The sequence below is a fragment of the Devosia sp. genome (genome assembly GCF_028290625.1).
GTDB lineage: Bacteria > Pseudomonadota > Alphaproteobacteria > Rhizobiales > Devosiaceae > Devosia.
In genome coordinates, this window is the sequence record NZ_JAQGJM010000022.1 from 56,975 (window position 1) to 143,590 (window position 86,616).

The following is an 86,616-nucleotide window of genomic DNA, read 5'->3' on the forward strand; positions in this document are numbered from 1 at the left end:
AGGCGCTGTCGGCCAAGGGCAATCTGGGCTTCGCCTCCGCCGCCGCTGTCATGATGCTGGTCATCACCGCCGTCATCTTCCTGCCGCTGGTTATGCTCACCGCCTGGCAGCAACGCCGCACCGGGAGGGCTGCACATTGAGCGATCTCACCATAGCCCAGAAGATGCTCGGCGGCGAAGTCGCCGTCCGCAGCGCGCCCTACTTCCCGCGCAAGAAGAAGCGCATCACCGGGCGCTCCATCGCCATCATCATCTTCCTGTCGATCTGCGCCATTTTCTTCTGCGTACCGCTCTACGTGGTGATCATCACCTCATTCAAGACCATGGAGCAGATTCGCGAAGGCGCCATGTTCTCGCTGCCCAATGTGTGGACGCTGGAAGCCTGGGATCACGCCTGGAACAGCGCCTGCTCGGGCATCAATTGTAACGGCCTCAAGGTCGGCTTCTGGAATTCGGTGCAAATCCTGTTCCCCTCGCTGATCCTGTCGATCGGCATTTCCATGATCACCGGCTATGCGCTGGCTCTGTGGAATGTGCGCTGGGCTGGCGGCTTCCTGTTCCTGCTGTTCATCTGCGCCTTCGTGCCGTTCCAGATCATCATGTTCCCGCTGATCTCGATGACCGCCGCGATCAAGGTCTATGGCAATGTCTGGGGCGTCGCGATCGTGCATGCCGTGCTGGCCATGCCGGTGCTGACCCTGATTTTCCGCAATTACTACAAGGATATCCCGCAGGAAATCATGAGCGCCGCGGTGATGGACTCCGGCTCGTTCTGGAAGATCTTCGTCGAGATCATCCTGCCCATGAGCGGCAATATCCTGATCGTCGTGCTGATCCTGCAGATCACCTCGATCTGGAACGATTACCTGATCGGCGTGACCTTCGGCGGCATGGGCAGCCAGCCGATGACGGTGAACCTGGCCAACCTGATCACCATCTCGACGGGCACCACCCGCTACAACGACAACATGGCGGCAGCTCTGCAGACCGCCATTCCGCCGCTCGTCATCTATTTCTTCGTCGGGAAGCTCTTCGTCCAGGGCATTACCGCCGGCGCCATCAAGGGTTGAGTTAATGCCAAAAGTCAGCTTCGAGCACATCACCAAGACCTACGGCAACGTGCCCGTCCTCAAGGACCTCAACCTTGCCATCGATGACGGCGACTTCCTCGTCCTGCTGGGGCCATCGGGCTGCGGCAAGACCACGCTGCTGAACCTGCTGGCCGGCCTGATCGACGTCACCGACGGGCGCATCATGATCGGCGACCGCGACGTCACCGATGTGGACCCCAAGGACCGTGGCCTCGCCATGGTGTTCCAGTCCTACGCGCTCTATCCGACCAAGACTGTCTACGGCAACCTCAAGTTCGGCCTGTCGGCCAGCAAGCTGCCCAAGGACGAAGTCGAGCGCCGCATCGCTTGGGCCGCCAAGCTGCTGCAGATCGAGCCGCTGCTCAACCGCAAGCCGGCCCACCTGTCGGGCGGCCAGCGCCAGCGCGTCGCCATCGGCCGCGCTCTGGTGAAAAATGTCGGCGTCTTCCTGTTCGACGAGCCGCTGTCCAACCTCGATGCCAAGCTGCGCACCGAGACCCGCCTCGAAATCAAGAAGCTGCACGACACGCTCAAGACCACCATCGTCTACGTCACCCACGACCAGATCGAAGCCATGACCATGGCCACCAAGATCGCGGTGATGAATGGCGGCGTCATCCAGCAGTTCGGCACCCCTGACGAAATCTACGAGCGGCCCGCCAACCTCTTCGTCGCCGGCTTCATCGGCTCTCCCGCTATGAACCTGCGCAAGGTCAAGCTGAGCATTGCCAATGGCAAGACCGAGGCCGTGTTCGGCTCTGGCGTCCGCTTCGATTTGTCCGATTACCGCTTCGCCACGGCGCCGCAGGATGGCGCCGAAGTGATCCTGGGCTTGCGCCCGGAACACTTCCTCGTCGGCGCCGGCACAGCGGCCGATAGCGCCGCCACTTTCGAGGTGCCGGTACAATATGCCGAGCGCACCGGCCCCGATGCCAGCGCCTACTTCGTGCTGGAAAACGATTTGCTTGCCCTCCGGGTCGAGCCGGCAGTCGCGGCGGGGCTCAAGCCCGGCCAGGTCGTGCCGGTTCGCTACCTCAAGGGCAAAGCCCACCTATTCGACGCCCAGACCGGGCAGAGAATGTAATTTCGACATCACAGGGAGAGAGACAGATGTCTAAGAGAACTCTAGCCGCCGTTATAACCGGGCTCATGCTGAGCACGGCCTCGTTCAGCGCCATGGCCACCGATCTGGTGATCTATCACACCTGGTCGGCAGGCCCCGAAGTCGCCGCCCTCAACGTGCTCAAGAGCGCGCTCGAGGCCAAGGGCCATTCCTGGACCGATATCGCCATTCCGCACGATACCGGCTCCAACGTGAACCTGATGAGCATGGTCACCGGCGGTTCCCCGCCGAACCTGTTCGTTGAATCCAATCCCGGCGTCTATCGCGATCTCGCGGGCCTCGGTTACGAATTCGACCTGACCCAGTGGTATGCCGACAACCACATCCTCGAGAACCTGCCCAAGGCCGTTGCCGACTCGCTCTCGGTCGATGGCAAGATCGTCAAGGTGCCGATGGCGCTGCACATCGATGGCATGGTCTATTACAACATGGACGTGGCCAAGAAGGCCGGTGTCGATCCCGCGAGCTGGACTTCGCTCGACGCCATGTTCGCCGATTTCCCCAAGATCCGTGAAGCCGGCTTCGCGCCGCTCGCCGTCGGCAGCCAGCCTTTCCAGGTCGGCTACCTGTTCCACACGCTGGTGGCAGCCGTCGCCGGCCAGGAACTCTACAACCGCGTCTATGGCGAGGATGTCGACGAGACCGCGCTGGACGATCCGGCATTTGCCAAGGCTCTCGAAGAGCTGCGCCTGTTCGCCAACGAAGCCGGCCCCGACTCGCAGAACCGCCCCTGGAACGAGACCACCAACGAGGTCATCACCGGCAAGGCGCTGATGCAGATCCACGGTGACTGGATGAAGGGCGAATGGCTGGCCGCCGGCAAGAAGGCGGGCACCGATTTCGGTTGCTTGCCGATTCCGGGCGCCCAGGCCGTTTCGGCTTCGGTTGATTCCTGGGGCCTGCTGGGCGGCAGCGGCGTTGCCGACGACGTCAAGAAGGCCGAACTGGACTTCGCTTCGATCGTCGTCGATCCGGAAATCCAGGCCAAGTTCGCCGCCGCCAAGGGCTCAACCCCGGTGCGCAGCGATGCGCCTGCCGCCAGCCTCGACGCCTGCTCGACTGAAGTTCTGAGCATCCTGTCGGACCCGACGAAAGGCGTGCAGACGCCCAACGCCATCACCGATGCCGATTGGCGCAATTCCATCTGGGACGTCGTCTTCAACTACTGGAGCGACCCCTCGATGACCGTCGAACAGGCCATCGCCAAGATGAAAGAAAACTACGAGACCATCCTCGGCTAAGTTTCCTCCCAAGGAAAGCGGCCCGGTGTTTCCCACCCGGGCCGCGCTACCCCAATCCCATGATGGACGACTGATATGGACAAGCGCCTGCTTGATGAAGATGTGGTGATGCAGATCTGCTTCGTCACCGACGACGTGGTGAAATCGGCGCAATGGTTTTCCGACCTGACCGGCAAGCCGGTTCCCAAGGAAGGCCGCGCCGCGGAACCCGAAGAAGCGCAGGCCATCTACATGGGCAAGCCGGCCGAAGTGGGCTGCCGCATCATGATGTTCAAGTTCGGCAATATCGACGTCGAATTCCTTGAGCCCGGCCCCGAGAAAAGCGCCTGGCGCGACCTGCTCGAAGAAAAAGGGCCCGGCTGCCACCACATCGCCTTCAAGACCAAGAACCTGACCAAGCGCGACGCCTATCTCGAATCCAAAGGCCACCAGCTCCTGCAGCGCGGCGAATTCGATGGCAGCCACGGCCGCTACGCCTACTACGACACCGTCAAGGCGCTTGGCGTCATGATCGAACTGCTCGAATTCGACAACGACAAAGAGCCACAATAGGGCGACCGCTCCTCACCTCTCCCTTTGGGGGAGAGGTCGGCGCGCAGCGACGGGTGAGGGCGCCTTCCCTAAACACCTCACCCAGCAAAGGCCCCCTCACCCGACCTAAGAAGGTCGACCTCTCCCCCAAAGGGAGAGGTGAAGCGGGCTCCCAACCCGGATTCCCCCATGACCTACCCCATTGCCTACCAGCTCTACTCCTCCCGCAATTTTCCCCCGCTTGCCGATCAACTCCCCATCCTCAAAGCCATGGGCTACGACGCCATTGAGCCCTGGCTTCCCGCCTACGAAGCCGACCCCAAGCTGTTCCGCCGCCAACTCGATGACGCCGGCCTCGCCTGCTGCGGCTTTCACATGCCGCTGGCCGGCCTTGTCTCCGACCCTAACCGCTTTATCGACATCGCACTGACGCTCGGCGCCACCATCCTGATCCCGCCCTACGTCACCATCGAAGAGCGCGAAAATACTCCGGCTTATTGGCAGTTCCTCGGCCAAAAGCTCGCCAAGGGCGCCGACGCCGCCAAGCCACACGGCCTCAAGGTCGCCTGGCACAACCACGATTTCGAATATTACGCCCTGCCTGACGGCACCCGCCCTATCGAGCACATCTTTGCCGAAAGCGGCGACGCCTGGTTCGAGATCGACTGCGGCTGGATCGTCCGCGCCGGCGCCGACCCCGCGACCGAGCTCAAGCGCTACGCCTCCCGCATCATCGCCATCCAGCTCAAGGACACCGCGCCCATCGGCACCAAGCAGGACGATGGCTGGACCGCCACCGGCGACGGCATCATCTCCTGGGGCCACCTCATCCCCCTGTTCCGCGCCACCACCGCCGACCACCTCGTCGCCGAACACGACAACCCCAGCGACTGGCAAGCCTTCGCCAAACGCTCGATCGACTACATGAAGAAGATCGGGCTCTAACGCTCGAAGCATTGCGGCGGACCGCTACAGTTCCGCCGCTGCCTATTTTCGCTTTCCTTACCTTGATCCATCGCCATACTGCCTTGGCACTCGCACCCAAGGCCGACCATGCGCACCCTCGATATCCGGCGGCACACCATGCGCCGCAAGCCCGGCGTTCACCTATCGCAGGATGGCATCGCACTCGCCCGACTGGTCGGCGAAAACGCCGGCCCCTATGATCTGGTTCTCACCAGCACCATCCCACGCGCCATCGAAACCGCCATCGCCATGGGCTTCGAAGTCCACCAGACCATCGACGAGCTCGGCCACCTGCCCGGGGCCATCGCCAATACCGTTGGGTGGCCCAGTCCTTTTGCCCATGTCGCCAAAGTCGTGGCAACGGACATTCCGGCCGCGGCCTTCGCCCAGGCACAGGCCCAACTCTGGCGCCAGATCGCCGATCAACTGACCGATGGCCACCGCGCCCTGATCATCACCCACGGCCTGTTCATCGAACTAGGCACCGCGGCCAGCTTGCCCCAACAAGATCCAGCCAGTTGGGGCGACGCCATCGGCTACTGCGAAGGCATCGGTCTCACCTACGATGGCGACCGCACCCACGGCGATATCCTACGCGTCCCGCCCCAATATCGACTGGTCAACAACTAGGTCGTGTGGACAGTTGCGTCAGGCCGGAGCGAGAATGACAGTTTTCGAGAACCGGAGCGCAACGTACGTTGGTACGTGAGCACCGGAAGCGCAGGAAACTGCCATTTGCAGCCCGGCATCACCAACTGGCCACACGACCTAGTCTTACTCCGCCGCCACCATCATCTGCCGCCGTGCATCCACCGGTGAAATCCCGAACCGCTTCTTGAAGCAGGTCGCGAAATACTGGCTCGACGAAAACCCGCAATCATACGCCACCGCCGTCACCGCCAATCCCGGCTGCTCCACCAAAAGCTTGCGCGCCGCGTCCAGTCGGATCATCTGCAGATACCGCACCGGCGTGATATTTGTCAGGCCCAGGCAATGCTGGGTAAACTGCGTGCGCGACAAGTTGCACTCCGCCGCCATGTTCTCCAGCGTCCAGTCCCCCACCAGAGCATGCCGCAGCCGTTCGAGGAAAATCTGCACCGTGCGCTTGGAATGCGCCAGCGCCTGATCCAGTACCGGCACCTGCGCCTCGATCTGCTGCATGAAATGCATCAGCATCGTGGAAATGGCCAGTCGCAGCCGGATTTCCTCGCCCTCGATATCGTTCGTCGCCACGATATCGGCAATTCTCTCGAAGTCACGCGCCACCTCGCGTGACGCCTGGTAAAACGGCTGCTCGTTCTTTGACAAAAACTCGGTCAGCCGCTTCTGGTCCCGCTCCGGCCAGGCCAGCCAATCCGGCCACAGCCAGGGATCGTGCGGCCGCCGCGTGCCCATGTCGAACAGCACCCAGACAATCTGGCTCGCCACCACGTTGGGATCGCCAAAAGCGTGCAATTGCCATGGCCGCACCACGAACATCTGACCTTCCTGGATGTCGTGCTTTCGCCCGTCCAGCGTCAGCGTCAGGCTCCCTCGCGCCAGATAGGCGATCTTGACGCCCTCGTTGCAATGCACCTTGAGGCCCCAATCCTGCGGCGCCGTCGCGTCCCAACCGCCCACCGAACACACCTGCGGCAGCGCCTCACCCAGCGGGCGCCCCGGATACCCCCGCCGCGTCCAGGCACTGAGCGTCACCTTCCCGGCCAGCGAGGCGTCCAGCAAATCCTTGCAATTGCCCGCATAAAGCAGCGCCCCCGGCTCCCGAAACACTGCCGGCCTTGCCAGCGCCGCCGCTCTCAAATCCATCCCGCCCTCATGTTCAAAATTTACCGGCGCGCCATTTCGAACGCAAATGGTCCTCGGCTGGATAATGATCGCTCAACATCAGCCGCGCCGTGATCCTAGGGAGGAGACGCCGGAAAAGTCAACGATCCGGGGACCTTCCCCGCAGCCTTGGAGGAGGCAGCCAGATCGGACCACTACATCAAGGTCAGCATTGCTGACGTTCAAAAACCGCCAGGACCGGTTTTGAGGCACGCTCCTCATGCCCATTCGGCTCAACTATCGGACTTTGGGTAAAGTGTGCGCATTGCACGCTCACCCGGCTTCCAAAATACTGAATGCATAACAAGGCCTCGCAAAAGAGGCCGCTGGGGAGAAGCAATGCAGGTCGGCATCAATCTGCTGTGCCTTAGCGGATTCATCGAAGACCATCACCTGCCTCAGATCAGGCGGCTGAAGGAACTCGGCTATGACGGCGTCGAGGTCCCCGTGCTGCGCGGTGACCCATCTCACTATGCCTGGCTCGGCCGCGAGCTCGATTCCATCGGTTTGCGCCGCACCACCACCTCGGTCATTCCCTCGCCCGAAGCCAGTCCGGTCAGCAGCGATCCAGAAATCCAGCATGCTGGACAAAAACACCTCGATTGGGCCCTCGATTGCGCCATCGCGATTGGTGCCGAAAGCGTCGGCGGACCCTTTCACGCCCCCATCGGCCACTTCACCGGTTCCGGCCCCACCGAGAGCGAACTCGCCCACGGCGCCGAGGCCCATCACCGCATGGCCACCCGCGCCAGCACCAATGGCATGTTCCTCGCGCTCGAGCATTTGAACCGCTTCGAGACCTATTTCCTCAACACCATGGATCAGGCACGATCCTACGTGGACCGCGTCGATCATCCCGCCTTCCGCATCATGTACGACACCTTCCACGCCAATATCGAGGAACAAAAGCAACCACTTGCTATCGCCAAGCTGGGCGACGGCATGGGCGTTCTGCATATCTCCGAGAACGATCGCGGCATTCCGGGCCGCGGCCATATCGACTTCGCCGAGGTATTTTCCGCCACCCGAAAAACCGGCTTCGACGGTTGGGTGACCCTGGAAGCCTTCGGCGCCGGCCTGCCCGAACTGGCCGCCGCCACCCGCGTCTGGCGCCCGCTGTTTCCCGATTTCGAAACCTTGTTCGCCGAATCCATCGCCTTCATCCGGGCCGGCTGGAAGGCTGCCGCATGAGCGACACGCCCGTCATCGCCATGGCCCACATCTCCAAATCCTTCCCCGGTGTGCGGGCCCTCAACGATGTCAGCTTCGCCTGCCATGCCGGCCAAGTTCATGCTTTGGTTGGAGAAAATGGCGCCGGAAAATCGACGCTGATCAAGATCCTCTCGGGCGTCTACCGCCCCGACGCCGGCAATATCGTGCTCAACGGTGCCAACGCCAACTTCAAGCACCCGGTGGAATCCCTGCGCGCCGGTATCTCGGTGATCTATCAGGAATTCTCCCTGCTGCCCGAGCGCACCGTGGCGCAAAACATTTTCCTCGGCCGCGAACCCCGCAAGGGCGTAGTGCTCGACCACGCCGCCATGCGCGCCGAAACCCGCCGCGTGCTTGACTTGTTCGGCGCCGGCACCCGCGTTTCGCCCGATGCGCTGGTCGCCGATCTCGATGTCGCCACCCAGCAAATGGTTGAAATCGCTAAGGCTATTTCCCTCGATGCCCGCGTCGTGGTGATGGACGAGCCCACCGCCGCCCTCAACGAAGCCGAATGCGAAGTGCTGTTTGCCACCGTCGACAAGCTGCGCGAGCGCGGCACGGCGATCATCTACATCACCCACCGCATGCGCGAAGTCACGCGGCTGGCCGATCGTGTCACCGTGCTGAAGGACGGCGAAGTCGCTGCTCATTTCGAGACGCCGCCCGCCCCCGACGCCATTGTGCGCGCCATGGTCGGCCGCGACATCGCCGATTATTACGCGCCGCCTGCGACACAAGCCGAAATCGGCGCGCCCGTGCTGACCGTCCGCAATGGCGGCAATGCCTTCCTGCATCATATCGATCTCGACCTGCGCGCTGGTGAAATCGTCGGTTTTGCCGGCATCCAGGGCGCCGGCCGCGTCGCCTTGGCCATGGCGCTGTTCGGCCAGGTGCCGTTCACCACGGGCACCGTCACCCTCAACGGCGCCAATGCGGCCTTCGCCAATCCACGCGATGCTATTCGCGGCGGCGTCGGCCTGCTGCCCGGCGACCGCAAGGCCGAAGCCCTGGTGCTGATGCAATCGGTGCGCGACAATGGCCTCCTCACCGCCCGAGCTTTCGCTCCGCTGGTCGGCACGCAGAAATCCAACGCTCATGCGAGCCTGACTAGCATGGACGCGCTCCTCGACCAGATGCAGGTCAAGGCTACCTCCTATGAGCAGGACATAAAATTCCTCTCCGGCGGCAACCAGCAGAAGGCCGTGCTTGCCCGCTGGCTGGCGCTCAAGCCCAAGGTGCTGATCTTCATCGAGCCCACCCGCGGCATCGACGTCAACGCCAAGGCTGGCATCTACCACCTGATGCGCGACCTGGCCCGCGCCGGCACCGCGATCATGATGATCTCGTCCGACCTTCCCGAAGTCATTGGCGCTGCCGACCGCATCCTCGTGATGCGCGCCGGCAGCATCGTGGCGCAATTCCCCCACGGCGCGGCCGAAACCGACATCATGCTGGCGGCGACCGGCGAGACGGAGGTCGCCGCATGACCGACCTCACCGCGCCGCCGTCCCGATACACCTTCCGCTTTGACCGCTGGGCCCCGGCCTTGCTGCTGGCCATTGCGCTGCTCGCCTACGTGGTCATCGCGCTCTATACCGGCCAGTCGCAATACCTGACCGTCGACAACCTCATCTCCGTGCTCGGCCGCTCGATCGCGCTGGGCATCACCGCGGTCGGCCAGACCTTCGCCATCCTGGTCGCGTCGATCGACCTATCGGTCGCCAGCCTCATCTCCGCCGTCTCGGTGCTGACCTCGGTGATCATGAACGGCAATCCCGCCATGGTGATTCCAGCTGTCGCTGCTGCGCTCGCCCTTGGCCTTGTGGTCGGCCTGATCAACGGCCTCATCATCACCCGGCTCGAGGTCAATCCGCTGATCGCCACGCTGGGTATGAGCTTGATCATCCAGGGATGCCTGTCGGCCTTCGTCTCAAATTTCGCCGGCTCCGTCCCGCCCGAATTCCAGGTCTTCGCCTATGGGGGTTTTGGCAGCCTGTCCTATAGCCTGATCTTTCTGGCCATCCTGGCCGTCGCCGCCTGGTTCGTGCTGCGCCATACCCGCTTCGGTTCGGATATCTACGCCGTTGGTGGCAATAAGGATGCCGCCCGCGTGGCCGGTATCAAGACCGCTCGCGTCACCATCGGCGCCCATATCCTGTGCAGTCTTTGTGCCGCCATGGCCGGCCTTTATCTCGCCAGCCGCCTGCGCTCGGGCGCGCCCTGGATCGGCAACGATGGCGTCTATGACCTCGAATCCATTGCCGTCGTCGTCATCGGCGGCACCATCCTGGCCGGTGGCCGCGGCGGCATCTGGGGCACCATGGCGGGGGTCATCATCTTCTCGTTGATCGACTCGATCTTCAACCTGGCCGGTGTCGATGCCTTCGCCAAGCAGGTGCTGCGCGGCATCATCATTGTTGCCGCCGTCGCCTTCTATGCCGTGCGCTCCAAGAGGCTGGTGGCATGACCGAACAGACCCTGCCCCAAGCCGACAGGCGCAAGCGCCAGCTCCCGCAGATCAACCCGGTCTATTTCGTGCTCGCGGCGCTGATCATCGCCATCATCGTCATGAACCCGGCCTTTGCCGAACCCATCGGCTATATGAATTTCCTCAAGCGCGCCGCGCCCTTGGCGATCCTGGCCGCCGGCCAGCTCTACGTCATCGTCTCGGGTGGCTTCGATCTCTCGGTCGGTTCGGTCATTACCCTGGTGGTCGTCGGCTCCTCGATCCTCTCCAACAACGATCCCAATTCCACATGGTGGGTCATCGCCACCATGTTCGCCATCGGCGCCGGCGTCGGGCTGATCAATGGGCTCGTGGTCTGCTACCTCAAGGTGCCATCGCTCATCGCCACCCTGGGCATGATGATCACACTGAACGGCGTCGCTTTCATGTGGTCCGGCGGCTCGCCGCGTGGCTACCTCACTGACCAGTTCCGTTTCTTCGGCCGCTTCAACATCCCCGATCTGCCGCTGATCCGGATCCTGCCCGTCGCCCTCATCGTGCTGATCGTGCTCGGCTTTGCGCTCTATTGGCTGATGCATCGCACCAATCTGGGCCGCATGATCCACGCCATCGGCGACAATCCGCGCGCAGCCAACCTAGCCGGCGTGCCGGTTAATCGCGTCCGCATCCTCGCCTTCATGATCTCCTCGCTCAGCGCCGTCGCGGCCGGCATCATGCTGGGTGGCTTTGCGGGTGTCTCGACCGACGTCGGCACCGGCTATGAGCTACAGGCCATCACCGCCGCCGTGCTGGGTGGCGCCCAACTGCTCGGCGGCCGCGGCTCGGTCCCGGCCGCCATCGCGGGCGCGCTGACCCTCAACGCCATTTTCACCCTGCTTAATTTCCTGGGCCTGCCGCAGCCGATCCGGCAGGTGGTTCAGGGCCTTATTCTCATCGCCGCCGTGGCCGTAGCCATGCAACGGCGCAAACATACCGGGCGCTAACGCCCGATCCTGCATTCGTACGAGCCGGTCAACCCGGTCGCGCGAACGACGACCGCAACCCTAGGGAGGATTTTATCATGAAGAAGATTTTGGCTCTGGCGCTCGCCGCCGGGCTGGCACTGACCGGGGCTGCATTCGCGCAAGCCCCCAATTTCGACGATCCCGCCGAATTCGCACGCCAGAAGACCCTGTTGACCGCCACCCCGATGGGGCCGGCGGACATGCCTTGGGAGCAGTACCTCGTCGATGGCATGAAGGACACCGCGTCGTTCAAGAAGGACGGCCCGTATACGGTCTGCTTCTCCAATGCGGGCGTGAACAATCCCTGGCGCGTGGTCGGCTTCACCGATCTGCAGCAGGAAGTTGCGCTGCATCCTGAAATCGGCGAACTCATCCATGTCGATGCCGAAGGCTCCGACGACAAGCAGATCGCCGATATCGATGACCTGCTGGCCGGCGGCAAGTGCTCGATCCTGATCGTGTCGCCCAACACCACCGCCGCGCTCACGCCCGCCGTTGAAAAAGCCTGCGCCGTGCTGCCGGTCATCGTCTTCGACCGCGGCGTCAACACCGATTGCCCGGTCACCTTCGTGCATCCGGTCGGAGGTTACGGCTTCGGCATCCAGGGCGCCGAGTTCATCGCCGCCAACGTCAAAAAGGGCGCCAATGTGCTGATGCTGCGCATCCTGCCCGGCGTGGACGTGCTCGAAACCCGCTATTCGGGTGGCAAGCACGTGCTTGAAGACGCCGGCCTCAATATCGTCGGTGCCGAATTCACCGACGGCGACAATGCCAAGACCAAGTCGATCGTCGAGGATTACCTGCAGCGCGGCACCATCGACGCCGTGTGGATGGATGCCGGCGCCACTGCCGTGGCTGCTATCGAAGCCTTCCAGGATGGCGGCTACCCCATCCCGGTCTTCGTTGGTGAAGACCAGCAGGATTACCTCCAGACCTGGCAGGCCAATGGCATGACCGCCATTGCGCCAACCTACCCGACCTACCAGTGGCGCACGGCGATCATCGCCGCCGTCAAGACGCTCAAGGGCGAAGCGGTCCCCAGCCCGGAATGGATCCTGCCGCAGCCTGCCATCACCATGGATACGCTCGACAAATTCGTGAACCCCAAAATGCCGCCGCTGCATTATGCGATGTGCGGTTGCGAAGCCATGGCCAACTACCCCACCGCCTGGGGCGGCCAGTAAACTTCATTTCGGCCACCCAACGGCCACGACTGGGCGCTCCTCGGAGCGCCCTTTTTATCAATCTTGCAGATACGACTCCAAGCTCACCCGCGCCCGCTCGAACTGCGCCCCGATCTGCGCGCGCTCGGCCCGCCCGCTTCCTGCTCGCCACGCCAACCGCAATCGTGCGCGCTCGACCCCGGCGCCGTCCACAATCGCCCCCTGCAGATCCCACGCCTCCGCCGTGCGCCCAAACCCCACCAGCACCAGGCCTTGCGCAAGCAGTTCCAGCCGCGCATCGGTCTGTTCATGCAGCAGTGCCAACAGCGTCTCCGCCACGCCCTGCAAATTCACCAGCCCGAACGCCGCGAACCCCAGCGCCGTCGCCGCATTCCCCCGGCTCACCATTCCGCCCGGGCCACGTCGCACCAATTGCGCCGCCGCCAGCCGCCGCACGATGTCGAACCCCGTCGCCCGCGCCACGCCCTCTTGTTCGGCCAGTTGCGCAACCGACACGGTCTCACCCTGCCCCAACCGCACCAGTATCCGTGCCAGCGCCGCCACGCCAATGGTCTGCTCGACACTCACGACACCCTCCGCGCTGCCGAGCGGTTATAGCTATTGCCCGCATAATGGATGCGGAACGAGCGCGGATTGTATGCGTCGCCCAGCCCCGAATGCAGGACCAGATCGTCCGGCAGATCCCAGCGCACATGATCCTCGGCCCAGATATCGGCCTTGACCGACCGCGTCGCCGCCCCCTTGGTCAGCACCACGGCCGAAGACACATCAACCCGGCTCGGAACCCACTGCCCCAGCATCGCGGCAAACAGCACTTCCACCGCCCGCCGTCCCATGGCCGGAGGCGAATCCATCGCCGCCAGCGGCACGCCATGGCGAATGGCCAGCTTATAAGCCAGGTTCAGATCGCCCCCGGTATGCGGCGGAATCTTCCCGCGCGACACGCCGCTCTCAATAAACGCCTGCAGCGATCCAACCCCCTGCAACCCGCTATCGCACCACACACCATCGATCGACGTGCCTGCGCGCAAATGCTCCCGCACCACATCGCGGCCCGTCTCCCGCAGCCATCGCGTCCACGCCACCGGCAGCAAATCCAGTTCCGGAAAGCCGGCAAACACTGCCCGCGCTGCCGCCAGCCGGTCTTGGGCCGGCTCCGCCTCGGGCTCGCCCGCCAGCAGCAGAATGCGGCCCTTTCCCTTCAGCCGCTCCGCCAGCCACAGCGCCGTCACCTGCCCGATGGCTCGGTCATCAGTATTGACAAAACTGGTATGGGGCGCCGCCGCAGCGACCCCGCGGTCCACCAGCACCACGGCGATCCCCGCCGCCATCGCCCGCTCCAGCGCCGGCACCATCGCATCTGGCGCTGCCGCGCTCACCAGCAGCCCATCAACGCCCTGCGCCACCATGGCGTCGATATCGCGCGCCTGCTGCGCCCCATCGTCGCCCGCGTGCTTGACCGTCAGGCGATGCACCGCACCGCCGAGCCGCGAGACGGCGAATTCCACGCTGTGCACCAGCGCCACCCGCCACGGATTGGCCATCGACGCATTGGAAAACCCGATGCGGAACCGCCCGCTCGCCCGCCTGACCGGTGGCGGCGACAGCACAATCGGCCCGGCATAAAGCCCTTGGCTCCCCCGCTCAGCCACGATGCTGCGCACCGGCCGCGCCTCGAGGCCCATCCAGTGCTGCGCCGCCGGTCCCGGCGCGAATGCCGCCGCGGCCGGCCCCAGGCTCAGCCACCCACGTTCACGCCGCACCAGCCCCGCCGCTTCAAGCGTCAGCGCAATTCGATGCAGACTCGCCCGGGCCAGCCCACATTCGGCCATCAACACACTCAGCGCCGCCCGCCCGTTGTGCCGGCTCAATGCCAGTAGCAGCGCAATCGCCCCATCCACCCCATTTTGCCGCGCGCCCATAATACCCTCCCCACCGCCGCAGTCGGCCGCGCGAAAGCCCGTGAGTCAAGCCATGCGTCTCAAATCCCGGATTTTCGTCGCGCACTGGTGGGACCGGCGCTCGCCCACCGCAAACAAAATGTCAATAATCGGGTTGCCGCCCGTCCAGCGCCCGGTGTAACCTTCACTCACGCCTCCTGGCGCAGCTATTGGTCATCACCACCTCATTCATCGCCGGTCCAGCCGTTCCAGACCTCCCTCTGGCCGCGAGCGTCCGGCGCTTCGCAAAGGAAATTACCATGAAAACCGTCCGGCTCGGCCGCACTGGCCTCGAAGTCAGCCGCATCTGCTTTGGCTGCATGTCCTTTGGCAAGGTTACCGAGGAGCGCCCCTGGGTGCTCGGCCTCGATGACGCTCGCCAACTGTTCCAGCGCGCCTGGAACGAGGGCATCAACTTCTTCGACACCGCCAATGTCTATGCCCAGGGCACCAGCGAGGAAATCACCGGCGCCCTGATCAAGGAACTGGCGCCACGCCAGGAGGTCATTCTGGCCACCAAGGTGTTCGGCCGCATGCGTCCGGGCCCCAATGGCCAAGGCCTGTCGCGCGGCGCCATCATGGCCGAAATCGACAATAGCCTGCGCCGCCTCGGCACCGATTACGTCGATCTCTACCAGATCCACCGCTTCGACCCCGTGACCCCGGTCGAGGAAACCATGGAAGCCCTCAACGATATCGTGCGCGCCGGCAAGGCCCGCTATATCGGCGCCTCCTCCATGTATGCCTGGCAGTTCGCCAAGTTGCAGAACGCTGCCGAGCACCATGGCTGGACCAAATTCGTCTCCATGCAGGACCAGCTCAGCCTAGTCTATCGCGAGGAACAGCGCGAAATGCTCCCGCTCTGCCGCGATCAAGGCATAGCCGTGCTGCCCTGGAGCCCGCTGGGCGGCGGCAAGGTCACCCGGCCCTGGGGCACCGAGACCAAGCGCGCCACCACCGACCGCTACAACAAGTCGATGTATGACAAGGACGACACCAAGCCTATCGTCGATGCGGTCGAAGCCGTCGCCAAAGCCCGCAATGTGCCCATGGCGCAGGTCGCCATGGCCTGGGTTCTGGCCCAGCCCGATGTCACCTCGCCCATCGTCGGTGTCAGCAAGATGAGCCATTTGGAAGACGCCGTGGCCTCGGTTGGCCTGGTGCTGACCAGCGATGAAATCGCCAAGCTCGAAGCCCCCTACAAGCCCTTGGTCGTCACCGGCTTCTAGGCTTTAGTGGGCCGGACGAGTCCGGCCCTCACTCCATCACAAGGCAGTCCCATGACCACGCTCACCATTCCAGATCTCGCCGGCAAGGCCGTGCTCATCACCGGCGCCTCGACCGGCATCGGCGCCGCCCTGGCCAAGGGCTTCGCGGCGCAGGGCGCCCTGGTCGGCCTACATTACAATTCCAGCGGCGACGCCGCGCAGGCCGTGGCCAAGGATATCGAAGCCGCCGGCGGCAAGGTCGTCCTCATCAAGGCCGACGCCAATCATTCCAAGGAAATGGCCTGCGCCGTCGACGAAACCGCGCAAAAATTCGGCCGTCTCGATGGCTTGATCAACAATGCCGGCGGCATGGTCGCCCGCGTCAAATATGAGGACATGACCGACGCGCATTACGACGCGGTGATGGACCTCAATGGCCGCTCGGTGCTGGCCGCCTGCACCGCCGCCATTCCCCACCTGAAGCGCCAGAATGGCGGCTTCATCATCAACACCACCTCGATTGCCGCCCGCAATGGCGCCAGCAACGGCGCAGGCATCTATGGCTCATCGAAAGCCTTCGTCTCCAACGTCACCCGCGGCATGGCCAAAGAGCTGATAGCCTTCGGCATTCGCGTCAATGCGGTAGCGCCCGGGGTCATCGATACGCCATTCCACGAACGCTACTCCACGGAAGCCCAGATGCAGGCCATGCTGGCCACCATTCCGCAGGGCCGTGTCGGCACCGCCGAGGATTGCCTGGGCACGTTCCTGTTCCTGGCCTCCGCGGCCTTGTCCGGCTACATCATCGGCCAGACCATCGAGGTCAATGGCGGCCAGTTGATGCCGTAACGGCAGCGGCGTTGGCCTATAGCACTATCGGCTAGGTCTGCGACCGCGCAATTCTTGCTACGCTCCCGCGTCGGGAATTGACCTGACCGCCGACGCGAGCCTTGGAAATATTGTTGATGCTTTTCGACGCCACCGCCCTCTCCGCCTATCTCGAAATCATCACCATCAATATCGTGCTCTCCGGCGACAATGTCGTCGTCATCGGCATGGCGGCGGCGACGCTGGCGCCTGAATTGCGCGCCAAGGCGATCCTGGCCGGCATTGCCGCCGCCACCGTCATCCGCATCGGTTTCGCGCTGCTGGCAACCCAATTGCTCGCCATCCCCGGCCTGCAGCTCGTCGGCGGCCTGCTGCTGCTCTGGGTCTGCTGGAAGATGTACGAGGAACTGCGCGCGCAGGACCGGGCCGACCACCCGACAGCCGACGAAATCGCCCATCTCCCGCGCAAGACCCTGCGCCAGGCCGTCACCCAGATCATCGTCGCCGATGTGTCGATGTCGCTCGACAACGTGCTGGCCGTCGCCGGCGCCGCCAAGCACAACATCACTGCCCTCGTGTTTGGCCTGGTGCTGTCGGTGGTGCTGATGGGCGTGGCCGCCAGCCTCCTCGCCCGCATCCTCGACCGCTATCGCTGGATCGCCTGGATCGGCCTGTTGATCATCGTCTACGTCGCCGTCACCATGTTGTACGAAGGCGCCGACCAGTTGATGGGGCATACGCTGCCAAACATTCCATTACTGAAGGGGTAGGCGTTCTGCTTTCAATGGTTCGCGCGGTTCATCGCGTCCAGCATCTGTCTCGATCCATTCCACCCACCGCCCTTCCCGCGGGCTTGACCCGCGGGCCTCCATCGGCACGGTACAAGCGGCCAACGGCCCGCGGGTCAAGCCCGCGGGAAGAACGGTGGGGAGAGATATGCATCTATTGAGAGAGCGGGCTGCCTATCCCCTGAGCATCCCCGCATAAACCCCCGGCTTGGACTTCGGGATATCCATGGCATCGAGCCGCTTCTGGTAGAACGCCACCGGACCGGGATCCCCGATCACGGCGTAGCCGTAACCGGCCTCGCGCATACCCTTGAGCGTGGCAATCAGCAGCGCCTCGCCAATGCCCTGGCCCCGCTCGGCCTCATCCACCCCGGTGGGGCCGAAAAATCCCTTGGCGGTGGTATCGTGGCAGGCAAAACCCAGCATCTTGCCGTCGCGCACCGCGATCCACACCGTGATCGGCGCCAGCGCCAACCCGCGCGTTGCCTCCGATACCCAGGTCGGTCCGAAATGTTCCGCGATCCACGCCAGTACCACATGCGCCTCGGGGGCGATCGCGCGACGCACCACAATGCCGGCGGCGGCAACCCGCGCTTCGGCTTCGAACACGGGCAGGTCGTAAAGGCGGACCAGAAGGTCAGTCACGTCAGGCTCCTATAATTTCAAATATGGTGGCAACGCACGCTATGCGACGCGCCGACAAAGACTGGATCGGGCATCACCTGCTTGCAGATGGCAGTGACGCGCGGGCAACGCGACACGAACGGGCAGCCCTGGCTTTTGTTGGTCCACAGCGGAATATCCGTCGCCCGGCGTGTCCGCGTGGTCGAAATCTTGCGCGCCGGATTGGGCACCGCCTCGATCAGCAGCTGCGTATAGGGATGCTGCGGCCGCCCGGTAATCTCCTCGCTCGGCCCCTGCTCCACCAGATGCCCGGCATAGAGCACCGCCGTGTCCTCGGCAAAATAGCGCGCCGTGGCGATATCATGGGTGATGTAGAGCGCGGCGAGGTTACGTTGCACCTTCATGTCTTCCAGCAGGTTCAAAATCCCCAGCCGCACGGACACGTCGAGCATCGAGGTCGGCTCGTCCGCCAGCAGCACCACCGGCTGTACCGACAGCGCCCGCGCAATGGCTACGCGCTGCCGCTGCCCGCCCGACAGTTCATGTGGCCGTCGCGCCAGGTAATCGGCAGCGGGCTTCAGTCCAACCCGGTCCAGCAGCCCCAGCATTTCCGCATTCACCGCCGCGCCGCGCAAATCGGGCCGATGCAACCGTATCGGCCGCTCCAGATGATAGCCGACGGTTTGCACGGGGTTGAGCGAGCCAAACGGGTCCTGGAACACCATCTGCACGTCGGACCGGTATTGATCCAGCCGCCGCCCCTTGAACGCCGAAATGTCCTCGCCCTCGAAGGTGATCTTGCCCTTCTGCGGCGAATACACCCGCGCCAGCATGCGCGCACAGGTGCTCTTGCCCGAGCCCGACTCGCCAACCAGCGCCAGCGCCCGCCCGCTCACTAGCTTCAGCGACACGCCCGACAGCGCCCGCAACACCACCTGCCCGAAGAACGCGCCACCCAGCACGAATTCGGCGGTGACATTGTGCATTTCGATCACGGTTCGGCCGGCCGGCATCACCGGCGTGTCCAATTCTACTGCAGCAAGTGACATGCGGCCTGCCCCTCGCTTTGTGGATAATATCGCAGCTCCGGCGCCACCTGCCCGCAAACCTCCATCGCCCGGCTGCACCGCGGCGAAAACCGGCAACCCTGTGGCAGCGCGCGCAAATCGGGCGGCGAGCCGGCAATCCCCTCCAGCCGCTGCCGTGGCCCGGTCAGCGGCGGAAACGAATTGCCCAGCGCCCGCGTATAGGGATGCTGCGGCGTGGTCAAAATCGACGACGCCGCCGCGACCTCCACCAGTTCGCCCGAATACATCACCCCGATGCGATCGCAGAATTCGATCATCAGCCCCAGGTCGTGGGTGATGAACAGCACCGAAAAACCCAACCGGCTTTTCAGCTCAACGATCTGCTCGATAATGTCGCGCTGCACCACCACGTCGAGCGCCGTGGTCGGCTCGTCCATGATGATCAGCTTGGGATTGAGCGCCAGCGCAATGGCGATGCAGATGCGCTGCCGCATGCCGCCGGAGAACTGATGTGGAAAATCGTCCAGCCGCTGCGGCGGGATTCCCACCAGCTCGAACATTTCGATCGCCCGCGCTCGCGCGCCCCGCTTGCCCAGTTCAGGCTGGTGCGTCTCGATCACATCCATAATCTGTTCGGCCACCGGGATCACCGGATTGAGTGCATTCATGGCGCTCTGGAACACGAAACTGGTCTCGCGCCAGCGATAGGCCTTGAGCCGCGCCTTGTCGAATTGCAATACGTCATGCCCCTCGAATTTTACCGTGCCGCCGCTCACGAGCCCCGGCAGCCGGGTCAGCCGCGCCAGCGCAAACGCCACCGTCGACTTGCCGCAGCCGCTTTCGCCAGCCAGCCCGAAGGCCTCGCCCTTGCGAATATCGAAGGAAATCCCGTTGACCGCCCGTGCGATCGAGGTCTCACCCACATAGTCGACGGTGAGGTTGCGAACCTCCATCAGGGTCTCAGAAAACATCGACGGACCTTCCCCGGCGCTTGAGGAATTTTTTGATCCGGCCGCTCAGCCGCGCGGCGCGCAATTGCGGGCTGGTGATCTCGTCGACGCCGAAATTGATCAGCACCAAAGCCGCACCGGTCACCATGATCGCCACTGCCGGCGGCCACACTTCCCACCATGCCCCGGTCTGCAGCGACTGCGACCGCTGCGCCCAATACAGCATCGTCCCCCAGGTCACCGAGCTCGGACTGCCCAGCCCGATGAACTCCAGCGCCGCTTCCGCCAAAATCCCATAGATCGTCGCCAGCACGGCGCCACCGACCACGAACGAACTCATATTCGGCAAGATCTCGCGCACGATAATGCGCCACTTTTTCTCGCCCATCAGCTCGGCTGCCAGCACGAATTCCCGGCTCTTGATCGACAGTGTCTGCGTGCGGATCGTGCGCGCGCTCCAGCCCCAGCCGGTAAAGGCCAAAACCAGGCCGATAATTGTCGGGCTTGCCTCCTCGACAAAGGAGGCCAGCACAATGATCAGCGGCAGCGCCGGCAGCACCAGCGCCACATTGACGAAAAAGGTCAGCACCTCGTCGACCTTGCCGCCGAAATAGCCGGCCGAAATCCCCACGCCCAGCCCGATCAGCGTCGCGCTGATGCCGGCGATGAACCCCACGGTCAGGCTGGTCCGTCCGCCCTCCAGCAGCTGGCTAAAAATGTCCTTGCCCTGCCGCGAAGTGCCCAGAAAGTGCTCCACCCCCGGCTGCACATGCGGCTTGCCCGCCCGCCGATAGGGATCATAGGGCGACAGCAGCGGCGCCAAAGCCGCCATCACCACGAACACCGTCAGGATGATCAGCCCCGCCACGCCCTTGCCATTGGTCAGGAAGGTCTGCACTCCAGAGGGAAACCGCCGCAAGAATCCCGGTCGCCGCCTGATCTTGAGCTCGCCCATCAACGCATCCAGCGTCGGCGCCGGATTACCGTTGGTCGCGCTCACCGATATGGCGACGAACGCCCCGTTTTCGGTCAATTCGCTCATGCTAATGCCCTCCCGACGTGCGCAGGCGCGGATCGAAGATGACGTTGAGCACGTCTGAAATCAGGTTGGCGATCAGCACGCTACAGGTGAGCAGCGTCAGCTGCGCCTGGATGAAGGTGTAATCACGCGACTCGATGGCATTGAGGGTGAACTTGCCCAGCCCCGGATAGTTGAACACCACCTCGGAAATGAACGCCCCACCGAACACGAACCCCACCGACAGGGCCAGCGAGGTGATCTGCGGTAGGATGGCGTTGCGCGCCACATAGCGATAGCGCACCCGCCGGTCCGACAGCCCCTTGGCCTTGGCCAGCACCACGAAGTCTTCGTTGAGGAGATTGATCATGGTGTTGCGCATGCCCAGGTGCCACGAGCCGAAATTGACCAGTACGATGGACAGCACCGGCAGCACGGCGTGCCACGAGATGCTGACCGCGCTCTCCCAATTCCACCCCGGTACCAGGTTGATGTCATGCGCCCGGCCCAGCGGAAACACCGCCCATTCCAGCGCAAACGCATACCACAGCAGCAGCGCCACCACGGCCGGGGTGAAGGCATTCATCATCACATTGATGGGCGTGAACACGCTGTCGAAGAACCCGCCGCGATGCCAGGCCGAATAGATACCCATCACCAACCCGATGCCAAGCGACAGGAAGGTCGCGACGCCAACGAGGAACAGCGTCCACCCCGCGGCGTAAAATAGGAGACTGGAAGTCGGCTCGGGAAAATTGACCGTCGAGATGCCAAAATCCAGATGCAGCAGCTTCCACAGATATTGCCCATACTGCTCGAGCAGCGAGCCGTCATACCCGTAGGCTTTCTTCAACATCTCCATCTGGTCGGGCCGCATCTTGCCGCGCAGCGCCATGAAGATGCGCGTCGTCGGATCACCCGGCATCCAGCGCGGCAAAAAGAAATTGAGCGTAATCGCCACCATGAAGGCCGCGAAATAGAACCCCAATCTTCGTGCTAGAAATGCCATTTTGCTACCTTTGTCGGTCGCGGTTGCTGCCCGTACCCCTCACCCCACCCTCTCCCCGGAGGGGCGAGGGAGCCTGTTCAGCGGCTGATCGCCGAACCTGCCACGAACTGGATCGGTCCCCTCGCCCCTCCGGGGAGAGGGATAGGGTGAGGGGACCTTATGCGCTCGCCTACTGCGCCGCCTTCGGCTTCAAGCTCAGCAACACCTTGACCCGCTCATGCACGCCGGCCGGATTGTTCGGCCGCGCCCATGGATTGTCCGCGTCGGGCCAGCCGGTGAAGTTACGCGTCGAATATTCGTACCAGGCCGGGTTGGAGAACAGCGTGATCACCGGCAGGTTTTCGGCCACCTTGGTCATGATCTCGGTCACCTTGGCCTTCTGCACCGCCACATCGGCCGTGCCGCTGATGGCATCGAGATCGGCCTCGATTTCGGGGATACGCATCTGGTGCATCGATTGCTCGTTGAGCGTGCCCGGCGTCATCGTGCGGGGGTTGAACATCGAGTGATAGGTGAACCACGGCGTCGAAGAGAGATTGGTCCACATGATGTAGACGTCGAAATTGCCGGTCGGAATATTCTCGAACCAGGCGCCTTCCTCGGGCGTCTCCATCTTGGCGTTAACGCCGATATCGGCCAGGTTTTCCGAAATGGTCTGCAGCGTATTGACCCAGTCGTCCCAGCCGGACGGCACTGCCATCTTGAAGGCGATCGGCGTGCCGTCGGGATTGTCGCGCCAGCCGTCGCCGTCCTTGTCGACGAACCCGGCATCGTCCAGCACCTTCTTGGCCGCATCGGGATCGTAGTTCAAAAGGTACGCGTACGGCTCCAGAGCCGCATCATCGATCCAGTCCTTGTAGAACATGCCCTCGCCGATCGGATACTTGGCCGGGCTGGTCAGCCCGAACGTGGCTATATCCAGCAGCGTCTCGCGGTCGATCGCCATCGACATCGCCTTGCGGAATTCCAGATTATTGAACGGCGCCTTGGTGGTGTTGAGCTGCAGGTTGGTGCCCGCGTCGGCGGGCAACCAATAATGGTTGTCCGGGCTCTTGGGCGTATAGGTGATGTCCGGATCGGTGATGCCGTCCGTCGCCCAGTCGAGGTCGCCATTGGTGATCGCCGCAATAACCTGCAGGTTGTCTGAAAGTTGCGGATATTCGATGCAGTCGATCGTATTGGTGGCGTTCTCGCGATAATTCGGGTTGCGGCACAGCTTGAACGAATTGCGCGAGAAATCGCGCACCTGCGTGAACGGCCCGGTGCCCACCAGGTTCGGATTGGCGAAATTCTTGGGGTCCGGCACGTCCTTCCAGATGTGTTCCGGCAGCGGGAAGATCGAGCCGATATTCAGATGCGCCAGCGAATCCGGATGCTGCAGCAGGAACTTGACCGTGTGGTCATCGATCTTCTCGACTCCGGTCAGGATGCCGCTCTGCTGCGCCTCGTCGTAAAAGTCGAAGCCGACCGGATAGTCGCGATGCGCCTTGGCATAGTTATAGGTGAACACCACGTCGTCGGCCGTGAAGGGTTCGCCATCGCTCCACTTCTCGCCTTCGCGCAGGTGATAGGTCACGCTCATCAGGTCCGGCGCGATATCGAAGCTGGTGGCCAGCCCCGGAAAATCATTGTCGGGATGCCACACATTGTAGATCCACAGCGGCTCGTAGGCGAAATCCTGCACATAGGCCTGTGGGCCCGAATAATTGTACGGGTTGTAGTTTTCCACCATGGCGTCGGTATGCACCGGCGCCAGGCGAATGATCACTTCGGCCTGCGCTCCCGTGGTCAAAGCCGTGCCCAGCAACGCCGCGCCGGCCAGCATCATCAATGTCCTGCTCATCTTGCACTCCCTGTGTGAGATCGATCCCAGAAACGAACTAAGGTTTCGCCACTATGGCGTCGGGCCGCGCGCCCCTCAGCAGCGCGACACGGTTTGGCTGCCCGCAGGCAGCGTGGTCAGGCGGTCTCCTTCATCACCTCGGTCAGCCGAGGCTGTGCCACGCTTTCGCGCAAAACCAACTGGGTTGGCACGGTGATTTCAGTGTGTTCGAGCTTCTCCCCGGCCAACAATTGCAGCAGCAGGTTCGCCGCCAATTGCCCCGCCTCGCCGACCGGCTGCCGCACCGTGGTCAGCGCCGGCGTCAAATGCCGCGCGTGAAAATTGTCGTCGAACCCAATCAGCGAGACATCCTCGGGCACGCGCCTGCCATGGCGTTTCAGCGCCAGCAGCGCGCCGGCCGCGATGTCGTCGTCACCGGCAAAGATGGCGGTAAAATCCTCGCCCGAACCCAGCAACGTCTCGGTGCCGGCAAATCCGAACCGCTCTTCGAACTCGCCATACTCAACACGGATATCGCTCAGCGTCATGCCATATTCGCCCAGCGCCGCCTCGATGCCGCGCAGCCGCTCGCGGCTGTCGCGATAGATCAGCCCGCCGCTGAGATGCGCTATCCGTCGATGTCCCAGCGCCAGCAGGTGCCGCATCGCCTCGCGAGCCCCGGTGAAATTGTCGATGGCGATATGGGCCCGCGCTACCGGACAATCGTCGCCCCCGATGGTCACCACCGGCACGCCAGATTTGCGCAGGATATCCAGCACATCGGCCCGGATCGGATTTTCGAGATAAAGGATCAGCCCGTCGCAGGCCCGATCCAGCAATTCGATGATCGCTCGCGACTCCGCCTCGATTTCGGCATGTCCCGAGGTGACCAACAGCGACTTGCCCGCCGCCCGGCAGGCCACCTGCGTGCCGCCCACCATCTGCGCATAGAACGGGCTCGAGACGTTCACCACCACACCGCCGATAATGTTGCTGCGGTTGGAACGCAGACCACGCGCCATGGTGTTGGGCCGATAGCCCAATTCGGTAATCGCCTTAAGGATCGCCTGACGCTTCTCCTCCGACACATACCCATTGTCGGCGACGACGCGCGACACTGTCGAGCGCGATACGCCAGCCCTTTTGGATACATCGGTGATCGTCGCCATCGCCGCTCCTCGTCCCGTGTGGGACCGATCCCACAATCAGAGTTGCAACGCCCAGCCAAGTCAAGATGACCACTTTGTCATTTGTGCAAATTAATCCGACGCCGAGCCGAGGCCGAACGCCGCGGCCAAGGCTTTGACGACGCTATCGTTTTAGCACGCCAGCCACCGGGACAACACCTCCGGCTGGTATTGCTTTGGTAGCAAGTGGTCACAAAGTGGTATTAGTTTTGCAAAGACCCGCCGCTGCCCTAGCAATTCGGCGTGACGGTCCCGACCGATCAGCCTTTGAAATAAAGCTTGGTTTCCACCCGCTGGCCTTCGGCATCCAGCCGCCACACCGTGGCCCGCAGCCGTTCGACATTACCGATCCGGAACAACTGCTCCTGCAGCACTTTGGCCGCGGCCGCCTCAGGGGTCGCCGCCGTGACGCACTGGCTCTCCGTCTGCTGCGGCCGGCCCAGCGGATTGGTGTTGTAGGACTCGACGGTGAACTCGAACTGCTCTGTACGCTGCATATTGTCTCCCATGCCCCAACCTTACCGCAGCACGCCCGGAAAAGCGAAACGCGAAAACGACGACCGCTGCCCGTCATCCTATTGGCCACTCGACAAATCGGAACCATCCGGGGACGATGCTCGAAGACGTTGTGCCGAGGAACCACCCATGCCGATCTTTGCCCTCGATGGCATCACGCCTCAATTTGACGACGAAGCAAGCCTGTGGATCGCCCCCGATGCCACGGTGATCGGCCGCGTCAGGCTGGGCCGCGAGGTTGGCATCTGGTTCGGCGCCGTCTTGCGCGGCGACAACGAGCCGATCGTGGTGGGCGAGCGCACCAATGTGCAGGAGCACGTGATCATGCACACCGATCCGAGCTTCCCCGTCACCCTCGGCGAAGGCTGCACTATCGGCCATCGCGCTTTGCTGCATGGCTGCACCGTGGGCGACAACAGCCTGATCGGCATGGGCGCCATCGTGCTCAACGGCGCCCGCATCGGCAACAATAGCCTGGTCGGCGCCGGTGCCCTCGTCACCGAAGGCAAGGAATTCCCCGATGGCGCCCTCATCGTCGGCAGCCCCGCCAAGGTGGTGCGCATGCTCGACGCCGCCGCCATCGCGCGCCTGCGCAAATCCGCCGATACCTACGTCGCCAACGCCGCCCGCTTCCGCACCGGCCTGGCCTTGATCTGAGCCGGCAACAGGCGCCGGCTCTAGAAGCCGGCGCTCAGGTTTGCCTTTGCTGACACCGCCTTGAGGCCATCGCTTTCCAGGTCCGCCTCGATCGCGCCGCCGAGGGTCCAGCTTCCCAGTCCCGTCAGGTCGAACCCGGTCGAGAGCGCGGTGAACACAGTCGCCTCATCGTGGTGGCTCAGCGACAGGCCGAGTTGCGCGCCCAGATAGGGTGTAATGCTCAGCCCCTCGCCCAGGCTCATCGTGTATTCAAGCGTGCCGCCCGCCGAGAGCCGCAACTGGTCAGTGGTGAACCCCGCTACGGTGATGGCGCTGCCCAGCCCGTCGGTCACCGTATATTGGCCGGTGGCCTCGCGCAGGTAGAATGCCGTCGCCTTGGGCCGCAGCGTCAGCGCTTCGGTGAGCGCCCATTGGCCCTCCAGGCTCGCCTTGGCCAGCAGCCGCTCGGTCTCGAACGACCCGTCGAAGATCGAGGTATCCACATCGTTCCACGAATGCCCGTAATAGACGCTGGCATCGAGGAACACTCCGTCGACGATTTCCGCCGACACATAGGGGCCAATGAGAACGCCCGTGCCCTCGATCGTGGTGGTATCGGCGATATCATCCATGAAATCGGCATGCAGCGCCAATCCGACCAGCAGCTTGTCATTGACCAGGTAATCGCCGCCCACCGAGACCAGGGCGAACCGGCCCCAATGCTCGTCGCCATCGTCGCTGCGCAAGTGCAGCGTCGCCGTGCCGTCGATCCAGAAATTGAACGGCATAGCCTCGGCCGGATCGCTCTGCGCCAGCGCGCCCGCCGCATCCCCCGCCTCGCCCCAGGAGCGCAATTGCGCAAGGCTCGAGGCGAAGTTCATGGTGACAGAACTGTCGGACGGCGAGATATTGACGACGCCCGGGCTCGTCCCCGCCCCCATCCCCCGCCGCTGCCGCAGGCCGGGAGTATCGACCCCATTGGCCAACAGGCTCGCCCGAGCCTGCACGAAATCCTTGATCAGGTGGTCGAAATTATTGGCCACCCCATTGGCATCGAGCGAAGCGATGAACTGCACCGTGGCGCTGCTCGAACCGGTGGCGCCGATCAGCGTATAGCCCACCAGAACCGTGCCGCTATAGGCCGGATTAGGATGGAACTTGAGATAGAACTTGTGCGACCACACGCTATCGATCGAGGCGACATCGCCCATGATGATCTCGGCCGTACCGGCCTGCGGCGGCGTGACGGTGCCCACTATTGCGTCGACAAACGGCCCGCCGGTTGCCCCCGCCGTCAGATCGACGGGCAGCGGCGTCGCGCCGGGCTGAATAGTCACCACTTTGTCGGCCGCGGTCACGGCGCTCGGCAAGACAATCAACTCATAGCTCGCCGACGCCGGAAAGCCGCCAATGTTGGCTGTGACCGTGAAGTGGTATGTGCCGGCCGAACCGGCGGCCAGCGTTCCCTCCAACGTGCCAGCGCTACCAAGCATGAGCCCCGACGGCGATGTGCCACCCGACACAGTGTAACCCGTGCCATCCATGACCGAGATGGTCTGCGAATAGTGCTCCCCAGCCATGGCATTGGCCAGCGGACCCGGGGCCGGCGTGAATACCGCTCCCGAGGCGACGGTCAGGCTCACCGTCGCCGCAGCCGAAGTGCCGCCAGGACCCGTCGCCGTGTAGGTGAAGCTGTCGGCACCCGAATAACCCGCCGCCGGCGTATAAGTGACGACATCACCGGCAACACTGGTAGCACCGTGGGCCGGAACAACGCCGACGGCGATGCTCGTATGCACCCCCGTGATCGAGCCCGCCAGGTTGATGGCCTGGGCCGTATTGTGCGGCACCGACGCCGAAGCGGCCGCAGCGACAGGGGCCGCAGGCGCCCCAACGGTCACCCCAACCGTAGCGGACGCCGATGTTCCGCCGGGACCCGTCGCCGTATAGGTGAAGCTGTCGGTCCCGAAATAGCCCGCGGCCGGCGTGTATGTGACGATCTCGCCCGCGACACTGGTCGTGCCATGGGCCGGCGCCGCGCCGATGGAGATGCTGGACCGCACCCCGGTGATAAAGCCGGAAAGATTGATCGCGACGGGCGTCGCAAAAGGCGTCGAGGCCGAGGTGCCGGTCACGACCGGCGCCGCTGGTGGGGCAATATTGATGGTCACGGTTGCCGGTACTGAGACTGTGCCAAACGGCGTGTTGGCGCCATAGGTAAAGCTATCCGGCCCATAGTATCCAGGCGTCGGCGTGTAGTTGAATATCGTGGCGTCCTGTCGCGTCGCGGTACCATGTGCCGGCTGCGTAGCGACGAAGGTGGTGCCGGAATTGGACCCTGTCACGCTGACAACTATGGCATTGTTGCTGCTGTCGCCCGGCACGCCAACCGTGACATTGCCGAGGATTAGCGCATCTTCGGTGACCGTGATCGAATAGGACTGCGAGCCGCTTAACGTGCTCGTGCTGCTGTCGGTGGCGGTAACGGTAAAGTCGAATCTGCCAACGCTTTGCGGGGAGCCGGAAAGCACCCCTTCCGGCGATAGGGTCATGCCGTTCGGCAAAGCGTCGGCAGTGATAGAATATCGGTAGGGCGCGCTGCCACCGCTGGCCGTCAGCGTTCGATTGTAGTCCCCCCCGGCGGCCGCATCTGGCAGGGTGCCCGGACTGATCGTGATCGTCAGCGCCGTGATCGTCAGCGCCGTGATCGTCAGCGCGATGGTGGAACTGGTGAAGGTGGCGTGACCAGTGCCGACACTGTTGTCGGTGCCGGTCACGGTGAAGGTGAAAGAGCCGGTCTCGGTCGGCGTGCCGGATACCACGCCGCTGCCGCTGAGCGACATGCCCGCAGGCAAGGCGCCGCTAGCGAGCGTGGTTGAGAACGTATACGGCGAAGCGCCTCCGCTCGGCGCCAGCCTCTGACTGTAAGCGGTGCCCGTTGTTCCCGCGGTAAAGGTCGTCGGCGTCACCGTGATGATCGGGTCGTTGACCGGGACGGTCACGGTCGCCGACGCGGACGTGCCGCCCCCATTGGTGGCGGTAAAGGTGAAGCTGTCATTGCCCCGGAAACTCGTAGGGGGCGTATAGCTCACCACGCCGCTGGAATTGACGCTGACCAAGCCGTTATTTGCAGTCGTCGCCGAGCCCACGGCATAGCTGGTCGGACTATTGATGACATGCCCTGCGACGCTGATGTCCGTCGCCGCACCGCCCGTATTGTAGGCGACCGCCGAGGCGGTGAAGTCGCTGGCCACCGGCGCAACAGCCGTGATCGTTATCGTGACATTGAACGAATACGTATTGCCGTTCTCGGCATAGGCCGGGATGGTAAATGTATCGGTGCCGACGGCTCCCGGATTTGGCGTATAGTCGATCTGGTTGTCATTTGGTTTCGTGCCGCCAAATGTACCGCCCGGGGCGAATGTCCAAACGCCCTTCCCGCTGGATTGAGGCGTGCTGATGATCGGCCCTATGGAGTAATTGGAACACGTATCAGCAGCCAGCCCCGATGGGCTGTTGCCAAAATAGAGCAGATTGAGGCCGGAGTTTCCAGCCACCGTCGCGTCGAACGTGCAAACGACGTTGCTTGCCTGGGCCGCGGTCGAAGATGCCACCAGACCGGCACCGGCGAGCATAACTGGCGCGGTCAGGCCAAGTAGAATCGCCGCAAAGGCGGCGCGTACCCGTGCTGCATTAACTTGCCCGAGCCATGCCCGCACACTCTCTCGCAAGCTTTGGATAACACCGGCCGCACTGAGAAAACCCGACGGCATGCCCATGCCGAACCGAGCGGTGAAATGCCGTGTCATGCTGTATTTGCCCTCGCAGCCGACAGCGCCCCAAAGCGCGTTGGCATCCCGCCCTATGGTCTGAATGCGTACACTGCGCCCTCGTCGGCGGCAACAGAATTTGCGCATATGCAGCCATTTTGAGCAGCACAAACGCGCGAGCACCGACAGGCTGCGGATCGCAGCCTGCGGCAATAAATCTGTCCGCCGCCATGGCGTCCTGGCCCGCTCCGGTGCTAATCATCGCGCCACCAACCGCCGAGGTGCTTAGCCATGAAAACCTATCAACTACCCCAGACCAGCCGTACCGTTTCCAGCGTCATCCTGGGCCTGATGCGCATCAAGGCGATGAGCAATGCCGAGATTCAGCATCTGTTCGGCGCAGCGCGCGATGCCGGCGTCGACGTGTTCGATCATGCCGATATCTATGGCGGCGAGCGCCACCTGTGCGAGGCCCGCTTCGGCGAGGCCATCACCCTGGCTCCGGCCGAGCGCGAGCAAGTCGTCATCCAGAGCAAGGTCGGCATCCGCAAGGGCTATTTCGACTTTTCGTCCGAGCATATCCTTGCCTCGGTCGATGGCTCGCTTGCCGCGCTCAAGACCGATTATCTCGACCTGCTGCTGCTGCACCGCCCAGACACGCTGGTCGAGCCCGAGGATGTCGCCAAGGCGTTCGAAACGCTCAAAGCCTCCGGCAAGGTTCGTAACTTCGGCGTCTCCAACCACACGCCTGGCCAGATCGAACTGCTCAAGAGCGCCGTCAAGCAGCCCCTGATCGTCAACCAGGTGCAGCTCAGCATCACCCACGCGCCGCTGATCGCGCAGGGCGTGGCCGCCAACATGGCCGGACTCGATCAGTCGATCACCCGCGATGTCGGCCTGCTCGACTATTCGCGTCTCAACAACATGACGCTGCAGGCCTGGTCGCCGTTCCAGAAGGGCTTCTTCGACGGCGTCTTCCTCGGCGACCGCGAAAACTTCCCCGAGCTCAACGACGTCATCGACGAGCTGGCCAAATCCTACGGGGTGACCCCGACCGGTATCGCCGTCGCCTGGATCACCCGTCACCCGGCCAATATCCAGGTCGTGCTCGGCACCACCAAGGCCAGCCGCGTCGTCGAATCCGCCGCCGGCTCCGCCGTCCCCCTGACCCGTGAGGAATGGTACCGCCTGTTCACCGCCGCCGGCCACACCCTGCCCTAGGGCGGAACCCGACCGGCATACGCTGGGGGTCCTCGACCCCCAGCCAACGCCTTCATTGCTCGAAATAATACCCCGGCTCAAGATCGGCCAGCAGCCCCGGCTGCATCGGCTTCCACCCCAGCGCCGCCTGCGTCTTGGCGCTCGAGTTGGGAACATCGATGCCCGCAAACCGCGCCAGGAAACCAAAATGCTCCGGCGCTTCCTCCGGCGTCTTGGCCACGACCGGCACATTTAACTGCCGCCCGATCACCTCGGCTATGCTCCGGAACGGCACGCCTTCGTCGCCGACCCCGTGATACCACGCCTCCGCGGCGCCTTTCTCCAGCGCCAGCCGGAACAGGCTTGCCGCATCCAGCCGGTGCACCGTCGGCCAGCGGTTAAGCCCCTCCTCGATATAAGCCGAAACGCCCTTCTCGCGTGCCGACGCAATGATCATCGGCACGAAACCATGATCGCCCTGCCCATGCACCGACGGCGGCAGCCGCACCACCGACACCCGCACACCCTGCGCCGCCATATCCGCAGCCGCCGCCTCCGTGGTCAGCCGCGGATGCGCGGTGAAATCGGGCGCACGCTGGCCTTCCTGCAAGAATCCTGTCCCCGCCGTCACGATCAGCGGCCGGTCGGAGCCGACCAGCGCGGAACCCAGCGCCTCGATAATTCCCCGGTCCGCCGCGCAATTGTCGAGATAAGTCGCAAAATTGTGGTTGAACGCCGTATGGATCACCCCGTCCGCCGCCGCCGCGCCCTGGCGCAGGCTATCGAGGTCTTCGAGCGAGCCGCGATGCACCGCGGCACCCGCCGCGATCAGCGACGCCGCTGCCGCATCCGAGCGCGCCAACCCCACCACCTCATGCCCCGCCGCGATCAGCTCATTGACCGTGACCGAGCCCACAAACCCGTTCCCGCCCGTAACAAATATCCGCATCGTCCGTCTCCTTCGCACCGTTCCGGGCCACCTCAGCCGCCCGTTGATGCCACCATAGGTGCTGGAGAAAATACGAACTATGCTGTAAAGTCCGCCATATCTTCGCAATCGTCCAGGAATACCGCATGGACCCGCTGTCCGACGTGCTTTCGCTGCTCAAGCCACGCAGCTATATCTCGGCCGGTTTCGACGCCGGCGGCGACTGGGCGATCCACTTTCCCCGCAATGCCGGCATCAAGTGTTATGCCGTCGTCTCCGGGCAATGCTGGCTCTCCGTCGACGACGTGCCCGAGCCGGTCCTGCTACAAGGCGGCGACTGTTTCCTTTTGCCGGGCGGGCGGCCGTTCCGCCTCGCCAGCGACCTGGCACTGCCATCGGTCGAGGCCGAGGCAGTGTTTGCTGCCGCGCGCGAGGGAGGCATCGCCCGCCACAATGGTGGCGGCGAATTCTTCCTCGTCGGCAGCCGCTTCGTGCTGAGTGGCAATGCCGGCATTCTCCTCGGCATGCTGCCGCCCATCGTCCATATCCGCAAGGAAGCCGACCAGGCGGCCCTGCGCTGGTCGGTCGAGCGCATGATGCAGGAGCTGCGCGAGCGGCAGCCGGGCGGCTTTCTGATGGCCGAACACCTGGCCCATATGATGCTGCTCCAGGCGCTGCGGTTACACATGGCCGAAGGCGGCGAGAACGGCGTGGGCTGGCTCTTCGCCCTCACCGACAAGCAGATGGGTGCGGCGATCAGCGCCATGCATGGCGACCCGGCTCGGCGCTGGACCCTGCAGACCCTGGCCGAAGTTACCGGCATGTCGCGCTCGAGCTTCGCCCTCAAGTTCAAGCAGACCGTCGGCACCTCCCCGCTGGATTATCTGACGCGCTGGCGCATGCTGCTGGCTGGCGACCGGCTGACCCATTCGGGCGACCCCACTTCGGTCATCGCCCTGTCGCTCGGCTACGAATCCGAAAGCGCCTTCAGCACCGCCTTCAAGCGCGTCATGGGCGCCTCGCCGCGCCACTACGGCCGCCGCCAGAATTTTACGCCCTTGTCACCTGGCGACGCCCAGACCGCAGTCGCTCCGTGATTTTCGCGCCAACGGTTTAAGGCAGCGGATCGGCCTCTCACATCCTAACGCATTCCAGCCATGCGGATTTTCGCATCGACAGCCGGCATGACCATGCGTATTGGATCATGATTAGTAGCGCACTATCTATTTCTGCGCTAACCAATCGGAAATCCCAGTGCTGAAAAACCTGTTTATCGCCGCCCGCGAGCTGGGGACCGAATTCGACGCTCAGCTCAAGGGCCTTGGGCTGACCTCGGCGCGGGTGCGTGTACTCCTGCTGCTGGCCCGTTCGCCGGGCGGTATGACCCAGGCCAGCATAGCCGATCGCCTGCGCGTCGAACCCCCCACCGCCGTGCGCATCCTCGATGGCCTCGAAGCCCTGGGCCACATCCGCCGGCTGCCAATGCCCAATGATCGGCGCGCCAAGATGGTCGAACTGACCGCGACCGGCGAGCCTTTGGCACGACAGGCCGGCCTCGCCAGCGATCGGATTGAGCTGGTCTTGCTCGATGGCCTCGACCCCGCCGATATCGCCGCGACCGACCGCGTCCTCGCCTCCCTCATCACCCGGATCGAGGCCCTGAAGTCCGCCGATCTGTCCACCGCCGCGGCGCCCAAGCAGCTATCATGAGCGACACCAGCATTCCGGCCCTTGCCGAGGCCGCAAAGCCCGAACCCGTACCCGCGGCCCCGCCCGCGCCGCCTCCCTTCGTGCCAAAACCGGTGTTCTGGTCGGCGATCTATGCCCTGAGCTCGGTCCTGCTCGGCATCACCCAGGGGCTTGGCCTCAACCTGATCACCGCCAATCTGCCCGGCCTGCAGGCCTCGTTTGGCGCCACCCAGCAGGAAATGGGCTGGCTGCCGGCCGCCTATTTCGCCACCAACATGGCCGGCACCATTTTCATGTTCAAGGTGCGCAGTCAGTTCGGCCTGCGCCGCTTCGCCGAAATCGGCATCCTGGTCTATGTGGTGGTGGTAATCGCCCATCTGTTCAGTCACGACCTGCAATCGGCAATCCTCGTCCGCGCCATCATGGGCGTGGCTGCGGCGCCGCTAAGCACGCTGGCCTTTTTCTACATGCTGGAATGGCTGCCCCCGGCAAAAAAGATGAGCGTCGGTATCTGCTTCGGCATGCTGGGCAGCAGCATGGCCCTGCCTTTGGCTCGTGTAATCTCGCCCGACCTGCTGCAATTGGGCGATTGGCAGGGGCTGTATCTGGTGGAAGTCGGCCTGGCGCTGCTCAGCCTGGGCGTGGTCTTCACCCTGCCGCTGACGCATCCGCCGCGCATGAAAGTCTTCGACCGCGACGACATCATCAGCTTTCCGCTCCTGACCGCGGCCTTTGCGTGTTTCGCCATCGTGCTGTCGATGGGGCGCGCCTACTGGTGGTTCGAGGCGCCGTGGCTCGGCGTCCTGCTCGCGCTCGGCATCGGCAGCCTGGCGCTGCTGGTACTGGTGGAACTGCACCGCAAGAACCCCATCATGGACCTGCGCTGGCTATCGAGTCGCGACATGCTGACCTTTGCGGGCGCGCTTGTGGTGTTTCGCCTCCTGCTCTCGGAGCAGTCGGTGGGCGTGTTCGGGCTGTTCACCGTGCTCAATATGCAGAACGATCAACTGATCCCAATTTTCGGTGTCATCGGCGTCGCCACCTTCGCCGCGACAGCCGTGCTCAGCATGGTGATCAAGCCCGCCCGCACCCCCGCAATCCACCTGGTGGCCCTGATCCTGATCGCCATCGCCTGCTGGCTCGATGCGCAAAGCACGGCCCTCAGCCGCCCCGAGCAGTTCTATCTCAGCCAAGGCCTGATTGGCATTGCCAGCGGGCTCTTCCTGCCGCCGGCGCTGCTGAACGGCTTCACGAAGGCATTGGCCCGTGGACCGCAATTCATCCTGTCGTTTCTCACGGTCTTTATCGCCACACAGACCTTTGGGGGCATTCTGGGCAGCGCGGTATTCACCACCTTCGTGGCGATCCGCGAGCAGTTCCATTCCAATGTCATCAGCCAGGGCATCACCATGCTCGATCCGGTGGTGGCGCAGCGCATCCAGCTCTATGGCGGCGTCTATGCGCGCGTCCTGACCGATCCGGCCCAGCGCGACGCCAGAGGGCTGGCGCTGCTCGGCCAGTCGGCGACCCAGCAGGCCAATATCCTGGCCTATAACGATCTGTTCCTCGTCATCTTCTTCGCCACCCTGCTCACCATCGTGGCCCTGTTGTTCCAAATGCTGCTGACGGCGCTCAACCAGCCCGCCGCGCCCGTCGCCGCCGCAGCGGCCTAACGTCCCCCGAAAGAATTCGTATGCGTATCAAAGAACTCGTCCTCTCCAAGGCAACAATTCCTGTCCTGCTCGCCGCCATCCTGGGCATCGGGGCCGTGCTCTATGCCTGGCAATTGCCGCCCTTCACCTCCACGGTGCAGACCACCAACAATGCCTTCATCAAGGGCAAGGTCACGCTCATCGCGCCCCAGCTCCCCGGCTATGTGGTTGCGGTGCCGGTGAGCGACTACCAGCACGTTGCCAAGGGCGATGTGCTGGTGCAGCTCGATGATCGCATCTACCTGCAGCAGATCGCCCAAGCCGAAGCGACGCTGCAGCAGCAGGAAAACGTGCTGGCCAATTTCGAGCAGAACCACGCCTCCAAGCAGGCCAGCGTCGATCTCGCTAATGCCCAATTGGTGGCGGCCGAGGCGGCTCTCGCCAATGCCCAATCGGCCTCCAATCGCAGTGATTCCCTGCTAGCATCGGGCATCTCACCGCAATCCGCTGCCGACGTGGTTCGCCAGGCGCTGGTGCAGGCCCAGTCCACCGTCGCCCAAGCGCAAGCTTCCCTGAGTATTGCGCAGCAAAACCTAGCGCTGGTGGATGCTGGCCTGCCCGCGCTCCAAGGCGCGGTCAAGGGCGCCCAGGCGACCGTGGAACTCGCCCGCATCAACCTGAGCAATACCAAGATCGTCGCGCCGGTCGATGGCACCCTCGGCGAAGTCACCGCGCGGGTCGGCCAATATGTGTCGGTAGGCAGCCAGCTCACCTCGGTGACCCCGCCCAATACCTGGGTGATCGCCAATTTCAAGGAAACCCAGATGTTCGGCATCGCCGTCGGGCAGGAAGTCAGCTTCACCGTCGATGCGCTCAATCACGCCCGCCTCGCCGGACATATCTCGGAAATCTCCCCCGCCGCCGGCTCCGAGTTCAGCGTCCTCAAGCCCGATAACGCCACCGGCAACTACACCAAGATCGCCCAGCGCATCCCGGTCCGCATCGAGATCGACGCCGACCAGCCCCTGAGCACCAGCCTGCTGCCCGGCATGTCGGTGGAAGTGGCCGTCGATACCGCGCTGACCGGCAGAACCATTCCAGCCAAATCATAGGTGAACATGGCTTGCTAATATGAATTAGTTTTTGATACCTATTAGCTGACCTGCCTTCCAACCCGCATTGGGCCCTGCATGCCGCGGCATACCGAAACCACTGTAGCTGCCGCGGGGTCCGCCCGCGGCATTCGGGCGGAGCGGGCTCGGCGTATCACCATGACGGACGTGGCGCGCGAGGCTGGATGCTCGCAGGCGACGGTGTCGTTCGTGCTGAACAGCGCGCCGGGCATCAAGCTGTCGGCGGAGACGCGGCAGCGCGTTTTCGATTCGGCGCGGCGTCTTGGTTATATTGCGCCCCTGAGCGGCGCCTCGCTCAAGCGCGAGACGGCGGTTCCCCGCGTCGGATTCGTGGTGGATCAATTGGCCACCAGCCCCGAGGCGGCGGTGGCGATCGATGGCGCCCACACGGCGGCGCGTTCGAACGGCATGATCGTCATGGTCGCCCAAACCTCAAACGATCCCGAGACCCAGGCGGAAGTGGTCCGCGCCTTCGTCGACCAGGGGATTTCGTGCCTGGTCTACATGACCATTTTCACCCGCGAGGTCGAACTTCCCCCAGAGATCCTGGCGCTCGATGTGCCGGTCTTTCTGCTGAATTGCTATACCGAGAAGCAATCGCACCCCGCGGTCGTGCCCAGCGAGATCGCCGGCGGCCAGCGCAGCACCCGCCATCTTGTCGATCACGGCCACCGGCGTATCGCCACCATTACGGGCGAAATCTGGATGGAAGCGGCCCAGGATCGCCTCAAGGGCTACCGCCGCGCGCTCGCCACCGCCGACATTCCGTTCGATCCCGCTTTGGTGGTCGAAGGCAATTGGTCGGCCAGCGCCGGCTACGAGGCCACGCGCAAATTGCTGGCTCTGCCCGAACCGCCCACGGCCATCTTCTGCCAGAACGACCGCACCGCCATCGGCTGCTACGAGGCGCTCAAGGAGGCCGGGCTCGATATCCCGCGCGACATGTCGGTGATCGGCTATGACGACGAGGAAATCTCGCGCCACCTGCATCCGCGCCTGACCACCTCGATACTGCCGCATCGCGGCATGGGCCAGTGGATCATCGAACAATTCGGCGAAACCACCCCCGCCACGCAGCGCTTTCCCATCACCAAGCTCGAATGCCCACTGGTCGAGCGTGATTCGGTCGCAGCGCCGCGCAAAGCCTAGCTATTGGGTCGAGCGACGGATCCACGCTCAACAAACTCGCACTCGATCTTGATCTTTTGCAGCCGCTCGTCCTGGTCGGCGCTGTCATAGCCATCGAGCAATTGTCCGACGGCCCACCGCGCCATTTCGTCATGCGGCAGCACCATGGTGGACAGGCCCGGATCGAGGAACCCCGACAGATCCTCGTCGTCAAAGCCCATGATGGAAACGTCCTGCGGAATGCGCAGGCCCAGTGACTGCGCCGCCTGATAGCAACCGATCGCCATGCGGTCGTTGAAGCAGAACACCGCCGTTGGCCGATCGGGTCGCGACAGCAGCGCCAGCGCCCGCTCGCGCCCATGCCGCAAGGTCCAGCCGCCCAGCGACACAAGGGTTTCATCCACCAGCACCTGCCAATCGGTCATGGCCTGGCGGAAGCCATGCTCACGATCAACCGACGCTTCGATAAAGCTTTCACCCGCTAGGTGGGCGATGCGGCGATGCCCCGCCTTGAGTAGTGCCTCGGTCGCCACATAGCCACCCACAATGTCGCCCGGCACGACGGTTGGATAGCGCAATTTGCGCTCATAGCAATTGAGCAGCACCAGCGGCAGGGCCGAGAACATCTCGGGCACCACCAACTGGCGCGTGATCAATGACGTGTAGATCACCCCGATGGTCTTTTGCGAGACCAGCAGGTCGATGGCGGCCTGTTCGAGCGCCGGATCGCTTCGGGTGCAGAACGTCGCCACGCTCACATCCTGCAACGCCGCCTCGTCCCGCGCGCCCTCGATGAACTGCGCCGAAAATGGTGTGGTCGACACTTCGTCGATAAACAGCCCGATCACCCGCTTGCGGCCCTCGGGCACCGGATGGGCCTTGCCGCGGCGATAGCCCAACGTCTCGGCTGCATCCAGAACGCGCCGCCGCGTCGCCTTGGATATCCGCGCATTGGGCACGCCGTTGAGCACCAGCGACACCGTCGCCTGCGACACACCCGCCAGTTCGCCCACTTCGAGCATGGTCGCGCGCTTTTCCATCGGCACGGGCCCTCATTTGCGTTCACTCTTGAGTCCCACTTAGCCGAATGCGCTAGCGAATGGCTAACGGATTGCGTCGCGAATTGACCCCCTTGCCAGACCGGTGCGGTCGCCATATGCTGATAATAATATAACTAATATTGCTGAGGGTGGAGAATGAACGGTACGAGCCTGGCCAGAGCCGAGGATGCAAATTCGGCTTCGCGCCGCAGCCTGTCGCTGGATGGCGTCTGGCGCTTCCGCCACGAGGACGGCCCCTGGCGCGATGCGCATGTGCCCGGTCCCTGGCAGGCCGAATTCTCCGATCTCGTCGATACCAGCGGCCATGCTGTCTACCAGCGTAGCTTCAGCGTGCCCGAAGGCTGGGGCCAACAGGAGCTGGCGCTCAAGTTCGGCGCCGTCAGCTATTTCTGCGAAGTCCTGCTCAATGGCGAAACCATCGGCACCCATGAGGGCGCCTATCTGCCGTTCGAATTCGTGCTGCCGACGCGCCTGCTCAAGGCCAGCAACCAGATCGAAGTGCGGGTCACCATGCCCACGGCCGATCAGCGCGCCTATCCGGATTTCCCGTTCGGCGAAGTGCCCCATGGTAAGATCAGCTGGTATGGCCGCATCGGCGGCCTCTGGCAGTCGGTAACGCTGGAAGCCCGCGACAGCCGTCGCACCCAGGATGTCATCATCACCGCCGGCATGGACGGCACGGTCAATCTTGATCTCGCCTTCACCGATGCTGCCGCTGGCCTCCCGGTCCAACTCACCGTGCTCGACGCCGATGGCGCCACGGTCGCCATCGGCGATGTGACCGCCGCCGCGAGCGTCTCGGCCTCGCTCCCCGTCGCCAATGCCAAGCTCTGGTCCCCCGAGGCTCCCAATCTCTATTCGCTGATCGTCGATCTCGATGACGGCACCGACCGCGCCACCCACACTTTCGGCTTCCGCACCATCGAAGCCAAAGGTGGCCAACTGCTGCTCAATGGCGAGCCGATCTACATGCGCGGCGCGCTCGACCAGGACTACTATCCCGATGGCATCTACACGCCTCCGTCGTTGGAATTTCTCGAGGACCAGGCGCGAAAAGCCAAGCATCTCGGCCTGAACCTGCTGCGCTGCCACATCAAGGTGCCGGACCCGCGCTATTACGAAGTCGCCGATCGCTTCGGGCTCCTCGTCTGGACCGAAATCCCGAACGTCGCCAACTTCACCACCAAGTCCGCCCAGCGCATGCGCGACACCATGACGGGCATCCTGAAACGCGACCGCAACCATCCCTCGATCATCGCCTGGACGATCATCAACGAGGACTGGGGCACCCGCATGCTCGAAAATGCCGAGCATCGGGGTTGGGTCAAGGACACCTATGATTGGCTGAAGGCCAAGGACCCGACCCGTCTGGTGGTGGACAACTCGGCCTGCTTTCCCAATTTCCACGTCAAGACCGACCTCAACGACTACCACTATTACCGCTCGGTGCCCGAGCGGCGGCAGGAGTGGGACGATATCACCGCCCAGTTCGCCGCCGGCGCCGATTGGACCTTCTCCTCCCTGGGAGACGCCGAGCGCCGGGGCGATGAGCCACTCATTGTCTCGGAGTTCGGCGTTTGGGGCCTTCCTGATCCAGCTAAGTTGCGCCGTCCCGATGGCAGCGAGCCCGACTGGTTCGAGACCGGCTCGCTCTGGGGCGATGGCGTTGCCCTGCCCCACGGCATCGAGGAGCGTTTCGCCGCGCTCGACCTGCACCGCACCTTCGGCTCGTTCGACGGCTTCATCACCGCGGTGCAGTGGTATCAGTTCATGAACCTGCGCTACGAAATCGAGACCATGCGCCAGCATGCCTCGATCATGGGCTACGTGATCACCGAATTCACCGACGTGCATTGGGAGGCCAATGGCCTGCTGGATATCGAGCGCAATCCGCGCGTCTTCCACGACGTCTTCGCCCAGATCAACAATGACATCGTCATCGTGCCGCGCCCGTTGCGCTATTCGGCCTATGCGGGCACCAGCCTGCCCGTCGACGTCACCATTGCGAGCGGCGGCCAGACCATTCCGGCCGGCGCCCAACTGAGCTGGAGCGGCGACCTCTCGGGTTCGACGGCCATTGCCGCTAGCGGCAAGGTCTCGACCACGCAGACCGCGCTCAATCTGGCCATTCCGGCTGGAAACGAAAACCGCATCCTGCACCTCGATTTCGTGCTGAGCGCCAACGGCGCCGAGCTGGCCCGCAACAGCCTCGATATCTCGGTCTATGCCAGCCGCCAGACGGCGTCCTTGCCCACCCTCGCTATAGCCGACGCCAAACTGGCTGCTTACGCGACCGGCCTCGGCTATCGCGTCGTGTCTGCCGAGCAAGCCGATGTTCACCTCGTCCACGCTGTCGATGGCGCCGATGTGGAAGCCATCAAGGCCGGCGCCCGCTACGCCATCCTGGCCGACGGCACGGTCAAGACCAACAATAACCTGCGCACCGACATGCCCGATGGCGAACTGCCCCACCGCAGCATCGTCGCCGATGGCAAAAAATTCCGCGCCAGTGTCGAGCAGCACCTGCCCGGCATTAGCCTGGTCGAGCGCGACGGCACCATCTATCGCGGCGACTGGATCGCCGGCTTCTCCTGGGTGCGTCGCGATGGTCCCTTCGCCAATATTCCGGGCGGCCCGATCTTCGATCTCTCGTTCTCCGATGTGGTGCCGCATCACCTGCTGACCGGTTTCCGCCCCTGGGAATTCGGCTCCAACGTGCATGCCGGCATCGTCGTCGGCTGGGTGCACAAGGCCGCCGCCATCATCGGCGAAAAACGCGTCGGCCGCGGCGGCGTCGTCGCCACAACGTTCCGGCTGACGCGGGAGACGGCGGGTGCAGATCCGGTTGCGGCGGCGCTGTTCGATGGTGTGGTGCAGACGGCCAAGGAATTGCAGGTGGATCGGTAGGCCTCGCGCAGAGGTCTCGACTTCCCTTCTCCCCTTGCGGGAGAAGGTGCCCCGTAGGGGCGGATGAGGGGTATCGGGGCTCAGGTTCCGGCACCCAAGCATGGGAGGGCACAAACCCCTCACCCTGCAATTTCTTCTGAACGAAGAAATTGCGGTCCCTCTCCCGCAAGGGGCGAGGGGAAGCAAGAGCCGATTGGCCGGAAGACAGCGGAGCTGCGCTGGCCCACATGAGGAGGAACCAAGATGGCCGATATCGTCCTGTCCGAGGTCAGCAAGTCCTATGGCGCCGTGAGCGTGCTCGAGCGGGTCTCGATGCACATCAAGTCCGGCGAGTTCATCGTTTTCCTTGGCCCCTCGGGCTGCGGCAAGTCCACCCTGCTGCGCATGATCGCGGGTCTCGAGGAGGTCAATGACGGCGAAATCCGCATCGGCGAGCGCCGCGTCGATCAGCTTCCGCCCGGCCAGCGCGGCGTCGCCATGGTGTTCCAGAATTACGCGCTCTATCCGCACATGACCGTGCGCGAAAACATGAGTTTTGGCCTGCAGAATGTGGGCACCGACAAGGCCGAGATCGGCCGCCGCGTCGATGAAGCCGCCCGCATGCTCGAAATCACCGCTTTGCTCGAACGCCGTCCAGCCCAGCTTTCGGGCGGCCAGCGCCAGCGCGTCGCCATCGGCCGCGCCATCGTGCGCGAACCGGCCGCATTTCTGCTCGATGAGCCACTATCCAATCTCGACGCGAGCCTGCGCGTCCGCACCAGGGTGGAATTGGCGCAACTGCACCAGCGCCTCAAGACCACGATGATCTTCGTCACCCACGACCAGATCGAGGCCATGACGCTGGCCGACCGCATCGTGGTGATGAACAACCGAAAGATCGAGCAGATCGGCACGCCGATGGAGGTCTATTCCCGGCCCGCCAGCCGGTTCGTCGCAGCCTTTGTGGGTTCTCCGGCGATGAATTTCATGCCCGTCACCGCCTTGGCCGAGCAAAACGGCCGCGCCGTCGTCACCACCGGCGGCTCGGTGATCGTCACCAATATTGCCAGTGCCGGCCTGCCCAGCGGCGAACTTACCTTCGGCGTCCGCCCCGACGCCCTGCGGGTCGCCCCCAATGGCAGCTTCTCCGGCACCATCGAATTGATCGAACGCCTGGGCGACCGCACCCTGCTGCATGTCCGCCTGCTCGACGGCTCGCTGGTCGTCGCCGAGGACGTCGGCAAGAGCCAGTTGCAGACCGGCTCACCGGTCTCGCTCGCCGCCGATGGCGACGGCACGCATCTCTTCGATGCGGCGGGAGTGGCCTACCACGCCGATTGAGGTCGGCATCCAGTTTCCGGCGGTGCGCTTACCAGGCTCAATGCGACGCACCGCCCGACCGACAAGCCGCATAGAGCAAAACCAAATGGGAGGAATACGCATGAGAAAATCAATACGACGCCTCGCCCTGGCCTCGACGGCCTTCTTCGCGCTCGCCACCGGCGCCATGGCGCAGCAGACCGTGGTCTGGTGGGACTTTTTGGCCGGCGGTGACGGCGTGCGCATGAAGGCGCTGATCGACGGCTTCAACAAGGAGCACGAAGGCCAGATCACCATCGAAGGCACGACCCTCGAGTGGGGTACCCCCTTCTACACCAAGCTGCAGACCTCCTCGGCCATCGGCGAAGGTCCCGATATCGCCACCTATCACCTGTCGCGCATTCCGCTCGCGGTCGATAGCGGCACCCTGTCGCCCATCACCGATGAAGAATTGGCCGCCGTCGGCCTAGCGGATGACCAGTTCACCCCGGCCGCCGCCGAAGCCGCCAAGGTCGATGGCACGCGCTATGCCGTGCCCTTCGATCAGCATGGCCTGATCCTCTATTACAACAAGGCCATGCTGGCTGCGGAAGGCTATATTGGCGACGATGGCCTGCCCAAGGGCCTCGACGGCATGGAGAACTTCGAGGCCGCTTTGGCCAAGTTCACCCATGACGACCAAGTTGGCCTCTCCATGCCGACCGGCGACCGCTACCGCGCCGTCTACTCCTTCTTCGGCCAGCAGGGCGGCACCATGTTTGACGCCGATGCCGGCGGGTTCTTCCCCACCGACGAGGATCTGGCCAAGCTGACCACCGCGACTGCCACCATGGCCCGCTGGGTCGAAAAGGGCTGGACGCCCAAGCAGATCGAATCTCCCGCCGCGCTCGCCACCTTCACCTCCGGCAAGGCCGCGTTCTTCATCATGGGCAATTGGGAAGTCCCCACCATGACCGATCTGAACGCCAAGGGCGAACTGTTCGATTGGGGCGCAGTGCAGCTCCCCGTGCTGTTCGACAAGTCGGCCGCCTGGTCTGACTCGCACGCCTTCGTCATCCCCGCCAATGCCGGCAAGGAAGCCGATCCGGAGAAGCGCGCTGCCGTGCTCCAGGTCATCAAGTGGATGGACGAGCACTCCATCTCCTGGGCCGGTGCCGGCCATATCCCGGCCTTCAACGCGGTGCGTGACAGTGCCGAGTTCAAGGCCCTGAAGCCTCAGTCCGACTATGCGGGCTTCGCCGCTACCGCCGTCTTCGATCCGCGCACGATCCTGGCTGGTCCCGCCGCGCCCTTGGGCGACGCCTGGACCAACTACATCGTGCCCGCCACCTCGGGCGAAATCGACCCCGCCGAAGCCGCCACGCAGATGCGCGACGACTTGAACGGGCAGCTCTAGAGCTGGCGGCCTTACCCCCACCTATCCTCCCCCTGACAGGGGGAGGAACCGGGCGGTGTGTGAGGCAATATCGAGTTCAAACAACGAAATGGCTCCTCCCCCTTCAGGGGGAGGTTGGGTGGGGGTGACTGGTGCCCCGATACCGTGGAGAGACCATCATGCTCAGGGACAGGCGCAAGGAATATCTGGCCGCGGCGGTTCTCGTCGGCCCGTTTGTCGTCATCTATGGCGCGCTGTTCGTCTGGCCGACGATCCAGATGCTGATCATGAGCTTCACCGATGCGCCCCTGATCGGCCCCGGCGACTGGGTCGGCTTCAAGAACTATGTTCGCATCCTGACCCACAAGCTGTTCAGCGCCGCGTTCCTCAACACTGCCTATTTCGTCCTGCTGACGGTCATCCCCAATACGCTGGTGTCGCTAGCCATCGCCATGGCGGTCAACCGGCTCAAGGGCTGGAAACAGGGCTTCGTGATGGCCTGCTTCTTCCTGCCCTATATCCTGCCCGTCTCGGTGGTGTTCCTCACCTGGAACTGGATCATCGACGTGCAATACGGCATGATTCAATATCTTGTGCGCCCCTTCAATGGCGGCCAGGGACTGTCACTGACGCGCACCATTCCGTTCTTCATGCCCACCGTCGCCGTCGTCACCATCTGGTGGACGCTGGGCTTCAACGTGCTGCTGTTCATCGCCGGGCTGCGCAATGTCTCGCCCGAGATTTACGAGGCCGCCGCGCTCGACAATGCCGGCCGTTGGCGCCAGTTCAGCCGCATCACCTGGCCGCTGATCTGGCCGGTGACCGCGCTGGTGCTGACCATCCAGCTTATCGCCCAGCTCAAGATTTTCGACCAGGTCTACCTGTTCTCGATCGGCGGGCGGCAGGACGCCACCATCGTGCTGGTGCAATACATCTACAAAGCCGCCTTCCAGCAGAACAAGGGCGGCGAGGCCGCCGCCGCCTCGGTGATCCTCTTCGGCATGATCATCGTGCTCTCCGTCCTCCAATATCAATTGCTCCGTGCCCGAGGTGAGAAATGAGCGCCGACGCCATTCCCCAAAGCCGCGCCATCCCAGATCGCGTCCGCCGCGACCGCGCCATCGATGTCGGCGGGTTGATCCTCTCCGCCATCACCATCGTGTTTGCCCTCGCGGCCTTTTTCCCGATCTATTGGGCGGTCATCACCTCGTTCAAATCCGAGAGCGAAGTCATCGCCAGCGGCCTGTCGCTCTGGCCAAAACGCCTCAATATCGAGGCCTACCAGCACATCTGGAACAATACGCGGATCGGCTACTGGTACATCAATTCGCTGGTGACCTCGGCGCTGATCACCGCCATCGTCATCGTCAGTTCGGCCGGCTGCGCCTATGCGCTGAGCCAGCTCGATTTCCCCGGCCGGCGGGTCATCTACGTGCTGATCCTGGCCTGCTTCATGGTCCCCATGCAGGCGCTGATCGTCAATCATTTCGTCCTGATGGCACAGTTCAAGCTGCTCAACACCTGGCCCGGCATCATCTTGCCGCAGCTGATCGTTCCGGTGGTGATCATCGTCTACAAGCAGTTCTTCGACTCGGTGCCCAAGGAATACCGGGAGGCCGCGCAGATGGACAGCGCCGGCCCGTTCAAGATCCTGTTCCGCATCTACCTGCCGATGAACTGGGGCATTACCAGCGCCCTTGCCATCATCACCTTCATCGGTGCCTGGAATGCGTTCCTGTGGCCCTTCCTCGCCGCCACCGGTGAAGCCACCATGACGGTCCCGGTCGGCATCACCCAGGTCAAGGACGCCTATGGCATTGTCTATGCCCGCCTGATGGCCTCCGCCGTCATGGCCGGCCTGCCCGTGGCCGTCGTCTACCTGCTGTTCCAGCGCCGCGTCACCCAGGCCATCATGCTATCCGCCGGGGTCAAGGGATAACCATCGCCACTCGGCGCCGGACCAGCCGGCGCCGAAAATGACAGTTTACTTGTGTCGACCGAATAGGTCATCGGCGGCGCGCTGATCGGCGATCCGAGGTTGACGCTCCACAGCACATCCAGCGTATCGACATCCATGGCCTCGAACGCGCCGTCCATCTGGCTGGAGAACAGCAGGTGCCCGCTGTCGCCAGGGCGAGCAAGGGGCGGCGCTGGCGCTGTGGTCGAGGCGGACGAAACCTGCTTCGGCAAGACCGAAGAATAGCCGACCCATCGCACCAGCGGCGAACCCTTCAAGGCAAAGACCCGTCGCGGTCCTTCCGGCAAGCGCGCCGTGGTGGCTCTGGTGGAGCGTGGCGGCAACGTGCGCAGCCTCCATTGTAGACCGCGCCAACGTCTCTAACGTAGCGGCTACGTCGCTTCCAACGTCCTGCGCAAGACTGTCCTGAACACCGACGAAAGCCGCCTCTACACCAAGATTGGCACTGAGTTCGCCGCACACCAGACCGTCACCCACGGCGCCGACGAATATGTGCGCGGCGATGCCTACACCAACACCATCGAAGGCGTCAGCATCTTCAAGCGCGGCACGTGACAGAATCCCGGGCATCGTAAAGGTCTAACGCTTGCGGCGCAGCGCATACCGCATGGCAAAACTCGTTATTGCTTCGTCAGATGCCCGTCGAGCCAATCCGCAACGGTTTGGTTGATGACGCGCCGATAGTTACCTACTCCGGTTATTTCCAGAACAATGATCCCGTCATTATCGTCCAAGACGCCAACGTCCAGCAGCACGGCGATGACTTGGCTTGGCAGAAGTGGCGTGTCGATAATCCAGATGGATTGCAGGGGTTTGCAAAACTCGACGGCGCTGCGCAAGGCATCAAACAAACGGTCGTAACTGACAGTGTACCAAGCCATGCCTGACGCTCCAATTGAGAGCGCCAACGTCTGCCGAGTCTATGGGTTTGGTCAAAGACATAATCCCCACGGCAACCTATGGGAGATCGGGGTTGGGACCGCGCGCGTACAACCGCTAGTAGGACCCCGATACCTGGCGTCGGCCGGTTTGGGGTGGCTGCTGCAGGCTCTGCAACCGCTTGTCCATCGCTTCGGCTTCGGCGCTGGTGAAGCGCCCCCAGCGGAAGCCTTCGATAATGGCGTCGATCTCGGCCGTCCGCTGCCTCAGCTCAGCATCGGACTCTCCGGGAAACGGCTTGGTCTGGGTCTTTGACCACTTGTGATAGACGTTCATCTGCTTAAGCTGCGCCGCTGCTCGATATGCTCTCGCATGCTTTGTATCATGACATACAATGAGTGCCAGCATTTTGTATGTTACACTACGGCCCGGGAACGGGTCAGACGAGACGAGAAGGGACGCGCCGTGCCGCAGGACAGAATCGAAAGTGCCGGCGCCGAGGCCATCAGGCTGAAAACGCTGTCCAAGCCGGGTTATGTGGAGCACGAGGAACTGTTCTACCTGATCGTGGAGCTGTCCCGCCATATCAGCACCCAGTTCGACAAGCTGATGCTGCGGCACCGCCTGACCCACTCGCAGTGGTGGGCCTTGATGCACATCTACAAGCAGGAAGGCCTGACCCAGTCGGCCCTGGCCACATTGATGCAGATGGGCCGCGCATCGGCGGGCGCCCTCCTGGAAAAGCTCGCCGCCGCCGGCTGGATCGAGCGCCGCCCCGATCCCTCCGACAGCCGCGTCCGCCGCGTTTTCCTGACCCTGGCCGCCATTCCGGTCTTCGAACAGATGCAGGCCGAAGGCGAGACCCAGTTCAAGGTGTTCCTCAAGGGCGTGACCCTGGCCGAAGAACGCCAACTCATCGATGGCCTGCGCCGCATCCGCACAAATTCAGAACAGCACGACGCCAGCAGCGCCCTGGAAAGCTGAAACCGCGCGACCGCTCTGGGACATGGCGCCGGTCGGCTGGCTGCTCGACGAGAGCTGGGCGCCCGGCGTTCTCGTGCCCACGCTCATCCTAATCGACAATGCCACCTACGGCATTGACCGGGGCCATCCGGTGATGCGCTATGTCACCCGGCGACCACTGCGGAACGTGAACGGCAATCACGATTCACGTCCAGCAGCATGTCGGCTTGTGGGCCAGGGAGGCTTTCATGTGTAATGCCGGAAGCAAATGCACGCTCCGTATTATCGATGCGGCGCTGACGCTGCGCCCTCGCTTTGCCACGTCGGTCGCCCGTCATGGATGATACGGCCAAACCCGCAACCGCGACGCTTCTCGCGGTGATCGACAGGATCATCCCGGCCGACCAGGACCCCGGCGCGCTGGACCTGGGAACTGACCACTATGTCATGGCCCAATTGTCCAGTCAGGCAGGATTGGCGGCCTCGGTCTGGGCGGGCCTGGCACAGCTCGATGACCTTGCCGACACCCGTTTTAACGCTGTTTTTGCCAAGCTGACGGCCGAGCAGCAGGACGCGCTTATAGCCCTGCACCAGCAGGCAGACTGGTTTGCCGCCCTCGCCGAACTGACCGCCGAGGGTTTTTACGCCGACCCGGCCAATAGCGGCAATCGCGATGCCCTGTCCTGGCGCATGATCGGCTACCAACATCGCCTGCCCGAGGGTCCGAACGGACCGATGCCTAAGGCCGACATGGAGCCCGGCGATGCGCCTTGATTACGATTGCATCGTCGTGGGCGCCGGCGCGGCCGGCACCATCATCGCCGCACTCGTTGCGGAGGCGGGCAAGCGCGTCCTCCTGATCGAGCGCGGTCGCGAGATGTCTTATGCCGCCGACGGCCGGCGCGATCATCTGCGCAACCAGCGTCTGTCCCAGCACGGTCACAATGCCGGCCCCGACATCGACGGCAATCCGCGCGTGGTGGTCGCTCCCGATGGCACCGAGCGCGTCGTGCGGCCACACGAACCCGGCTACCATAACAATGCTGCGGCGGTGGGCAGCGGCACCGTGGTCTATGGAGCCCAGGCCTGGCGCTTCTTGCCCGATGATTTTCGCATGGCCAGCCGCTATGGCACTCCCCAGGGATCGTCCCTCACCGACTGGCCAATCGGCTATGCCGATCTCGCCCCCTTTTATGAGCAGGCCGAACAGCAGGTCGGCGCGGCAGGCGACAGCCACGGCAATCGCCATCAGGGTGCCCGAGGCGCCGATTATCCCATGCCGCCCGTGCCGCAACACAAGAGCGCAGCCGCCTTGCAGCAGGGCGCGGCGGCGCTCGGCATGAACAGTTTCACCCCACCCCTGCTCATCAATACGATCCCCCGCGCTGGCCGCGGCGCCTGTATCGGCTGCGGCTCCTGCGTGGGCTTCCCATGCCCGAGCAACGCCAAGAACGGCACGCAGAACACCATGCTGCCGCGAGCCCTTGCCACCGGCAATTGCCAATTGCTGCCCAATGCCATGGTCACCGCGATCGATACCGATGCCTCGGGCAAGGTGACGGGCGTGACCTTGGTCGCGGACGAGGGTGGCGCCCGACAGAGCCGCAGCGTCACGGCCCGCATGGTCGTCGTCAGCGGCGGTGCGATCGAGACCGCTCGCCTGCTCTTGCTGTCGCGTTCAGCGATGCATCCAGACGGCCTCGGAAACGCGCATGGTCAGGTCGGGCGGCATTTGCAGGGCCATTACTATCCCTCCGTCTATGGCTGGTTCGACCAGGACGTGCACGACGACGAGGGACCCGGCGTCACCATTGCGACGACCGATTTCAACCACGGCAATGATGGCGTGGTCGGCGGCGGTATGCTGGCCGACGACTTCATCATGCTGCCGGCCATCTTCTGGAAATCGGCGTTGCCCGCCGACCTGCCGCGTTGGGGCAGGCCAGCCAAGGATTTCATGCGCGATGGCTACCGCCGCGTATTGTCGATCAAAGGCCCGGTGCACGAAATCCCCAGCCCGGATGCACGTGTGTCGCTCGATGGCCGTGTTACCGATCGCTTCGGCCTGCCCGTGGTACGACTATCGGGCACCACGCACCCTGAAACCGTGCGCACCGCGAGCTTCATGTTCGAACGCGCGCATGACTGGATGGCGGCATCCGGCGCCACGCGGGTCTGGGGCCGCGCCCCCGTGCTGCAACTATCGGCCGGCCAACATCAGGCCGGCACCTGCCGCATGGGCGATGCACCCGAAGGCTCGGTTACGGACCAATGGGGCCGGGTCTGGGGGCACGACAACCTGTTCGTCTCCGACGCATCGCTGCACCCAACCAATGGCGGCTTCAACCCCGTACTGACGATCATGGCCCTGGCCTTCCGCAATGGCGCCCACATGGCTTCAAACCTTTAGTGCTTATGGGAGGTCATGCCGTGAACTCCGGGACACTTTTGGTTTTCCCGCTCAGGCGGGCCCCAAGAGCCAGGCTGGTGGGGAATTGGCTGATGAAGCGATGCATCAGGCTCGCACCATGGCTCGAAGTTGCGAGGCGCGAAAGGCCTGCCGCCAGCCGAATTCTGGTCGCGAACTGGTTGCGCCACGCCCGCGAATAGGCCCTCCCGGCCGCCGCTCGCGCATTGCTGTCCCAGTGGTCGAATTTTCCAAGCTGCGCCGCCAGGATCCAGCCGGATTGCAACGCCATGGCAATACCCTCCGCGATGATGGGATGGGACTCGCCGGCAACATTGCCGACGCGGAAGATATCATCCGCATAGGCCGGGCGAATGCCGGGGCGGATCGGCCCGGCGGCGAGCCAGCCTTCTGCCAGTTCAGCACCACGCAGGGCCTCATCCACGCCGGGGCAGAATTTCAGGATGTGGATGAACGTGGCTTCCGCCGCGCTGCTGCCGGGGCTCGCCTGGCGGGCCGCGGCCAGCGCATCGCGCCGGATGCAGAAGGAGAGCGACAGGCGATCACGGTCGGACCAGACCATGCCACCATAGCCGCCCGGAAACGCGATCAGCGGCATCAGGTCGCCTGGCAGCTTCGCCTTGAGGAAATGTGCCTTGAACCCCAGGAAGTCACGCGGCCGGTTAATCCTGGCGAAATTGCTCGACAGCTTTCCCGGCTCCCAGGAGCCATGCGCGGCGATCACCACGGGAGCATGCAATTGCCGCACGGCGCCCGCCGTTTCGATTGCCACGGTGGCCGCCGCGTGGCCGCGCACGATGTCGACCGCCCGGCAGGGCTGAAACACCGTCACGCCCGCGTCACTCGCCGCGTCCAGCAACAGGCCGTCCAATACGTCCCGCCCCAGCGCACGCCCAAAGGCTGTGCCCCGCCCCTGCGGCATAGGCGCTTCCACCGGCTCACCCGCGGCAAACAGCGCGACGCGCCTGACTTCGGGCCCCGCCTGCCTGCGAAATTCCGCGCCGACACCCAGCCGGTCGAGCAGATCGACATTGGTGGCAGAGGTGAACTCACCACACACCTTGCGGCGCGGAAACTCGCTGCGCTCCACGATCGCCACCGAGCGTCCCTGCTGCGCCAAACCGATGGCTGCCGCCGTGCCCGCGGGACCGGCGCCGATGATCACAGCATCGAAATGTGTGTCCATCAGCCTGTGCCGCGGGCCACGAAGGCATGGGTGAATGGCCCGACCCGGCATTCCTGAAACGTCGTTGCCGCTCCCCCTGGCCAAAGCCGGGACAGCTCGTCGCTGGCAAAACCGGCCCGCACGCTGGCCGCTGCATCATGCAGCGTCACCGCATTGGCGCCGATGGCGCGCAACCAGCCGGTACACCACAGGGCCAAGCCGCTCCGGCGCGGCTCGGTGGCCAAAAAGCATGACGTCAGCCTCGGCATGACGGACAGTAACTTCTCCAGCTCCAGGTCCTCGAAATGGTGCAGGAACAGATTGGCCGACACGGCATCGAAGACCTCGATTTCCGGCCTGTCGATCCAGTCGAACACATCGGCGACCACCGATTGCACCCGCCAGCCGAGAGCTGCGAATGCGGCTCGCACCTTGGGTGTCAGCAAATCGGCCTGGTCCAGCATTATCAGTTCGACATCGGGCCATTGTGGCGCCAGGCGACGGGCCACCGAGAGCATAAAGCGACCATCCCCCGCGCCAATCTCCAACAGGCGCAACGGCTTGCGCTCAAGATTGGCGCGCAGCAGGCGCGCCATGATGACGCTCTGGAACATTACCGCATTGACGCGTACCAGATCGCGCCGCGACGCCATGGCGCGCGGGTCGCTGACGGCCATTGTGTCGAGCAGCTCCGGCTTGATCAGCCGGTAAGACAGCGAGGTGCGCACTAGTGAGGCGTCCCAACCGCCTGGAACATCATGGTCTCAGCGGTCAGGCCGGGTCCGAATGCCATGGCGCAGCCAACGTCTCCCACAGTGGGATCGGCCAGCATGCGCTCCAGCACGAACATCACCGTTGCCGAGGACATGTTGCCGTTCTCGCGCAGCACGGCCCGCGATGGCATCAGCGCTTCGGGCGACAGGCCAAGCGCCCGCTCGACCGCGTCGAGGACCGATTTGCCGCCCGGATGCACCGCCCACAGATCGACATCGGCCACACTCTTATTGCCCAGGATCGTCCCGATGCCCGCGCTCAGCGTGTCATGAATGGCCGTCGGCACCTGACCCGACAGCACCATGTCGAAGCCATCGTCCCGTACGCTCCAGGTCATCAGTTCGCGGCTATCGGCTGCCACGATGGCGCGAAAGCTGTCCAGGCAGAATCCCACCGGCTCGGCGCTGACGATCGATGCCGCACAGCCATCGCCCCACAGACAGAACGACAGCAGCTTTTCAAGATCCGTGGTTTCCTTGAGATGCAGCGTGCACAGCTCGATATTGACGATCAGCACCCGCGCCTCGGGCTCGGAGCGGATTATGTGGCGCGCCTGCTTGAGCGCGTTGATGGCCGCATAGCACCCCATGAAGCCGATGATGGTCCGTTCGATCGAACTCGACAGGCCACATAGCGCAATGACTTCGAGATCAATGCCGGGGGCTGAAAACCCGGTGCAGGTCGTGACGATCAGGTGCGTGATGGCGCTACGATCCTCGCCATCGAGAACCTTTTCGACCGCCTGGCGCGCCAGTTCGGGAGCGGCTCCGGCAAACATGTCCATGCGCTTGGCCGTGCCGGGAAAGCCGCCGCGGGCGAAAACCCCGGCAAGATCGGTGCTGGCACCCTCCGGGTCGCTCGCCGGCTCGAAGCATGAGAACCGGTGCTCGATGCCGCCCTTGTCGGCCATGCGGTTGAAAATCGCCCGGCGACGCGGATCGCCGCTCAGCTGCGAGCTGGCAAAACCGATGAAGAACTGGTGGACATCGTTGGACGGCACCGCGGTCGCAATACGATTGAGATAGGCTTGAGCGGGCATGAGCAGTCCTCGATAAGGCCAAAATCGGCCGGTGGTCGCCATGACGCTGCGATGTGGCCGCGCTGCGGTGGCATCGCGGGATAGGGAGGACGGCTCAGCGGGCGGGCAAGGCATGCGCCGCAGCGTCGTCTCCCTATGATCTGGTGAAACACCTTCGCCAGTATATGCACCGCGATCAACACGATGATACTGGTTTGCCGAGCTTGTGAATGTGGCCGAACACCGGAGACATGATCCGGCCCAATACACCTAAGGGGCGGCATCAAATGGTCCCAAGCCAACGAGCGCTGTTGGCGCCGCCCGATGTCATCTGGAAGTTATCCAGCTCCTCTAATCACAGGCCGCACCCCGAAGGAAAATTGACATGACCGCGGACGCCGAAGCCTCCACACAGGGATCACTTCGCGAGATATTCTGCGTGTTTCTTCGACTGGGCCTCACCTCTTTTGGAGGACCGATCGCACATCTGGGTTATTTCCGCGACGAGCTGGTGGTGCGTCGCCGGTGGATCGACGAGGCCGGATATGCCGACCTCATTGCCTTGAGCCAGTTCTTGCCGGGACCAGCGTCGAGCAAGGTCGGGTTCACATTGGGGCTGCTGCGGGGCAATGGCCTTCTGGGCGGATTGGCCGCCTGGCTTGGCTTCACCATGCCGTCGGCCCTGATCCTGTTTGCCTTCGCGCTTGGCGCCGCGGCCTTTACGGGTCCCCTCAGCGAGGGACTGATCCACGGCCTCAAACTGGTTGCCGTCGCCGTCGTCGCGCAGGCCATCTGGGGCATGGCCAAGAACCTGACGCCCGATCGCGAACGGATCGGCATCGCCCTTGGGGCAGTCATCATCACCGTTCTGGCCAGCGGATCATTCGGTCAGGTCGCCGCAATAGTGCTGGGCGCATTGGCCGGCCTGTTGCTGTGCCGCTCGGCCGTGGTGCCGGTTACCAAGCATCTGAATTATCCCGTCACCCGCCGGGCCGGCGCGATTGCGCTTGTCCTGTTCGCCGCGCTGCTCATTGTCACGCCGGTTTTGGCGCACCTCACGGGCATCCGGGCGATCGCGGTATTCGATGCCTTTTATCGCTCCGGCGCCCTGGTCTTCGGCGGCGGCCATGTGCTTCTGCCTTTGTTGCAAGCCGAAGTGGTCGCACCGGGTTGGGTGACCAACGAAAGTTTCCTTGCCGGTTACGGCATGACGCAGGCCATGCCCGGGCCGCTCTTCACCTTTGCCGCCTATCTGGGCGCGCTAATGGGGCCGGGCTTGAACACAATTCTCGGCGCCTCGATTGCCCTGGTCGCCGTGTTCCTGCCCGGCGGCTTGCTGGCCTATGGCATTCTGCCCTTCTGGGACATGGTCCGGGCTCGCCCGCTCGCGCAAGCCGCCATGCGCGGCGCCAATGCGGGTGTCGTGGGCATCCTGGGCGCGGCCTTCTACAATCCAGTCTGGACGAGTGCGGTCCTGCTGCCCCTGGACTTCGCCCTCGCGCTGATCGGCTTCGTCCTGCTGACAACCTGGCGACTGCCGCCCTGGATGGTCGTGGTGTTTTTAGCCGCGGCCGGCGTGGTATCCAGCCTGATCCAGTCCGGCGTCTAGGCGGGTTCGGCGTTTCAGGCGACGATCACCTCGCCATCCTCCTTGGTGAAGGGGCCGATATCGGGATTGGGCAGGATCTCCAACACAACCTCGGACGGACGGCACAGCCGCACGCCCTTTGGCGTCACCACAATAGGCCGATTAAGGAGGATCGGATGCCCCTCGATCGCGTCGAGCAGCGCCTCGTCATCGAGAGCCGGATCGTCGAGACCAAGCGACGCAAACGGCGTGTCCTTCTGCCGGAGCGCCTGCCTTACGGTCAGCCCGGCCGCCGCAACCAGCTCCCTGATCTTGTCACGCGAGGGCGGGGTTTCGAGGTAGAGAATGACCTCGGGCTCCTCGCCGGATTGGCGGATCATCGCCAGCGTATTGCGCGACGTCCCGCAGTCGGGATTGTGGTAGATCGTGATCGTCATGGTGCAGCTTTCGGTTCGAGAGTTTCCGGTATCGGCGCGCGCAGCAGCCAGCTCATGAGAGCCAGCGCCGCCAATGCTCCGGCGAGTTGGGCGGCAATGAAGCCGGGCAGATCCAATGGGCGAATTCCCGAGAATGTGTCGGTCAAAGACCGCGCGATCGCCACGGCCGGATTGGCGAACGAGGTCGACGCCGTGAACCAGTAGGCGGCGGTAATGTAGAGCCCGACCAGCCAGGGCACGGCGGTCCGCCGAAAGTGCAAGCCAGCCAGAATGACGGCCACGAGGCCAAAGGCGGCGACGCCTTCGGACAACCACTGTGCCCCGCCGGTCCGGACCCTGGTCGAGGCCTGCAATAGCGGCAGCGCAAACATCGCATGGGCGAGGACAGTGCCCACAATGCCGCCAAGCACCTGCGCGGCCAAATAGCCGAGGGCATCTCGCGGTCGCAACTCCCGTCGGAGCGCCATGACCATGGAGACGGCGGGATTGAAATGCGCACCGGAAATCGGCCCCAATATGGTGATCAGCACCACCAGGATGGCGCCTGTCGCCAGCGTATTGGCCAGCAGCATCACGGCGACATCCGTCGTCAGCGATTGGGCCATGATGCCCGAGCCGACAACGGTCGCGACCAGGAGCCCCGTCCCCAGGGCTTCGGCGGTCAGACGCCTGGCCAGATCAGCCATCGATGGCCTCGACAACCGCAACGGGCGAACAGCAGTCGGTGGCCGCAGCCGGCGCGCAAACCTCGGGATGCCCCTGGCAGCAGTCCCGCATCAAAAACGCGACCAGACCAGACAGGCTCTCGTGATTTGCGCTGTAGATAATCGAGCGGGCGGCGCGGCGTGACTGCACCAGTCCGGCGCGCTCCAGGTGGGACAGGTGAAATGACGCACTCGAAGAGGACGCCCCCACCGCCTCGCCCACCGCACCAGCCGCCATGCCATCGGGGCCGGCAATGACCAGGGCACGGACCATCTGCAGGCGCGTTTCCTGGGACAATGCACCAAACGCATCTAGCGCTTGCTTTTCTTCCATCTGCATTTCAATATCTCAACGATCATTGAAATAAAGGTATCGCAACGTGACCACCAACGCCAGCGCATTGTCACCCAGGGAGTTCGACGCCTCGCTGGCAAGCGTGCTGGGCGCCCGCGACAAAACCACGTGCTGCGCATGACGCGAGACGGCCGCGAGCTGGGACCCACGGCCATCGTCTGGCTGCTGGGCGTCTCGCAAATCCTGGGCTATGGCACGCTTTATTACAGCTTTTCCATCCTGGCCGAGGACGTCGCCGGAACCTTCGGCTGGCCCGTCTCCTGGCTTTACGGCAGCTTTTCCCTCGCCCTGCTGGCCGGAGGCCTCGTGGCGCCAGTGGTCGGGCGGCGCATCGATCGCCACGGCGGCGGGGCCGTCATGGCGGCCGGTTCGGTGCTGGCGGCCGCGACGCTGCTGGCGGCTTCCCTGGCCCCCAATCCTTGGGTCTTCTCCGCCGCCGTGATCGCCATGCAGGCTTCCGGGTCCCTTGTGCTCTATGATGCGGCTTTCGCCGTTCTGGTGCAGACGACCGGCGCCGGCGCGCGACTGCGCATCACCCACCTGACCCTGATCGCCGGCTTTGCGTCGACCATCTTCTGGCCCCTGACGAGCTGGCTGCACGGCGTCCTTGATTGGCGGGCGATCATGATCGGCTTCGCGGCCGTCAATCTCGCCATCTGCCTGCCGATCCATCTGCTCATCGCCGGCCAGCATCGCCGCTCGCGCGCGGCTGCGCTGACGATGGAGGCGCCACCCGCGGTCATCCATGACAGCGTCATGCCGCCCCTTGTGCAGCGTCGCGTCCTCTGGCTGGTGACGGGTGGATTTGCGCTGGCGGGCTTCACGCTGTCCGCAGTGCTCAACCAGATGGTTCCCATGCTGGCGGCCCTCGGCCTCGGCACGTCGGCCCTGGTCGTGTCGACCCTGTTCGGGCCGGCCCAGGTGCTGGTGCGCCTGGTCAACATGCTGATCGGGCTGAAGCGACATCCGATGCCCGCGACGCTGATCGCCATCGGCATCATGCCGATCGCGATTCTCATTCTCCTGCTGACGGCGCCGCTCGCGGCAGGCGCCGTGGTGTTCGCCATTCTTCTCGGCTTCAGCTCCGGGCTCAAAAGCATCGTGCAGGGCACCCTGCCCCTGGCCTTGTTCGGCAGCGCCTCCTACGGCGCTCGCCTCGGCTGGATGGCATTCGCCCGCCAGGTTCTGGCTGCCGCCGCGCCCTTCGTGCTGGCATGGCTCACCGGCACGATCGGGCTGACCTATGCGCTCGCCATCATCACCGGCGTTGCCGCCCTCGGGTTTCTCGCCTTTGTGGAGGTGGCTCGCCTGCGCCAGACGCACCGGCCAGGCGGCCGAACCGTGGTCGCCGAAGAGCAGCGTTCGACGATCTCTCCCTAGAGGTGCTTCAATATGCGTGCCGGTACCCCCGCCACCAACGTGCCGGCGGGGACGCTGCGGCTGACCACGGCGCCTGCCGCAATGACTGCGTTGTCGCCAATCGTAACGCCTGCAAGGATAGTCGCTGCCGCGCCGATCCAGACATTGTTGCCGATGACGATGGGCTTGGCGACGATGCCGTTGCGGCGCTCGGATGGGGCCAAAGGGTGCCCGGCGGATATGAGATTGACCTTGGGCCCGATCATCACGTCGTCACCGATGGTGATGCCGCCCATGTCCATGAAGTGGCAGCCCTGGTTGATGAAGACATTACTGCCAATCGTGGTGTTGAGACCGCAATCGGTTGAGAAGGGCGGAATGATCATGAATCGGTCACCCACCGGCCTGCCGATGAGCTCGCAGAACGCGGCCCGCAGGCCATCGAGATCATCGAAGCCAATGTCGCTGAGCCGCGCCGAGAGGCGGACGGCACGCTGAACGTTTTCGAAGCGGACACGGCCTTCGGCCGAGCGGGCGGGAGCAGTCATGGTGTCACCCCGGATGAGTCGACAACAATGATATCCCCGTCGAGGTCATGACGGTGTCCCACAGCCACCCTCTCCACAGGCCCAGGAGCCGAATAACAAACGCACCGGACGTCAATCCAGGCGCACCACCAAAACTAGCCGTGGCTGTGGCCGTGCCGGTGGTGCAGGTCCGGGTAATGCGGATGCCTGTGCCGCATCGGTTCATGCCTGTGCCAGTGCGAATGCGGCTCGGTGACGGCCCCATCGTGAGCATGCTGGTGGTGCTCGTCGTGCACATGCGCATGCTCATGCTCCAGCGTCTCATGGGCATGCTCATGATCGTGCCGCTCGGCCAGATGCAGCCATAGTCCGACGGCCATCAGCGCGCCCGCAACGGCCAGTTGCATCGTCGGCGCCTCGCGAAAAATCACCAAGGCCAGGATCGCGCCGATAAACGGCGCGAGCGAAAAATACGCCCCGGTGCGGGCCGTACCGAGATGGCGCAGGCCCAGCATGAACATGACGAGGCTAATGCCGATGCCCAGGAACCCCACGACGGCGCCGGCGCCCATCATCCCGATAGACGGCAGCGTTGCGCCGAACCACAGCGCCAGCACCAGATTTGTGGTGCCCGCCACCAGCCCCTTGATCATGGCGATCTGCACCGGGTCGGCCGCGGACAGCTTGCGCGTCAAGTTGTTGTCGATCCCCCAGCTCAGGCACGCCGCCGCGATAAAGAGGCTTCCGGTATCGAGACGCAGACCATCCCCGCTCCACGACAGGATGACGGCGCCGGCCAGAATGGCGCCCGCACCCAGCACAAGACGTCGATCGACGTTCTCGCGGAACACCACCCAGGCAATGCCCATGGTGGCCAGGCCCTCCAGATTGAGCAGCAGCGATCCCGACGAGGCGCTGGTCTGCGACAGGCCCAGCATCAGCAGCACCGGACCGAGCAGTCCACCGAACAGCACGACCGCCGCCAGCCAGGGCAATTCGCGCCGTTGCAGCGCCGCCTCGGGGGACGGCAGCCCGATCAGCGGCCGGCCGACATGCACGATGGCCAGCCCAACTCCGGCGCCCAGATAGAGGATCCCTGCCAAAAGCCAGGGGTCGATCGATCCCATCAGCAGTTTGGACAGCGGCGCCGAGGCACCGAACAGCACAGCCGAGCCCAGTGCCAAGGGAACGCCCGGCCAGAGATGGGAGGAGGTCTTCATCGGATTGGTCTCACTTGGCTCGCCGCAGCATGTTGCATCTGGAATAACAAACATTGATAGGCCGGTGGGCAAATATGTGGCACACAAAGCGCCACTCCAGGCTAGCGGAGTGTCCAAAATGTCTGCATCCAGCCACCGGCCTCCATGCCCTCAGTTCTCACACCACATTCCCGTAACGTTGCTCTGGTCGTCGCCGCCGCGCTGTTCACGCAGATCCTCGATGGCGTGATCATCGTCACCGCCCTGCCCCAGATGGCGCGCGACTTCAAGGTCGGCACGCTGGAAATGAGCATCGGCGTCACCATCTACATGCTGGCCGTCGCCATCTGCATCCCGGCCGCGGCCTGGCTTGCCGACCGATTCGGAGCGCGACGAACCTTCATGGTCTCGATCGCGGCCTTTACCATCACTTCGATTGCCTGCGGCTTGGCGCAGGATTTGACGCAGTTTGTCGTGGCGCGAGCGCTGCAAGGCGCCGGCGGCGCCGTGCTGTTCCCGGTTGGCCGCATCATCGTGCTGCGGACTGCGCAGAAATCCGAAATCGTCTCGGCCATCGGCCTGACCATCTGGCCGGCACTGTTCGCCCCGGTCATCGGCCCGGCGCTGGGCGGCTTTCTCACCGAATACGCGTCCTGGCACTGGAATTTCTGGATCAACGTGCCGCTGGGCATCGCCGCCTTCGTGCTGGTGTCCCGCATCGTCCCGCCCGACCACGAGTTCAAGAGGCGCCCATTCGACACTGTGGGATTCGTGCTGACCGGCATCAGCCTGGCCGCGCTGCTCTACGGCTTCGATGCGCTGGTCCAGGGTACGCTCTCAACCACCTACGCCGTCGCGCTGGCCCTTGTGGGCATTGCCGTCGGCACTGCAGCGGTGTTCTGGCTGCTCCGCCGCGACCATCCGCTCATCGACCTGCGCACCCTCAAGATCCCCACATTCGCCGCGACCGACGCCAGGGCCGGCGTCCTGCTGCGCATCGGCATCAATGCCACGCCATTCCTGCTGCCCCTGATGTTCCAGGTCGCCTTCGGGCTCAATGCGCTGCAGTCGGGCGGGCTGGTGGTCGCCTACTTCTTCGGCAATCTTGCCGCCAAGGCCTTCACCACACCCACTCTCAGGCGCTTCGGCTTCCGCTCCGTCCTGGTTGTCAACGGCGCTCTCGCGGGCCTCGCCATTATCGCTTGCGGATTGTTGGGACCGGCAACGCCCTACCCGCTGACCATTGCCATCCTGGTGCTCGCCGGTGCCACGCGGTCGATGCAGTTCACCGCGCTCGCGACCCTTGCCTTCGCCGATATCGATGCCCACCAGCGCAGCTCCGCGACCACGATCTCCAGCATGTCCCAGCAGCTCTCGTCGGTGTTTGGCGTCGCCGCCGCCGCCGGTTGCGTCAATCTCTCCCAGCTGTGGCGGGCCGCCCCCGCGCCGGGCCTCATCGATTTTCAGGTCGCGCTAATGCTCATGGGCGCAATTGTCCTGCTGGCCTCGTTGTATTTCGTGACCCTGCACCGCGAAGCGGGCGCAGAAGTATCGGGATACTCCAAGAGGCCCAGCCGCTCCCCAGCACAACTGGCAGAAAATCAGGAAAGCTGAACCCGTCTTCCGACAGTCCCGCAAGGTCTGCACCCGGCGACCTACCCCGCCGCAAGCTCAGAAGAGGCCGGGTATCAGGCGGTAACGCACGCGAGCGGCAAAGTCGCGGTATTTGCTGTCGACGGTCAGCAGCCGCTCTTCGGCCAGGATACGGCCAATCTGCGCGATGCAGCAGACGCCATACGCCAGGGCATTCCAGGCGCTCGGATTTGTCAGGAAGAAGCCGATATGGGTCATCAGATAACCCGCATACATGGGGTGGCGCACCACGCGGTAGGGACCACCGACCTTGACGCCGCGATTGGCCGCCACGGCCCCGAAGCTGCGGCGCAGGGTGAGCTTGGCAGCAAGCTGGATCATGAGGCCGGCCAGCATCAGCATAGCGCAGAACGCCATGAGGGCGGCATTGCTGTTGGTGCCGGTCGGCTGCACCATCAAGGGCGCCGCTGACCCCACCAGCGCCAGCCCCCAGTCGGCGGGACGAAACGACACGTCGTCGGTAAACCGGCGCAACAGCACGAAGACCAGCACCACGCTCTCCGAAAGCAGCAGGATCGCTATGACGATGGAGGCGCCACCCATCCAGGCCAGCACGAACGTCCACACCATATAGGCGAATAGCGCCGCCAGAACGATGCGCTCACCGATGTCGAGGACGCGTGGAAACCTGACCATGCTGAGAACACGCAGAAAATACGGCGACTGGTGGAGAGCGGGAAGCATACTGGCTTGTCCGGGGCAAACGATTCACACCTGCGTAACCCAACAGACCTAAAGAAAGTCACCAAGGCCCCATCGAAATCGGCGCTGATGTTGAATGAAAGTTTAACAAGCCCGCTGATCGGGGTCCGATCGCGTTCCCCGGCTGAGACGCGAAACCGCAATTATCACAATAGTGTGGAGGAATAAATGGCGGAGAGGGTGAGATTCGAACTCACGGTGGAGTCACCCCCACGCCGCATTTCGAGTGCGGTGCATTCGACCACTCTGCCACCTCTCCGCGAGGTCGTAACGCCCCCCTTGCGGCGGGCTCAGTCGACATGGCCGGGCTTATGGCATAGCAAATGCAGACCTGCAACTCCCCATCTGCGCCCAGAACCAATAGAGATGGCTTTGACCGGCAAACCGCTCTTTGTCTATGGAACGCTGCGCGATCCCGATGTGCTCGATGCCCTGTTGGGCCGCACCCTGGCGGCGCATGAATGCGTGACTGCCCACGCGCCCGGCTTCCAAGCCGTCCATTATCCCCATCGGGTCTATCCGGCGCTGATCGCAGCGTCCGGCGGCAATGCGCCCGGCCTGCTGCTCCACGACCTGACCGCGATCGAGCTGGCCATCCTCGACGCCTTCGAGGGCGACGAATATCGCCGCGCCATTATTCCTGTGCTGGCGCCGTCCGGCATAGTGGATGCCGATGCTTACTTGCCGGTCATCACCATTCCGCCCGATGCCGCGCCCTGGACGCTGGACAACTGGACCGCGCTGCATAAACTCAGTGTATTGGACGGCGAACGGCGCACCGCCCAAGCCCTGCGAGACCGGCTCAGCGCCGCTCGCAAACCCATCTCCTGAAGTCAACTTTTCGGGGGCCCGGGATTATTTCGCGCCCACCGGTGTTTCACTACCGGATTACCCTGCGCAAAAAGGATTTGGACATGACCAACCGTCGTAACCTTGTCATCGGCATGGCTGCATTGCCCCTCGCAACTTTAGTCGCCGGGGCTCTGGGCCCCGTCCTTGCCCAAACCGCGACCGCCCTGGATGGCGATACTCTCACGACCTCCGATGGCGATGTCGTCATTCATCCGGTCAGCCATGCCAGCCTCCTGCTCGGCTGGAAGGACCAGGTTATCTATGTCGATCCCGTCGGCGGCGCCGCGCCCTATGAGGGCCTGCCCAAGCCCACCGCCATCCTGATCACTCATGGCCACGGCGACCATTTCGATGTGCCCACGCTCGAGGCCATCGCTGGCAGCGCGCCGATCGTCACCAGCCAGGAAGTCTTCGACAAGCTGCCCGAAGCCCTCAAGGCCAACGCCACGGCGCTCGCCAATGGCGACAAGGGCACGCTGGTCGATACCCCGGTCACCGCCATCCCGGCCCACAACACCACCGCCGACCGCATGCAATATCACCCCGTCGGCGTCGGCAACGGCTATCTGCTCACGTTTGGCGACAAGATCGTCTACGTCGCTGGCGACACCGAGCCGACGCCCGAAATGCTGGCGCTCAAGAACATCGCGGTCGCTTTCCTGCCGATGAACCTGCCCTACACGATGACCGTCGAGCAGGCCGCAGAGGCGGTCAATACCTTCAAGCCTGCCGTCGTCTATCCCTATCACTACAAGGGCAGCGACGTTGAAGCCTTCAAGACCGCCGTCGGCCCCGACACCGAAGTACGCCTGCGCGAATGGTATCCGCCCGGCGCGTGAGCCACCTTGACTCTTGGGCCTTTTGGCTCGATAAGCCGCCTCGGAATGCGTGCCAATTCAACTTGGCGCGCTTCTTTGGTTTATCAAACCGCTGCTTGAGGCTGCCCGCCGGATCCGTCCGGCACCAGTTCGAAGACCGCAGAACCGGACGAAAGTTCAAGGGCTCATCTGCGGCGCCGCAAAGCGCGACACAAAGGGACCGGGCGTTTGCAACGCCTGGCGCAGATATGACTTTCGCCGTGATCAAAACCGGTGGCAAGCAGTACAAGGTTGCCGCCAACGACGTTATCAAGATTGAAAAGCTCGATGCCGAAGCCGGCTCCATCGTCACCTTCGACCAGGTGCTGATGATCGGTGACGAAATCGGCGCTCCGCTGATCGAAGGCGCGCTCGTCGCTGCCGAACTGCTCGATACCAAGAAGCAGAAGACGGTCATCATCTTCAAGAAGAACCGTCGCCACAATTATCGTCGCCGCAATGGCCACCGCCAGTTACTGTCGACCGTGCGCATCACCGAAATCCTGACCGGCGGCGCTAAGCCGACCGTCCAGGCCGCCGCCAAGGTGGAAGCACCCGCCGCTGTCGTCTCGGTCAAGCCCGCCAAGGCCCGCGCAGCAGCCAAGGTTGCCGCCGCCGCCGAAGCTGCAGCACCCGCCGCTGCCAAGCCCGCCAAGGCCGCTGCTGCGCCCAAGAAGGCAGCGCCGAAGAAGGCCGCCGCCACGCAAACCGAAGCCGCCGCTGAAAAGCCGGCGAAGAAGGCCCCGGCCAAAAAAGCCGCTCCCAAGGCCGATCAGGAATAAGGAAGAAGCACCATGGCACATAAGAAAGCAGGCGGTTCATCCCGCAACGGTCGCGATACCGCCGGCCGTCGTCTTGGCGTCAAGAAGTTCGGTGGCGAAGCTGTCATCGCCGGCAATATCCTGATCCGTCAGCGCGGCACCAAGTGGCACCCCGGCACCGGCGTTGGCCTGGGCAAGGACCACACCATTTATGCACTGGTCGACGGCAAGGTTGCGTTCCGCACCAAGGCGAATTCGCAAGTCTTCGTGTCGGTCGAACCGGCAATGGCCGCCGAATAACCCGGTACGGTCTTACAAACCCGAGCCGGTGACCCGTTCCCCGGTTTGTGTGTTTGCCAAACCCATTTGATTGAGGGGAACCGGTCGACCGGTTCCCCTCTTTCGTTTTGGATGGATACCATGGCGAGCCTGCGCGACACACTTCCAGCGACGATCCACACCGAGCGGCTGGTCCTGGCCGCCCCGTCCCTGGCGCACGTCCCGGACATGGCGGTGCTCGCGAACAATCGCGCCATCTACGAGGTGCTGGAGCGCCTACCCCATCCCTACGACGAAAGCCACGGCCGCTATTTCGTCGAAACTGTCGCCCGGGGACCGGAGGAGTTCGCCTGGTCGATTTTGCTGGATGGGCATTATGTCGGCACCATGGGGCTGAACCTGCCGCCCGATCGGCTCCCCGCGCTCGGCTATTGGCTTGGCGAACCCCATTGGGGCAAGGGTTATGCCACCGAAGCCGCCCATGCCGTGGTCGCGGCGGCGAGAGCGGCGGGCTATGGCGGCCTTCGCTCCCGCGCCCTGCTGAGCAATACCGGCTCGCGCAATGTCCTGCGCAAGGCCGGCTTCGCAGAGATCGGCGAAGACGTGGTTGAAAGCGGCATGCATCAAGGCAAAAGCGTCGTCCTGCTACGCCTGGAATTGACGCCATGACCAGCCTCGCCACACGCCGCTTCATCCTGCGCCAGCCAGCCATGGGCGACGCCGAACCGATCGCGCGCTATCTCAATGACTTCGACGTTGCGGGAAACCTGGCGCGCGTGCCCTTCCCCTATCATCTCGCCGACGCCCGCGCCTGGCTCAAGACCCGCCGCCCCGGCCTGCCGCTGGACGAAACCAATTTCGCCATCGACCTGCCGGGCATCGGCTTTGCCGGCCAGATCGGCTTTCATCGTGGCGCCAGCGGCACCACATTGGGCTATTGGCTGGGCAAGCCGTTCTGGGGCCAGGGCATCATGACCGAGGCGGTGACCGGCAGCCTCGATTGGTACTTTCGCGCCTCGGGCGCAGCCGAAGTGATTTCCGGCGTCTTTGTCTTCAACGAGGCATCGCTCGCCATCCAAACCAAGCTCGGGTTTACCCAAACCGGACGCTCCACCCTGCTCTGCCTTGCGCGTAACGCCGAGGTGGAGCATATCGACACAATCATCACGCGGGCCGCGTGGACTGGAAGACCGCAATGAAATTCCTCGATCAAGCCAAGGTCTATGTACGTTCGGGCGATGGCGGCGCCGGCGCCGTCTCGTTCCTGCGCGAGAAATTCGTCGAATTCGGCGGCCCCAATGGCGGCAATGGCGGGCGCGGTGGTGACGTCGTCATCGAATGCGTCGATGGCCTCAACACCCTGATCGATTACCGCTACCAGCAGCATTTCAAGGCCAAGATCGGCACCCATGGCATGGGCAAGGACCGCGCCGGCGCCCATGGCGAGGACACGGTTCTGCGCGTCCCGGTCGGCACCCAGATTTTCGAGGACGACAACGAAACCCTCATCACCGACATGACCGAAGTCGGCCAGCGCGTCGTGCTACTCTCGGGCGGCAATGGCGGCTTCGGCAATGCCCATTTCAAGACCTCCGCCAACCAGGCTCCGCGCCATGCCAATCCGGGCATTCCCGGGGTGGAAAAGTGGATCTGGCTGCGCCTCAAGCTCATCGCTGACGCCGGTCTCGTCGGTCTGCCAAATGCCGGCAAGTCGACCTTCCTCGCCGCCGTCTCCGCCGCCAAGCCCAAGATCGCCGCCTATCCGTTCACGACACTCCACCCCAATCTGGGCGTGGTCTCCATCGGTGAGCGCGATTTCGTACTGGCCGATATTCCGGGCCTGATCGAGGGCGCCAGTGAAGGCGCCGGCATCGGCGACCGTTTCCTCGGCCATGTCGAGCGCTGCGGCGTGCTGGTGCATCTGATCGACGGCACCGAGGCCGACATCAAGACCGCCTACACCACCATCCGTGCCGAATTGGCCGCCTATGACGAGCGCCTGGCCGAAAAGCCCGAACTCGTCGTGCTCAACAAGATCGACGCCATCGATCCCGAAGAGCTCAAGGAAAAAGTGAAAATCCTCAAGAAGGTGTCCAAGCAGGACGTCATGCTGGTCTCGGGCGTCACCGGCAAGGGCACTGACCTCGTGCTCTACGCCATCGTCGACACCCTCGACGCCACCAAGGCCGCCAAGCTGGAGGCTGCACGGCGCAAGGCCGAACCCAATTGGGCGCCCTGATGCAAGCAACGCTCTCTACCTTCACCTCTCCCTGGGGGGAGAGGTCGACCCGCTTGGGTCGGGTGAGGGGGCCTTCCTTCCGCACCGCATCAAGAAAAGCCCCCCTCGCCCTAACCCTCTCCCCAAAGGGGCGAGGGGACCAGATTGCGCTTGTGGCAAAATCCCGTCACCTCACTGGCCAAGCCCCCTCGCCCCTCCGGGGAGAGGGATGGGGTGAGGGGCCCTTGAATTTCGCGCTGAATCAAAGATGACCTCCCCCCTCTCCCCCTACCGCCGCCTCACGATAAAAATCGGCTCCGCTCTCCTCGTCGATAGCGCCACCGGAAAACTCCGCTCGTCCTGGCTCGCCGATCTGTCCGAGGATGTCGCCGCCCTCAAGGCCGCCGGCACCGAGATCGTCATCGTCTCCTCCGGCGCCATCGCGCTAGGCCGGCGCCTCCTCAAGCTCGACGCCATTGCGCTTCCCCTCGAGCAATCCCAGGCGGCCGCCAGCGCCGGCCAGATCGCGCTGAGCCAGGCCTGGGCCGAAGCGCTTGGCCGCCACGGCATCGTCACCGGCCAGATTCTGATCACCCCCAATATCACCGAGGAACGCCGTTACTACCTCAACGCGCGCACCACCATCGCCACCCTGCTCAGCCTGGGTGCCGTCCCCATCATCAACGAGAACGACTCTGTCGCCACCGCCGAAATCCGCTACGGCGACAATGATCGCCTGTCGGCCCGCGTCGCCACCATGATCGAGGCCGATTGCCTCGTGCTGCTGTCGGACGTCGATGGCCTCTATACCGCTCCACCCGCCAGGGACCCGACCGCCACCCACCTGCCGGTCATCGCCAGCATCACCCCCGCCATCGAGGCGATGGCGGGCGGCGCGGCGAGCCACCTGTCGCGCGGCGGCATGACCACCAAGGTCGAAGCCGGCAAGATCGCCACGCAAGCCGGCACCGCCATGATCATCGCCAAGGGCACCGAAACCCATCCCCTGCGCGCCCTCACCGAAGGCGCTCGCCACACCCTGTTCCACCCCGCCCAATCCCGTGCCCAGGCCCGCAAGCGCTGGATCATGGGTACGCTGGCCGTCGCCGGAACCTTGCAGGTCGATGCCGGCGCCGCCCGGGCGCTGCTGACCGGCAAGTCGCTGCTGCCGATCGGCGTCACCAAGGTCAAGGGCCAATTCGATCGCGGCGACGCCATCGCCATCACCGATCCCGACGGTCACGAAATCGCCCGCGGTCTCGTCGGCCTCGACAGCGAGGAGGCCCGCCTGGTCATGGGCAAGCGCGGCCCCACCGTGGTTGAACTGCTGGGCGTGGGCAATCGCAGCGAGCTTGTGCATCGCGATAATATGGTCATGGTATCAAAGGCAGGAGAGGTTCTATGAGCGCAGTGTCATCGGTGACCGACATCGCCAGCCTCATGGCCGAGATCGGCCGCAACGCTCGCGCCGCCGCGCGTGTCCTGGCGATTGCCAGCCCGGAGGCCAAGCGCACCGCCCTGCTCACCGCTGCCGGCGCCATCAATGCGCATCGCCAGAAAATCCTCGCCGCCAACGCCAAGGATATCGAGGCCGCTACAATCAAGGGCATCTCCAACGCCTTCCTCGATCGCCTGACGCTGACCGATGAGCGCATCGACGCCATGATCGAGGGTCTCAAGACGATTGCCGAACTGCCCGATCCTGTCGGCAGTGTCCTTGCCGAATGGGACCGCCCCAACGGCCTGCATATCTCCCGCGTCCGCACCCCGCTCGGCGTCATCGGGGTGATCTTTGAATCGCGCCCCAACGTCACCGCCGATGCCGGCGCCCTCTGCATCAAGTCCGGCAATGCGGTGATCCTGCGCGGCGGCTCCGACAGCTTCCATTCCAGCCAGGCCATCGTCGATTGCATGCTCGATGGCCTGCATCTGGCCGGCCTGCCCACCGAGGCCATCCAGCTCGTCCCTACCGTGGATCGCGCCGCCGTCGGCGAAATGCTCAAGGGCCTCGCGGGCAATATCGACGTCATCGTCCCCCGCGGCGGCAAGACCCTGGTCGCTCGCGTCCAGGATGAAGCCCGCGTGCCCGTCTTCGCCCATCTCGAAGGCGTCGTGCATGTCTATATCGACAAGACCGCCGATCTCGAAAAGGCCGTGCCCGTCGTGCTCAACGCCAAGATGCGCCGTACCGGCGTCTGCGGCGCGGCCGAGACCTTGCTGGTCCACAAGGATGTGGTCAAAACCCACCTCAAGCCCGTCATCGAGGCGCTGGTCGCCAAGGGCTGCGAAATCCGCGGTGACGCCGCCGTGATGCGGCTGATCCCCGAGGCCAAGCCCGCCACCGAGGAGGATTGGCACACCGAATACGAGGACGCGATCATCTCGGTGAAGGTGGTGGACGGCCTCGAAGCGGCCATTGCCCATATCGAGAAATATTCCAGCCACCACACCGAGGCGATCATCACCGAGGACCTGGCCGCGGTGGAAAAGTTCTTCAACCACATCGACTCGGCAATCTTGCTCCACAATGCCTCGACCCAGTTCGCCGATGGCGGCGAATTCGGCTTCGGCGGGGAAATCGGCATCGCCACTGGCAAGATGCACGCCCGCGGCCCGGTCGGCGTCGAACAGCTCACCACCTTCAACTACCGCGTCCGCGGCACCGGCCAGACGAGGCCGTAGCAGTGAATTTGGGGGCGTTGAATCATCAGTCGGCACCTCCCCCTTCCGGGGGGAGGATCAAGGTGGGGGTTCTTGACGCTTACTCAGGCAGATTGAAGTACCCCCACCCAGCCTCCGCCTGGAAGGGGGAGGAGCATTCCGGACTGTTGCCTCCGTTCCGAAGCGACCGCTTTTGACCCACCGCCCCATTCTCCGCATTCCCGGCATCACCGAACTGCCGCCGTCCGGCGCCGGCATGCGCATCGGCCTGTTCGGCGGCAGCTTCAATCCGGTCCATGAAGGCCATCGCCTCGTTGCCGAGCAGACGCTGCAAAAACTGCAACTCGACGCGCTCTGGGTGCTGGTCACCCCGGGCAATCCGCTCAAGGACCAGTCCGAGCTCGCCTCGCTGACCGATCGCGTCCACGCCACCCGCCTGGTGATGGATCACCCCCGCATCCGCGTCACCGGCTTCGAGGCCGCGCACGGCTTCACCTATTCCTGGCAGACCATCGTGTTTCTTAAAAAGACCATGCGGGACCGCCACTTCGTGTGGATCATGGGCGCCGACAATCTGGTCAACTTCCACCACTGGGAGCGCTGGGAAGATATCGCCGCCATGCTGCCCATCGCGGTCTATGTCCGCCCCGGCTCGTCCCGCCGCGCGCCAGCCTCGCTGGCCGCCACGGCACTGGCCAAATACCGCGTCGACGAGGCCGATGCCGGCCGGCTTGCCATGTATCAGGCCCCCGCCTGGACCTACCTGCACGGCCTGACTTCCTCGCTCTCCTCGTCGGCCATTCGAGCGCGCCAACGTGGCAAGCAGACCAAATGAGGCGCCCGCCTTGCACAAAGGCGCTAAAAAGCGCATATTGAGCAAGTGTGACGATGATCACCGGAACGGGAACAGATCGCTTGTCGTTTGAAAAGACGCGCGTACATTCCGATCAACAACCAAGGATGCTACCCCAACGCATGACTCATGCTCTTATGGCATGGGCGGAAGGCCATTGCTGATGGCCGGTTTGCCCAACAATTCCACCCCGGACACCGCGCCCACCATGGCGGCTCCCGTGCGTCCCCTGATCGATGTGATCCTCGACTGCCTTGACGATGCCAAGGCCGAGGAAACCGTTGCGGTGGATATCACCGGCAAGTCGTCGCTGGCCGACCACATGGTCGTCACCTCCGGCCGCTCGCAGCGCCATGTCGGCGCCGTCGCCGATCAGATGGTCGTGGCCCTGCGCGAAGCTGGCTACGGCAAACCCCGCATTGAGGGCCTGCCCCATTGCGATTGGGTTCTGGTCGATGCGGGCGACGTGATCGTCCACATTTTCCGCCCCGAAGTGCGCGAGTTCTACAACATCGAAAAAATGTGGCAGGCCGATTTCGCCGCCGATGCGCACTAAGCGCTACACTCGACGCTAGCGAAACGCTAACCAATGCGTATCGCTATCGCCGCTATCGGCCGCATGAAGGCCGGGCCTGAACGTGAACTGGTGGCGCGCTATCTCGATCGCGCCATTGGCGGCGGCAAACCGCTGGCCCTCACGGGTTTCGACGTCATCGAACTCCCCGAATCCCGCGCTTCTTCATCGGCCTCCCGCAAGGCCGATGAAGCCAAGGCCCTGCGCGCCGCCCTCCCTGAAGGCATCATCGTGGCCCTCGACGAACGCGGCAAGTCCTTGGGATCGGAGGCTTTTTCCGCCCTCATCGGCCGCTGGCGCGACGACGGACGCCCCGCCGCCAGCTTCATCATCGGCGGCGCCGACGGCCTCGACCCTGCCTTCGTGGCCGCCGCCGACATGACCCTCAGCTTCTCCCCCCTCACCTGGCCCCACCAGATGGTCCGCATCATGCTGGCCGAACAGCTTTACCGCACCACCACCATCCTCTCCGGCCACCCCTACCACCGCGGCGATTGACATGGACCATTCAATGGACCATTTTCAAATTGGAGGTGCGTTATGGAAATCTCTGTATCCGACGCCAAGGCTAAACTGACCAACTTGATCGCACGGGCGGAAGCTGGTGAAGAAATCGTCGTGACTCGCCACGGCCAAGCTGCCGCCAGGATCGTTCCTGCAGCAAAGCCCAAACTCACCGTCGCCGAACGGCGGGCAATCCTGCAAGAAATAGTGGCGAGCGCTCAAAGGAATATGACGCCTGGCCCATCTTACCGAGAACTGATGGATGATATGTACGACGAGAACGGTCTGCCGAAGTGATCGTCGTCGATAGCTCAGCTCTGCTCGCGGTATTGCAGGGTGAACCTGAAGGGCCCGCCTGCCTCGCTGAACTCGAATCCAACGACGAAATCTTGATATCGGCTGGTACCTTGGCCGAAGCTTTAATCATTGCTGCCCATCGCAATTTACGCAACGACCTTAGCCAAATGATCACGCGGCTGCAGATCGAGGTGGTGCCGGCCACCGAGGTCACGGCCCAGTTCTGCGCTGACGCACACCAGCGCTGGGGTAAGGGTATACATCGCGCTGGCCTCAATTTCGGCGACTGCTTTGCTTATGCGCTTGCCAAAAGCCGGGACTGTCCTCTGCTTTTTATCGGCAACGACTTCTCCCGCACCGATATCATCAGCGTCCTCTGATCCCCACATGGTTAAATTTCATTAACCTGCGGTTTTCCCCGGTCTTGCTATGGTGCGAACACTGATTCGGGGCCGCGCCCCATGGATGGAGTAGGCATGTCGGTGCGTCCCGGCTTCAGGATTGGCATAGTGGCGGGCGTGGCGCTCGCCGCGCTGTCGGCCCTGCCACTGCTGGCCCAGACCGACACCACCGCACCGGCCACAACACCTGCGCCTATCGAAACCACCCCCGTCACGCCGCCCCCAGCCGCAACCACCCCGTCGGCCGTGACTGAACCGGTGCCGACCGCACCCGCCACTGAGGCAACGCCCGCCGCCGGCGCAACACCGGCAACCACCCCGCCTGCGACCGGCACCCCTCCCGCGACCGAAACGCCCCCTGCAACCACGACGCAACCCGACGCCGCCGCCAGCCAGGCCGATCTCGACGCCGTCATCTCCTCCATCAGTCTCAGCAAGGAGCGCTCCGACGCGCTCAAGAAAGAGATCGCCGATATGGAGGGCGACCGCACCAAGCAGAACGCCGCCCTGATCGCCGCCGCCCAGCGCGTCAAGCTGGCCGAAATCGAGGTCGCCGATGTCGAGGAGCGCCTGTCCGACCTGATCGTCTCCGAGCTTGAGGTGCGCGGCCGCCTCGATGGCGCCGATAGCCAGATCGCCAATGTGCTGGCCGCCTTGCAGCGCATTTCGCTCAATCCGCCCCCCGCGTTGATCGTCGATCCCGACGACGCGCTCGGCTCCGCCCGCAGCGCTATCCTGATCGCCGCCATCGTGCCGCAACTGCGCGCCAAGGCCGATGCCGTCACCGCCGATCTCAAGCGCCTCACCGAAATCAAGCAGGCCGCGCTCGATGAACAATCGGTACTCGAAGCCAATTATTCGGTGCTCGAAGAGGAGCAGTTGCGCATCGCCACGCTCATCGTCGCCCGCAAGCAGGGCGTGCAGGTGATGACCAGCCAGCTCCAGGCCGAGGAACAGGATGCCATCGCGCTCGCCGCCCGCGCCACCTCGCTCAAGGAATTGATCGATAGCCTGGGCGAACGCATGACCAGCGTCTCCACGGCCGCCGCCACCTCAAATTCCGAAGCCGCAGGCGTTGCCATGACCCCCGCTGCCATCCAGGTCGCCCTCGCCAATACCGCCCGCACCGAACCGGCTTTGCCGTTCGGGCAGGCCAAGGGCTATCTCACCCTGCCCTCCAACGGCGTCAATGTGGTCGAGTTCGGTGCCGGCGATGGCTTTGGGGGCATCAGCCAGGGCCTGTCGGTGGTCACCCGTGCCCAGGCCCAGGTGGTCGCGCCCGCCGATGGTTGGGTGCTCTATAAAGGCCCTTACCTCAATTACGGCCAAATCATCATTCTCAATAGCGGCCAGAGCTACACCGTCCTTCTGGCAGGCCTTGATACAGTGAGCGTCGATATCGGCCAGTTTGTGCTGATGGGCGAGCCCCTGGGCACCATGGGATCACGCACAATTGGCCGCACCGTCACCACCAGCGCTGGCAACTCCCAGCCGACCCTTTATATAGAACTGCGACACGACAACGCGCCCATCGATCCGACCGGCTGGTGGGCCGCCCCGTCCAAAACGAGCTGAGAGTGGATAAACCCTGATGCGCTTTCCGACCATCCGCGCCGCCGCAATGACCTTGGCGCTGCTGCTGCCTGCGTCCACCCTCGTTGCCCAGGAGCAGCCGGCGGCGCCCGCACCGGCCACAGACCCAGCCGCTCCCGTCCCCGATCAGGCACCGGACCAGGCCCCAGCCGCCGATCCTGCGCCCGGCGGCGAGGAGCCCGCGCCGACCGCTGCTGAAGCCGCGGCCGCTCCGCGCGACCCGCTACAGGTCTATTCGGACCTCAACCTGTTCGGCGAAATCTTCGACCGCATCCGCGCCGAATATGTCGATCCCCCGGATGAGCAGAAGCTGATCCGCGCCGCTATCCAGGGCATGCTGACCTCGCTCGATCCGCACTCCGGCTACCTGCCGCCGGCCGACTACGACGCCATGCGCGAAGACACCTCCGGTGAATTCGGCGGCCTCGGCATCGAAGTCACCATGGAAGAGGGCGTTATCAAGGTCGTCTCGCCGATCGATGACACTCCCGCCGCCAAGGCCGGCATCCTGTCCAACGATCTCATCGTCAAGCTCGACGACGTCGAAGTGCAGGGCATGACCCTCGACGCCGCGGTCGACAAGATGCGCGGCCCGCTGGGCAGCTCGATCAAGGTCACCGTGATGCGCGAAGGCGTCGCCGATCCGATCGATTTCACCCTGCAGCGCGCCACCATCGCCATGCAGGCCGTCAAATGGTCGATGGAAGGCGATGTCGCCGTGCTGCGCCTGTCGCGCTTCTCCGAACAAGCCTTCGTCGGCATCGAAAAGGCCATCAAGCGCATCTATGCCGATCGCAAGGATGTACCGCCCAAGGGCATCATTCTGGATCTGCGCAACAATCCGGGCGGTCTCGTTGACCAGGCCGTATTCGTCTCCGACGCCTTCCTCAAGCAGGGCGCCGTGGTGCTGACCCGCGGCCGCCTGCCGGCCGAAAGCGCCCGCTACGACGCCCAGCCCGATGCGCTCGACGCCCTGATCGCCGATGTGCCGCTGGTGGTGCTGATCAATGGTGGCTCCGCTTCCGCCTCCGAGATCGTCGCTGGCGCCCTGCAGGACCACAAGCGCGCCACCCTCATCGGTAGCCGCTCGTTCGGCAAGGGTTCGGTGCAGTCGATCATCTCGCTCGGCCCAGATGGCGCCATGCGCCTAACCACGGCGCGTTATTACACGCCGAACAATCGTTCGATCCAGGCCCTGGGCATCCAGCCCGATATCGCCATCCAGGAAGTCGTCCCGCCCGAATTCCAGGGCAAGGACACCATCGTGGGCGAAGCCGGGCTTGCTGGTCACATCACCATTGCGGGCCAGGAAGAAACCACGGTTGGCTCCTCCGTCTTCGTGCCGGCCGACAAGGCCGACGATACCCAGCTGCAATATGCCATCCGCCTGATCGACGGCAAGGAGACCGACCCCGCCTTCCCCGCCAAGGGCGACTAAGTCCTATCGCCATACAGCTCAGGCCGGCATCAGTTGAATGGCCGGTCTGTGCTATGTTTTGAGGGGACAAAGCGGCTGATTCGCCGCTTTGTCCCCTCATCATTTGAATCCGCGCGGGACAATGAATGGCCAATGATCTCAGCACGCCGCTGACCAGCCGCAAACGCAAGCCGAATTCCGGCAAGCCGCGCAGCATTCCATTGGCCCGCATCCTGCTTGGCGTGATCGTCCTGGCGGTGGGTGGCTTCATGGCGCGCCTGATGCTGGTCGATGATCCCGATGGCGGCCGCCCCACCCAGGAGGTGGCCATCACCTCCACCCGTAACGGCAATGAGCTGGCCAATGACGTCACCACCGGGCCCGTGACCATCACCGCCGACCCGCAGCAATATCCGGCCGGCGAGGCGCCCCTGACCCCGCTCGTCCCCACGGCCTCCACCGGCGATCCTTACGCCGCGCTGCCCGATCTCAGCGAAGAAACCGCCAACGGCCCGATCCCCCGCATTTCGACGACCGGCGACACGCCGTTCAAAACCTATTCGACCCCGCTCGCCACGCCCCTTGCCCCCGGCAAGCCGGCCATCGCCATCATCGTCACCGGCCTCGGCATCAACGAGCAGGGCTCGCTCGACGCCATCGACCAGCTTCCCGAAGCCGTGACCCTGGCCTTTGCGCCTTATGGCAAGACCTTGCAGTCGACCGTCTCGTCTGCCCGCTCCAGCGGGCATGAAGTGCTGCTCGAAGTCCCGCTTGAACCCTTCGATTATCCGCAGAACGATCCCGGCCCGCAGACCCTGCTCACCGGAGAGCAACCGCGCGCCAATCTGGACAAGCTGTTCTGGCTGATGGCGCGCTTCGGCGGCTATGTGGGGCTGATCAACAATATGGGCGCACGCTTCACCGCCTCGGCCGCCGATTTCTCCCCGATGATGGAAGAATTGGGCTCGCGCGGGCTCGGCTATGTGGACGATGGCTCGTCCAACCGCTCGCTGGCGCCCCAGCTTGCGGCCGGCAACAAGGTGCCGTTTTCGCGGGCGGACCTGGTGATCGACACCAATCCGGCCCGCACACCCATACTCGCTGCGCTTGGCAGCCTTGAGGCCAAGGCACTGCAGAATGGCTCAGCTATTGGTATTGTGAGTGCCTTGCCCATATCAGTGCAAAGCGTGGCCGAATGGTCGCGCGAGCTGGAGGCGAAGGGCATTACGCTCGTCCCCATCAGCGCCCTGATGAAATAGAAAGCCACTCGCCATGTCCGCACGCCCCGCTCGTGAAACCATGCCCTATCGTGATTGCGCGGGGATTGCCGTCTTCAACTCCAATGGCAATGTTTTCATCGGCCGTCGCAAGCCCGAGGGCGATCCCGAAGCCAGCGCCGAGCACGGCTCGCCCTGGCAAATGCCCCAAGGCGGCATCGACAAGGGCGAGGACCCCCTGAAGGCCGCGCTGCGCGAACTACACGAGGAAACCAATATTTCCTCGGTGAGCCTCCTCGCCGAAGCCCCTGAGTGGATTTATTACGACCTGCCCGATGACGAACTGGGCGTCGCCCTCAAGGGCAAATATCGCGGCCAGCGCCAACGCTGGTTCGCCTTCGCCTTCACGGGCGACGACAGCGAAATCGATGTGGTGACCCCCGGCGGCGGCAAGCACCCCGCCGAATTCGACACCTGGCGCTGGGAACGCCTCAGCCGCACCCCCGGCCTCATCGTCCCCTTCAAAAAAGACGCCTACGACAAAGTCGTCGCCGCCTTCTCCGACATCCCCCAGCGGTTTACGCACGCCTAGGGTTACGCTCCGAGCATTGATTTCGCCGCTACCGTTCTTCTCTTTCCTCCCGCGGGCCTGACCCGCGGGCCCTCATTAATATGGCACAAGCGGCCAATCGCCCTCGGATCGTCGCGTTCCCGCGCTTGCAGGAACCCGCCACCCCTTGACCACCGCCTCGCCACCCTCTCCAATGTCCCCATGAAAACCATCGGCCTTATTGGCGGCATGAGCTGGGAATCCACCGCCCACTATTACCGCGTGCTCAATCAGGAAACCGCCGCGCGCCTGGGTGGCCTGCATTCGGCGCCGCTGCTCATTCACTCCGTCGACTTCGCCCCCATCGCCGCCATGCAATCGGCCGGTGACTGGGACGGGGCCGGCGCTATCCTCGCCCAAAGCGCCAAGACCCTGGTCGCTGCCGGGGCCGAAATCATCGGCCTCGCCACCAACACCATGCACATCGTCGCCGACACCATCACCGCCGGCCTCGATGCACCCTTCGTCCACATCGCAGACCCCACCAGCGACGCCCTGCTCGCCGATGGCTTCGAGACCGTCGGTCTATTGGGTACGCGCTTCACCATGGAAATGGGCTTTTACCGCGAGCGCCTCGAGGCCCGCGGCCTCAAGGTGCTGATCCCGGAGGTCGGCCGCACCAACCTCAACGGCATCATCTACGAAGAGCTTTGCCTGGGCATCATCCGCGAACAATCGCGAAAAATCTATGTCGACGCCATCGCCCAGCTCGCTGCCCGCGGCGCCCAAGCCGTCATCCTCGGCTGCACCGAAATCGGCATGCTCATCGACGACAGTACCAGCCCCCTGCCGGTCTACGACACCACCGACCTGCACGCCAAGGCTTTGATCACGGCGGCGCTGGCCTAGGCGCTGCAATCGAGTCGTCACCGAAGGACCAGTCGATATTCGGCTCAGGCCGCGTCGAAACTGCTGGCTCTCGAGAACCGGACCGGAGCGTACTTTGGTACGTGAGGACCGGAAGCGCAGAGAACCAGCAGTTGCAGACCGGCATCAGCCGAATAGCGATTGGTCCTAAGCCGCGCGGCGAACCCGCGTTCCCTGCTGGTTCCCCAGCTTGAACACGTCCACGACCCGATCCAACTCCGTCGCCTGCGCCTCGGTCTGCTCGATCGCCGCGTTGGTCTCTTCCACCAGCGCCGCATTGTGCTGGGTCATTTCATCCATGGTGCGCACCGCCACGCTGACTTCCTCGATCGAGGAGGCCTGTTCGCGGCTGGCCCGGGCGATGGCGTCCAGCGCCTGGTGATTGTCGCGCACCGCCGCCAGCATCTGCACCAGCTTGCCCGCCGCGTCCGAGACCAGCTTGGAGCCGCCCGCCACTTCCTGCGCGCTCTGCTCGATCAAAACCTTCACATCCGCCGATGCACTCGCCGCCGATTGCGCCAGCCGCCGCACTTCCACCGCCACCACCGCAAAGCCCTTACCGGCGTCCCCGGCGCGCGCCGCTTCCACCGACGCGTTCAGCGCCAGCAAATTGGTCTGGAACGCAATGTCGTCGATCATGCCGATAATGTTGGAAATCTTGCCGGACGATTGGGTAATCCGCTCCATGGCCTCGGTGGCCTTGGCCATCACCGCGCCGCCCTCCTCGGCGGTCCGCGCCGTATTACCGGCCTGCTTGCTGGCGACTTCCGCCTTGCCGGCATTGTCCACCACCGTGCCCGACAACTGCTCGATCGCCGCCGAGGTCTGCTCGATCGTCGCCGCCTGCCTGGTGGTGCGTTCGGAGAGGTCATTGGCACCCGACAGGATTTCCCCGGTCGCGGTCTTGAGGGCTTCCGATGTGGTCTTGAGCTGGGTGACGATCTCGGTCAACCGGTCGGCCACCGCATTGGTGTCGCCCTTGAGCTTGCCGAACGCGCCCTTGTATTCGCCCATCACCCGGCGATCCAGTTCCGCCCGCGCGATCGCGGCCAGCACGCCGCTGGTCTCGGACAGGCCCGTATCCACCGTCGCCACCAGGAGGTTGACCGCCTCGGCCACGGCGCTCAGTTCGCCATCCGTAAAGCCGGTTTGCACTCGGCGCGACAGGTCGCCCGCCGCCGCGGCACCCACCACGTCGGCGAGACTGCGATTGAGACTGGCCGATTCAGCCACCCGCACGGCGTCCTGCATGGCACTGGCTTCGGCGTCCGAGGCCAGTTCGGCCCGGCTGCGCAAGGCATCGGCGAACACCTTGAGCGTCGCCGCCATCGTACCGATCTCATCGACAGCCTGCTTGTCGTCAACGACAGCCGACAGGTCACCTTCGGCCAGCCGGCGCATGCTCGCAGTCATGCCCGCCAACGGCCGCGTCACCAGTTTTCCACTGAGCGTCAGCAAGGCCACGACGAGGATCAGGATAAGCCCCGCCCCGCCCCAGATCGCGATCGTGGATAGCGTCGCCACCGATGCGGCTCTGGCAGTGGCCTGCGCATTTTCCGCCTCGATGGTGTCGGATATGGCTGCCATGCCACCTTCGAGCGTTGAGAAATCAGCGTCGAAGGCGGAGAGCTTGGCCTTGGCCTCATCGAGCTTGCCTGCTGCAGCAAGCCCCACCAGCATCTCGGTGCTGGCGATATAGGTGTCCAGCGGACCGGCGATCTCGTCGAGGGCAGATCGGATGGTGCTGGGCAGGTCGAGATCTTTCTGCGCCGCGATCGAGTCGCGAAAGATCGTCGAATACTCAACCAACTGGGCCTGGGTTTCTTTCGCCATCTCGGCATTGGCGGTGACCGCTGCGTAAAGCGAGCCATAGACCAGCCCGCGCATCGTGTCATGCATCATGTCGGCAGTCATCTGATCGCGCATCGAGCTCATCAGAACCGCCGATTCATGGCCCGCCTCGGTGAAAGACTTGTCGACAAAAAAGCTAGAACCCGACATCAGCGCGCCAGTCAGCAACACCGCTCCGGAAAGACACGCAACCATCTTAGCGAATTTCATGACGCATCTACTTCTGTTGCTGACCGCCCGAAGCCAAGTTCAGACCATACGAATAATGTACAGTGCGGAACTTAATGAAGTCGTAACCATACTGTATTCTGAGCCAACAATTTCACGCGGCCCGACGGCCGGATCGGTGCGTATCGCGCCGGCCGATGACCTGCGCTTCTTCCAGCGTGAACACGTCGACGATGCGATCCAGCTCGCTGGCCTGCGCTTCGGTCTGCTCGATGGCCGCATTGGTTTCTTCCACCAAGGCCGCATTGTGCTGGGTCATCTCGTCCATCAGTCGCACCGCGATCGCCACTTCCTCGATCGCCGAGGCCTGTGCCTTGCTGGCCGAGGCAATGTCCAATAGCAACGCATTGTTTTCGCGCACCGCGCCCTGCATGGACGAGAGCTTGTCGGCCGCTTCCGCCACCAGCTTGCTGCCGCCCGCCACTTCTGTGGCCGAAATCTCAATCAGTGCCTTGATCTCGGCCGAAGCGCCCGCTGCGGACTGCGCCAGCCGTCGCACTTCCACCGCCACCACCGCAAAGCCCTTGCCGGCGTCCCCGGCTCGCGCCGCTTCCACCGAGGCATTGAGCGCCAAGAGGTTGGTCTGGAAGGCAATGTCGTCGATCAGCCCGATAATGTTCGAGATCTTGCCCGAGGACTGCGTGATGCGCTCCATCGCATGGGTGGCGCGGCCCATCACGGCTCCGCCATCTTCGGCGGCTCGCGAGACCATGTCGGCCTTGGTGCTGGCCGCCGCCGCCTTGATGGCATTCTCGCTGACCGTGCCGGCCAGTTGCTCGACCGCCGCCGAAGTCTCCTCGATGGTCGCCGCCTGCTTGGTGGTGCGCTCGCTCAGATCGTTCGCGCCGGCCAGGATTTCCCCGGTCGCGGTCTTGAGCGACTTGCTGGTCTGCCGCAATTGCCCGACGATATCGGTCAATTGCTCACCCACCTTGTTGGTGCTGTCGCGCAGCGCGCCAAACGCCCCATGGTAGTCGCCCTGCATGCGTACGCTCAGATTGGTATCGGCCAGCGCCGACAAGACGCTCTGGGTTTCGTCCAGCCCGCGCTCCACCGTCGCCACCAGGTTGTTGACGCTGCTCGCCAACAGGTTCAATTCGTCATCGGGGAAGTCCGCCATCACCCGCTGGCTGAAATCGCCCGCCACCGCCGCGTCGACCACCTGGCCGAATGCAGCCAGCAGCGATCCCATCATGTCGGTGCGCTCGCCCTGCGCCCGCGCCTGCCGCGCCTGCTCGGCGCTGTTCATTTCGGCGACCTTGAGCCCGTTGTCGCGGAACACCGCTACGGCCCGCGCCATCTCGCCCAATTCGTCCTGGCGTCCCGTGCCGGGCACTGTCTCGACATCGGCCGGATCGGCGGCGATGGCGCTCGCCGTATGCACCAGTTTGCGCAGGGGACCCGTGATGCCGCCGCGCACGAAGACATAAAGCCCCACCACCAGCGCTGCCATCAGCCCTAGGCTGATGAGCGCATTGTTCAGTGCCGACTGGCTCTGGCGCGCCAGATTTTCGCTCATGTCCCAAACGAATACCGCAGTGCCCACCATGGCCTTATCCGGTCCGAAATGCGCCGGAACGGCCACCAGCGTCATCGCGCCGGTACTCACATGCTGCACCGCATCGGCAGCACTGGCCGTCTTGGCGAGAGCCGCCATGTCGCCCGCATAGGTCTCGGAGCCTTCGGTGGCGACGATCTGGGCGCCCTGCAGGTCGAAGCTGGCGCCGGCCGCGAATTGATCGCCCAGCAGGTTCTTCAGCCCCACATAAGTGGCGGTGATAGTCTCCGGCTTGCCAAAGCGGATACCCCCGGCCAACTGCTCGGTGCTGGCGGCGGCGACAGTCACATTGGCCTGCTCGAGTTCGCTGCGCAGCAAGGCGCTGTTCTGGCTGGTCGACAGCCAGATATTGGCACCCGCCCCCATCACCATGGTCAACACGACCAGACCGACGATCTTCTGGGTCAGCGAAATCTTCAGCGCCATTCTGGCCTCAATTCGGAGAATAGGGCCGGCGCCTGAACGCCGGCCGGTTTATTACAAAGCCGAGACGTCGACGCCGACGGTGATCGCACCAATGACTGCACCCGTCGCCGGGTCGGAGATCGGCACGCTCACCTGGCTCTGGAACACCTGGGTGCTCTCGTCCTGCTCGACGTCGCCGAGATTGACCGCGTCGGCACCGGCCCCGAAGCTCTTGGTGAACTTGTCCTCGTCGCCCTGCCAATAGTCTGAGGTCAGCGTGCTCTGCGCGACGTTGAGCCCCTTGGCATCCATGGCGAAGATTTCGGTATATTTGCCGGCCGCGGCGTCCTGCACGCCCTTGAGATATTGCGAGGCCACATTGCCCAGCGTCGCGTCGATCAGCGGCTTGCTGGCGGCGCCCACTTCGGCTTTCCACTGCGCGTCGAGCGCATCGATCTTGGCCTGATCATAGCTGGCGGTCACCGCATTCTGCGCCAAGATGGCGGCGACCAGCGCCGGGTCGGACGCGAAGGCCTTGATGTCGCCATTGGCCAGCGCCGTCAGCGGCGCGGTGAATTCATCGTCGGCCTGCGCCGGAACGGCTAGCGTCAAGGCCAGCGTGATGCCAGCCATGCTCTTCAATAAAACGGAAAAATGCACGTGTGCCCCCTGAGCAATCTCTGCCCAGGGCGATGCGACAAACTGCCCTGGACTAGGGCAAATCATCCATTTTTAGCGTAAAGACTTGATGAAGACTCTTACGTAGTGCCCGCAGAGCCTCGTAAGCCTCTCATATCGCTAGAAAGAATTATGCGACGCGGCGCGCCCGGAGTCCCGCACTACGGCTTTGTTCTGGTGCCGGCGCCACTTCGTCGAGGGTAAAGACCGCCACGATGCGGTCGAGCGTCGTCGCTTGCGCTTCGGTCTGCTCGATGGCCGCATTGGTTTGTTCCACCAGGGCGGCATTGTGCTGGGTCATTTCATCCAGCGTATTGACCGCCACCGATACTTCCCCGATTCGGACGGCCTGCTCCTGGTTCTCGCGCACCATGGAATCCATCATTGCCGTATTAGCGCGGGTGCGCTCCAGCATCGCCTGCAGCCGCCCCGCCGCGTCGGCCACCAGTTTTGAGCCCTTGGTAACCTCGGTCGCCGATTGCTCGATCAGCCGCTTCACGTCCGCCGAAGCGCTGGCCGCCGATTGCGCCAGCCGCCGCACTTCCACCGCCACCACCGCAAAGCCCTTGCCGGCATCCCCCGCCCGCGCCGCTTCCACCGAGGCATTGAGCGCCAGCAAATTGGTTTGGAAGGCGATATCGTCGATCAGCCCGATAATGTTGGAAATCTTGGCCGAGGAGGCCTCGATCCCGCTCATCGCCGCATTGGCCTTCTCCATCACCTCACCGCCCTCCTGGGCCGTGCGGGCGACCACACCGGCATCGGTGCTGGCCTGCTGGGCCAGCGTGGCATTGCGAGTCACGGTCTGGGCCAGTTGCTCCATTGCGGCGGCCGTCTCCTCGATAGTGGCGGCCTGGCGCGTCGTGCGCTCGCTCAGGTCATTGGCACCCGACAGGATTTCGCCCGTCGCGGTCTTGAGCGAGCGCGAGGTCGCCTTGATCTGGCCCACCACTGCGCCGAATTTGTCGACCGTATCGTTGAGCGCCGTGCGCAAGCCTTCGAATTCCGGCTGGAATACGGTGTCGATGCGCGCCGTCAGATCGCCTTCCGCCAGCTTTTCGAGCCCAGCGCCGACCGCCGCCACCGCCTGCTTGCGCGCCGTCACGTCGATGGCGAACTGCACCACCTTATAGGGCTGCCCATCGGTGCCCATGATCGGATTGAACGTGCTTTGAATCCACACCTCGGCGCCGTCGCGCGTCCGCCGACGATATTCGCCGCTCTTGAACCCGCCGGATGCCAGCTCGCGCCAGAATTGCTGGTAGCCGTGAGAGGCCGGATCGGCATCGAACAGGAACAGTGCATTGGACTGTCCCCGCACCTGGGCGCTGCTATAGCCCAGCAGCTTCAGGAAATTCTCGTTGGCGCTCAACACCTCGCCGCCCAAGCTGAATTCCACCACCATCTGCGACATCGAAATGGCATTGAGCTGGCCGGCGTGGTCGGCCGCCCGCTCCAGATGCTGGTCGGTCTCGGCGCCCAGCTCGGCCACCCGCAGCGTATTGCCGCGGAACACTTCCACCGCCCGCGCCATGGTGCCGATTTCATTGCGCCGCTCGGTATAGGGCACCACGGCATCGAGATCGCCCGCGGCAATCGCATTCATCACGCCCGACAGCTTTGGAATGGGTCGGGTGAGCTGCCGCGAGAGCAGCAGTGCGAGCGCCCCGATCAGCAGCAGCGCCCCGCCCCCGACCATGGCCAACATGCTCAGCGTCGTGCCAACCACCGCCTCGATCGGCGCCCGGGCCACCGCCACTTCCAGCGCTCCGATCACCGTGCCGTCCGCCATGCGGATCGGCTGGTGCAGCGTGTAATAATCGATGCCGTTGAGCATGGTCTCGCCACGCACCGGCGTACCCGCCATCATGGCTTCATAGAGGCCGTCGCCAACAACGATCGGCGCATCCAGCATGCGCTCGCCCGCGGCGTCGACCAAGCTGCTGGTGCCGACAATGAAGTCGGGACCGACTTCGGGATTGTACACATAGATCGCCGCCTGCTGCGCCGTAGTGCGCGCGATGGTGTCGATCACGTCATGAGTGCGAAAGCGCGGCATCGAGCGCATCTGCAGCTCGGCCACATTGCCCGCCTCGTCGGCAGTCACCTCAAGGCTGGGCAGGTTGACCTGCAGGATCGCCGCCGTGATGCGGGTCGCCGCCGCCACTTCCTTGTTGGCATCGTCGTGTGCCGAGCCGGAGAGGGTAATGAACACGCCCAGCGACACCGCCAGGATCGCGATGGCGATCGAACCGACCGCCATGGCGGCGATGGCGAAGGTCAGCCTGATATTGCCGAACACTCTCCCGAACAGCTTGCCCATGCCCCAATGCCCCACTTGGCCGCCATGTCGCCATGGCAGCGCGCCCACAATTGAGCAGCAGATTGGGCACAAATCCTTAAGCTGACGTTTATGCCATGATAATTACATAGGCTGCCCAATGACTTGCCTATTAGTTGGGCGGATCCAGCGGCGCATTACCTGCACAAACGAAAAAGGCCGCCCTGTAGGGCAGCCTTTTCAAAGTTCGCGATAGAGTGCGAAGCTCAGGTAAGACCTGAAACTCAGCAGACTTAATGAACGTGAGCGCCGTTGAGCTGACCCGCCTCGATGGCGAGGTTCAAGAGGCCACTGACCACGTCCTGAGCGTAGGATTTGTCTTCGATCGACTGGGCCTGTGCCAGCTCTTCTTCGGCTTGCTTGATCTCGGCTGCCAGCTCGGCATGGTCGAACTCCGCATAGGGCGAAGCCTCTTCCGCCAGGATTGTCAGCCCATCGGGCGACACATCCGCAAAGCCGCCGCGCACGAAAAAGATCTCGTCGCGCCCGCCCTCGCCGTTGACCGTGATGAAGCCCGGCTTCAGCGTCGTCATGAACGGCGCATGGTCGCTCATCACCGTGAAATAGCCCTCGGTGCCCGGGACCGTGACCGAGGTCACGACTTCTGACAGCACCAGCCGCTCGGGCGACACGATCTCGATCTTGAGGCCTTCAGCCATATTTTTGGTCCCTTAGCGGAGCGAACCCGAACGTCTCGGGCTAGGCAATGGGCTCGTCGCGAGACGAGCCCGGTTGCAAGTTAGGCGGCCTGCGCGGCCAGCTTCTGGGCCTTCTTGACCGCATCCTCGATGGTGCCGACCATGTAGAAGGCGCCTTCGGGAAGGTGGTCATATTCGCCGTTCACCAGGCCCTTGAAGCCCTTGACGGTGTCTTCGAGCGCCACGAACACGCCCGGCGTACCGGTGAAAACTTCAGCAACGTCGAAGGGCTGGCTCATGAAGCGTTCGATCTTGCGAGCGCGGGCCACGGTCAGCTTGTCCTCTTCGGAAAGCTCGTCCATGCCCAGGATCGCGATGATGTCCTGCAGCGCCTTATACTTCTGCAGCACTTCCTGCACGCTACGGGCCACGCGGTAGTGCTCTTCACCAACCACCAACGGATCCAGAATACGCGAGTTGGACGCCAGCGGATCAACCGCCGGATAGATGCCCTTTTCCGAAATCGCGCGGTTCAGCACGGTCACGGCGTCGAAGTGGGCGAACGAAGTCGCCGGAGCCGGATCGGTCAAATCGTCGGCGGGCACGTACACGGCCTGCACCGAGGTGATCGAACCCTTGTTCGTGGTGGTGATGCGTTCCTGCATCGCGCCCATGTCGGTCGCCAGCGTTGGCTGGTAACCCACGGCGGACGGGATACGGCCCAGCAAAGCCGACATTTCGGCGCCGGCCTGGGTAAAGCGGAAAATGTTGTCCACGAAGAACAACACGTCCTGGCCCTGGTCACGGAAGTTTTCCGCAACCGTCAGGCCGGTCAGCGCCACACGGGCACGGGCACCAGGGGGCTCGTTCATCTGGCCGAACACGAGGG

General features: G+C 63.8%; 84 protein-coding genes, 1 tRNA gene and 1 pseudogene (1 of these 86 running past the window's edge). 53 read left to right on the plus strand and 33 right to left on the minus strand.

The genetic code is table 11. The features are described from left to right. The 7 genes from JWR51_RS12385 to JWR51_RS12415 form a co-directional block, all read left to right on the plus strand. A protein-coding gene (locus tag JWR51_RS12385) for a sugar ABC transporter permease (protein WP_299747809.1) crosses the window boundary here: on the plus strand, positions 1 to 140 show its 3' end. It extends 757 nt beyond the left edge of the window; only the last 140 of its 897 coding nucleotides appear in the window; its start codon lies beyond the left edge, outside the window; its stop codon occupies positions 138 to 140. Then, positions 137 to 1,069 (plus strand): carbohydrate ABC transporter permease, encoded by a 933-nt coding sequence (locus JWR51_RS12390; RefSeq protein ID WP_299747811.1) that lies wholly within the window; start codon positions 137 to 139, stop codon positions 1,067 to 1,069. The genes JWR51_RS12385 and JWR51_RS12390 overlap by 4 nt, the downstream gene beginning before the upstream one ends. 4 nt (positions 1,070 to 1,073) lie before the next feature. Continuing rightward, positions 1,074 to 2,174, plus strand: a complete 1,101-nt coding sequence (locus tag JWR51_RS12395; RefSeq protein WP_299747813.1) for an ATP-binding cassette domain-containing protein — start codon at positions 1,074 to 1,076, stop codon at positions 2,172 to 2,174. Between the two features lie 26 nt (positions 2,175 to 2,200). Beyond that, entirely contained in the window at positions 2,201 to 3,454 is a 1,254-nt protein-coding gene (locus tag JWR51_RS12400) for an ABC transporter substrate-binding protein (RefSeq protein ID WP_299747815.1), read from the plus strand. Positions 3,455 to 3,529: 75 nt separating this feature from the next. Then, positions 3,530 to 4,006 carry a VOC family protein gene (locus JWR51_RS12405; RefSeq protein WP_299747817.1) on the plus strand — a complete coding sequence of 159 codons (477 nt, stop codon included), beginning with the start codon at positions 3,530 to 3,532 and terminating at the stop codon, positions 4,004 to 4,006. Between the two features lie 168 nt (positions 4,007 to 4,174). Continuing rightward, the gene (locus JWR51_RS12410; protein WP_299747819.1) at positions 4,175 to 4,930 is read left to right on the plus strand and encodes a TIM barrel protein; all 756 of its coding nucleotides are present in this window, start codon (positions 4,175 to 4,177) and stop codon (positions 4,928 to 4,930) included. A gap of 108 nt (positions 4,931 to 5,038) precedes the next feature. Continuing rightward, on the plus strand, positions 5,039 to 5,581 hold the full coding sequence (locus tag JWR51_RS12415; protein ID WP_299747821.1) for a phosphoglycerate mutase family protein: 543 nt from the start codon (positions 5,039 to 5,041) through the stop codon (positions 5,579 to 5,581). Positions 5,582 to 5,725: 144 nt separating this feature from the next. Here the strand turns inward: JWR51_RS12415 and JWR51_RS12420 are convergent, their stop codons facing one another. Beyond that, positions 5,726 to 6,757 (minus strand): AraC family transcriptional regulator, encoded by a 1,032-nt coding sequence (locus JWR51_RS12420; protein ID WP_299747824.1) that lies wholly within the window; start codon positions 6,755 to 6,757, stop codon positions 5,726 to 5,728. Positions 6,758 to 7,114: 357 nt separating this feature from the next. Here JWR51_RS12420 and JWR51_RS12425 point away from each other — a divergent pair, with 357 nt between their 5' ends. From JWR51_RS12425 to JWR51_RS12445, 5 genes are all read left to right on the plus strand, one after another. After that, positions 7,115 to 7,966 (plus strand): sugar phosphate isomerase/epimerase family protein, encoded by an 852-nt coding sequence (locus JWR51_RS12425; protein WP_299747826.1) that lies wholly within the window; start codon positions 7,115 to 7,117, stop codon positions 7,964 to 7,966. Next, complete coding sequence (locus JWR51_RS12430) at positions 7,963 to 9,474, plus strand: sugar ABC transporter ATP-binding protein (protein WP_299747827.1); 1,512 nt, start codon at positions 7,963 to 7,965, stop codon at positions 9,472 to 9,474. Before JWR51_RS12425 ends, JWR51_RS12430 begins: the two co-directional genes overlap by 4 nt. Then, complete coding sequence (locus tag JWR51_RS12435; RefSeq protein WP_299747829.1) at positions 9,471 to 10,454, plus strand: ABC transporter permease; 984 nt, start codon at positions 9,471 to 9,473, stop codon at positions 10,452 to 10,454. Before JWR51_RS12430 ends, JWR51_RS12435 begins: the two co-directional genes overlap by 4 nt. Further along, positions 10,451 to 11,437, plus strand: a complete 987-nt coding sequence (locus tag JWR51_RS12440) for an ABC transporter permease (RefSeq protein ID WP_299747831.1) — start codon at positions 10,451 to 10,453, stop codon at positions 11,435 to 11,437. Before JWR51_RS12435 ends, JWR51_RS12440 begins: the two co-directional genes overlap by 4 nt. A gap of 77 nt (positions 11,438 to 11,514) precedes the next feature. Beyond that, the gene (locus tag JWR51_RS12445) at positions 11,515 to 12,642 is read left to right on the plus strand and encodes a substrate-binding domain-containing protein (RefSeq protein ID WP_299747833.1); all 1,128 of its coding nucleotides are present in this window, start codon (positions 11,515 to 11,517) and stop codon (positions 12,640 to 12,642) included. A gap of 57 nt (positions 12,643 to 12,699) precedes the next feature. Here JWR51_RS12445 and JWR51_RS12450 read toward each other — a convergent pair whose 3' ends face one another. Both JWR51_RS12450 and JWR51_RS12455 read right to left on the minus strand, forming a co-directional pair. Beyond that, positions 12,700 to 13,209 (minus strand): hypothetical protein, encoded by a 510-nt coding sequence (locus JWR51_RS12450; RefSeq protein ID WP_299747835.1) that lies wholly within the window; start codon positions 13,207 to 13,209, stop codon positions 12,700 to 12,702. After that, positions 13,206 to 14,564, minus strand: coding sequence for a substrate-binding domain-containing protein (locus JWR51_RS12455; protein ID WP_299747837.1), 1,359 nt, complete (start codon positions 14,562 to 14,564; stop codon positions 13,206 to 13,208). Before JWR51_RS12455 ends, JWR51_RS12450 begins: the two co-directional genes overlap by 4 nt. Before the next feature lie 278 nt (positions 14,565 to 14,842). Here JWR51_RS12455 and JWR51_RS12460 point away from each other — a divergent pair, with 278 nt between their 5' ends. The 3 genes from JWR51_RS12460 (at position 14,843) to JWR51_RS12470 (ending at position 17,388) form a co-directional block, all read left to right on the plus strand. After that, positions 14,843 to 15,811, plus strand: a complete 969-nt coding sequence (locus JWR51_RS12460; RefSeq protein ID WP_299747839.1) for an aldo/keto reductase — start codon at positions 14,843 to 14,845, stop codon at positions 15,809 to 15,811. A gap of 51 nt (positions 15,812 to 15,862) precedes the next feature. Then, positions 15,863 to 16,639 carry an SDR family NAD(P)-dependent oxidoreductase gene (locus JWR51_RS12465; protein ID WP_299747841.1) on the plus strand — a complete coding sequence of 259 codons (777 nt, stop codon included), beginning with the start codon at positions 15,863 to 15,865 and terminating at the stop codon, positions 16,637 to 16,639. A 116-nt stretch (positions 16,640 to 16,755) separates the two neighbouring features. Continuing rightward, on the plus strand, positions 16,756 to 17,388 hold the full coding sequence (locus tag JWR51_RS12470) for a TerC family protein (protein WP_299747843.1): 633 nt from the start codon (positions 16,756 to 16,758) through the stop codon (positions 17,386 to 17,388). Between the two features lie 192 nt (positions 17,389 to 17,580). Here JWR51_RS12470 and JWR51_RS12475 read toward each other — a convergent pair whose 3' ends face one another. The 8 genes from JWR51_RS12475 to JWR51_RS12510 all read right to left on the minus strand — a co-directional run bounded on the left by JWR51_RS12475 (position 17,581) and on the right by JWR51_RS12510 (position 25,541). Further along, the gene (locus JWR51_RS12475; protein WP_299747845.1) at positions 17,581 to 18,051 is read right to left on the minus strand and encodes a GNAT family N-acetyltransferase; all 471 of its coding nucleotides are present in this window, start codon (positions 18,049 to 18,051) and stop codon (positions 17,581 to 17,583) included. A 17-nt stretch (positions 18,052 to 18,068) separates the two neighbouring features. Next, complete coding sequence (locus JWR51_RS12480) at positions 18,069 to 19,079, minus strand: ABC transporter ATP-binding protein (RefSeq protein WP_299747847.1); 1,011 nt, start codon at positions 19,077 to 19,079, stop codon at positions 18,069 to 18,071. Further along, on the minus strand, positions 19,061 to 20,029 hold the full coding sequence (locus JWR51_RS12485) for an ABC transporter ATP-binding protein (RefSeq protein WP_299747849.1): 969 nt from the start codon (positions 20,027 to 20,029) through the stop codon (positions 19,061 to 19,063). The genes JWR51_RS12480 and JWR51_RS12485 overlap by 19 nt, the downstream gene beginning before the upstream one ends. After that, positions 20,019 to 21,050, minus strand: a complete 1,032-nt coding sequence (locus tag JWR51_RS12490; RefSeq protein WP_299747851.1) for an ABC transporter permease — start codon at positions 21,048 to 21,050, stop codon at positions 20,019 to 20,021. The genes JWR51_RS12485 and JWR51_RS12490 overlap by 11 nt, the downstream gene beginning before the upstream one ends. Position 21,051: 1 nt before the next feature. Then, a complete protein-coding gene (locus tag JWR51_RS12495; protein ID WP_299747853.1) occupies positions 21,052 to 22,035 on the minus strand; it encodes an ABC transporter permease in 984 nt (327 codons plus the stop codon). A gap of 169 nt (positions 22,036 to 22,204) precedes the next feature. Beyond that, on the minus strand, positions 22,205 to 23,878 hold the full coding sequence (locus JWR51_RS12500) for an ABC transporter substrate-binding protein (protein ID WP_299747855.1): 1,674 nt from the start codon (positions 23,876 to 23,878) through the stop codon (positions 22,205 to 22,207). Positions 23,879 to 23,994: 116 nt separating this feature from the next. Further along, positions 23,995 to 25,026 carry a LacI family DNA-binding transcriptional regulator gene (locus JWR51_RS12505; RefSeq protein ID WP_299747857.1) on the minus strand — a complete coding sequence of 344 codons (1,032 nt, stop codon included), beginning with the start codon at positions 25,024 to 25,026 and terminating at the stop codon, positions 23,995 to 23,997. 278 nt (positions 25,027 to 25,304) lie between these two features. Next, the gene (locus JWR51_RS12510) at positions 25,305 to 25,541 is read right to left on the minus strand and encodes a hypothetical protein (protein ID WP_299747859.1); all 237 of its coding nucleotides are present in this window, start codon (positions 25,539 to 25,541) and stop codon (positions 25,305 to 25,307) included. Positions 25,542 to 25,689: 148 nt separating this feature from the next. Here JWR51_RS12510 and JWR51_RS12515 point away from each other — a divergent pair, with 148 nt between their 5' ends. Then, a complete protein-coding gene (locus JWR51_RS12515) occupies positions 25,690 to 26,217 on the plus strand; it encodes a gamma carbonic anhydrase family protein (RefSeq protein WP_299747861.1) in 528 nt (175 codons plus the stop codon). Between the two features lie 20 nt (positions 26,218 to 26,237). Here JWR51_RS12515 and JWR51_RS12520 read toward each other — a convergent pair whose 3' ends face one another. After that, positions 26,238 to 30,005 carry an Ig-like domain-containing protein gene (locus tag JWR51_RS12520; protein WP_299747863.1) on the minus strand — a complete coding sequence of 1,256 codons (3,768 nt, stop codon included), beginning with the start codon at positions 30,003 to 30,005 and terminating at the stop codon, positions 26,238 to 26,240. A gap of 252 nt (positions 30,006 to 30,257) precedes the next feature. On the opposite strand from JWR51_RS12520, the gene JWR51_RS12525 reads away from it, so the two are divergent. Beyond that, entirely contained in the window at positions 30,258 to 31,187 is a 930-nt protein-coding gene (locus tag JWR51_RS12525; RefSeq protein ID WP_299747865.1) for an aldo/keto reductase, read from the plus strand. Between the two features lie 52 nt (positions 31,188 to 31,239). Here JWR51_RS12525 and JWR51_RS12530 read toward each other — a convergent pair whose 3' ends face one another. Further along, the gene (locus JWR51_RS12530) at positions 31,240 to 32,115 is read right to left on the minus strand and encodes an SDR family oxidoreductase (RefSeq protein WP_299747867.1); all 876 of its coding nucleotides are present in this window, start codon (positions 32,113 to 32,115) and stop codon (positions 31,240 to 31,242) included. A 125-nt stretch (positions 32,116 to 32,240) separates the two neighbouring features. Between JWR51_RS12530 and JWR51_RS12535 the strand changes: the two genes are divergently transcribed. The 5 genes from JWR51_RS12535 (at position 32,241) to JWR51_RS12555 (ending at position 37,717) form a co-directional block, all read left to right on the plus strand. Continuing rightward, positions 32,241 to 33,191 carry an AraC family transcriptional regulator gene (locus tag JWR51_RS12535; protein ID WP_299747869.1) on the plus strand — a complete coding sequence of 317 codons (951 nt, stop codon included), beginning with the start codon at positions 32,241 to 32,243 and terminating at the stop codon, positions 33,189 to 33,191. A 157-nt stretch (positions 33,192 to 33,348) separates the two neighbouring features. Beyond that, positions 33,349 to 33,804: a MarR family transcriptional regulator gene (locus JWR51_RS12540; protein ID WP_299747871.1), complete on the plus strand. Its 456-nt coding sequence runs from the start codon at positions 33,349 to 33,351 to the stop codon at positions 33,802 to 33,804. Then, positions 33,801 to 35,456, plus strand: a complete 1,656-nt coding sequence (locus JWR51_RS12545) for an MFS transporter (RefSeq protein ID WP_299747873.1) — start codon at positions 33,801 to 33,803, stop codon at positions 35,454 to 35,456. Before JWR51_RS12540 ends, JWR51_RS12545 begins: the two co-directional genes overlap by 4 nt. 20 nt (positions 35,457 to 35,476) lie before the next feature. Beyond that, entirely contained in the window at positions 35,477 to 36,547 is a 1,071-nt protein-coding gene (locus JWR51_RS12550; RefSeq protein WP_299747875.1) for an HlyD family secretion protein, read from the plus strand. A 78-nt stretch (positions 36,548 to 36,625) separates the two neighbouring features. Continuing rightward, positions 36,626 to 37,717: a LacI family DNA-binding transcriptional regulator gene (locus tag JWR51_RS12555; protein WP_299747877.1), complete on the plus strand. Its 1,092-nt coding sequence runs from the start codon at positions 36,626 to 36,628 to the stop codon at positions 37,715 to 37,717. Here JWR51_RS12555 and JWR51_RS12560 read toward each other — a convergent pair. Further along, complete coding sequence (locus JWR51_RS12560; protein WP_299747879.1) at positions 37,714 to 38,736, minus strand: LacI family DNA-binding transcriptional regulator; 1,023 nt, start codon at positions 38,734 to 38,736, stop codon at positions 37,714 to 37,716. The genes JWR51_RS12555 and JWR51_RS12560 overlap by 4 nt on opposite strands. A gap of 156 nt (positions 38,737 to 38,892) precedes the next feature. Here JWR51_RS12560 and JWR51_RS12565 point away from each other — a divergent pair, with 156 nt between their 5' ends. The 5 genes from JWR51_RS12565 (at position 38,893) to JWR51_RS12585 (ending at position 46,277) form a co-directional block, all read left to right on the plus strand. Beyond that, positions 38,893 to 41,664 (plus strand): glycoside hydrolase family 2 TIM barrel-domain containing protein, encoded by a 2,772-nt coding sequence (locus JWR51_RS12565; RefSeq protein ID WP_299747881.1) that lies wholly within the window; start codon positions 38,893 to 38,895, stop codon positions 41,662 to 41,664. A 243-nt stretch (positions 41,665 to 41,907) separates the two neighbouring features. Further along, a complete protein-coding gene (gene ugpC / locus JWR51_RS12570) occupies positions 41,908 to 42,984 on the plus strand; it encodes a sn-glycerol-3-phosphate ABC transporter ATP-binding protein UgpC (RefSeq protein ID WP_299747883.1) in 1,077 nt (358 codons plus the stop codon). A 100-nt stretch (positions 42,985 to 43,084) separates the two neighbouring features. Then, on the plus strand, positions 43,085 to 44,359 hold the full coding sequence (locus JWR51_RS12575) for an ABC transporter substrate-binding protein (RefSeq protein WP_299747885.1): 1,275 nt from the start codon (positions 43,085 to 43,087) through the stop codon (positions 44,357 to 44,359). 158 nt (positions 44,360 to 44,517) lie between these two features. Further along, complete coding sequence (locus JWR51_RS12580; protein ID WP_299747887.1) at positions 44,518 to 45,399, plus strand: sugar ABC transporter permease; 882 nt, start codon at positions 44,518 to 44,520, stop codon at positions 45,397 to 45,399. Then, on the plus strand, positions 45,396 to 46,277 hold the full coding sequence (locus JWR51_RS12585; protein WP_299747889.1) for a carbohydrate ABC transporter permease: 882 nt from the start codon (positions 45,396 to 45,398) through the stop codon (positions 46,275 to 46,277). Before JWR51_RS12580 ends, JWR51_RS12585 begins: the two co-directional genes overlap by 4 nt. Here JWR51_RS12585 and JWR51_RS12590 read toward each other — a convergent pair. Then, positions 46,214 to 46,573 carry a hypothetical protein gene (locus tag JWR51_RS12590; protein WP_299747891.1) on the minus strand — a complete coding sequence of 120 codons (360 nt, stop codon included), beginning with the start codon at positions 46,571 to 46,573 and terminating at the stop codon, positions 46,214 to 46,216. The genes JWR51_RS12585 and JWR51_RS12590 overlap by 64 nt on opposite strands. A gap of 130 nt (positions 46,574 to 46,703) precedes the next feature. Between JWR51_RS12590 and JWR51_RS24040 the strand changes: the two are divergent. Further along, positions 46,704 to 46,871: pseudogene (locus JWR51_RS24040) on the plus strand (transposase); the annotation flags it as partial. Positions 46,872 to 46,936: 65 nt separating this feature from the next. Here JWR51_RS24040 and JWR51_RS12595 read toward each other — a convergent pair. Then, a complete protein-coding gene (locus tag JWR51_RS12595; RefSeq protein ID WP_299747893.1) occupies positions 46,937 to 47,197 on the minus strand; it encodes a hypothetical protein in 261 nt (86 codons plus the stop codon). Positions 47,198 to 47,312: 115 nt separating this feature from the next. Next, a complete protein-coding gene (locus tag JWR51_RS12600; RefSeq protein WP_299747895.1) occupies positions 47,313 to 47,531 on the minus strand; it encodes a hypothetical protein in 219 nt (72 codons plus the stop codon). Between the two features lie 129 nt (positions 47,532 to 47,660). Between JWR51_RS12600 and JWR51_RS12605 the strand changes: the two genes are divergently transcribed. The 3 genes from JWR51_RS12605 to JWR51_RS12615 all read left to right on the plus strand — a co-directional run bounded on the left by JWR51_RS12605 (position 47,661) and on the right by JWR51_RS12615 (position 50,568). Further along, positions 47,661 to 48,179, plus strand: coding sequence for a MarR family transcriptional regulator (locus JWR51_RS12605; protein WP_299747896.1), 519 nt, complete (start codon positions 47,661 to 47,663; stop codon positions 48,177 to 48,179). A 315-nt stretch (positions 48,180 to 48,494) separates the two neighbouring features. Next, the gene (locus JWR51_RS12610) at positions 48,495 to 48,932 is read left to right on the plus strand and encodes a gluconate 2-dehydrogenase subunit 3 family protein (protein WP_299747898.1); all 438 of its coding nucleotides are present in this window, start codon (positions 48,495 to 48,497) and stop codon (positions 48,930 to 48,932) included. Then, positions 48,922 to 50,568, plus strand: a complete 1,647-nt coding sequence (locus tag JWR51_RS12615) for a GMC family oxidoreductase (RefSeq protein WP_299747901.1) — start codon at positions 48,922 to 48,924, stop codon at positions 50,566 to 50,568. The genes JWR51_RS12610 and JWR51_RS12615 overlap by 11 nt, the downstream gene beginning before the upstream one ends. Before the next feature lie 13 nt (positions 50,569 to 50,581). On the opposite strand, the gene JWR51_RS12620 is transcribed toward JWR51_RS12615, so the two are convergent. The 3 genes from JWR51_RS12620 to JWR51_RS12630 are packed head-to-tail and all read right to left on the minus strand — an operon-like array spanning position 50,582 to position 53,564. Further along, positions 50,582 to 51,772 carry an FAD-dependent monooxygenase gene (locus tag JWR51_RS12620; protein WP_299747903.1) on the minus strand — a complete coding sequence of 397 codons (1,191 nt, stop codon included), beginning with the start codon at positions 51,770 to 51,772 and terminating at the stop codon, positions 50,582 to 50,584. After that, the gene (locus tag JWR51_RS12625; protein ID WP_299747905.1) at positions 51,772 to 52,479 is read right to left on the minus strand and encodes a class I SAM-dependent methyltransferase; all 708 of its coding nucleotides are present in this window, start codon (positions 52,477 to 52,479) and stop codon (positions 51,772 to 51,774) included. Before JWR51_RS12625 ends, JWR51_RS12620 begins: the two co-directional genes overlap by 1 nt. After that, the gene (locus JWR51_RS12630; RefSeq protein WP_299747907.1) at positions 52,479 to 53,564 is read right to left on the minus strand and encodes a type III polyketide synthase; all 1,086 of its coding nucleotides are present in this window, start codon (positions 53,562 to 53,564) and stop codon (positions 52,479 to 52,481) included. The genes JWR51_RS12625 and JWR51_RS12630 overlap by 1 nt, the downstream gene beginning before the upstream one ends. Before the next feature lie 364 nt (positions 53,565 to 53,928). Here JWR51_RS12630 and chrA point away from each other — a divergent pair, with 364 nt between their 5' ends. Next, the gene (gene chrA, locus JWR51_RS12635; protein WP_299747909.1) at positions 53,929 to 55,152 is read left to right on the plus strand and encodes a chromate efflux transporter; all 1,224 of its coding nucleotides are present in this window, start codon (positions 53,929 to 53,931) and stop codon (positions 55,150 to 55,152) included. A gap of 14 nt (positions 55,153 to 55,166) precedes the next feature. On the opposite strand, the gene arsC is transcribed toward chrA, so the two are convergent. From arsC to JWR51_RS12650, 3 genes are read right to left on the minus strand one after another with little or no spacing between them, the layout of a single operon-like run. After that, a complete protein-coding gene (arsC, locus tag JWR51_RS12640; RefSeq protein WP_299747912.1) occupies positions 55,167 to 55,568 on the minus strand; it encodes an arsenate reductase (glutaredoxin) in 402 nt (133 codons plus the stop codon). After that, positions 55,565 to 56,254 carry an MIP/aquaporin family protein gene (locus JWR51_RS12645; protein ID WP_299747914.1) on the minus strand — a complete coding sequence of 230 codons (690 nt, stop codon included), beginning with the start codon at positions 56,252 to 56,254 and terminating at the stop codon, positions 55,565 to 55,567. Before JWR51_RS12645 ends, arsC begins: the two co-directional genes overlap by 4 nt. Continuing rightward, positions 56,247 to 56,606, minus strand: a complete 360-nt coding sequence (locus JWR51_RS12650; protein WP_299747951.1) for a metalloregulator ArsR/SmtB family transcription factor — start codon at positions 56,604 to 56,606, stop codon at positions 56,247 to 56,249. The genes JWR51_RS12645 and JWR51_RS12650 overlap by 8 nt, the downstream gene beginning before the upstream one ends. A gap of 138 nt (positions 56,607 to 56,744) precedes the next feature. Between JWR51_RS12650 and arsK the strand changes: the two genes are divergently transcribed. After that, entirely contained in the window at positions 56,745 to 58,007 is a 1,263-nt protein-coding gene (gene arsK / locus JWR51_RS12655) for an arsenite efflux MFS transporter ArsK (RefSeq protein WP_299747915.1), read from the plus strand. Here arsK and JWR51_RS12660 read toward each other — a convergent pair. Beyond that, on the minus strand, positions 58,004 to 58,534 hold the full coding sequence (locus JWR51_RS12660) for a sugar O-acetyltransferase (protein ID WP_299747916.1): 531 nt from the start codon (positions 58,532 to 58,534) through the stop codon (positions 58,004 to 58,006). The two genes, arsK and JWR51_RS12660, sit on opposite strands and share 4 nt — an antisense overlap. A 134-nt stretch (positions 58,535 to 58,668) precedes the next feature. Next, positions 58,669 to 59,733: a DMT family transporter gene (locus JWR51_RS12665; protein ID WP_299747917.1), complete on the minus strand. Its 1,065-nt coding sequence runs from the start codon at positions 59,731 to 59,733 to the stop codon at positions 58,669 to 58,671. Between the two features lie 144 nt (positions 59,734 to 59,877). Here JWR51_RS12665 and JWR51_RS12670 point away from each other — a divergent pair, with 144 nt between their 5' ends. After that, positions 59,878 to 61,326 carry an MFS transporter gene (locus JWR51_RS12670; protein WP_299747918.1) on the plus strand — a complete coding sequence of 483 codons (1,449 nt, stop codon included), beginning with the start codon at positions 59,878 to 59,880 and terminating at the stop codon, positions 61,324 to 61,326. Between the two features lie 57 nt (positions 61,327 to 61,383). Here JWR51_RS12670 and JWR51_RS12675 read toward each other — a convergent pair whose 3' ends face one another. Both JWR51_RS12675 and JWR51_RS12680 read right to left on the minus strand, forming a co-directional pair. After that, positions 61,384 to 62,049, minus strand: a complete 666-nt coding sequence (locus JWR51_RS12675) for a methyltransferase (RefSeq protein WP_299747919.1) — start codon at positions 62,047 to 62,049, stop codon at positions 61,384 to 61,386. Between the two features lie 187 nt (positions 62,050 to 62,236). Continuing rightward, positions 62,237 to 62,326: transfer RNA gene (locus JWR51_RS12680), tRNA-Ser, on the minus strand. Positions 62,327 to 62,439: 113 nt separating this feature from the next. Between JWR51_RS12680 and JWR51_RS12685 the strand changes: the two genes are divergently transcribed. The 19 genes from JWR51_RS12685 to JWR51_RS12775 all read left to right on the plus strand — a co-directional run bounded on the left by JWR51_RS12685 (position 62,440) and on the right by JWR51_RS12775 (position 78,010). Further along, complete coding sequence (locus JWR51_RS12685) at positions 62,440 to 62,898, plus strand: gamma-glutamylcyclotransferase family protein (protein ID WP_299747920.1); 459 nt, start codon at positions 62,440 to 62,442, stop codon at positions 62,896 to 62,898. A gap of 83 nt (positions 62,899 to 62,981) precedes the next feature. Then, entirely contained in the window at positions 62,982 to 63,758 is a 777-nt protein-coding gene (locus JWR51_RS12690; protein WP_299747921.1) for an MBL fold metallo-hydrolase, read from the plus strand. A 227-nt stretch (positions 63,759 to 63,985) separates the two neighbouring features. After that, the gene (gene rplU, locus JWR51_RS12695; protein WP_299747922.1) at positions 63,986 to 64,558 is read left to right on the plus strand and encodes a 50S ribosomal protein L21; all 573 of its coding nucleotides are present in this window, start codon (positions 63,986 to 63,988) and stop codon (positions 64,556 to 64,558) included. Positions 64,559 to 64,570: 12 nt separating this feature from the next. Next, positions 64,571 to 64,837, plus strand: a complete 267-nt coding sequence (gene rpmA, locus JWR51_RS12700; protein ID WP_299731804.1) for a 50S ribosomal protein L27 — start codon at positions 64,571 to 64,573, stop codon at positions 64,835 to 64,837. A 120-nt stretch (positions 64,838 to 64,957) separates the two neighbouring features. Then, positions 64,958 to 65,485 (plus strand): GNAT family N-acetyltransferase, encoded by a 528-nt coding sequence (locus JWR51_RS12705; RefSeq protein ID WP_299747923.1) that lies wholly within the window; start codon positions 64,958 to 64,960, stop codon positions 65,483 to 65,485. Continuing rightward, a complete protein-coding gene (locus JWR51_RS12710; protein ID WP_299747924.1) occupies positions 65,482 to 66,015 on the plus strand; it encodes a GNAT family N-acetyltransferase in 534 nt (177 codons plus the stop codon). The genes JWR51_RS12705 and JWR51_RS12710 overlap by 4 nt, the downstream gene beginning before the upstream one ends. After that, positions 66,012 to 67,055, plus strand: coding sequence for a GTPase ObgE (gene obgE, locus JWR51_RS12715; protein ID WP_299747925.1), 1,044 nt, complete (start codon positions 66,012 to 66,014; stop codon positions 67,053 to 67,055). The genes JWR51_RS12710 and obgE overlap by 4 nt, the downstream gene beginning before the upstream one ends. A gap of 247 nt (positions 67,056 to 67,302) precedes the next feature. After that, on the plus strand, positions 67,303 to 68,439 hold the full coding sequence (gene proB / locus JWR51_RS12720) for a glutamate 5-kinase (protein WP_299747926.1): 1,137 nt from the start codon (positions 67,303 to 67,305) through the stop codon (positions 68,437 to 68,439). Then, positions 68,436 to 69,716: a glutamate-5-semialdehyde dehydrogenase gene (locus JWR51_RS12725; protein WP_299747927.1), complete on the plus strand. Its 1,281-nt coding sequence runs from the start codon at positions 68,436 to 68,438 to the stop codon at positions 69,714 to 69,716. The genes proB and JWR51_RS12725 overlap by 4 nt, the downstream gene beginning before the upstream one ends. A 172-nt stretch (positions 69,717 to 69,888) precedes the next feature. Beyond that, on the plus strand, positions 69,889 to 70,530 hold the full coding sequence (locus JWR51_RS12730; protein WP_299747928.1) for a nicotinate-nucleotide adenylyltransferase: 642 nt from the start codon (positions 69,889 to 69,891) through the stop codon (positions 70,528 to 70,530). A gap of 226 nt (positions 70,531 to 70,756) precedes the next feature. Next, a complete protein-coding gene (gene rsfS / locus JWR51_RS12735; RefSeq protein WP_299747953.1) occupies positions 70,757 to 71,104 on the plus strand; it encodes a ribosome silencing factor in 348 nt (115 codons plus the stop codon). 33 nt (positions 71,105 to 71,137) lie between these two features. Continuing rightward, a complete protein-coding gene (gene rlmH / locus JWR51_RS12740) occupies positions 71,138 to 71,620 on the plus strand; it encodes a 23S rRNA (pseudouridine(1915)-N(3))-methyltransferase RlmH (RefSeq protein WP_299747929.1) in 483 nt (160 codons plus the stop codon). A gap of 42 nt (positions 71,621 to 71,662) precedes the next feature. Continuing rightward, entirely contained in the window at positions 71,663 to 71,923 is a 261-nt protein-coding gene (locus JWR51_RS12745) for a type II toxin-antitoxin system prevent-host-death family antitoxin (RefSeq protein WP_299747930.1), read from the plus strand. Further along, positions 71,920 to 72,303: a type II toxin-antitoxin system VapC family toxin gene (locus JWR51_RS12750; protein ID WP_299747931.1), complete on the plus strand. Its 384-nt coding sequence runs from the start codon at positions 71,920 to 71,922 to the stop codon at positions 72,301 to 72,303. Before JWR51_RS12745 ends, JWR51_RS12750 begins: the two co-directional genes overlap by 4 nt. 96 nt (positions 72,304 to 72,399) lie before the next feature. Further along, positions 72,400 to 73,899 (plus strand): peptidoglycan DD-metalloendopeptidase family protein, encoded by a 1,500-nt coding sequence (locus tag JWR51_RS12755; RefSeq protein ID WP_299747932.1) that lies wholly within the window; start codon positions 72,400 to 72,402, stop codon positions 73,897 to 73,899. A 16-nt stretch (positions 73,900 to 73,915) separates the two neighbouring features. Beyond that, a complete protein-coding gene (locus JWR51_RS12760) occupies positions 73,916 to 75,355 on the plus strand; it encodes a S41 family peptidase (protein ID WP_299747933.1) in 1,440 nt (479 codons plus the stop codon). Between the two features lie 125 nt (positions 75,356 to 75,480). Beyond that, the gene (locus JWR51_RS12765; protein WP_299747934.1) at positions 75,481 to 76,593 is read left to right on the plus strand and encodes a divergent polysaccharide deacetylase family protein; all 1,113 of its coding nucleotides are present in this window, start codon (positions 75,481 to 75,483) and stop codon (positions 76,591 to 76,593) included. A gap of 13 nt (positions 76,594 to 76,606) precedes the next feature. Further along, positions 76,607 to 77,143: an RNA pyrophosphohydrolase gene (locus tag JWR51_RS12770; RefSeq protein ID WP_299747935.1), complete on the plus strand. Its 537-nt coding sequence runs from the start codon at positions 76,607 to 76,609 to the stop codon at positions 77,141 to 77,143. 180 nt (positions 77,144 to 77,323) lie between these two features. After that, positions 77,324 to 78,010, plus strand: a complete 687-nt coding sequence (locus JWR51_RS12775; RefSeq protein WP_299747937.1) for an aspartate/glutamate racemase family protein — start codon at positions 77,324 to 77,326, stop codon at positions 78,008 to 78,010. A 165-nt stretch (positions 78,011 to 78,175) separates the two neighbouring features. On the opposite strand, the gene JWR51_RS12780 is transcribed toward JWR51_RS12775, so the two are convergent. From JWR51_RS12780 to atpD, 6 genes are all read right to left on the minus strand, one after another. Next, positions 78,176 to 80,089: a methyl-accepting chemotaxis protein gene (locus JWR51_RS12780; RefSeq protein ID WP_299747939.1), complete on the minus strand. Its 1,914-nt coding sequence runs from the start codon at positions 80,087 to 80,089 to the stop codon at positions 78,176 to 78,178. A 112-nt stretch (positions 80,090 to 80,201) separates the two neighbouring features. Next, complete coding sequence (locus tag JWR51_RS12785; protein WP_299747941.1) at positions 80,202 to 82,091, minus strand: methyl-accepting chemotaxis protein; 1,890 nt, start codon at positions 82,089 to 82,091, stop codon at positions 80,202 to 80,204. Positions 82,092 to 82,142: 51 nt separating this feature from the next. After that, the gene (locus JWR51_RS12790) at positions 82,143 to 82,703 is read right to left on the minus strand and encodes a hypothetical protein (RefSeq protein WP_299747943.1); all 561 of its coding nucleotides are present in this window, start codon (positions 82,701 to 82,703) and stop codon (positions 82,143 to 82,145) included. A 175-nt stretch (positions 82,704 to 82,878) separates the two neighbouring features. After that, positions 82,879 to 85,071, minus strand: coding sequence for a methyl-accepting chemotaxis protein (locus tag JWR51_RS12795; protein WP_299747945.1), 2,193 nt, complete (start codon positions 85,069 to 85,071; stop codon positions 82,879 to 82,881). A gap of 251 nt (positions 85,072 to 85,322) precedes the next feature. Further along, positions 85,323 to 85,748 (minus strand): F0F1 ATP synthase subunit epsilon, encoded by a 426-nt coding sequence (locus JWR51_RS12800; protein WP_299747947.1) that lies wholly within the window; start codon positions 85,746 to 85,748, stop codon positions 85,323 to 85,325. An 80-nt stretch (positions 85,749 to 85,828) separates the two neighbouring features. Beyond that, positions 85,829 to 86,616, minus strand: a 788-nt coding sequence (gene atpD, locus JWR51_RS12805; RefSeq protein ID WP_299747949.1) for a F0F1 ATP synthase subunit beta, incomplete at its 5' end; no start/stop codon positions are given.

Coding starts and splice junctions, on each gene's coding strand:
- JWR51_RS12395 (WP_299747813.1), top strand. CDS start 1,074: ATGCCAAAAGTCAGCTTCGAGCACATCACCAAGACCTACGGCAACGTG.
- JWR51_RS12400 (WP_299747815.1), top strand. CDS start 2,201: ATGTCTAAGAGAACTCTAGCCGCCGTTATAACCGGGCTCATGCTGAGC.
- JWR51_RS12405 (WP_299747817.1), top strand. CDS start 3,530: ATGGACAAGCGCCTGCTTGATGAAGATGTGGTGATGCAGATCTGCTTC.
- JWR51_RS12410 (WP_299747819.1), top strand. CDS start 4,175: ATGACCTACCCCATTGCCTACCAGCTCTACTCCTCCCGCAATTTTCCC.
- JWR51_RS12415 (WP_299747821.1), top strand. CDS start 5,039: ATGCGCACCCTCGATATCCGGCGGCACACCATGCGCCGCAAGCCCGGC.
- JWR51_RS12420 (WP_299747824.1), bottom strand. CDS start 6,757: ATGGATTTGAGAGCGGCGGCGCTGGCAAGGCCGGCAGTGTTTCGGGAG.
- JWR51_RS12425 (WP_299747826.1), top strand. CDS start 7,115: ATGCAGGTCGGCATCAATCTGCTGTGCCTTAGCGGATTCATCGAAGAC.
- JWR51_RS12430 (WP_299747827.1), top strand. CDS start 7,963: ATGAGCGACACGCCCGTCATCGCCATGGCCCACATCTCCAAATCCTTC.
- JWR51_RS12435 (WP_299747829.1), top strand. CDS start 9,471: ATGACCGACCTCACCGCGCCGCCGTCCCGATACACCTTCCGCTTTGAC.
- JWR51_RS12440 (WP_299747831.1), top strand. CDS start 10,451: ATGACCGAACAGACCCTGCCCCAAGCCGACAGGCGCAAGCGCCAGCTC.
- JWR51_RS12445 (WP_299747833.1), top strand. CDS start 11,515: ATGAAGAAGATTTTGGCTCTGGCGCTCGCCGCCGGGCTGGCACTGACC.
- JWR51_RS12455 (WP_299747837.1), bottom strand. CDS start 14,564: ATGGGCGCGCGGCAAAATGGGGTGGATGGGGCGATTGCGCTGCTACTG.
- JWR51_RS12460 (WP_299747839.1), top strand. CDS start 14,843: ATGAAAACCGTCCGGCTCGGCCGCACTGGCCTCGAAGTCAGCCGCATC.
- JWR51_RS12465 (WP_299747841.1), top strand. CDS start 15,863: ATGACCACGCTCACCATTCCAGATCTCGCCGGCAAGGCCGTGCTCATC.
- JWR51_RS12470 (WP_299747843.1), top strand. CDS start 16,756: ATGCTTTTCGACGCCACCGCCCTCTCCGCCTATCTCGAAATCATCACC.
- JWR51_RS12480 (WP_299747847.1), bottom strand. CDS start 19,079: ATGTCACTTGCTGCAGTAGAATTGGACACGCCGGTGATGCCGGCCGGC.
- JWR51_RS12485 (WP_299747849.1), bottom strand. CDS start 20,029: ATGTTTTCTGAGACCCTGATGGAGGTTCGCAACCTCACCGTCGACTAT.
- JWR51_RS12490 (WP_299747851.1), bottom strand. CDS start 21,050: ATGAGCGAATTGACCGAAAACGGGGCGTTCGTCGCCATATCGGTGAGC.
- JWR51_RS12495 (WP_299747853.1), bottom strand. CDS start 22,035: ATGGCATTTCTAGCACGAAGATTGGGGTTCTATTTCGCGGCCTTCATG.
- JWR51_RS12500 (WP_299747855.1), bottom strand. CDS start 23,878: ATGAGCAGGACATTGATGATGCTGGCCGGCGCGGCGTTGCTGGGCACG.
- JWR51_RS12505 (WP_299747857.1), bottom strand. CDS start 25,026: ATGGCGACGATCACCGATGTATCCAAAAGGGCTGGCGTATCGCGCTCG.
- JWR51_RS12510 (WP_299747859.1), bottom strand. CDS start 25,541: ATGCAGCGTACAGAGCAGTTCGAGTTCACCGTCGAGTCCTACAACACC.
- JWR51_RS12515 (WP_299747861.1), top strand. CDS start 25,690: ATGCCGATCTTTGCCCTCGATGGCATCACGCCTCAATTTGACGACGAA.
- JWR51_RS12520 (WP_299747863.1), bottom strand. CDS start 30,005: ATGACACGGCATTTCACCGCTCGGTTCGGCATGGGCATGCCGTCGGGT.
- JWR51_RS12525 (WP_299747865.1), top strand. CDS start 30,258: ATGAAAACCTATCAACTACCCCAGACCAGCCGTACCGTTTCCAGCGTC.
- JWR51_RS12530 (WP_299747867.1), bottom strand. CDS start 32,115: ATGCGGATATTTGTTACGGGCGGGAACGGGTTTGTGGGCTCGGTCACG.
- JWR51_RS12535 (WP_299747869.1), top strand. CDS start 32,241: ATGGACCCGCTGTCCGACGTGCTTTCGCTGCTCAAGCCACGCAGCTAT.
- JWR51_RS12545 (WP_299747873.1), top strand. CDS start 33,801: ATGAGCGACACCAGCATTCCGGCCCTTGCCGAGGCCGCAAAGCCCGAA.
- JWR51_RS12550 (WP_299747875.1), top strand. CDS start 35,477: ATGCGTATCAAAGAACTCGTCCTCTCCAAGGCAACAATTCCTGTCCTG.
- JWR51_RS12555 (WP_299747877.1), top strand. CDS start 36,626: ATGCCGCGGCATACCGAAACCACTGTAGCTGCCGCGGGGTCCGCCCGC.
- JWR51_RS12560 (WP_299747879.1), bottom strand. CDS start 38,736: ATGGAAAAGCGCGCGACCATGCTCGAAGTGGGCGAACTGGCGGGTGTG.
- JWR51_RS12565 (WP_299747881.1), top strand. CDS start 38,893: ATGAACGGTACGAGCCTGGCCAGAGCCGAGGATGCAAATTCGGCTTCG.
- ugpC (WP_299747883.1), top strand. CDS start 41,908: ATGGCCGATATCGTCCTGTCCGAGGTCAGCAAGTCCTATGGCGCCGTG.
- JWR51_RS12575 (WP_299747885.1), top strand. CDS start 43,085: ATGAGAAAATCAATACGACGCCTCGCCCTGGCCTCGACGGCCTTCTTC.
- JWR51_RS12580 (WP_299747887.1), top strand. CDS start 44,518: ATGCTCAGGGACAGGCGCAAGGAATATCTGGCCGCGGCGGTTCTCGTC.
- JWR51_RS12585 (WP_299747889.1), top strand. CDS start 45,396: ATGAGCGCCGACGCCATTCCCCAAAGCCGCGCCATCCCAGATCGCGTC.
- JWR51_RS12595 (WP_299747893.1), bottom strand. CDS start 47,197: ATGGCTTGGTACACTGTCAGTTACGACCGTTTGTTTGATGCCTTGCGC.
- JWR51_RS12600 (WP_299747895.1), bottom strand. CDS start 47,531: ATGAACGTCTATCACAAGTGGTCAAAGACCCAGACCAAGCCGTTTCCC.
- JWR51_RS12610 (WP_299747898.1), top strand. CDS start 48,495: ATGGATGATACGGCCAAACCCGCAACCGCGACGCTTCTCGCGGTGATC.
- JWR51_RS12615 (WP_299747901.1), top strand. CDS start 48,922: ATGCGCCTTGATTACGATTGCATCGTCGTGGGCGCCGGCGCGGCCGGC.
- JWR51_RS12620 (WP_299747903.1), bottom strand. CDS start 51,772: ATGGACACACATTTCGATGCTGTGATCATCGGCGCCGGTCCCGCGGGC.
- JWR51_RS12630 (WP_299747907.1), bottom strand. CDS start 53,564: ATGCCCGCTCAAGCCTATCTCAATCGTATTGCGACCGCGGTGCCGTCC.
- chrA (WP_299747909.1), top strand. CDS start 53,929: ATGACCGCGGACGCCGAAGCCTCCACACAGGGATCACTTCGCGAGATA.
- arsC (WP_299747912.1), bottom strand. CDS start 55,568: ATGACGATCACGATCTACCACAATCCCGACTGCGGGACGTCGCGCAAT.
- JWR51_RS12645 (WP_299747914.1), bottom strand. CDS start 56,254: ATGGCTGATCTGGCCAGGCGTCTGACCGCCGAAGCCCTGGGGACGGGG.
- JWR51_RS12650 (WP_299747951.1), bottom strand. CDS start 56,606: ATGGAAGAAAAGCAAGCGCTAGATGCGTTTGGTGCATTGTCCCAGGAA.
- arsK (WP_299747915.1), top strand. CDS start 56,745: ATGACGCGAGACGGCCGCGAGCTGGGACCCACGGCCATCGTCTGGCTG.
- JWR51_RS12660 (WP_299747916.1), bottom strand. CDS start 58,534: ATGACTGCTCCCGCCCGCTCGGCCGAAGGCCGTGTCCGCTTCGAAAAC.
- JWR51_RS12665 (WP_299747917.1), bottom strand. CDS start 59,733: ATGAAGACCTCCTCCCATCTCTGGCCGGGCGTTCCCTTGGCACTGGGC.
- JWR51_RS12670 (WP_299747918.1), top strand. CDS start 59,878: ATGCCCTCAGTTCTCACACCACATTCCCGTAACGTTGCTCTGGTCGTC.
- JWR51_RS12675 (WP_299747919.1), bottom strand. CDS start 62,049: ATGCTTCCCGCTCTCCACCAGTCGCCGTATTTTCTGCGTGTTCTCAGC.
- JWR51_RS12690 (WP_299747921.1), top strand. CDS start 62,982: ATGACCAACCGTCGTAACCTTGTCATCGGCATGGCTGCATTGCCCCTC.
- rplU (WP_299747922.1), top strand. CDS start 63,986: ATGACTTTCGCCGTGATCAAAACCGGTGGCAAGCAGTACAAGGTTGCC.
- rpmA (WP_299731804.1), top strand. CDS start 64,571: ATGGCACATAAGAAAGCAGGCGGTTCATCCCGCAACGGTCGCGATACC.
- JWR51_RS12705 (WP_299747923.1), top strand. CDS start 64,958: ATGGCGAGCCTGCGCGACACACTTCCAGCGACGATCCACACCGAGCGG.
- JWR51_RS12710 (WP_299747924.1), top strand. CDS start 65,482: ATGACCAGCCTCGCCACACGCCGCTTCATCCTGCGCCAGCCAGCCATG.
- obgE (WP_299747925.1), top strand. CDS start 66,012: ATGAAATTCCTCGATCAAGCCAAGGTCTATGTACGTTCGGGCGATGGC.
- proB (WP_299747926.1), top strand. CDS start 67,303: ATGACCTCCCCCCTCTCCCCCTACCGCCGCCTCACGATAAAAATCGGC.
- JWR51_RS12725 (WP_299747927.1), top strand. CDS start 68,436: ATGAGCGCAGTGTCATCGGTGACCGACATCGCCAGCCTCATGGCCGAG.
- rsfS (WP_299747953.1), top strand. CDS start 70,757: ATGGCGGCTCCCGTGCGTCCCCTGATCGATGTGATCCTCGACTGCCTT.
- rlmH (WP_299747929.1), top strand. CDS start 71,138: ATGCGTATCGCTATCGCCGCTATCGGCCGCATGAAGGCCGGGCCTGAA.
- JWR51_RS12745 (WP_299747930.1), top strand. CDS start 71,663: ATGGAAATCTCTGTATCCGACGCCAAGGCTAAACTGACCAACTTGATC.
- JWR51_RS12755 (WP_299747932.1), top strand. CDS start 72,400: ATGTCGGTGCGTCCCGGCTTCAGGATTGGCATAGTGGCGGGCGTGGCG.
- JWR51_RS12760 (WP_299747933.1), top strand. CDS start 73,916: ATGCGCTTTCCGACCATCCGCGCCGCCGCAATGACCTTGGCGCTGCTG.
- JWR51_RS12765 (WP_299747934.1), top strand. CDS start 75,481: ATGGCCAATGATCTCAGCACGCCGCTGACCAGCCGCAAACGCAAGCCG.
- JWR51_RS12770 (WP_299747935.1), top strand. CDS start 76,607: ATGTCCGCACGCCCCGCTCGTGAAACCATGCCCTATCGTGATTGCGCG.
- JWR51_RS12775 (WP_299747937.1), top strand. CDS start 77,324: ATGAAAACCATCGGCCTTATTGGCGGCATGAGCTGGGAATCCACCGCC.
- JWR51_RS12780 (WP_299747939.1), bottom strand. CDS start 80,089: ATGAAATTCGCTAAGATGGTTGCGTGTCTTTCCGGAGCGGTGTTGCTG.
- JWR51_RS12785 (WP_299747941.1), bottom strand. CDS start 82,091: ATGGCGCTGAAGATTTCGCTGACCCAGAAGATCGTCGGTCTGGTCGTG.
- JWR51_RS12790 (WP_299747943.1), bottom strand. CDS start 82,703: ATGGCTGGCATCACGCTGGCCTTGACGCTAGCCGTTCCGGCGCAGGCC.
- JWR51_RS12795 (WP_299747945.1), bottom strand. CDS start 85,071: ATGGGCAAGCTGTTCGGGAGAGTGTTCGGCAATATCAGGCTGACCTTC.
- JWR51_RS12800 (WP_299747947.1), bottom strand. CDS start 85,748: ATGGCTGAAGGCCTCAAGATCGAGATCGTGTCGCCCGAGCGGCTGGTG.